This is a genomic window from Pseudomonas sp. LRP2-20 (assembly GCF_024349685.1).
In the GTDB taxonomy this organism is placed as follows: Bacteria; Pseudomonadota; Gammaproteobacteria; order Pseudomonadales; family Pseudomonadaceae; genus Aquipseudomonas.
Genome location: NZ_AP025944.1, coordinates 1,220,258 through 1,333,811, shown reverse-complemented (window position 1 = coordinate 1,333,811; position 113,554 = coordinate 1,220,258). Strand labels below are relative to the sequence as shown.

Below are 113,554 nucleotides of genomic sequence, written 5' to 3'. Positions count from 1 at the left end.
GTACAAAATCCTGGCACGCCCGCAACGCAATCAGCAGGAGTGCGCCCAGCCCCGTTGCAATCGACTCAACATAATACCTCTCGCGCCCGCGCCCAAAGTTTCAGGCGGCTTTCCAAACCATTTAGCCCACCATTGATACGGCGCGTGATGCGGTTGAACTCGCCCCGATCAGCCAAGGCATTGAGCCCATGTGAATGCCAGAACCAACCTGCCGACTCGCAGGCCCAGCGCGGCGTTTCGAGCAGCCGGGGCTGCGCCAGCAAACGCTCGTCGCCAAACAGCGCATGGCTGCAGGCCGCGTAATTGTCGCGCCCGGTAACCTGGATAAGGCCACGACCACGATACATCTGGCCATCGCCGTCTGCCTGCGGCGTATTGCCCAGGCGCAGCGCCAGACTGCCGGTGTCATAGCGGGCCAGGTAGCGGTCGCTACCCATTTCAGTCACGTAGCGGAACTCGCCAGACTCATGACCGACCTGGGCGATGAAAGCCGCCATACGCCTGGGCTTGTCAACTTCCCAGCGAGGCAACGCGACATTCAGTGCAGCAAGAAAAACCTCCGCGACGGGGCGAGCATTCGGCAAGATGTGTAGTAATTGCGATTCGTTGAGCATGCCTGCCACTCCTTCCTGATAGTACTCGTTGATGCATATTCACATTAGCGCTCGTCGGCTCGCGTACTGTCGCGCAAGCCCAGGCGCCGGATCGCCCAGCGCTCATACAGCCGCATGGCGACATCGGCACCACCTACCGCAGTCATGCAGCCAAACGCACTGGCCGCCCAAATCGAAAGGCCACCGGCATACAAAAGCATCACCGCCGACACGCCACAAACCATGCACGCTCCGGAACGCAGCACCAGCCGTCGCAGTAGCGCCCAGCCGGTGGCACCGGCCTTGTCGGCCCGCCACATCTCGCCGCACAAGCCGCCCAGCAATGCCAGGACGATTACCAGCCAGAGCGGCATCTCCAGTAACGCTTGATGCTCGATCGTCACTGCCCTGCCTCCTGTGTAGTTGCCAAGCCTCTGGGCAATCGAACCCACCCATCGGCGCCCGTGTAACAACCGTTTTCCATCCGGCTTGAGATACAGGCTATGCATTCATGCATATGCAGTCAATGCATTTATTCAAATATCTATGCATTTGCTTTATGCTGATATGCATGCAGGCCATGCGCGGCCTGCGTTGTAGGGATTTTCTGCAGGCGAAAAAAACCCGCCGAAGCGGGTTTTCTCGAATCGGGGGCCGTCAGCGAGCGTACATGCCCCACCAGAACACATGCCCGAGCAGGCTGATCTGCTCGTCCTGCATCTGCTGGAAGCTGTAGTCCTCGTCGGGGTGTTCGTCACGGTTGAAGCTGCGCAGGCGGATGCCGGTAGGCAGGCGGTAGACCTGCTTCACCCGCAGTTGGCCGTTATGGTTGATGGCGTAGAGGTCGCCATCGATGATATCGCCGATCGAGCATTTGCCGGTGTTCACGCCAACCGTCGCGCCATCGCGCAATACCGGCAGCATGCTGTTGCCACGCACGGTCACGCACTTGGCCTGGTCGAACTGCACACCATTGTGCCGCAGGCTGCGCTTGCCGAAACGCAGCCGCGCACGCTCGCTCTCTTCGATGACGAATCTTCCTGATCCTGCTGCCAATTCGACCTCGCGAAGGAAAGGTACCGACACCTCGTCATCCTCGACGGGTGTTTCATCGTCCCACAGGCTGATGTCGCTGAGGTCCGCATGGCCGTGGGCCGGCAGCGCAGTTTCGCGCGGCTCGCCAAGCTCGGCGCGACCGCGCAACTGCTCGGTGCTCACGCCGAAGTAGTCGGCGATCTTCGACACGTGCTTGTCGGAGGGGTCGACGATCTTGCCGCCGAGAATTCGCGACAAGGTGGATTGAGGGACGCCCGTGCGCCGGTACAGCTCCGTCGGAGACAGGCCGTGGCGGTCGAGCAGTTCTCTGAGTACGGTGGCTACATTGCGTTTTTGCATAGCTTGCATAATGCAGGCATGCGCCGGCAAATGCAATGCACCTGGCTGCGCGCGCATGCCCCATGGCCCGCGCCTGCATCTGCTTGAAAAAGCCTGTACCATTGCCGGTTTCACAATCGCCAACCAGATCACCCGCTGTAAGGCCCTGAATGTCTGATCTTTCCGCACACACCCCAATGATGCAGCAGTACTGGAAGCTGAAAAACCAGCACCCGGACCAGCTGATGTTCTACCGCATGGGCGACTTCTACGAAATCTTCTACGAAGATGCGAAGAAAGCCGCGAAACTGCTGGACATCACTCTGACCGCGCGCGGTCAGTCGGCCGGCCAGTCGATCCCCATGTGCGGGATTCCGTTCCATTCGCTGGAGGGCTACCTGGCCAAGCTGGTCAAGCTTGGCGAATCGGTGGTGATCTGCGAACAGATCGGCGACCCGGCCACCAGCAAGGGCCCGGTGGAACGCCAGGTGGTGCGCATCATCACCCCCGGCACGGTCAGTGACGAGGCCCTGCTCGACGAGCGCCGCGACAACCTGATCGCCGCCCTGCTCGGTGACGAACGCCTGTTCGGCCTGGCGGTGCTGGACATCACCAGCGGCAACTTCAGCGTGCAAGAGATCAAGGGCTGGGAAAACCTGCTGGCCGAACTCGAGCGCCTGAACCCGGTAGAGCTGCTGATCCCCGACGACTGGCCACGCGACCTGCCCGCCGAAAAGCGCCCGGGCGCCCGTCGCCGCGCGCCGTGGGACTTTGACCGCGATTCGGCGCGCAAGGCCCTGTGCCAGCAATTCGCGACCAAAGACCTGAAAGGCTTTGGCTGTGACAAGCTGACCCTGGCCATCGGCGCCGCCGGCTGCCTGCTGACCTACGCCAAGGAAACCCAGCGTACGGCCCTGCCGCACCTGCGCAGCCTGCGCCACGAGCGCCTCGACGACACGGTCATTCTGGATGGTGCCAGCCGCCGCAACCTGGAACTGGACATCAACCTGGCCGGCGGGCGCGACAACACCCTGCAATCGGTGATCGACCGCTGCCAGACCGCGATGGCCAGCCGCCTGCTGACCCGCTGGCTGAACCGCCCGCTGCGCGACCTCAAGGTGCTGCAGGCGCGCCAGGATTCGATCCGCTGCCTGCTGGACGGCTACCGCTTCGAAAAGCTGCAGCCACAACTCAAGGAAATCGGTGATATCGAGCGGATACTCGCCCGTATCGGCCTGCGCAATGCCCGCCCGCGCGACCTCGCGCGCCTGCGCGATGCCCTCGGTGCCCTGCCCGAGCTGCAGAACGCCATGAGCGAGCTGGAGGCTCCGCACCTGGCGCGCCTGGCCGCCATCACCGGGACCTACCCGGAGCTGGCAAGCCTGCTGGAGCGTGCAATCATCGACAACCCGCCAGCGGTGATTCGTGATGGCGGTGTGCTCAAGGCCGGCTACGACAGCGAGCTGGACGAGCTGCTGGCAATCAGTGAGAACGCCGGCCAGTTCCTGATCGACCTCGAAACCCGCGAAAAGGCCCGCACGGGCCTTGCCAACCTCAAGGTCGGCTACAACCGTGTGCATGGCTACTTCATCGAGCTGCCAACCAAGCAGGCCGAGCAGGCGCCGGGCGACTACATCCGCCGCCAGACCCTCAAGGGCGCCGAGCGCTTCATCACGCCCGAGCTCAAGGCCTTCGAGGACAAGGCGCTGTCGGCCAAGAGCCGCGCCCTGGCACGCGAGAAGATGCTCTACGACGCGCTGCTGGAAACCCTCATCAGCCACCTGGCACCGCTGCAGGACAGCGCCGCCGCGTTGGCTGAGATCGACGTGCTGAGCAACCTTGCCGAGCGTGCGCTGAACCTCGACCTGAACTGCCCGCGCTTCACTGACGAGCCATGCCTGCGCATCGAGCAAGGCCGCCACCCGGTGGTCGAGCAGGTACTGACCACGCCGTTCGTGGCCAACGACCTGGGCCTGGACAACAGCACGCGCATGCTGATCATCACCGGCCCGAACATGGGCGGTAAGTCCACCTACATGCGCCAGACCGCCCTGATCGTGCTGATGGCGCACATCGGCAGCTTCGTGCCGGCAGCCAGCTGCGAACTGTCGCTGGTCGACCGCATCTTCACCCGTATCGGCTCCAGCGACGACCTGGCCGGCGGGCGCTCGACCTTCATGGTCGAGATGAGCGAAACCGCCAATATCCTGCACAACGCCACCGACCGCAGCCTGGTGCTGATGGACGAAGTTGGCCGCGGCACCAGCACCTTCGACGGCCTGTCGCTGGCCTGGGCCGCCGCCGAGCGCCTGGCCCAGCTACGTGCCTACACCTTGTTCGCCACCCACTACTTCGAGCTGACCGTGCTGCCGGAGAGTGAACCGCTGGTGGCCAACGTGCACCTGAACGCTACCGAGCACAACGAGCGTATTGTCTTCCTGCACCATGTGCTGCCAGGCCCGGCCAGCCAGAGCTACGGCCTGGCCGTGGCGCAGCTGGCGGGCGTGCCGGCGCCAGTGATCCTGCGCGCACGCGAGCACCTGGGCCGGCTGGAAACCACCAGCCTGCCCCATGAAGCACCGGTCACGAAAAAGGCCAAGGACGAGCCGCACGTCCCGCACCAGAGCGACCTGTTCGCCAGCCTGCCACACCCGGCCATCGAGAAGCTGGGCAAGCTAGACCTGGATGACATGACCCCGCGTCAAGCTATCGAAACGCTATATCAACTAAAGAACCTGTTATAACGGCGCCCACTACAAGCTGGTAGAATCCGCCGCGGTTTGCTGGTGCTGCAGGTTATTAGCCTGGCCTGCAGCCACATGCCCGTAAACCGCGCGGCCCTGAGAGGAAGGGCCGCCGCCGTCGCCTGAGGAGAGAACTAGAAATGACCTTCGTCGTCACCGACAACTGCATCAAATGCAAATACACCGACTGCGTGGAAGTCTGTCCGGTGGACTGCTTCTACGAAGGCCCGAACTTCCTGGTGATTCACCCGGACGAGTGCATCGACTGTGCACTGTGCGAGCCTGAGTGCCCGGCCCAGGCGATCTTCTCGGAAGACGAGATCCCCGCAGGCATGGAAAACTTCATCGAGCTCAACGCCGAGCTGGCGGAAATCTGGCCGAACATCACCGAGCGTAAGGACGCCCTGCCCGACGCTGAAGAGTGGGACGGCAAGACCGGCAAGATCGCCGACCTGGAGCGCTAAGCGCCCAGACACGAAAAAGGCCCGCAACGGGCCTTTTTCATTTTCTACGGGCAAAAAAAAGGGGCGGTATGACCCGCCCACATTTTTTCCGTAGTCCCTGCTTGTCCCAAACATCGTCCTGATGAAATCGCTTCTTGCGATGTCCCTGGCCTTCTCCCTGAAAGCCTGTGCATGTCCGTGTGCACAGTTCGAATACTAGCGAGTTCCCTGAGCCAGGCAACTGCGAGATCTCTCAGAATGTTACTGGGGACACATTTCCACACAGCCAAAAATTACATATATTTCATATGGTTACGAATAAAGCAGTTCTGCAAACGGCTTTGATTTACTGGTAGTTACACAGATGGCTTACATAAAGAGTAAGCAAAGGCTTACACGCCGTGCATCAGGGGTAGCGCCTTACACAGATGTCGACTTCTGATTTCCAACCTCCTGTACCGGCCTCTTCGCGGGCAAGCCCGCTCCCACAGGGTCTGGACAGTTTTAAGTCTTGCACTTCCCTTGTGCGAGCGGGCTTGCCCGCGAAGAGGCCCGTTCACCGAAACCCTGGAAACAAAAACGCCCCGAGGTCATCGGGGCGCTTTGGATACCGTGAAGCAAGGCTTACTGGAACAGCGACTCGCTGGAAAGCCCGTTCTTCTCGAGGATTTCGCGCAGGCGCTTGAGCCCCTCAACCTGGATCTGCCGCACGCGTTCACGGGTCAGGCCGATCTCCAGGCCAACATCCTCCAACGTACTGCTTTCGTGCCCGCGCAGGCCAAAGCGGCGCACCACCACCTCGCGCTGCTTGTCGGTCAGTTCACCCAGCCACTGGTCGATGCTCTGCGAGAGGTCGTCATCCTGCAGCAGTTCGCACGGATCGGTCGGGCGATCATCGGTCAGGGTGTCGAGCAGGGTCTTGTCGGAATCCGGGCCGAGCGACACGTCCACCGAGGATACACGCTCGTTCAGGCCCAGCATGCGCTTGACCTCGGCGACCGGTTTTTCCAGCAGAGTGGCGATTTCTTCCGGCGACGGTTCGTGGTCGAGCTTCTGGGTCAGTTCCCGCGCAGCCCGCAGGTAGACGTTGAGCTCCTTGACCACGTGGATCGGCAGGCGAATGGTGCGGGTCTGATTCATGATCGCCCGCTCGATGGTCTGGCGGATCCACCAGGTCGCATAAGTCGAGAAGCGGAAACCGCGCTCCGGGTCGAATTTTTCCACCGCGCGGATCAACCCCAGGTTGCCCTCCTCGATCAGGTCGAGCAGCGAAAGGCCACGGTTGACGTAACGACGGGCAATTTTCACAACCAGGCGCAGGTTGCTTTCGATCATGCGTTTGCGGCCGGCAGGATCACCCTTTTGCGACAGGCGCGCAAAATGCACTTCCTCTTCCGGCGAAAGCAGAGGCGAGAATCCGATCTCGTTGAGATACAGCTGGGTAGCATCGAGCGCCCGGCTGTAATCGATGTACTTGTGCTGCTTGAGCGAAGAGCCTGATTTGGCCCTGGTCCGAACCGAAGGTACAGCAGGTTCGTCTGACACCACATCCGTTTCCAAAACGATGCCCGTCTCCATGAGGAGGACGTCATCGTCGATGTCAAACTCCGGCGCTTCTTTACTGAGAGCCATTGTTATAGTCCTTTGCTGAGTTCGAACTCAGACTCGTGCGGCGCCTGTCTCCTTGGCAACGCAGGAGCCTGTCCCCTCTACATCACAGGAACAGGCCGGGAACAACGATCAACGACGTGGCAGGAACTGGAGCGGATCGACGGGTTTGCCCTGACGGCGAATCTCGAAATGCAGCTTCACCCGATCAGTGCCCGTGGACCCCATTTCAGCAATCGACTGCCCTGCCTTGACCTGCTGCCCCTCCCGAACCAACAGCCTGCGGTTGTGACCGTAGGCACTGACGTAGGTGTCGCTGTGCTTGATGATGATCAGTTCGCCGTAGCCCCTCAAGCCACTCCCGGCGTAGACCACCGCACCATCAGACGCAGCAAAAACAGGCTGTCCCAAATCACCGGCGATATCAATGCCTTTATTCAAACTACCGTTTGAAGCAAATTTACCAATCAGCACGCCATTGGCTGGCCACGTCCAGCTGCCCACCGCCCGCTCTGCGGCGGGCACCGTGGTAACCACCGGGGTAGGCGTTGCGGGCGTTGTTGGCGTCGATTTTCCGCCATTTTGAGGCGGGGTTATAGGCGTTCCAGCAGGGCGACGAGTGACCGTTGTCCTGCTCGAGGAAGAAGGGCTGGAGACCACCGTGGTGCTGCTGCTGGACCCGCTGTTGAAACGGATCGCCTGGCCCGGGCGGATGGTGTACGGGGCGGCAATGCCGTTACGCGCGGCCAGTTCCTTGTAGTCCCAACCGTAGCGGAATGCGATGGAAAACAGCGTATCGCCAGGCTTGACGACGTACTGCCCGGAGGTCACTGCAGGTCGCTTGGGCGCAGCCGTGTTGCGGTCGACCACGCGAGCACCGCTGGAGCCTGTGCTGGAGCAACCTGTCAGCAGGGTGCCCATGGCCAGTGCAATCACCAGAAGCTTGAAACCCGACCGATCCTTGCGCTGCCGAATGACTGTGTGCCCCACCCGCGCTCCCCTCATGGTGCCGAAAAACGATAATACGATATGAAATGCAATATTGTTGCAATTATAACCAAGCCAGACGGCATTGGCAGAGCCCAGGCCCCGCCAGATAGACAGGGCCTTGCCGCAAGAATTCGTTGCTGCTGTAAATATTCCTGGCGGCTCAGGCCAGCGGACCGTTGAGCAGCGGCACGAAACGCACTGCCCCCAGTACCCGACGAGAGAAGCCGTGCTCTTCGCGCACGATCAGCATCAGCTGTTGCACCTCGCCGGCCGGGCCCACCGGTATCACCATCCGCCCTCCCGGTGCCAGCTGGTCGAGCAGCGCCTGCGGCACTTCAGGGGCCACCGCGGTGACGATGATGCCGTTGTAGGGCGCCAGCGCCTGCCAGCCGTCACAGCCGTCGCCCCAGCGGAACACCACATTGCGCAGGTTGAGCTCGACCAGGCGTTCCTTGGCCCGATCCTGCAGCACCTTGATCCGTTCCACCGAGAACACCCGCTCGACCAGCTGGGCGAGGATCGCGGTCTGGTAGCCGGAACCGGTGCCGATCTCCAGTACCTTGTCCAGCGGCCCCGCCTCCAGCAGCAGCTCGCTCATGTGCGCCACCATGAACGGCTGGGAGATGGTCTGGTTGTGCCCGATCGGCAGCGCCGTGTCTTCGTATGCACGGTGCGCCAGCGCCTCGTCGACGAACAGGTGGCGCGGGGTGCGGCGAATCACGTCAAGCACCTTGGCGTTCGACACGCCTTCCTCATAGAGGCGCTGGATCAGCCGCTCGCGGGTCCGCTGCGAAGTCATGCCGATACCGCCCCGGCGCTGCAGATCGTCCTGTTCACGCATCAGAGCAGGCCCTCCAGCCAGCCGTCGAGCTGTTCGAAGGCATCGTTGAACGTACGGTCCAGTTGCAACGGGGTGATCGACACGTAGCCTTGCATGACGGCATGGAAGTCGGTGCCCGGCCCGCCATCCTCGGCATCGCCGGCTACTGCGATCCAGTAGCCTTCCTTGCCGCGCGGGTTGACCACCTTGGTCGGCGCCGCCGCCCGCGCCCGGTGACCGAGGCGGGTGAGCTGGATGCCACGGATGTGCTCCAGCGGCAGGTTGGGGATATTGACGTTGAGCACGGTCCGCGGTGGCAGTTGCAGGCGCGGCAGCGCCTCCACCAGACGGCGTGCGATGTGGGCTGCGGTCGGCAAGTTGTCGGGCAGCCGCGACAGCAGCGAGAACGCCAGCGAGGTGCCGCCCAGGAAGCGGCCCTCCAGCGCAGCGGCGACCGTGCCGGAATAGATCACGTCATCACCCAGGTTGGCCCCCAGGTTGATGCCTGAGACGACCAGATCCACAGGCTCTGGCAGCAGGCCGTTGAGCCCCAGGTGCACGCAATCGGTAGGCGTGCCGTTGAGGCTGATGAAGCCGTTGGCCAGGGTTTGCGGGTGCAGCGGCCGGTCCAGCGTCAGCGAACTGCCGGCGCCGCTCTTGTCTTGGTCCGGGGCGATCACCACGCACTCGGCATAATCCGCCAGCGCACCGTGTAGCGCGGCGAGGCCCGGTGCCGTAACACCGTCGTCATTCGAAATCAGAATACGCATGGGCTGTCCGTCTGCCCTGCCGGCACCAGATCGACGAGTTCGCGCACCACCACGGTGGCGAAGCATCCGGCCGGAAGGACGAATTCCAGTTGCAGGATATCAGGCTCGGGATAATGCCACGTCAGGCCGCCAATAGGGAGCCGCAGGATGCGCCGTTCGTGACTCATGCCCGCATACGCGAGCCATTGGCAAAGTGCCAGGTGCCGCTCGCCGACTGCTGCCTCCAGTTCGAAGGTCGCGCCAGCCGCGGGAGAAGGGCCTTCTCCCCACATCGGGCCGGTCGGATGCAGGTCAAGAATTCCCAGGCGAGGATCAGAACATTCCTGCTCGCCCGCTGGAAAGAAACTACGGCTGTCGGTGAACGCCAACAGATCCCCGACCTGGGCGCGCTGCCAACTGCCATCGGCGACCCGCGCCGCCAGCACCTGGTTGAACACATAGCTGCGTGCCGCCGAAAGCAGGCGCGAACGCACATTGCGCTGTTCCGGCAGGGCCTTGCGCGCGGCCCAGTCCTGAGCGTCGTGGACGTTGCCACCGCCGTGGCCGAACCGCTGGCTACCGAAATAGTTCGGCACGCCCTGCTGCTTGAGCTGCTCCAGGCGCGCATCGAGGGCCTGGCGGTCGGCCGCCAGGGCGGTCAGGCGCAGGGTGAAGCCGTTCGCCGAATGGGCGCCGCGCTGCAGCTTGCGCTGGTGGCGCACCTGCTTCAGCACGCGCAGGGTGCCGTCTTCGGCACGCGACAGGTCAGGGTCGGCCTTGCCCGGCAAGTGCAGGCTGAACCACTGGCGGGTCAGGGCCTGGCGATCCTTGAGGCCGGCGTAGCTGATGGCGCGCACCGGCACACCCGCTGCACGGGCCAGGCGGCGGGCGGCTTCTTCGGTGTTGAGGTCACGCTTCTCGACCCACAGCCACAGGTGCTCGCCCTGGCCGGACAACGGAATGTCCAGCACCTCGTCGACCTGGAAGTCTTCAGCCACGGCCTTGAGCACTGCGCTGCCCAGCGACTCACCCGACGCGCGCGGGCCCAGCAGGTCCAGTTCGGTCATGCTGGCAGCAGCAGGGCAACCGCATGCACGGCAATGCCCTCCTCGCGGCCCGTGAAGCCGAGCTTCTCGGTGGTGGTGGCCTTGACGTTGACCTGGTCGAGTTCGACCTGCAGGTCTTGGGCAATCAGTTGGCGCATGGTTTCGATATGCGGGGCCATTTTCGGGGCCTGGGCAACGATGGTGGCGTCGACATTGCCGACCTGCCAGCCCTTGGCCTTGACGATAGCGACCACGTGACGCAGCAGCACGCGGCTGTCGGCGCCCTTGAACTGCGGGTCGGTGTCGGGGAAATGCTTGCCGATGTCCCCCAGCGCCGCAGCGCCGAGCAAGGCATCGCTCAGGGCGTGCAGCAGCACGTCACCGTCGGAATGGGCCAGGAGGCCGTATTTGTGGGGGATACGCACCCCACCCAGGGTAATGAAATCACCGTCGCAGAAACGGTGCACATCGTAGCCGTGGCCAATACGCATAGAAAAACGCCCTGATTGAGTCAGGGCGTGATTCTACCTGCTTTGCAGGAGGTTGGGCGGCTTTTGGACCAGGCTGTTACACCCGCCCCAGTGCCACCGCATGATGGCGCAGGTGCTCGTCGATGAAGCTGGCGATGAAGTAGTAGCTGTGGTCATAGCCGGGCTGCAGGCGCAGGGTCAGTTCATGCCCGCCTTTGCGTGCGGCCTGTTCCAGTGCCTCAGGCTTGAGCTGCTTCTCGAGGAAGTCATCACGATCGCCCTGATCCACCAGCAGCGGCGGGCACTCGCCTGCCGGCGTTTCCGCCAGCAGCACACTGGCATCCCATTCACGCCAGCGCGCGCGGTCTTCACCCAGGTAGCGGCTGAAGGCCTTCTCACCCCACGGGCAATCCATCGGGTTGCTGATCGGCGAGAACGCCGACACCGAGCGGTAGCGCCCCGGGTTGCGCAAGGCGCACACCAGCGCGCCGTGCCCGCCCATGGAGTGGCCGCTGATGCTGCGCTGGCCGGACGCCGGGAAGTGCGCCTCGATCAGTGCCGGCAACTCCTGCACCACATAGTCGTGCATACGGTAGTGCTGCGCCCAAGGCTGCTGGGTGGCGTTGAGGTAGAACCCGGCGCCGAGGCCGAAGTCCCAGGCGCCGTCAGGGTCGCCCGGCACCTGCTCGCCACGCGGGCTGGTGTCGGGGGCGACAATGATCAGCCCGAGCTCGGCGGCCAGGCGCTGGGCGCCTGCCTTCTGCATGAAGTTCTCGTCGGTGCAGGTGAGGCCGCTGAGCCAGTACAGCACTGGCAGCTTCTCACCCTGCTCGGCCTGCGGTGGCAGGTAGACAGCAAACACCATGTCGCAGCCCAGCACCTTCGAGTGATGCCGGTAACGCTTGTGCCAGCCGCCGAAGCTCTTCTGGCAGGAGATGTTATCCAGGCTCATGGCTGACCTCAGAAGTGGATCACGCTGCGAATGCTCTTGCCTTCGTGCATCAGGTCGAAGGCCTTGTTGATGTCCTCCAGGCCCATGGTGTGGGTGATGAAGGTATCCAGCGGGATCTCGCCCTTCTCGGCCATGTCCACGTAGCTTGGCAGCTCGCTGCGGCCACGCACGCCGCCGAACGCCGAACCGCGCCAGACGCGGCCGGTTACCAACTGGAACGGACGGGTGGCGATTTCCTGGCCGGCACCGGCGACACCGATGATTACCGACTCGCCCCAACCTTTGTGGCAGCATTCCAGGGCCGCGCGCATCAGTTGCACGTTGCCGATGCACTCGAAGGAGAAGTCCACGCCACCGTCGGTGAGGTCGACGATCACTTCCTGGATCGGGCGGTCGTAGTCTTTCGGGTTGATGCAGTCGGTGGCGCCCAGTTGGCGGGCGATCTCGAACTTGGCCGGGTTGATGTCGATGGCAATGATGCGCGAGGCCTTGGCCTTGACTGCACCGATGACTGCCGACAGGCCGATGCCGCCGAGGCCGAAGATGGCCACGGTGTCACCCGGCTTGACCTTGGCGGTGTTGAGCACCGCACCGATACCGGTGGTGACGCCGCAACCGAGCAGGCAGACCTTCTCCAGCGGTGCTTCCTTCTGGATCTTGGCCACGGAGATTTCCGGCAACACGGTGTACTCCGAGAACGTCGAAGTGCCCATGTAGTGGAACAGCTGCTGGCCCTTGTACGAGAAGCGGGTGGTGCCGTCGGGCATCAGGCCCTTGCCCTGGGTGGCGCGGATGGCCTGGCACAGGTTGGTCTTGCCCGAGAGGCAGAACTTGCACTTGCCGCATTCGGGGGTATACAGCGGGATCACGTGATCGCCCACCGCCACCGAGGTCACGCCCTCGCCCACGGCTTCGACGATCGCACCACCTTCATGGCCGAGGATCGACGGGAAGATGCCTTCCGGGTCGGCACCGGACAGGGTGTAGGCGTCGGTGTGGCAGACGCCGCTGGCGACCACCCGCAGCAGCACCTCGCCGGCCTTGGGCATGGCCACGTCGACTTCGACGATTTCCAGGGGTTTCTTGGCCTCGAAGGCAACGGCAGCACGGGACTTGATCATCACAGGGTCTCCAGACAGTGGATCGATTCAGTCCAACAGTGTAATCCAGGCGCTTTTGAGGAATAATCCGGCCAAAGCCAAAACATTATTGCCATACAGGGATAATCCATGAGCAGCCGCTGGGAAGGCATCGACGAATTCGTCGCCGTGGCCGAGTCTGGCCAGTTCACGGCTGCGGCCGAGCGCCTGGGCGTATCTTCTTCACACATCAGCCGGCAGATCGCCCGCCTGGAAGAACGCCTGCAGACCCGCTTGCTGTACCGCAGCACCCGTCGGGTAACCTTGAGTGAAGCCGGGCAGACCTTCCTGCAGCACTGCCAGCGTCTGCAGGACGGCCGCGAGGAGGCACTGCGCGCCATGGGTGACCTGGCCAGCGAGCCCAAGGGCCTGCTGCGCATGACCTGCGCAGTGGCCTATGGCGAGCGTTTTATCGTGCCGCTGGTGACGCGCTTCATGGCGCTGTATCCGCAATTGCGGGTCGAGGTGGAACTGAGCAACCGTACCCTCGACCTGCTGCACGAAGGCATGGACCTGGCGATCCGCCTGGGCCGGCTGGCCGACTCGCGGCTTGTGGCCACGCGGCTGGCGCCGCGGCGCATGTACCTGTGCGCCTCACCTGCATACCTTGAGCGCTACGGGCGGCCCCACAGCCTGTCGGAACTGGCCCGGCACAATTGCCTGATCGGCAGCTCGGACCTGTGGGCGTTGCAGCAGGATGGCCGCGAGATCAGCCAGCGGGTGCAGGGCAACTGGCGCTGCAACAGCGGCCAGGCGGTGCTGGATGCGGCGTTGCTGGGGATGGGGTTGTGCCAGTTGCCGGACTATTACGTGCTCGAACACTTGAACAGTGGCGCGCTGGTGTCATTGCTGGAGGGGCATCAGCCGCCGAATACGGCGGTGTGGGCGTTGTATCCGCAGCAGCGGCACCTGTCGCCGAAGGTTCGGCGGCTGGTGGATTACTTGAAGGAAGGGTTGGCCGGTCTGCCGGAGTATCGGCAGAGCTGATGCATTGGCCTTACTGGCCTCTTCGCGGGTCAAGTCGGGGCGCCGAACCGCCGCTCCCACAGGATGGTCATCGCACCTGAAGCCGGTGCTATTCCTGTGGGAGCGGGCTTGTCCCGCGAAGAGGCCGGAGCAGGAGTAAGACGATCAGCGCCTGCCGGCCCAACGCTGGCGCAGCCACTCCAGGTCTTCCGGCCGGGTCACCTTGATGTTGTCGCTGCGCCCTTCGACCAGCCGCGGCGCCTGCCCCGACCATTCGATGGCCGACGCCTCATCGGTCACCACCACATCGGAAACCAGGCTCTCGGCCAGGGCCCGATGCAGCGCGCCCAGGCGGAACATCTGCGGCGTATAGGCCTGCCAGATGGTGCTGCGGTCCACCGTCGCACTCACCCGGCCATTGGCATCGGCCCGCTTGAGGGTGTCACGCGCCGGCACCGCCAGCAGCCCGCCGACCGGATCTTCGGCCAGCTCCGACAGCAGCTTGTCCAGGTCACTACGCGCCAGGTTCGGCCGCGCGGCATCGTGCACCAGCACCCAGTCGTCGTCCGCAGCCCCTTGGGCATGCAGCAGCAACAAGGCATTGAGCACCGAGTCGGCACGCTCGCGCCCACCGGCCGCGCGCTGGATGCGCGCATCGCTGGCGCAGCGCAAGACCGGCCAGTACGGATCGTCTTCGGCAATACTGACCACCACGCCCTTGAGCGCGGGGTGATCGAGAAAACAGTCGAGGCTGTGCTCGAGGATGGTCTGCCCGGCCAGCTCCAGGTATTGCTTGGGGCGGTCGGCAGCCATGCGGGCACCGACGCCCGCAGCAGGAATCACGGCCCAGAAGGCCGGTAGTGGTTCAATCATTTTTGCGGCAGCTGGAAGAGGGTTTCGCCCTCTTTGACCATTCCCAGTTCATGACGAGCCCGTTCTTCGACGGTCTCCATACCTTTCTTCAACTCCAGCACCTCGGCATCGAGCACGCGGTTACGCTCCAGCAGCCGCTCGTTCTCGGCATGCTGTTCGTCGATCTGCTGCTTGAGCTCGGCCACTTGCGCCAGGCTGCCGTTACCCACCCAAAGGCGGTACTGCAGGCCACCAAGCAGCAGGAGCAGGACAAGGAACAACCAATAGGGACTGCGCATCAAGGTATCCAGGTTAAAGACCGCCGCACACGGGCGTCATATAGCACGAAGCCTGGCCGAGGCCAGGCTTCGTTGACAGAAACCCGCATGAAGCGTCAGAAATTTCAGTATGAAACTTCCGACAGCCTCGGCTGCTGTCTTTTTACCATCTCTTGCTTAGCCGCGAAACTCGGCACGACCACGGTAAACCGCTTTGGCGCCCAGTTGCTCTTCGATGCGCAGCAGCTGGTTGTACTTCGAGACGCGGTCGGAGCGGCACAGCGAGCCAGTCTTGATCTGGCCAGCAGCGGTACCCACGGCCAGGTCGGCGATGGTCGAGTCTTCGGTTTCACCGGAACGGTGCGAGATCACCGCGGTGTAGCCGGCGGCCTTGGCCATCTGGATGGCTTCCAGGGTTTCGGTCAGCGAGCCGATCTGGTTGAACTTGATCAGGATCGAGTTACCGATGCCCTTCTCGATGCCTTCCTTGAGGATCTTGGTGTTGGTCACGAACAGGTCGTCGCCGACCAGCTGTACCTTGGCACCGATCTTGTCGGTCAGGATCTTCCAGCCAGCCCAGTCGGACTCGTCCAGGCCATCTTCGATCGAGATGATCGGGAAGCGCTCGGTCAGGCCTTTCAGGTACTCGGCGAAACCTTCGGCGTCGAACGACTTGCCTTCACCGGACAGGTTGTACTTGCCGTCTTCGTAGAATTCGGAAGCCGCGCAATCCAGGGCCAGGGTCACGTCGGTGCCCAGCTTGTAGCCGGCTTTTTCGACCGCTTCGGCGATAGCACCCAGAGCGTCTTCGTTGGAAGCCAGGTTCGGGGCGAAACCACCCTCGTCACCCACGGCAGTGTTCAGGCCACGGGCCTTCAGCACGGCTTTGAGGTGGTGGAAGATCTCGGTGCCCATGCGCAGGCCGTCGGAGAAGGTCTTGGCGCCAACCGGCTGAACCATGAACTCCTGGATGTCGACGTTGTTGTCGGCGTGCTCGCCACCGTTGATGATGTTCATCATCGGAACCGGCATCGAGTACTGGCCTGGGGTGCCGTTCAGGTTGGCGATGTGCGCGTACAGCGGCAGGTCCTGATCCTGTGCGGCGGCCTTGGCGGCAGCCAGCGACACAGCCAGGATGGCGTTGGCGCCCAGCTTGGCCTTGTTCTCGGTACCGTCCAGTTCGATCATGGCGCGGTCCAGAGCCTTCTGGTCAGAAGGATCCTTGCCCAGCAGCAGGTCACGGATCGGGCCGTTGATGTTGGCGACGGCCTTCAGCACGCCCTTGCCCAGGTAACGGCTCTTGTCGCCATCACGCAGCTCCAGCGCTTCGCGCGAGCCGGTGGAAGCACCGGACGGCGCGCAAGCGCTGCCGATGATGCCGTTGTCGAGCAGTACATCGGCTTCCACGGTGGGGTTGCCACGCGAATCGAGAACTTCACGACCTTTGATGTCGACGATTTTTGCCATTGTTGTAAGCACTCCAGAATTGACGAAAACAACGCAACTTTAGGGAATTCTTGCCTTGCACCAGGCGGGGACGCAGCAGGCAGGCCTGGCAGAAGCAACCCCTGACCGAGCGGTCAGGGGTAGATCGGGGCGTACTTTACCCGAGAAATGAGCCTTGCGCGGCTTTAACCGTCGGAAAACTCATCAAAGACCTGAAAAAATCAGGCCTTGTTCTTCTGGGCCAGGGCCGCCTTGACGAAGCCGCTGAACAGCGGGTGACCGTCACGCGGGGTGGAGGTGAACTCCGGGTGGAACTGGCAGGCCACGAACCATGGGTGGTCCTTGGACTCGACGACTTCGACCAGCGCGCCGTCTTCGGAACGACCGGAAACCACCAGACCAGCGTCAACCAGCTGCGGCAGCAGGTTGTTGTTGACTTCGTAACGGTGACGGTGACGCTCGGTGATCACATCCTTGCCGTAGCAGTCGTGCACCTTGGAACCGGCAGCCAGCTGGCAGTCCTGCGCGCCCAGGCGCATGGTGCCACCCAGGTCGGACGCTTCGGTACGGGTCTCGACGGCACCGGTGGCATCTGCCCACTCGGTGATCAGGCCGACTACCGGGTGGCCGCTGTTGCGGTCGAACTCGGTGGAGTTGGCGTCTTTCCAGCCCATCACGTTACGGGCGAACTCGATCACGGCCACTTGCATCCCCAGGCAGATGCCCAGGTACGGGACCTTGTTCTCACGGGCGTACTGCACCGCAGTGATCTTGCCTTCCACGCCACGCAGGCCGAAACCGCCCGGCACCAGAATGGCGTCGGCACCTTCGAGCAGGCTGGTGCCCTGGTTCTCGATGTCTTCGGAATCGATGTAACGCAGGTTGACCTTGGTACGGTTGGTGATGCCGGCGTGGCTCATCGCTTCGATCAGCGACTTGTACGCGTCCAGCAGTTCCATGTACTTGCCGACCATGGCGATGGTCACTTCCTGCTCAGGGTTGAGCTTGGCATCGACCACCTTGTCCCACTCGGACAGGTCAGCGCTGTTGCACTGCAGGCCGAAGCGCTCAACGACGAAGTCGTCCAGGCCCTGGGCGTGCAGCACGCCTGGGATCTTGTAGATGGTGTCGACGTCTTCCAGCGAAATCACCGCACGCTCTTCGACGTTGGTGAACAGCGCGATCTTGCGGCGCGACGAGGCGTCGACCGGGTGGTCGGAACGGCAGATCAGCACGTCAGGCTGCAGGCCGATGGAGCGCAGCTCCTTGACCGAGTGCTGGGTCGGCTTGGTCTTGGTCTCGCCAGCGGTGGCGATGTACGGCACCAGAGTCAGGTGCATCAGCATGGCGCGCTTGGAGCCCACTTCGACGCGCAGCTGGCGGATGGCCTCGAGGAACGGCTGCGACTCGATGTCACCCACGGTACCGCCGATTTCCACCAGGGCCACGTCGGCATCGCCAGCGCCCTTGATGATGCGACGCTTGATCTCGTCGGTGATGTGCGGGATGACCTGGATGGTTGCGCCCAGGTAGTCACCACGGCGTTCCTTACGCAGCACGTGCTCGTAGATACGGCCGGTGGTGAAGTTGTTGTTCTGGGTCATGGTGGTGCGGATGAACCGCTCGTAGTGGCCCAGGTCGAGGTCGGTTTCGGCGCCATCGTGGGTGACGAACACTTCACCATGCTGGAACGGGCTCATGGTGCCCGGATCGACGTTGATGTACGGATCCAGCTTGAGCATGGTGACCTTCAGGCCCCGCGCTTCCAGGATGGCCGCCAGGGAAGCCGAGGCAATGCCTTTCCCCAATGAAGAAACAACACCGCCCGTGACGAATATGTAGCGCGTCATGAAAAACCCTAGAAGTCTGCGTTAAGGCGGCCAGCGCCGCCGGAGAAAGCGAAGGAAGGCCGAAGCCCCCGATCACCTGCGTCAATCACAGTGCATCTCGAAAAACTGCCGCGTCTGTACAGACCGGGGGCATCCCCGGCATGGAGCTCGCTCGTCATTTCCAGAATCAGCCCAGCAAAAAACTGCTTGGTAATCGGCAACCGCTGTGTTTCCGGGGAAGCCACAGAAGTTGTATCAAGAAGGGAGGGTAGTCTACCGGAATGTACCCTTCAGCTCAAACCTTGCGCGTTCGTCGGCGGCTGCCAGTGAAGCTGGCAATCGGCCTGCGCCAGCGAAGGCAGATTGGCCACCGCCAGCAGGCGCTCGCCGCAATATAGCAACGGCAGGCGCGGGCGCACGAAGTGCGGGACCTGCAGCTCGTTGAGCAGGCGCTTGAGGTCGCGTCGACCACGGCCGGGGAGGTCCAGCACTTCGCCGCCCTGGCGATAGGCGATACGCAGTTCGCCCTGCGCCGCGGCGCCTTCAAGGCGCACACTGCCATTGCCCGGCAGTGCCAGAGCCGCCCCGGGGTCGGCCCAGATGCACTCAGCCGTGGGTTGCTGCAGCCAATCGCCACTCAACCACCAGATGCGGCCATGACTGCGCAGCAACCGACCATCGGCAAGCCGCCAGATCGGCTGCGCATCTTCCGCGGCATCGCGCAGATCCGCCCAGCCAGCCCAATGACGGGTATCGGGCAAGCGGGTTCGCTGGCTCAGCCAATACTGCAGGGCATTGCGCTGCCGGGCAGGTGACAAGCAGGTGAGCGCTGCCAGATCGAGCGACGGCATGGCCGCCCAGGCTGGCGCTGCGCCCTCCCCGGCCGTGGCCAGATCGCCCTGCGCCAGTTCGTCGAGCAGGCCCAGCGCCTGCCCCAGATGCTCTGCACAACGGGCCATGTTCTGGCTGGCCTGCGGCCAACGCTGCTGCAACGGCGGGAATACCGCTGCGCGCAGATAGTTGCGGTCGAAGGTGGTATCAACGTTCGTCGGGTCTTCGATCCACACCAGCTCATTGGCTTGGGCGTAGTCATGCAACTGCTGACGCGAAGTGGCCAGCAATGGCCGAACCAGGCTGCCCTGCCCCAACGGCCGCTGCGCAGGCATTGCCGCCAGGCCACGCAAGCCGGCGCCGCGCAGCAGGCGAAAGAGCAAGGTTTCAGCCTGGTCGTCGCGGTGCTGGGCGGTGAACAGGATTTCGCCGGGACCGAGGATCTCTTTGAAGGCGGCATAACGGGCGTCGCGGGCGGCCTGTTCGAGGCTGGCGCCGAGGGAGACCTGGACGTGGATGACCTGGAGCTCGATGCCGAGCTGGTCGCAGATGGTTTGGCAGTGGGCGGGCCAGGCGTCGGCGACGGGTTGCAGGCCGTGATGGATGTGCAGCGCACGCAGCGGCGGAGTTGCAGGGTTGCGGGCGTGTTCGGCCAACAGGTGCAGAAGGACGGTGGAGTCGAGGCCGCCGGAGAAAGCGATGTACCAGGTGGGGGCGTTCAGCCAGGGCGTGAGATCAATCATCAGGACCTCGAACAGTTCGATACCGCATTCGCGGGCAAGCCCGCTCCCACAAGATCTGCGCTGCACCTGAGGCCTGCGCTGTACCTGTGGGAGCGGGCTTGCCCGCGAATGGGCCGCAGAGCGGCCCCGGCGTTCTATCAGAGGCCGTAGCTCATCAGGCGGTCGTAACGACGGGCCAGCAGCGCGTCGTGGTCGAGCTTGCCGAGCATGTCCAGCTGCTGCACCAGGTCGGCACGGATGCTTTCGGACATTTTCGCCGGGTCGCGGTGGGCGCCGCCCAGCGGCTCCTGGATGACCTTGTCGACGATGTTCAGGCTCTTCAGGCGCTCGGCGGTGATGCCCATGGCTTCAGCAGCGTCGGCAGCCTTGTCGGCAGTCTTCCACAGGATCGAGGCGCAGCCTTCCGGCGAGATTACCGAGTAGGTGGAGTACTGCAGCATGTTCAGCTGGTCGCACACGCCGATGGCCAGCGCACCGCCGGAACCACCCTCACCGATCACGGTGGCGATGATCGGGGTCTTCAGGCGCGCCATGACGCGCAGGTTCCAGGCGATGGCCTCGCTCTGGTTACGCTCTTCGGCATCGATGCCCGGGTAGGCGCCCGGAGTGTCGATGAAGGTCAGGATCGGCATCTTGAAGCGCTCGGCCATTTCCATCAGGCGGCAGGCCTTGCGGTAGCCTTCAGGGCGCGGCATGCCGAAGTTGCGGCGTACCTTCTCACGCACTTCACGGCCCTTCTGGTGGCCGATGACCATCACTGGCTTGCCGTCCAGGCGGGCGGTACCACCGACGATGGCAGCGTCATCGGAGAAGTGGCGGTCGCCGTGCAGTTCTTCGAACTCGGTGAAGATGTGCTCCAGGTAGTCCAGGGTGTATGGACGACGCGGGTGACGGGCCAGGCGGGCGATCTGCCAGCTGGTCAGGTTGCCGAAGATGCTTTCGGTGAGGGTGTTGCTCTTGTCTTGCAGACGGGCAATTTCATCGCTGATGTTCAGCGAGTTGTCGTTGCCTACCAGGCGCAGGCCTTCGATCTTGGCTTGCAGGTCGGCAATCGGCTGTTCGAAATCGAGAAAATTCGGGTTCATAGTCATCCGTCTTGGGTCTACGGCCAGGCGGCCGGCCGGTTGATCCGTTTGGCGCCCTACCTTAAGGGATCAGGCGCATATAGGTCGAGATTAAATTTCGTCGATTCAACGATATTGCAGGAAGACGTTCTCACGCCCGAACTGGTCACGCAGTGCCTGAATCAGGCCGTCGGCCGGGTCGATCGACCACTGCTCACCGAACTGCAACATGGCCTTGGCATCGCTGCCGGTGTACTCCAGGGTGATCGGGCAGGCACCACGATGGCGGGTGATCAGCTCGCCCAGCCACTTCAGGCGATCACCCTTGAGCGCCTCGTGTGCCACCTTGAGGCGCAGGCTCTCGGCCAGCTTGGTGCGCGCGTCCTCCATGGTCATCACCTGCTTCACCCGCAGGCGCAGGCCACCGGAGAAGTCATCGTTACTGACTTCGCCTTCGACCACCACCATGGCGTCAGTCTGCAGCAAGGACTGTGCCGCCATGAAGGCATCGGCAAACAATGACGCTTCGATACGCCCGGATCGGTCGTCCAGGGTGACGAAGCCCATCTTGTCGCCCTTCTTGTTCTTCATCACCCGCAGGGCAATGATCATCCCGGCAATGGTCTGGGTCTCGCGCGACGGCTTGAGGTCGATGATGCGCTGACGGGCGAAACGACGGATCTCGGCTTCATATTCATCGATCGGGTGACCGGTGAGGTACAGGCCCAAGGTGTCCTTCTCGCCCTTCAGGCGCTCCTTGAGGGTCAGTTCGCGAACCTTGCGGTGGTTGGCGTAGACGTCGACATCCGGCGCGTCGAACATGCCGCCGAACAGGTCGACGTGGCCACTGTCAGCGGTATGCGCCGCCTGTTCGGCGGCCTTGATGGCCTCGCCCAGCGCCGACAGCAAGGTGGCACGGTTGAGGTCGATGTTGGCGTGGTAGGCCTTGATCTCATCATGGAAGTGCGGGCCCAGGCGGTCCAGCGCACCACTGCGGATCAAGGCATCGAGGGTACGCTTGTTGACCCGTTTCAGGTCGATGCGCTCGCAGAAGTCGAACAGGTCCTTGAACGGGCCACCTTGGGCACGCGCCTCGACGATGGCCTCCACCGGGCCCTCACCGACGCCCTTGATCGCCCCCAGGCCGTAGACGATGCGGCCGTCGTTGTTGACGGTGAACTTGAAGTCGGAGAAGTTCACGTCCGGCGCATCGAGGCGCAGCTTCATGCTGCGCACTTCCTCGACCAGCACCACCACCTTGTCGGTGTTGTGCATGTCCGCCGAGAGTACGGCCGCCATGAACGCCGCCGGGTGGTGGGTCTTCAGCCAGGCCGTCTGGTACGACACCAGGCCATAGGCGGCGGAGTGGGATTTGTTGAAGCCGTAGCCGGCGAACTTTTCCACCAGGTCGAAGATGTTACCGGCCAGGTCCGCATCGATATTGTTGTTGGCACAACCCTCGATGAAACCACCGCGTTGCTTGGCCATCTCCTCGGGCTTTTTCTTACCCATCGCACGGCGCAACATGTCGGCGCCGCCGAGGGTGTAACCTGCCATCACCTGGGCAATCTGCATCACCTGTTCCTGGTACAGGATGATGCCGTAGGTGGGTGCCAGTACCGGCTTCAGGCCTTCGTACTGGTAGTCCGGGTGCGGGTACGCCAGCTCGGCGCGGCCGTGCTTGCGGTTGATGAAGTCGTCCACCATGCCCGACTGCAGCGGGCCTGGGCGGAACAGCGCCACCAGTGCGATAAGGTCTTCCAGGCAGTCGGGCTTGAGCTTCTTGATCAGCTCTTTCATGCCCCGCGATTCAAGCTGGAACACCGCCGTGGTTTCAGCCTTCTGCAACAGCTCGTAAGTCTTGCGATCGTCCAGCGGGATGAAGTCGATGTTGACGTCGGGCAGGTTCTTCTTGGCCTGCTCGCGGTTGATGATCTCCATTGCCCACTTGATGATGGTCAGGGTGCGCAGGCCGAGGAAGTCGAACTTCACCAGGCCGGCGGCCTCGACGTCATCCTTGTCGAACTGGGTTACCAAGCCGCCGCCCTCTTCGTCACAGGCGATCGGCGAGAAGTCGGTGAGCTTGGTCGGGGCGATGACCACACCACCGGCGTGCTTGCCGGTACCGCGCGTCACGCCCTCGAGCTTCAGGGCCATGTCCCAGATTTCGCGGGCGTCTTCGTCACCCTTGAGGAAGTCACGCAGGATCTCTTCCTGCTCGTAGGCCTTCTCCAGGGTCATGCCCACTTCGAACGGGATCATCTTCGACAGGCGGTCAGCCAGGCCGTAGGACTTGCCCTGTACCCGCGCCACGTCTCGGACCACCGCCTTCGCCGCCATGGTGCCGAAGGTGATGATCTGGCTCACGGCGTTACGGCCATAGGCTTCGGCCACGTAGTCGATCACCCGGTCACGGCCATCCATGCAGAAGTCGACGTCGAAGTCGGGCATGGAAATACGTTCCGGGTTGAGGAAGCGCTCGAACAGCAGGTCGTAGGCCAGCGGGTCGAGGTCGGTGATCTTCAGCACGTAGGCCACCAGCGAGCCGGCACCCGAACCCCGGCCCGGGCCGACCGGCACGCCGTTATTCTTGGCCCACTTGATGAAGTCCATGACGATCAGGAAGTAACCGGGGAAACCCATCTGGATGATGATGTCCAGTTCGAACTTCAGTCGGTCCAGGTAGACCTGGCGCTTCTCTTCGTAATTGGGCGTGGTCTCTTTTGGCCAAAGCACCGCCAGGCGCTCTTCCAGGCCCTCATGGGACACATGCCGCAAATAGTCATCGATGCCCATGCCATTGGGCGTGGGGAAGTCAGGCAGGAAGTATTTGCCCAACTGCACCTGGATGTTGCAACGCTTGGCGATCTCGACGGTGTTGGCGATGGCGTCGGGCAGGTCGCTGAACAGCTCGGCCATTTCCTCGGCCGACTTCAGGTACTGCTGGTCGCTATAGCAACGCGGCCGGCGTGGATCGTCGAGGGTCCAGCCCTCGCCGATGCAGACGCGGGTTTCGTGGGCGTCGAAGTCGGACTGCTTGATGAAACGCACGTCGTTGGTGGCCACCAGCGGCGCACCAAGCTGGTCGGCCAGCGCCACGGCGGCGTGCACGTACTCCTCGTCACCGGCGCGGTTGGTGCGCTGCACTTCGACATAGAAACGTTCCGGGAACATGCCCATCCAGTCGCGCAACAGGTGCTCAGCTTCTTCCTGGCGGCCGCTCATCAGGGCCATGCCGATATCGCCTTCCTTGCCGGCGGACAGGGCAATCAACCCTTCGCTGGCGGGGGCGATCCACTCGCGCTGGAGGATCACCAGGCCGTTGCGCTGGCCGTCGGTCCAGCCACGGGAGATCAACTCGGTGAGGTTGCGATAGCCCTTGGGGTTCATGGCCAGGAAGCAGATGCGCGACAGCGGTGCTTCCGGATCGGCACCGGCCAGCCACAGGTCGGCACCGCAGATCGGCTTGATCCCGGCGCCCATGGCCGTCTTGTAGAACTTGACCAGCGAGCACATGTTGCTCTGGTCGGTGATCGCCACCGCCGGCATGTTCATTCCCGCCAGCGCCTTGGCCAGCGGCTTGATCCGCACCAGGCCGTCTACCAGCGAGAATTCGGAGTGGACGCGCAGGTGAACGAAGGGAACCGACATGGAAAGTCCTGTAGCAGTGCTGAACGACAAGGGCGGGATTGTAGCGTAATTGCGAGGGGGATTTACGGCTGCTTCGTAACACGATCTCTGTAGGAGCGGCTTTAGCCGCGAACCAGGCGCCGCGGTGCACGGCACCGGCTGCGCGGGTGTTCGCGGCTAAAGCCGCTCCTACACGGGGGAGCGGGCCGCGAGACGGCCCTTGTGCGTCAGATCAGGGAATCGGTAACGCCCATATGGGCTTCCCAGGCTGCCCGCACCGGGGCGAAGGAACGCCGATGAATGGGCGTTGGCCCAAGACGCGCCAGGGCTTCGAGGTGCACCGGCGTCGGGTAGCCCTTGTGCCCGCCTATCCCGTATCCGGGGTAGATCAGCTCGAACGCGCTCATCTCCCGGTCACGGGTCACCTTCGCCAGGATCGACGCCGCGGCAATCGCGGGCACCTGGCTATCGCCCTTGACCACTGGCGCAGCTGGCACCGCCAGTTTAGGGCAACGGTTACCGTCGATCAGTGCCAGCTTCGGGGTCACGTGCAGCCCCTCCACCGCTCGCTGCATGGCCAGCATGGTGGCCTGCAGAATGTTCAGCCGGTCGATTTCCTCGACTTCGGCGCGGGCGATGCAGAAGCTCAGGGCTTTTTCGCAGATCTCGTCGAACAGCGCTTCGCGCTTGGCTTCGGTAAGTTTCTTCGAATCGTTCAGGCCGAGAATCGGCCGAGCCGGGTCGAGGATCACCGCCGCCGTGACCACCGCACCGCACAGCGGGCCGCGGCCGACTTCGTCAACGCCGGCGACCAGGTCTTCTACCAGGTTGAAGTCCAGTCCAATCTGCATGTCAGCGGTCCTTGAGCAAGGCCAGCACCGCGTCGGCCGCCTGGTTGGAGGCGTCGCGGCGCAGCGTACGGTGAATCTCGTCGAAGCGTTCGGTCTGCTGGGCACCGTCGGTGACCAGCGGTGCCAGGGTCTGTGCCAGGGCTTCGCTGGTCGCGGCATCCTGCAGCAGCTCAGGCACCAGCTCGCGTTGCGCCAGCAGGTTGGGCAGCGACACGTAGGGGCTTTTCACCAGACGCTTGAGAATCCAGTAGGTCAATGGTGCCAGGCGATAGGCCACGACCATCGGGCGCTTGTACAGCAGGGCCTCCAGCGTGGCGGTGCCGGAAGCGATCAGCACCGCGTCACAGGCTGCCAACGCCCGGTGCGACTGGCCATCGAGCAAGGTCAACGGCAGATCGCGGCCTTCGAGCATCTGCTCGACCTGGGCACGACGCGCCGCGTTGGCGCACGGCAACACGAAACGCACGCCGGGCACCAGCTCACACAGGCGCTGGGCGGCGTCGAGGAACAGCGCCCCAAGGCGCCCCACCTCACCACCTCGGCTACCCGGCATCAACGCAACCACCGGGCCATCAGCCAGGCCCAGCTCGCTGCGCGCTGCCTGACGGTCTGCCGCCAACGGAATGGTATCGGCCAACGGGTGGCCGACGAACCGCACCGGTACGCCCTGCTCTTCATAGAAACGGGCTTCGAACGGCAACAGCGTCAGCATCAGGTCGCAGCCTTCGCGGATCTTCAGCACACGCTTCTGCCGCCACGCCCAGACCGACGGACTGACGTAATGTACGGTCTTGATCCCGGCCTGACGCAGTTTCAGTTCGATATTTAGGGTGAAATCGGGGGCGTCGATGCCGATGAACACATCGGGCTTTTCGCCGATCAGGGTCTGGATCAGTGCCTTGCGCCGCTTGAGCAGCTCACGCAGGCGCCCCAGCACTTCGACCAGCCCCATGACCGCGAGGCGCTCCATGGGGAAGTACGACTGCAGGCCTTCGGCCTCCATCAGCGGACCACCGACACCGATGAAACGTACATCGGGATGGCGCGCCTTGAGGGCGCGCATCAGACCGGAACCGAGAATATCGCCGCTGGCCTCACCCGCGACCAGGGCTACGCAAAGCTGCGCCATGTCAGCGGGTGATGCCGCGAGCGGAGTTCACGATCGACTGGCGGAACAGCTCGACCTGCTCGTGCTTGGCGGCCAGCTCGTCCAGTTCCTTGATCGCCTCTTCCACCGTCAGGCCCTGGCGATAGACGATCTTGTAGGAACGGCGCAGCGCATGGATGACCTCGTCACTGAAGCCGCGGCGGCGCATGCCTTCGAAGTTCATGCTGCGGGCTTCGGCAGGGCTGCCGAATACCGTGACGAAGGCCGGCACGTCCTTGCCGATCGCCGTGCCCATGCCAGAGAACGCGTGGGCGCCGATGTGGCAGTACTGATGCACCAGGGTGAAACCGGACAGGATCGCCCAGTCGCCCACGTGCACATGCCCGGCCAGCGCGGTGTTGTTGACCAGGATGCAGTGGTTGCCGATCACGCTGTCGTGGCCGATGTGGGCATAGGCCATGATCAGGTTGTGATCACCCAGGGTGGTTTCCGCGCGGTCCTGGACCGTGCCACGGTGAATGGTCACACCTTCGCGGATCACGTTGTGGTCACCGATCACCAGACGCGTCGGCTCACCCTTGTACTTGAGGTCAGGGGTGTCTTCGCCAATCGAGGAAAACTGGTAGATGCGGTTGTGCTTGCCAATCCGGGTCGGCCCCTTGAGCACCACGTGCGGGCCGATCACTGTGCCTTCGCCGATTTCGACATCAGGGCCGACGATCGACCACGGGCCAACCTCGACGCCATCGGCCAGCTTGGCCGACGGATCGATGATCGCCCGCGGATCAATCGAACTCATAGGGAGCGTTCCGCGCAGGTGATTTCAGCCGAGCAGACTGGTTTGCCATCGACCAGGGCGCGGCACTCGAACTTCCAGATCATGCTCTTGCGGCTGAGGAACTTGGCTTCCAGCACCAACTGGTCACCTGGCAGCACCGGCTGGCGGAAACGCAGTTTGTCGGAACCGACGAAGTAGTACAGGGTGCCATCGGCCGGCTTGGCATCGAGCATCTTGAAACCAAGGATACCGGCCGCCTGGGCCATGGCTTCGATGATCAGGACGCCCGGCATGATCGGGTGCGCCGGGAAATGGCCATTGAAGAACGGCTCGTTGATGCTGACATTCTTGTAGGCACGAATGCTCTGGGCCTCGAAGTCCAGATCCGTCACGCGATCTACCAGCAGAAACGGGTAGCGGTGAGGCAGGTATTCGCGAATCTCGTTGATGTCCATCATTTCGGGGGGAAGCCTGTAATAAGAATAGGGAGCGCAGGTGCTGACCACACGCTCCTTTTGCAATCCAAAGAGGAGCCAGCTAGCGACTGTTCACTCTTGCTCAGGAAATGGTATCAGCCTTCTGATGTCGGCTGGCCACCTGAGGTCACGGTATCGACACGTTTTTCCAGCTGCTGGAGACGCTTGGCCATGTCATCGAGCTGGCGGATACGCGCCGCGCTCTTGCGCCAGTCAGCCAGGGGCTGCATGGCCGTGCCGGATGAATAAGAGCCTGGCTCGGTGATCGAACGGGTCACCATGGTCATCCCGGAGACGAATACGTTATCGCAGATATCGATATGCCCCACCAGGCCTACGCCACCGGCCAGCATACAATGCTTGCCGATGCGCGCACTGCCGGAGATCCCGACACAGGCGGCCATGGCCGTGTGATCACCGATCTGCACGTTGTGGGCGATCTGGATCTGGTTATCGAGCTTGACCCCATCACCGATCCGGGTATCAGACAGCGCGCCACGGTCAACGGCAGTGTTGACGCCGATTTCCACGTCATCGCCAATGGTGACGCCGCCAATCTGGGCGATCTTGCGCCAGATGCCCTTCTCGTTGGCGAAGCCGAAGCCCTCGCCACCGATCACGGCACCCGACTGGATAACCACACGCTTGCCGATGGTCACGTCGTGATACAGCGTGACTCGCGGTGCCAGCCAGCCGCCTTCACCGACCACGCAACGGGCACCGATGAAGCAATGTGCGCCGATGCTGACGTTGGCGTCGATGCGTGCACCGCTTTCGATGACCGCGAACGGCCCGATACTGGCACTGGCATCCACCTGGGCATCCTCCGCCACCACGGCGCTGGGATGAATACCCGCCACAGCCTTGGGTTTGGGGTCGAACAGGTGGGAAATGCGCGCATAAGCCAGGTACGGGTCGGCCACGATCAGGGCATTGCCGGCAAAACCTTCGGCGTCCGCAGCCTTGAGCAGCACCGCGGCGGCCTGGCAGTTGTCCAGGTATTTGCGGTACTGCGGGTTGGCGAGGAAGCTCAATTGACCGGGACCGGCCTCTTGCAAGGTAGCCAGCCCGGTAATCTGCAGCGCCTCAGGGCCTTTGAGTGTGGCCCCGAGGGCCTCGGCCAGCTGGCCGAGCGTCATGGTCACGGTCATATCAACGCGCTTGGTTCATGCGCTCGATGACTTGGCGGGTGATGTCGTACTGAGGCTTGACATCGATGACCGCGCCGCGCTCGAGAACCAGGTCGTAGCCGCCCTTCTTGATCACTTCTTCGACAGCGCCGTCCAGCTTCGGCTTGAGCTGCTTGAGCATGTCGCGGTCAGCAACGGCCTTGGCCTCGTTCAGCTCCTTGGACTGGAACTGGAAGTCACGGGCTTTTTGCTTGAACTCGAGCTCCAGGCGCTCACGCTCCTGCTGCTGCATCTTGTCGCCGCCCTTGATCAGACGGTCCTGGATGCCCTTGGCGCTGCTTTCCAGGCTTTTCAGCTTGGTCAGTTGCGGGCCGAACTTCTTCTCGGCATCGACCGCGTACTTCTTGGCGGCATCGGATTCGAGCAGGGCCATCTGATAGTTCAGCACGGCAACCTTCATTTCGGCGAAAGCCGGGGTGGCGACCAGCGCCGCGGCCACTACGGCCAGTTGAGCCAATTTACGCACGATGCACTCCTGGAAAAACCGTTGTCGTTAAGCAAGGGCCGACCTTAGAAGGTCTGGCCCAGAGAGAATTGGAACACCTGGGTATCGGCATCGTCCGGCTTCTTCACCGGCATCGCCAGGCTGAAGCTCAACGGGCCCAGGGCAGTAATCCAGGTCACACCCAGGCCGACCGAACTGGCCATGCCCGAGAACCCAACCTTTTCGCAATCCGGTTTGCTGCCGCAATTGGTGTCGAACACGTTACCCACATCCCAGAACACGGAGGTACGCAGCGAACGCTGGTCCTTGACGAACGGCAGCGGGAACAGCAATTCAACACCACCTTGCACCAGCACGTTACCGCCGAACGGCAACGGATCCTGATCCGGGTCGGCAATGGTACCCGGGTTCTTGCCGGTACTTGGTGTACTGCGTGGGCCCAGGCTGCTGTCCTTGAAGCCACGGACAGAGTTGAAACCACCCGCGTAGTAGTTCTCGTAGAACGGCAGGCCCGAAGTGCTACCGAAACCATCACCATAGCCCAGTTCGGTGTGCAGGCGCAGGGTGTAGTCGTTGGTGATCGGCTTGAACAGCTGGCCGCGGTAGTCGAGCTTGTAGAACGACAGGTCGCTGCCCGGAATGGTGCTCTCGAGCGTCAGGCTCTGGGAGTGACCGCGGGTCGCCAGTACACCTTTGTTCAGGGTCGACTCGGACCAGCCGATCGAGGCCTTGAAGTTGGTGAAGCTGTCGCCTTCCTGCTTGAGGAAGTCGAAGATCTCGTCAACGGTGTACTTACCGGTCTTGATCTTGTCCTGCTGAACGCTCAGGCCATAGGTCAGGCGCGATGTTTCGCTGATCGGGTAGCCGAGGCTGACACCGGCACCCAGGCTGTCTACGGCATAGCTGGCCACGTCGACGTCAAGATCGCTGTAGTCGGTGCTGCGGTAGAAGGCGTTGTAGCCCAGGCTCACGCCGTCGGCAGTGAAGTAGGGGTCAACGAAGCCGAAGTTGTAACGGGTCTGGTATTCCGAGCGGGTCAGGCCGATGGACACCTTGTTGCCAGTACCGAGGAAGTTGCTCTGGCTGATCGAACCGCCCAGGATCAGGCCGGCGCTCTGGGCGAAACCGACGCTGGCGGTGATCGAGCCGGAGGCTTGCTCCTCAACGCTGTAGTTGACGTCGACCTGGTCGTCGGTGCCTGGCACCGCCGGGGTTTCGACGTTGACTTCCTTGAAGAAGCCCAGGCGCTCCAGACGGGTCTTGGACTGGTCGATCAGGTAGGTCGACGCCCAGCCACCTTCCATCTGGCGCATTTCACGGCGCAGCACTTCGTCTTCGGTCTTGGTGTTGCCGCGGTAGTTGATGCGGTTGACGTAGGCACGCTTGCCCGGGTCGACCACGAACATGATGTCGACGGTGTGATCCTGGTCGTTCGGCTGCGGTACGCCGTTGACGTTGGCGAAGGTGTAGCCTTCGTTGCCCAGGCGACGGGTGATCAGCTCGGAGGTGGTGGTCATCACCTTGCGCGAGAACACCTGGCCCGGCTGCACCAGCAGCAGCGACTTGACCTGGTCTTCCGGCACCTTCAGGTCACCCGACAGCTTCACGTCGCGAACGGTGTATTTCTCGCCTTCGTTGACGTTGACGGTGATGTAGACGTGCTTCTTGTCCGGGGTGATAGACACCTGGGTGGAGGCGATGTCCATGTTGATGTAGCCGCGGTCCAGGTAGTAGGAACGCAGGCGCTCCAGGTCACCGGAGAGTTTTTCGCGGGCGTACTTGTCATCGTTCTTGAAGAACGACAGCCAGTTGGTGGTCTTCAGCTCGAACAGCTGCTGCAGCTCTTCATCGCTGAACACGGTGTTGCCAACGATGTTGATGTGCTGGATGGCGGCGACGGTGCCTTCGTTGATCTTGATCTTCAGGGCAACGCGGTTGCGCGGCTGAGGCACCACCTCGGCGTCGACCTCGGCCGAGTAGCGGCCCTGGGCCACGTACTGGCGCTGCAGCTCGTTGCGCACGCCTTCGAGAGTGGCACGCTGGAAGATCTCGCCTTCGGCCAGGCCAGACTGTTTCAGGCCTTTCATCAGGTCATCGGTGCTGATCGCCTTGTTGCCCTCGATCTCGATGCTCGACACCGACGGGCGCTCGACCACGTTGATGATCAGGACGTTGCCATCGCGGTTGAGCTGGATGTCCTGGAAGAAGCCGGTCTTGAACAGCGAACGGGTCGACTCCACCAGGCGGCGGTCGTCAGCCTGGTCGCCAACGTTGAGCGGCAAGGCGCCGAACACGCTGCCGGCGGATACCCGCTGCAGGCCGTTGACTCGAATATCGGAGATAGTGAAGGACTCGGCGTGAACTTCAGCGATCATCAGTGCGGACATGACCGCAGTTAGCAGCAGACGTTTCATGAAGTCCTTTTATTCCAACTGGCAATAAACAACCCGCCGCATGGAGGCGGCAGGTTCGCAATTGAGCGAAGCTTTTAAAGTCGACCCAGATCGTTGATCAGGGCGAGCAACATCACCCCTACGACCAAACTGATACCGATCTGGACCCCCCAACCTTGCACCCGTTCCGACAGCGGACGACCGCGCGCCCACTCGACCAGGTAAAACAGCAAATGCCCCCCATCCAGTACTGGAATGGGCAGCAGGTTAAGAACCCCCAGGCTAATGCTCAGGTAGGCCAGGAAATTCAGGAAATCCCCCACGCCGGACTGGGCTGAAGCGCCCGCCACTTTAGCAATGGTTATCGGTCCGCTCAAGTTTTTTACCGAGAGCTCCCCGAACAGCATTTTCTTCAGCGACTCGAGGGTCAGGACACTCATGTTCCAAGTCCGCGAGAGGCCCTCGCCCACGGCATCCAGCGGGCCATAGCTGACTTCGCGGAGCATGCTGGCCGGCCATTCGGCCCCCTTCACACCTGCCCCAAGGTAGCCCCCGGCTGCCTTGCCTTCACCTTTGTGAGCCAGCGTGACCGGCACATCCAGGGCCGCACCATCGCGCTCGACACGCAGCACCACCTGGGCATCCGGGCGGGCGCGGACACTGTCCACCACCTGCTGCCAATCACTCAGCGCAGCACCGTCCAGAGCAAGCAGCTTGTCGCCAGCCTTCAGACCAGCGGCAGCGGCCGGGCCTTTCGGATCGATCTCGGCCAAGACCGGCGCCACTGCCGGGCGCCATGGGCGCAGGCCCAGCGACTGGATGGGATCCGGCTCGTCAGCGCCCTTGAGCCAATGATCCAGCTTTACCTGCAGCTGGCGCTCGGCACTGGCACCTTCGTCGCGCACACCCACTTGCAGCGTGCCGCTCTCGCCCAGGCGCCGAACCAGTTGCAGATTGACCGCCGACCAACCGCTGGTCGCCTTGCCATCAATAGATACAATTTCCTGACCAGCGGTGAATCCGGCCGACGCCGCCAGGCTCCCGGATTCGACCGCACCGATGACCGGGCGGACCTGCTGCGTGCCGAGCATGGCCAACAGCCAGAAGAAGACGATGGCCAGGAGGAAGTTGGCAATGGGGCCTGCTGCGACGATCGCGATGCGCTGGCGCACAGACTTGCGATTGAAAGACTGATGGGCGAGCGCCGCAGGCACATCGCCTTCACGCTCGTCGAGCATCTTGACGTAGCCGCCCAGCGGGATCGCCGCCACCACGAACTCGGTGCCCTGGCGGTCGTGCCAGCGCAGCAGCGGCGTGCCGAAACCGACGGAGAAGCGCAGCACCTTGACGCCACAGCGCCGGGCAACCCAGAAGTGGCCGAATTCGTGGAACGTGACCAATACACCCAGCGCCACCAGGGTGCCGACAATCATGTAGAGCGCAGTCATATCTATCTCCGAATGACGTTCAGCAGAACCCTGGCAGAACCACCAGCCTCAGCGGCCGTGACGCCTCAGCCACTCGCGAGCCAGCTCGCGGGCGCGCTGATCGGCAGCGAACACAGCCTCCAGCGACAGCAGCGGCACCACAGGTTCCTGATCAAGCACCTGTTCGATCATACCCGCGATCTCCGGGAAGCGGATACGCCGCTGGAGAAATGCCTCGACTGCGACCTCGTTGGCCGCATTGAGCACCGCAGGCGCGCTGTTGCCAGCCTCGGCCGCCTGGCGCGCAAGGCGCAGGCAGGGGAAGCGCTGCTCGTCCGGCGCCTGGAAGTCCAGACGCGCGACGGCGAACAAGTCCAGCGGCGCAACCCCGGAATCGATACGCTCCGGCCAGGCCAGGGCGTTGGCGATCGGGGTACGCATGTCCGGATTGCCCAACTGGGCCAACACCGAACCATCGACGTAGTCGACCAGCGAGTGGATCACGCTTTGCGGATGCACCACCACTTCGACCTTGGCCGGCGCCGCATCGAACAACCAGCAGGCTTCGATCAGCTCCAGGCCCTTGTTCATCATGCTGGCCGAGTCCACCGAAATCTTCCGGCCCATGGACCAGTTGGGGTGGGCACAGGCCTGCTCCGGCGTGACATCGACCAGGGCGGCCTGGGGCGTCTCGCGGAACGGCCCACCCGAGGCAGTCAACAGGATACGGCGCACGCCGACCTGGCTCAGGCCACGGGCATAATCGCCTGGCAGGCACTGGAAGATCGCATTGTGCTCGCTGTCGATCGGCAGCAGCACGGCACCACTGCGCCGCACCGCGTCCATGAACAGCGCGCCGGACATCACCAGCGCTTCCTTGTTGGCCAGCAATACCTTCTTGCCCGCCTCGACCGCAGCCAGGGTCGGGCGCAGCCCGGCAGCACCGACAATGGCCGCCATCACCGCATCCGTTTCAGGGGCGGCTGCGACCTCGCAGAGGCCTGCCTCCCCCTCCAGCACCTGCGTAGCGCAGCCGGCACCCACCAGGCCATCACGCAGGCGCGCAGCGGCCTCGCCACTGGGCACCACGGCATACACCGGACGGTGCTTGACGCACAGGGCCAACAGCTCGTCGATACGCGAATAGCCGCTGAGCGCGAAAACCTGATATCGCTCGGGGTGCCGTGCAATCACGTCGAGGGTGCTGAGACCGATCGAGCCGGTAGCACCCAGGACGGTAATACGCTGCACGCTGCTCACATCACACCCCATTCAGCCGCCCACAGCAGCACGGCAAAGATCGGGATCGCTGCCGTCAGGCTGTCGATCCGATCAAGCACACCACCATGACCAGGCAGCAGGTTGCTGCTGTCTTTGATACCGGCACGGCGCTTGAACATGCTTTCGGTCAGATCGCCGACAACCGACGACATGACCACCAGCGCGGCGCCCAGCAGCCCCAGCAGAAGCTGGCCAAAGCCCCAGTCACGACTGATGCCGACCACCAGGGTGATCACCAGGCTGACCGCCAGGCCACCATAGACGCCTTCCCAGCTCTTGCCTGGGCTCACCTGCGGCGCCAGCTTGCGCTTGCCAAAGGCACGGCCGGAGAAATAGGCACCGATATCGGCCGCCCACACAAGCACCATGACCGACAGGATCAGCCAGTTACCCAGCTGCCAGTGTTTGAGCAGGATCAGCCCTTGCCAGGCCGGCAGCAGGATCAGCAGGCCGATCAGCAGCTTGCAGGCCGCACTGGCCCACAGCTCGCTGCTGCGTGGATAGGTCAGCACCAGCCAGGTGGCCAGCCCCCACCAGATGACTGAAGCCCCGAGCACCCAGGGCGCCAGGTCCGGCATGAGATGGAGCAGCATCAGCGCTCCGGCGACCACGGCGGCATAGGCGATGCGCAGAGGCTGGGCCACAAGCCCGGCCAGACGCGCCCACTCCCAGGCACCGAGGGTCACCACGAAGCCGATGAACAGGGCGAAGTCCCCGCCGTTGAGCAGGAAGAAACCACCCAGCGCGACCGGCAACAGGATCAGCGCAGTAATGATGCGTTGTTTAAGCATTAAGCACGAGCTCCAGCCTCGACCTGCTCGCTGGTCTTACCGAAGCGGCGCTGGCGCGAAGCGAAATCGGCCAGGGCTTTGCGCATGGCCTCGTGTTTGAAATCCGGCCAGTAGAGGTCGGAGAAGTACAGTTCGGAGTAGGCCAGCTGCCACAGCAGGAAATTGCTGATGCGGTGCTCGCCACCCGTGCGGATGCACAGGTCGGGCAATGGCAGCTCGCCAGTGGCCAGGCAGGTCTGCAGCAGGCCCGGAGTGATGTCGTCCGGACGCAGATGGCCGGCCTGGACTTCACGCGCCAAGCGTTGGGCAGCCTGGGCGATGTCCCACTGGCCACCGTAGTTGGCGGCGATCTGCAGAATGAAGCGGTTACTGCCTGCCGTCAGCGCCTCGGCTTCGCGCATGGCAGCCTGCAGTTCGGGGTGGAAGCGCGAACGGTCGCCGATGATGCGCAGGCTGATGTTGTTCTCGTTGAGGCGCCGGGCCTCACGGCGCAAGGCCGAGAAGAACAGCTCCATCAACGCACCAACCTCGTCGGCCGGGCGCTGCCAGTTTTCACTGGAGAACGCGAACAGGGTCAGCACTTCGACCCCGGATTCGGCACACACCTCGATGACTGCGCGCACCGCATCGACGCCGGCCTTGTGCCCGGCGACGCCGGGCAAAAGGCGCTTCTTCGCCCAGCGGTTGTTGCCATCCATGATGATCGCGACATGACGCGGCACCGACGATGGTGCCGCCAACTTGGACTTTTCCATTAAAAAACCTCGGCCTTAAACGGCCATCAGGTCCTTTTCCTTGGCTTTGTAAGCAGCATCGACTTCAGCAATGAACTTGTCGGTCAGCTTCTGGATTTCATCAGCGGCGCGACGTTCTTCGTCTTCGCTGATTTCCTTGTCCTTGGTCAGCTTCTTCAGGTCACCCAGGGCATCACGGCGCACGTTGCGCACGGCCACCTTGGCGTCTTCGGCAACGCCGCTGGCCTGCTTGGTGTAGCCCTTGCGGGTCTCTTCGGTCAGGGCCGGCATCGGTACACGGATGGTGGTACCGGCGCTGGACGGGTTCAGGCCCAGATCGGAGGTCAGGATGGCCTTTTCGATGGCAGCGCTGAGGTTCTTGTCGTGAGCGACGATCTTCAGGGTGCGGGCGTCTTCGACGGTGATCGCAGCCACCTGGTTCAGCGGCATCTCGCTACCCCAGGCCGTGACCTTGACGCTGTCCAGGATGCTTGGGTGGGCGCGACCGGTACGGATCGCCGCCAGGTTGCGAGCCAGGGCTTCGATGGACTTGCCCATGCGCTCCTGCGCGTCTTTCTTGATGTCGTTGATCATGCTTGGCCTTCCTCGATCAGAGTACCTTCAGCGCCACCCACCACGATGTTCAGCAGGGCGCCAGGCTTGTTCATGTTGAATACCCGCAATGGCATCTTGTGGTCACGGCACAGGCAGATTGCGGTCAGGTCCATCACACCCAGCTTGCGATCCAGGACCTCGTCATAGGTCAGGTGATCGAACTTCTCGGCGTGCGGATCCTTGAATGGGTCGGCAGTGTACACGCCATCGACCTTGGTCGCCTTCAGCACCACGTCGGCATCGATTTCGATGGCGCGCAGGCAGGCTGCAGAGTCGGTGGTGAAGAACGGGTTGCCGGTACCAGCAGAGAAAATTACCACATCCCCGGAGTTGAGGTGGCGAATAGCTTTGCGACGATCGTAATGATCGGTGACGCCAACCATGGAAATGGCCGACATGACCAGGGCCGGGATATTCGAACGCTCCAGCGCGTCGCGCATGGCCAGGCCGTTCATCACGGTGGCCAGCATGCCCATGTGGTCGCCGGTGACACGGTCCATGCCGGCTGCGCTGAGCGCTGCGCCGCGGAACAGGTTGCCACCACCAATCACCAGGCCGACCTGAACGCCGATCCCTACCAGCTGGCCGACTTCAAGGGCCATGCGATCCAGCACCTTCGGATCGATCCCGAAGTCTTCCGAGCCCATCAGGGCCTCGCCGCTAAGTTTGAGCAAAATGCGTTTATAGCGAGGTTGGCGACCACTCACCTGCTGAGCCATTGCGAGTCTCTCCTGCGGCGTACTTTTAGAAAATTCGTGCGAGCCGTTTTCGGCTTGCTAACTGTAGCGTGGCACCGTTTTGGTGCCAGCAGCATCGGGCCTTATAAACCCTTTGCCGTTTTGACAAAGAGGCTGCGCGCGTGAGCGGGCAGCCTCTTTGGGGCGACAGACGGGGCTGTCTTACTGCTTGGCAGCAGCTACCTGAGCGGCAACTTCAGCAGCGAAGTCGTCGACTGGCTTCTCGATGCCTTCGCCAACCTTGAAGTAGGTGAAGGAAACGATTTCAGCGCCGGCTTTCTTGGCCAGCTCGCCAACTTTGACTTCTGGGTTCATGACGAAGGCTTGCTCTTTCAGCGAGGCTTCGGCCTTGAACTTGGCGATACGACCGTTGACCATGTTTTCAACGATGTTTTCCGGCTTGCCGGCGATCTTGTCAGCGTTCAGCTGCAGGAAGACGCCCTTCTCGCGCTCGATGGCCTCGGCGGAGATTTCCGACGAATCCAGGAACTCTGGGTTCGAAGCTGCAACGTGCATGGCGATGTTCTTGGCCAGCTCGATGTCGCCGCCCTTCAGGACAACGGCAGCGCCGATCTTGTTGCCGTGCAGGTAAGCGCCAACGACGTCACCTTCAACGCGCACCAGGCGACGGATGTTGACGTTCTCGCCGCACTTGGCGACCAGGGCTTCACGAGCAGCTTCACGCGAAGCGATCAGCGGAGCAGCGTCGGTCAGCTTCTGAGCGAAGGCTTCTTCCAGGCTTTCGGCCACGAAGTTCTTGAAGTCGTCTTGCAGGGCCAGGAAGTCGGTCTGCGAGTTCACTTCCAGCAGAACGGCGGCTTTGCCGTCGGTCTTGACGGCGATAGCGCCTTCAGCAGCGACGTTGCCAGCCTTCTTGGCGGCCTTGATGGCGCCCGAGGCACGCATGTCGTCAATGGCTTTCTCGATGTCGCCGCCGGCCTTTTCCAGGGCCTTTTTGCAATCCATCATGCCTTCGCCGGTACGCTCGCGCAGTTCTTTGACCAGCGCCGCAGTAATTGCTGCCATTTCAAAATCCTCTTGGAAAGTTTTTCAACCATTCCACCCGTTCGTCACGGGCGTTAAATTCTGCAAATCGCTGCTTTATATCAGCTCGCCCATCATGCGGGGCCGTTGCTGACAGCAGGATTTCAAGGTGGCAAAAAGGGGGCAGAGCCCCCTTTTCGCGTGCCAAGTAGACGCTAGCGCCTATTACTCAGCAGCAGGTGCAGCCGCTTCTTCAGCGTAGACTTCAGTGCCGCCGGCAACGTTGTTGCGGCCGCGGATGACGGCGTCAGCCATCGAAGTCATGTACAGCTCGATAGCGCGGATGGCGTCATCGTTACCTGGGATAACGAAGTCAACACCTTCTGGGCTGCTGTTGGTATCGACAACGCCGATAACCGGGATGCCCAGCTTGTTGGCTTCGGTGATAGCAATGCGCTCGTGGTCAACGTCGATCACGAACAGGGCATCAGGCAGGCCGCCCATGTCCTTGATACCACCCAGGCTGCGGTCCAGCTTTTCCAGATCGCGCGAACGCATCAGAGCTTCTTTCTTGGTCAGCTTGGCGAAGGTGCCATCTTCGGCCTGGGTTTCCAGGTCGCGCAGACGCTTGATCGAAGCACGGATGGTCTTGTAGTTGGTCAGCATGCCGCCCAACCAACGGTGGTCAACGTATGGCGAACCTGCGCGAGCAGCTTGCTCGGCAACGATCTTGCCGGCGGAACGCTTGGTGCCGACGAACAGGATCTTGTTCTTGCCCTGGGCCAGGCGCTCTACGAACGACAGAGCGTCGTTGAACATCGGCAGGGTTTTTTCCAGGTTGATGATGTGGATCTTGTTACGCGCGCCGAAAATGTACTTGCCCATTTTCGGGTTCCAGTAACGGGTCTGGTGGCCGAAGTGCACACCGGCCTTCAGCATATCGCGCATGTTGACTTGGGACATGATAGTTCCTTGATAAGTCGGGTTGGGCCTCCACGTATCCCAATGACCAACCCACGAACCATTCGATCCGGGGCACCCAGGTCATCGTGTCGACACGTGTGTGGGTTTGGAGCTGACGGGGTCGTCCCCGAAAGCGGCGCATTTTATACCACAGACCGCGAGCGAACGGAACCCGAATCAGGTTGCGTCCGTCAGCAGCTTTTGCAGCACCCTGGCAAACAGGCCAGAATGCCTTCTATAGACCACAGCATGGCCGCCTTTATCCCGACAGAATGCCGCCCTGCTCTGCTAGAATCCGGCCTTTCCCGTTTGTTCGCGCCGCCTGCGGCGCCGTAGAGAGCCTGTAATGACCGTCACCATCAAGACTGCAGAAGACATCGAGAAGATGCGCATCGCCGGCCGCCTGGCCGCCGAGGTGCTGGAAATGATCGAAGAACACGTCAAGCCCGGTGTCACCACCGAAGAGCTCGACCGCCTGTGCCACGACTATATCGTCAACGTTCAGCAGGCCATCCCGGCGCCCCTCAACTACAAGGGCTACCCGAAGTCGATCTGCACCTCGATCAACCATGTGGTCTGCCACGGCATCCCCAACGACAAGCCGCTCAAGGACGGTGACACGCTCAACATCGACGTCACCGTGATCAAGGACGGCTACCACGGCGACACCAGCCGCATGTTCCACGTCGGCACCGTACCGGTCTGGGCCGAGCGCCTGTCCAAGGTCACCCAGGAATGCATGTACAAGGCCATCGAGCTGGTCAAGCCGGGTTGCCGCCTGGGCGACATCGGTGAAGTGATCCAGAAGCACGCCGAAAAGAACGGCTTCTCCGTGGTGCGCGAGTTCTGTGGCCATGGCATCGGCAAGGTGTTCCATGAAGAGCCGCAGATCCTCCACTACGGCCGCGCCGGCACCGGCATGGAGCTCAAGGAAGGCATGACCTTCACCATCGAGCCGATGATCAACCAGGGCAAGGCCGACACCAAGGTGCTGGGCGACGGCTGGACCGCCATCACCAAGGACCGCAAGCTCTCGGCCCAGTGGGAGCACACCCTGGTGGTGACGGCTACCGGTTACGAGATCTTCACCCTGCGCAAGGACGACACCATCCCGCGCACCTCGGCCTGATTGCACCCAAGGCAACCCCTAGACAGGAACGCGACGCAATGCCCCAGGTGGATCCCGAGCTGTTCGACCGTGGCCAGTTCCAGGCGGAACTGGCCCTCAAGGCGAGCCCCATCGCCGCCTTCAAGAAAGCCATCCGCCAGGCCGGCGAGGTGCTCGACAGGCGTTTTCGCACGGGCTGCGAAATCCGCCCATTGATCGAAGCCCGTGCCTGGCTCGTCGACAACATCCTGCAACAGGCCTGGAACCAGTTCGACTGGGGCGACCCGAGCGGTATCGCCCTGGTGGCGGTTGGCGGCTATGGCCGCGGTGAACTGCACCCGCACTCGGACATCGACCTGCTGATCCTGCTCGGCGCCGCCGAGCATGAGCAGTACCGCGAGGCCATCGAGCGCTTCCTCACCCTGCTCTGGGACATCGGCCTGGAAGTCGGCCAGAGCGTGCGCACCGTTGGCGAGTGCGCCGAACAGGCCCGCGCTGACCTGACGGTGATCACCAACCTGATGGAAAGCCGCACCATTGCCGGCCCCGAAGAGCTGCGCCAGCGCATGCTCGAGGTGACCAGCACCACCTACATGTGGCCGAGCAAGGAGTTCTTCCTGGCCAAGCGCGCCGAACTCAAGGCCCGCCACCACAAGTACAACGACACCGAATACAACCTCGAGCCCAACGTCAAAGGCTCGCCCGGCGGCCTGCGCGACATCCAGACGGTGCTCTGGGTAGCCCGTCGCCAGTACGGCACGCTGAACCTGCACGCCCTGGCCGGCGAAGGCTTCCTGCTGGAAAGCGAGAACGAACTGCTGGCCTCGTCCCAGGACTTCCTGTGGAAAGTGCGCTATGCCCTGCACATGCTCGCCGGCCGCGCCGAGGACCGCCTGCTGTTCGACCACCAGCGCAGCATCGCCGCGCTGCTCGGCTACAGCGACGACAACCCCAAGCGCGCCATCGAACAGTTCATGCAGCAGTACTACCGGGTTGTGATGAGCATCAGCCAGTTGTGCGACCTGATCATCCAGCACTTCGAAGAAGTCATCCTTGCCGATGACGACAGCGGCACCACCCAGCCGCTGAACGCCCGCTTCCGCCTGCATGACGGTTATATCGAAGCGGTCAAGCCGAACGTGTTCAAGCGTACCCCGTTCGCCATGCTGGAGATCTTCGTGCTGATGGCCCAGCACCCTGAGATCAAGGGCGTACGCGCCGATACCGTGCGCCTGCTGCGCGAACACCGGCACCTGATCGACGACACCTTCCGCAAGGACATCCGCAACACCAGCCTGTTCATCGAACTGTTCAAGTGCGAGATCGGCATCCACCGCAACCTGCGGCGGATGAACCGCTACGGCATTCTCGGCCGCTACCTGCCGGAGTTCGGCCTGATCGTCGGGCAGATGCAGCATGACCTGTTCCACATCTACACGGTCGATGCGCACACCCTCAACCTCATCAAGCACCTGCGCAAGCTGCAGTACACGCCGGTGTCCGAGAAATTCCCGCTGGCCAGCAAGCTCATGGGCCGCCTGCCCAAGCCCGAACTGATCTACCTGGCCGGCCTGTACCACGACATCGGCAAGGGCCGCCAGGGCGACCACTCGGAGATCGGCGCGGTGGATGCGCAGAAGTTCTGCGAACGCCACCAGTTGCCGGCCTGGGACAGCCGGCTGATCGTCTGGCTGGTGCAGAACCATCTGGTGATGTCGACCACTGCCCAGCGCAAGGACCTGTCCGACCCGCAGGTGATCAACGATTTCGCCCTGCACGTGGGCGACGAGACACGCCTGGACTACCTCTATGTGCTGACCGTGGCCGATATCAACGCCACCAACCCCAGCCTGTGGAACTCCTGGCGCGCCAGCCTGCTGCGCCAGCTCTACACCGAGACCAAGCGCGCCCTGCGTCGCGGCCTGGAAAACCCGCTGGACCGCGAGGAACAGATCCGCCAGACCCAATCCGCCGCGCTGGACATCCTCGTGCGCGAGGGCACCGACCCGGATGACGTCGAGCAACTGTGGTCGCAGCTGGGCGATGACTACTTCCTCAAGCACACCGCCGCCGACGTGGCCTGGCACAGCGACGCCATCCTCCAGCAACCGGCCGATGGCGGGCCGCTGGTGCTGATCAAGGAAACCACCCAACGCGAATTCGAGGGCGGCACGCAGATCTTCATCTACGCACCCGACCAGCACGACTTCTTCGCCGTGACCGTGGCGGCCATGTCGCAGCTGAACCTGAACATCCATGATGCGCGGATCATCACCTCGAGCAGCCAGTTCACCCTCGACACCTACATCGTGCTCGACAACGACGGCGGCTCGATCGGCGACAACCCGCAACGGGTCAAGCAGATCCGCGACGGCCTGACCGAAGCGCTGCGCAACCCGGAGGACTACCCGACCATCATCCAGCGCCGGGTGCCGCGCCAGCTCAAGCACTTCAACTTCCCGCCGCAGGTGACCATCCTCAACGATGCCCAGCGCCCAGTGACCATCCTCGAGATCACTGCACCGGACCGTCCTGGTCTGCTGGCACGCATCGGGCGGATCTTCCTGGAGTTCGACCTGTCGCTGCAAAACGCCAAGATCGCCACCCTCGGCGAGCGGGTGGAGGACGTGTTCTTCATCACCGATGCCGACAACCAGCCGCTGTCCGACCCGCAGCTGTGCAGCCGCCTGCAGGAAGCCATCGTGCAGCAGCTGCAGGCCGGCCAGGCCAGCGATGCCAGCCCCACCCGCGTGACTTTTTAACGATTAGACGATTGACGAGACCTTGCGCCGATGAACCATGCCTTGACCCAGCTTCAGCCCTACCCGTTCGAGAAACTGCGCGCCCTGCTGGGCACTGTGAAGCCTGCGGCGGACAAACGCGCCATCGCCCTGTCGATCGGTGAGCCGAAGCACGAATCGCCGGCGTTCGTCGCCCAGGCCATGGCTGACAACCTCGACAAGCTGGCGGTGTACCCGAGCACCATCGGCCTGCCGGCCCTGCGCCAGGCCATCGGCCAGTGGTGCGAGCGCCGCTTCGGCGTGCCAACCGGCTGGCTGGATGCCGACCGCCATATCCTGCCGGTCAATGGCACCCGTGAGGCCCTGTTCGCCTTCACCCAGGCCGTGGTCAACCGCGCCGATGACGGCCTGGTGGTCAGCCCCAACCCGTTCTACCAGATCTACGAAGGCGCAGCCCTGCTGGCCGGTGCCACCCCGCACTACCTGCCCTGCCTGGAAGACAACGGCTTCAACCCCGACTTCGACGCCGTGCCGGCCGACGTCTGGAAGCGCTGCCAGATCCTCTTCCTGTGCTCGCCGGGCAACCCCACCGGCGCCCTGGTGCCGATGGACACTCTGAAGAAGCTGATCGCCCTGGCCGATGAGCACGACTTCGTGATCGCCGCCGACGAGTGCTACAGCGAGCTCTACTTCGACGAAGACGCGCCGCCACCGGGCCTGCTGAGCGCCTGCGCCGAGCTCGGCCGCAGTGACTTCAAGCGCTGCGTGGTGTTCCACAGCCTGTCCAAGCGCTCCAACCTGCCGGGCCTGCGTTCGGGCTTCGTCGCCGGTGATGCGTCGATCATCAAGCCGTTCCTGCTGTACCGCACCTACCATGGCTGTGCCATGCCGGTGCAGACCCAGCTGGCCAGCATCGCCGCCTGGCAGGACGAGGCGCATGTGCGTGAGAACCGCGACCAGTACCGTGCCAAGTACGATGCCGTACTCGACATCCTGCAGCCCGTGCTCGACGTGCAACGCCCAGATGGCAGCTTCTACCTGTGGGCCAAGGTGCCGGGAGGTGATGCCGAGTTCACCCGCGACCTGTTCGAGGCCCAGCACGTGACCGTGGTGCCGGGGTCGTACCTGTCGCGTGAAGTAAATGGTGTGAACCCGGGCGCTGGCCGGGTGCGCATGGCGCTGGTTGCGCCGCTGGCCGAGTGCATCGAGGCCGCCGAGCGGATTCGCGCTTTCCTGCAAAACCGCTGATTGCATCTGGGGGCGCTTTGCGCCCCGACTTGCCCGCGAATGACCTCAAGCAGATCTACCTGACCTGCCCCAGGTTGGCTTCACTCAGATCCAGCTCACCCAACACCTGCCTGACCACCTCATCCCCCACCAGATGCTGGCGATGCAGGTTATACAGCTCCAGCCGCTGCGCCCGCAGCGCACGCAAGCGCAAACGCCGCTCCAGCAAGTCCATCTGTTCGGCCAGTGCCCGTGCCTCGGCCGTGTCGTTGTAGCTGTCCAGCTCATCCCGGTATTCGGCCATCAGCCGCGCCTTCAACTCCGTGGCCAAGGTCGCCTGGGCCGCATCCTGAGGCGCGCTGGCATCGATCACTTCTTCAGCCTCAAGCGCATGGATCGCCGCCTCGGCCGTACGCCGCCAGGCTTCCTGCACTTCCTGATGCAGCCGTTCGTCCGGGCTCTTGGTGATCCCGCGCAACAAAAACGGCAGGGCAATACAGGCACTGATCAGCGACAGCAGAATCACCCCGGCAGCAATGAAGATCAGCAGGTCGCGCTCAGGGAACGCCTGGCCCGCGCCGATCAGCAAGGGCACCGACATCACACCCGCCAGGGTCACCGCCCCCCGCACACCGCCCAACGTCAGCAGCCAGCAGGAGCGCGCAGTGGGCATCAACACCAGCGCCGGCTTGCCGCGCCAGCGACGGACCACACCAATCGAGCGCCAGATGCTCTGCACCCAGACGAACCGCAGCACAATCAACGCGGCAAAGATCGCCAGCACATCCAGGCAACGCCAGGCCAGGGTCGGCCAGACGGTGGTCTCGTGGCTGACCACGGCCTTGATGATGTCCGGCAGCTGCAGGCCCAACAGCAGGAAGATAAGGCCATTGAAGGCGAACTCCAGCAGCGACCAGACGCTGCGGTTGAGCAGCCGCGTGCTGGTCTGGCGCGGCAACAGGTCCAGCCAGCTCTGCATCATGCCGGCGGCCACCGCCGAGAGAATGCCCGACACGCCCAGGCGTTCAGCCAGCACATAGGCGGCAAATGGCAACAGCAGCATGAATACCACGTGGGTGGCCGGGTCATCCCAGCCACGGGCGATCATCCAGGCCCGCAGGCGGCCGATCAGCCAGCTCAGGCCCACCCCCACCGCCAGGCCACCGAGGGCGACCAGCACGAAACTGAAGCTGGCATCGGCCAGCGAGAACGCCCCGGTGATGGCGGCGGCCAGGGCAAACTTGAACGTCACCAGACCGGAGGCATCGTTCATCAGCGCCTCACCTTGCAGCATGTGCATCAGCGGGGTTGGCAAGCGATCCTGGGTGATGGCCGACACCGCCACGGCATCGGTGGGCGACAGCACGGCGGCCAGGGCGAAGGCCACCGGCAGTGGAATGCTCGGCAGCAGCCAGTGGATGAAGTACCCGGCGCCGACCACGGTGAACAGCACCAACCCCACGGCCAGTGCCACCACGGGCCCACGGATGCGCCACAATTCGCGCTTGGGGATGCGCCAACCGTCGGCGAACAGCAGTGGCGGCAAGAACAGGAACAGGAACAATTCTGGGTCCAGGGCCACATGCAGGCCCAGCGTCGGCCACGCCAGCAGCGCGCCGGCGGCGATCTGCACCAGTGGCAGCGGCAACGGGATCACCCGCCCGACCAGTTTCGACACGCTTACCAGCGTCAGCAGGATGAGGACGGTGTAGGCGGACTGCATCCGTGAAAGCTTCCTTTGTGAACCAAAAACGATAGCGGTGGCGAGAGATCGCCATTGAAACAATATGTTAGCGGGGTATGGCGAAACGCGACCGCTGCACGATAGTCGCAGGTGGTGGATGAATATGTAACACGATGATACTTAGGAGGTGCATGCCTTGAGGGCGGTGGGGTTGCGCAAATCGAGCGCCGCGCGGGCGGCGCGCGATCCCACAGGCGCCCAGATACCCAAGACATGCCGACACCGTGGCGCTCATACAATCGTTCCCGCATAATCCCGCAACTGACATTCGGAAATGGAGAGATTGGGGCAGCCTGTGGCCTCAATGCACACAATGACCTACACGCTCTACGGCATCAAAGCCTGTGACACCATGAAAAAGGCGCGCACCTGGCTCGAAGACAAAGCCATCGCCTACGAATTTCACGACTACAAGACCCAAGGCATCGACCGCGACCGCCTGAACCGCTGGTGCGACGAACACGGCTGGGAAGTCATCCTCAACCGTGCCGGCACCACTTTCCGCAAGCTCGACGACGCCAGCAAGGCCGACCTCGACCAGGCCAAGGCCGTCGAACTGATGCACGCCCAGCCGTCGATGATCAAGCGCCCGGTGCTCGACCTTGGCGAGCGCACGCTGATCGGCTTCAAGCCCGACCTGTACGCCGCCGCGCTGGCCTGAGCCCCCTACCCTATTTCGCACGAGGTAATCACATGTCCAATACCCTGTTCAGCCTGGCCTTTGGTGTCGGCTCCCAGAACCGCCAGGGCACCTGGCTCGAAGTGTTCTACGCACAACCCCTGCTCAACCCGAGCGCCGAGCTGGTCGCCGCAGTAGCGCCGATCCTTGGCTACGAAGGTGGCAACCAGGCCATCGCCTTCACCACCGCCCAGGCCGCCCAGCTGGCCGAAGCCGTGAAAGGCGTCGACGCCGCCCAGGCTGCCCTGCTGACCCGCCTGGCCGAAAGCCACAAGCCGCTGGTCGCCACCCTGCTGGCCGAAGACGCCGCGCTGGCTTCGACTCCAGAGGCCTACCTCAAGCTGCACCTGCTGTCGCACCGCCTGGTCAAGCCGCACGGCCTGAGCCTGGCCGGCATCTTCCCGCTGCTGCCGAACGTGGCCTGGACCAACCAGGGTGCCGTCGACCTGGGCGAGCTGGCCGAACTGCAACTGGAAGCACGCCTGAAGGGCGAGCTGCTGGAAGTGTTCTCGGTAGACAAGTTCCCGAAGATGACCGACTACGTGGTCCCTGCCGGCGTGCGCATCGCCGACACCGCCCGTGTGCGCCTGGGCGCCTACATCGGCGAAGGCACCACCATCATGCACGAAGGCTTCGTCAACTTTAACGCCGGCACCGAAGGCCCGGGCATGATCGAAGGCCGCGTTTCCGCTGGCGTATTCGTCGGCAAGGGCTCGGACCTGGGCGGCGGCTGCTCGACCATGGGCACCCTGTCCGGTGGCGGCAACATCGTCATCAAGGTCGGCGAAGGCTGCCTGATCGGCGCCAACGCCGGTATCGGCATTCCGCTGGGCGACCGCAACACCGTTGAAGCCGGCCTGTACATTACCGCTGGCACCAAGGTGAACCTGCTCGACGAGAACAACGAGCTGGTGAAAGTGGTCAAGGCACGCGACCTGGCCGGCCAGACCGACCTGCTGTTCCGCCGCAACTCGCTGAACGGCGCCGTGGAGTGCAAGACCCACAAGTCGGCCATCGAGCTGAACGAGGCGCTGCACGCCCACAACTGAGAACCTTTGCCCCTGGCAGAAGCGGGCTTGCCCGCGAACTGCGGACCTTGACGGGCTGAAGTGTTAAGATCGGGTCTGGCGTGCACGCGCCAGACCCGATTTTCATTCCAGGCCCCGCGAACATGTTCCAGCCCTCCCCCTGGCGCGCCGATTTCCCCGCCATCGCCGCCCTGCAACGGCAGCACCAGACCTACCTGGACAGCGCCGCCACCACCCAGAAGCCCCAGGCGTTGCTCGATGCCCTGAGCCATTACTACGGCCACGGCGCCGCCAACGTGCACCGCGCCCAGCACCTGCCCGGCGCGCTGGCCACCCAGGCTTTCGAGGCCAGCCGCGACAAGGTGGCCGCCTGGCTCAATGCCGCGGACTCACGGCAGATCGTGTTCACCCATGGCGCCACCTCGGCGCTGAACCTGCTGGCCTATGGCCTGGAACACCGTTTCGAAGCGGGCGACGAGATTGCCATCAGCGCGCTGGAACACCACGCCAACCTGCTGCCCTGGCAGCAACTGGCTCGGCGGCGCGACCTGCGCCTGGTGGTGCTGCCGCTGGACGAACATGGCCGTATCGACCTGGACCAGGCGCTGCAGCTGATCGGCCCGCGTACCCGCGTGCTCGCCGTCAGCCAGCTGTCCAACGTGCTCGGCACCTGGCAACCCCTGCCTGCGCTGCTGGCTCATGCCCGTGCACAAGGCGCGCTGACCGTGGTCGATGGCGCTCAGGGCGTGGTCCATGGCCGCCATGATGTGCAGCAGTTGGGCTGCGACTTCTACGTGTTTTCAAGCCACAAGCTGTATGGGCCGGAAGGTGTCGGCGTACTGTATGGCCGTAGCCATGCCCTGGAACTGCTGCGTCATTGGCAGTTCGGTGGGGAAATGGTGCAACTGGCCGACTACCAGAGCGCCAGCTTCCGCCCCGCACCGCTGGGCTTCGAAGCCGGGACCCCGCCGATTGCCGGGGTGCTCGGGCTGGGCGCGACGCTGGATTACCTGGCCAGCCTCGATGGCCATGCCGTCGAGGCCCACGAAGCCAGCCTGCACCAGCACCTGCTGCGTGGCCTGGCCGACCGCGAGGGTGTGCGCGTCCTTGGCACACCACAAACGGCCCTGGCCAGTTTCGTCATCGAAGGGGTACACAACGCCGATATCGCCCATATGCTGACCGAGCAAGGCATTGCTGTACGCGCGGGGCACCACTGCGCCATGCCGCTGCTCAAGGGCCTGGGGCTGGAGGGAGCCATCCGGGTGTCGCTGGGGCTGTACAACGACAGTGACGACCTGCAACGGTTCTTCGAGGCGCTGGACCAAGGCCTGGAGCTGTTGCGATGAGTTTGCCGGTACAGGCTCAGGAGGCATTGGCCAGTTTCCAACAGGCCCGCGGCTGGGAGCAGCGGGCGCGCCTGCTGATGCAATGGGGTGATCGGCTGGAGCCGCTGAGTGAGGCAGACAAGGTCGAGGCCAATCGCGTGCATGGCTGCGAAAGCCTGGTGTGGTTGGTCGCCGAACATGACGACGGCCAGTGGCGATTCAAGGCGGCCAGTGATGCGCGGTTGTTGCGCGGGTTGCTGGCCCTGTTGCTGGTGCGTGTACAAGGTCTGTCCAGTGCGGATTTGGCCGAGCTGGATCTGCCTGGGTGGTTTACTCGGCTAGGTCTGGAGCGGCAATTGTCGCCATCGCGCAGCAATGGGCTGCATGCGGTGTTGCTGCGGATGGCGGAGCTGGCGTCCACCTGCTGAATCGGCTGCGTCTGCTTCGCGGGCAAGCCCGCTCCCACAGACATAGCGCAAACCCTCAGGACAACGCTTTACCTGTGGGAGCGGGCTTGCCCGCGAAGAACCCAACACAACTATTCAGGTTTTACTCGTTCCGAGGGCCGCCGCGCGCCAGCCACCAGCTTCTCGATTGCCTTGCTCGCCGCGACCATGCCGAAGGTGGCGGTCACCATCATCACCGCACCAAAGCCCCCCGCGCAGTCCAGGCGCACGCCTTCGCCAACGAAGCTCTTCTGCAGGCAGACACTGCCATCCCCCTTCGGATAACGCAGCTGCTCGCTGGAAAACACACACGGCACGCCATAGTTGCGGCTGGTATTGCGCGAGAAGTTGTAGTCCCGACGCAGGGTCGAGCGCACCCGTGAGGCCAGCGGGTCGTTGAAGGTCTTGTTCAGGTCGCCGACCTGGATCTGTGTCGGGTCGATCTGCCCGCCCGCACCACCGGTGGTGACAATGGCAATCTTGCGGCGCCGGCACCAGGCGATCAGCGCGGCCTTGGCCATCACGCTGTCGATGCAGTCGATCACCGCATCCATCTGTTCGGTGATGTACTCGGCCATGGTCTCACGGGTGACGAAATCCGCCACAGCATGCACCGTGATCGCCGGATTGATCGCCCGAAGGCGCTCGGCCATGACCTCGACCTTGGGCCGCCCCACCTGGCCTTCCAGGGCGTGGGCCTGGCGGTTGGTGTTGCTGACGCAGACATCGTCCAGGTCGAACAGGGTGATTTCGCCCACGCCACTGCGCGCCAGGGCTTCGGCCGCCCATGAACCGACCCCGCCGATGCCGACGACCGCCACATGGGCGTTGCTCAGACGCTGCAGCCCTTCGTCGCCGTACAACCGGGCAACGCCGGCAAAGCGTGGATCCTCTGTGCTCATGTTGCTACCCCGACACTCATACGCAAAAATCGGCGCGCATTATAGGCCAGCGGCCGCTTTCACCTCCATCGTTAGGAAACACCCTGGCATTACTGCTTTAATATCCCATCACTTAGACAAAAGCGGACCACAATGTCATCACGCAAGTTCGGCCTCAACCTGGTGGTGGTCCTGGCCATCGCCGCGCTGTTCACCGGGTTCTGGGCGCTGATCAATCGCCCAGTCTCCGCACCTGCCTGGCCGGAACAGATCTCCGGCTTCTCGTACTCGCCGTTCCGCCTTGGGGAGAGCCCGCAAAAGGGCCAGTACCCCAGCGAAGACGAGATGCGCCAGGACCTGGACCAGATGAACAAGCTCACCGACAACATTCGTATCTACACCGTCGAGGGCACCCAGGCCGAGATCCCGCGGCTGGCCGAAGAATTCGGCCTGCGCGTGACCTTGGGCATCTGGATCAGCAAAGATCTGGAGCGCAACGAACGCGAGATCGAAAAAGGCATCGAGCTGGCCAACCATTCACGCAGCGTGGTGCGGGTGGTGGTCGGCAACGAAGCGCTGTTCCGCGAAGAAGTCACGCCCGAAGAGCTGATCAAGTACCTCGATCGGGTTCGTGCCGCCGTCAAGGTGCCGGTCACCACCAGTGAACAGTGGCACATCTGGAAGGAACACCCGGAACTGGCCAAGCACGTCGACCTGATCGCCGCGCACATCCTGCCGTACTGGGAATTCGTGCCGATGAAAGACTCGGTGCAGTTCGTCCTCGACCGTGCCCGCGAGCTGCGCCACCAGTTCTCGCACAAGCCGCTGCTGCTGTCGGAAGTCGGCTGGCCGAGCAACGGCCGCATGCGCGGTGGTGCCGACGCCACCCAGGCCGACCAGGCCATCTACCTGCGCACCTTGGTCAACGCCCTCAACCGCCGTGGCTACAACTACTTCGTCATCGAGGCCTACGACCAGCCCTGGAAAGCCAACGACGAAGGCTCGGTGGGCGCCTACTGGGGCGTGTACAACGCCGAGCGCCAGCAGAAGTTCAACTTCGAGGGGCCGGTGGTGGCGATCCCGCAGTGGCGGGCCTTGGCGGTCGCCTCGGTGGTACTGGCCATGATCGCCCTGGCCGTGCTGCTGATCGATGGTTCGGCCTTGCGCCAGCGCGGCCGTACCTTCCTCACGTTCATCACCTTCCTGTGCGGGTCGGTGCTGGTGTGGATCGCCTATGACTACAGCCAGCAATACAGCACCTGGTTCAGCCTTACCGTCGGCGTGCTGCTGGCGCTGGGCGCGCTGGGCGTGTTCATCGTACTGATGACCGAAGCCCACGAGCTGGCCGAGGCGGTGTGGACGCTCAAGCGCCGGCGCGAATTCCTGCCGGTGCAGGGCGACAGTGCCTACCGGCCCAAGGTGTCTGTGCATGTGCCGTGCTACAACGAGCCACCGGAGATGGTCAAAAAGACCCTCGACGCCCTCGCCGCGCTGGATTATCCGGACTATGAAGTGCTGGTGATCGACAACAACACCAAGGACCCTGCCGTGTGGGAGCCACTCAAAGCCCACTGCGAGAAGCTCGGCGAGCGCTTCAAGTTCTTCCACGTCGCGCCCCTGGCCGGTTTCAAGGGTGGCGCGCTGAACTACCTGATCCCGCACACCGCCAAGGACGCCGAAGTGATCGCGGTGATCGACTCGGACTACTGCGTCGACCGCAACTGGCTCAAGCACATGGTGCCGCACTTCGCCGACCCGAAGATTGCCGTGGTGCAGTCGCCACAGGACTACCGCGACCAGAACGAGAGCGCCTTCAAGAAACTCTGCTACAGCGAATACAAGGGTTTCTTCCACATCGGCATGGTCACCCGCAACGACCGTGATGCGATCATCCAGCACGGCACCATGACCATGACCCGGCGCAGCGTACTGGAAGAATTGGGTTGGGCCGAGTGGTGCATCTGCGAGGATGCCGAACTGGGCCTGCGCGTCTTCGAGAAAGGCCTGTCGGCCGCCTACGCCCATAACAGCTATGGCAAGGGCCTGATGCCCGATACCTTCATCGATTTCAAGAAACAGCGCTTCCGCTGGGCCTATGGCGCCATCCAGATCATCAAGCACCACGCCAGCGCCCTGCTGCGCGGCAAGGACAGCGAGCTGACCCGGGGCCAGCGCTATCACTTCCTGGCCGGCTGGCTGCCGTGGATCGCCGATGGCATGAACATCTTCTTCACCGTCGGCGCGTTGCTGTGGTCGGCCGCGATGATCATCGTGCCGCACCGGGTCGACCCGCCGCTGATGATCTTCGCCATCCCGCCATTGGCGCTGTTCTTCTTCAAGGTCGGCAAGATCATCTTCCTCTACCGCCGCGCGGTGGGGGTGAACCTCAAGGATGCCTTTGCCGCGGCACTGGCGGGGCTGGCGTTGTCACACACCATCGCCAAGGCGGTGCTGTACGGGTTCTTCACCAGCAGCATGCCGTTCTTCCGCACACCGAAGAATGCCGACAGCCATGGCTTGCTGGTGGCGATTTCCGAAGCGCGGGAAGAGCTGTTCATCATGCTGCTGCTGTGGGGCGCGGCGGCCGGGATCTTCCTGGTGCAGGGGCTGCCGAGTTCGGACATGCGCTTCTGGGTGGCGATGCTGCTGGTGCAGTCGTTGCCGTATGCGGCGGCGTTGGTGATGGCGTTTCTGTCTTCGCTGCCCAAGCCAGTAGCCGAGGTGCAACCCGCGCACACTTGACCTGGACTGCCGACCATCTGGAGCTCATCCTCACAGATAGACGAGCTCCAGTGTGGCCGCACCATCGATGGGCATCTCGTCACGCAGGTCGAGCTGGCGCAAAGGCGCGACGTACAGCTCGACCATCAGCATTGCGTCGAGCTGCCTGATCAAGGCAGGCCCGACCGTAGTGCGATCGCTGCTCGCGAACCCCAGCAACCGATTGTCGACGTGAAAGAACGTCGTTTTGGCAGTTGGCTCCCAGCCACCGCCACCTTGGGTGGAATACAGCGGTTGCAACACCTGCCCGTCACCCAGGATCGTCCCTTCGAACTGCAATGACCACGCCAGGTCGTCACTGGCTTTTTTACCCGCTCCAAACAGGGTGGAACGTTCGGCGCCCTGCACATGGCTGACCGTTGCCGGCTGGCGGTTATCCATCGCGCGAAGGGCGAACCGAGTGGGGCCATCACAGGTCACAGCGGCGGACAAAGACCGTCGCAGGGTACTGGTATTGCTGGCAGACAACTGCCCGGCTTCAATCACGCCGAAGTCCACCAGACCGTCATTGCCCAGCTGCAACCTACAGGCTGCAGGCACGACGCTGGCCTGCAATGCCAGGGCCACGGTAGCGCCATCGACGCCCACCATGGCGCTAGCTTGCAGCTCGGCAGCGCTGGACAAAGCCGACCTTGCGTCGAGCCACCCGGTGACGCTCAGGCGAGCCGTGAACGTTGTGCCTTGAAGGGGGACATCCGCCTGAAATGGCGCAACCTGCATTTCAGGTAACCATTGGAGCTGGTCGCCTTTCATCTGCCATGGACGACGCGAGCTTGCTGCGCCCAAGGCCACTGGACGGCCATCGACTCGCGCGTCAGCGAGCACCAGTGAATATGTCCCTTGCTCGCCTAGACCGAACGCATCGCCATTAGTGGCATCAGCCATATAGCTGAGGACCATATCAGTTTTGCTGGAACACTGGACCGTCAGTTGCAGCTGTCGCTCTCCCAACAGGTAGCGATTGCCTTGCTTGTGCAACTGGGTCTTGTTGACCTTGCCATAATCGATCACGGGCTGGCCGAGCGTGATCTGGCAGCCCTGCGCGGCTGCGGCACAGCTCATGCCCATCAACAGCAAGGCCAGGCAAAGCTTAGTGCCCATGCATTCAGATCGCATGGCAGCGTGCGGTGGTCGCTTCATAATATTGCTCCGGGTCAGGGCTGTCGCTGAGCGTAAATTCAAGGGCGCAAGCAGAGCCGTCTGGCGAGGTCACCTGATAGCGCTCCTGCTCTTGGAAGTCATGCAGGAATATCAAGCCACCGGCCTGCACCATGGTCACGAAGCTTCCGCTGGCATCCACTACCATCGAACTGTCCGCCAAGGGTGGCCCGTCGCCCTGTGCCGTCTGCAACAGCACACGCCTGGTCCGTTCGACAAGGAAACTCAATTGGGAAACGGCGCCTCGACCAGCACGGACGATGCCTAGGCTGTTGGCCAAATCGACATTGCGCGGCAGGCTTCGGGGCTGCACCTGCACCCGATTATCCGCATAAGGGCTGATCCGTGAGGCAATGGCTCGGCCTTCGCCATCGGTCCACACAGGGCCGCTTGGCGTATCGACTTTCACGCCTTGCACATCACCCACCTCGATGACTGCGAACGTGTCCTGAATGGCATAGGGCGATAACGTGATGCCTTGTGCATGCCCAACGGCCCCGCCGCGCAGGTTGGCTGCCAAGGTTCGTGCGGAGTCGCCAGTCTTTGTGTAGTCCAGCTGCACCTGGCTGAAGGGTGCCAACCAGGAAACGCCGGCACTGGGGCGCAGCGCCGAATCATGGCTATCATGGCTGGCACCGAGGCGATAACGTAACGATTCGCTGACCTGCTCGCGCAGGTTGACGGAAGAGCGGTACTTGTCACCCGAACCTCGGATCGAGGTGCTCAGCCGACGATGGGTGGCCAATGGCAAGCTAGCGCTCACGTAAATCAGACGCCCTCGATCGTCTTCCCCCCTGAAACTCCATTCCACCCCCGCATTCAACGACACCTGCCGCAATGTCGCTTCCCAGCGCAGGCTTGCATGGCTGCTGGTCTTGCCATCATGCGTTTGCGACTGGCCGCCACCGAGACTGAAGTTGCCCAGCCCGGTGCCCTGCCATGACAGGCTGACGCTGAAGGAATCGCGCAGGCCACCCACGTGCGCTGACGGGTCAAGCGCCTGCAGAAGGTCCTGATAACTTCGGTTCTGCAATCCATAGGTCAAGCCCGCCCCCCACCCGCCGCCAAACTGCTGGTTCAGGGTAACCTGACTCTGCACTCCACCTCCCTGACGCAAGGGCTGCGAGTAACCCAGCGACCACTGTATCTGGGCCTGCGTCCACGGCTGAGCGCCCAGAGCAAACCCTGTTGCCTGATAACTGCCTGTGGCAAGCACACCACCCCCCAATGCCACGCCATCAAGTACCCCCCCGCTCCACCCGGCACTGAGTACCCAAGGTGACGTCGTACTGCTGTGGCGAAGTTGGCCGATGCCGAACTGGTATCCCTCTGACAACTCCGCCGCCATGGGCGAGGCGGGCAAGGTCACACGACGCGCCTCACCGTCCGCTTCATGGATGACCATCTCCAGTTCGGCGAAGGCATCGACTGGCGTAGGGGGATCAATGGAAAACGGACCCGGCGGCACGACTGTGGCATACACCAGGCGATTGCGCTGGTAGATTTCCACTCGCGCTTGGGACTTGGCGATACCTTGAACCACGCGTCGTTGTTGAAGATGCCCCAGCGACTGCTCGGAAAACAGCTGAAAACCCTCAACTGAAACGCCGGAGAGCACGGGATTACCCATGTGGATCTGACCGACCTGCAAGACGGTCCCCGGATCGGCGAACGTTCGCTGGGCGTAGGTTTCCAGTGCGTTGAACCGACTTGCCTGTTGCCCCAGACTGGCAATCTGACGGCTGCGCACGATCCAGTCCCCCAGATTCAAACCTGGCTCGGTGAGGGCAGTCCAGGCCCTGCTGCTGCCACTGTTGAAACGCGTATCGAGCATCGACACGTCGTAGTTGAAAACTGCAGCGAACCCGCCTGAGTCATAAGCCGAAAGATCACCGTCGTCAGCGGCCGGGCGCAGGGCTTGCGCAGGCACCACCATCGTCACACTGGCGGATTGAGGGTCTGCCTGTATCTGGCTCTGCGGGTAACTCGATAACAAGTCGATGCAGGAGTCCGGGCTTATATTCAATGAACCTGACGGCAACCGAATCCCTCCCGCGTCCAGCAGGCCTGCATCAATGCACAAGCTGCCATCATCCAGAAAGCGTGCCTGTACCTGCCCTGATCGTGAGCCATTTACCTTCAGGCTGACGATGTGATTGCCCGGGGTGAAGCGCGGCATGTCACCAAAGTAGGCCGCAAGCTCTTCACTCACCCCCCGCTGACGCAACAGTTCGAGATCGAATGTCATGCCGTCGCTGGCTCTGCACTCAACAGATAGAAAGGCCCAAGGGAGCGCCATCAGACAATGCCAGCGTGCCGCTCGGCTGCTCCCGGCACGCTCATTCAACTGTCGCCCCTGAGTAACGGAGCCTCAAATTCATCCACGGCAAAGCCGTATACCGTGGCCGGAAACAGCCTGATACTTTGCGGGCCCTGTGGGGCTGGCGATTCCAGCCGAGCCTCAAGCGTCTCACCTGGCAAAATGTAAGCGCGAGGCAAGTAGCCTTGCTCGTTCGCGGGCATCAACCTTACTTCCTGCGCCAACCGGACCACATAGGGAGTCGGGTTATCAACCTGCAACCCTTGTTTGCCATAGCGCCACTGCAAGCCCTCCCAGGGTGAGCGGTTGGGGGCCAGGCCCTTGGGGTGAATGATCACCGGCAGGTTCTGCCTCACACTGACCCCAACCCTGGCAATACGCTTACCCGCCACTTCCTGCTGTGGCACGCCTTCGAATATCACCCGCTTCAACCGCTGGGTGCGCAGTGGCGCGGCAGCGCGCAGCATGAACCTCACCCGCTGCTCCTCGCCAGCCTCGACGCGCCAGGCGGGCTGGGTGAGAAACAGCAGAGGCTCTTCATCCTCCGGCAAGTTCTGCAGGGTTACCAGTAACAGTGCAGGGGTTGGATCATCATTGCGCACCGTGATCGACGCCTCGCCTTCGGCTTCATCGACGATCACCACGGAAGTCTCCGGGACCATACCGGCGGCCAGGGCGCCGCTGACCGACAGCAGCACGCAGCCAGCACTCAACAGCAATTGCTTCAACATGCTCAAGCTCGACTTTATACAAGGGCAGGTTCGCTACCCTGAAGGGCCGCGAACCAGAGAGGGGACCGAGCCGACACTTGCCGTCGTAGCGACGAGCGCGCACTCGGAGCGCCCTTAGAGGTAGGACACCTCAATGGTCGAAGCGCCATCGATGGTGATGTCGTCGGTGACCGTCAGGTCCTTGAGCGCGGCGATGCGCATGTCGATCTGCAGGTCGGCGGTCAACTGCTTGATGGCGGTTGGTATCTCTGCGCCTACCGCAAAGCCATGAAAGCGACCCTCCGCACCGTTGTACAGGAGCGAAAACCTGGTGTTGCTGTCCCGCGTCCAGGATGTGCCGTTGTCGGCCGTGATGAGACGGGTCACTGATCTACTGCCGTCGGCGACATAAGTGTTGGCAACCGTTGAAAGGAAATAAGCACCGATGCGCTGATCGAGATCATTGGTACCCAGGCCGAATGCCGTTGTATGGCCGGCAGGCCTGTCAGCGCTGCCGGCCCGACCATCAACGCCCCGCAAGGCGAACCGAACTGGCGCATCACAGGTCACTGCAAGTTGCTGGGACGGCGATCTGAACGGAAGTGTCAGATTTTTTGTGTGCGGGCCGGTAACGGCCTGCCGTCAGGCAGGCCCTGATCTTCACCAGGTTGGCCTGATGAACCGATCTCCGTACAGAATCGCAAATTGATTCATCGCGCTTTTCCAATCATGGGCCGGTTTTCCCCAATTGGCTGTTATGTTGCGCAATCCCAGCCAAATCAGTTTGGTCGCTGCGTCATCATTCGGGAAATGCCCTCGGGTCTTGATGACCTTGCGTAGCTGGGCGTTGATGCTCTCGATCGCGTTGGTGGTATAGATCACCTTCCGGATGGCGGGCGGAAAGACAAAGAATGGAATCACGCGATCCCAGGCGCGTCTCCAGGCAGCCACCACCGTTGGATATTTCTCACCCCACGGCCCGCTCTCAAACTCATCGAGTGCTTGCTCAGCCGCTTCGGCATTGATGGCTTGGTAAATCGGTTTCAGTTCCTTGGCCAGTGCGCGCCGTTTGTCCCAGGCCGCGTAGTCCAGGCTGTTGCGGATCAGATGCACGATGCACGTCTGCAATGTCGTCTCTGGAAACACGGCGCTGAGGGCTTCTGGCATGCCTTTAAGGCCATCGGTCACGGCAATCAGCACGTCCTCGACGCCACGTGTCTTGAGATCGTTGAACACCTTCATCCAGAACTTCGCACCCTCAGTGTTCTCGATCCAGATGCCCAGGATGTCGCGCGTCCCGTCGGGTAGAACGCCCAAAGCCAAGTAAATGGCCTTGTTGCGCACCAGGCCTTCTTCGCGAATCTTCACCCGCAGCGCATCAAAGAAAATGACCGGGTACATCGGCTCCAATGGCCGCTGTTGCCACGCGCCAATTTCGTCCATGACCTCGTCTGTCACAGAGCTGATGAAGTCGGGTGAAACGTCGGTTCCATACTGCTCGGACAGGAAGGCCCGGATCTCTCTGACTGTCATTCCACGGGCGTACATGGCGATGATCTTGTCGTCGAAGCCAGTGTAACGGCGCTCATGTTTGGGGATCAGGATGGGCGAGAAGCTGCCGTCACGGTCGCGAGGGATATCCAAGCGCAGAGGCCCATCGCCGGTTAGCACTGTCTTGCCGCTTTTGCCGTTGCGCTGGTTGGTTTCATCCTCCGGGCGCTGCGCGCCCGGCGGATAACCCAGGTGGTGGCCAAGCTCGGCATGCAGAGCGCGTTCGATCAAGGCCTTCTTGAACGCCGCAGAGGCATCCTCGATAGCTTCTGCGGTCATCAGGCCCTCACCGAACTGCTCCAGCAGCTCCTTGGGGATTTTGGGCAGGTCACGCAGGGGTTTCTTTTTGGTTGGCATACATGCACCTCTTACTCATGTTATGCCCGAACACAAAATTTCTGACACCCTCATCTGAACTGGGTCCTTGCATCGTCCTTGAGATCAGCAGCCGAGATGACGCCAAAGTCGAACGTTCCACCGCCGCTGAGGGACGGCGTGCACGCCGCAGGTTTGATTACCCCGGTGACGATGACATCTGTAGTGCTGGCGAGCACGGCTGAACTGCATCCCAGTGCCATGATCATGACAATGCCCTGCTTGATACTCATAGCGTTCCTCTAACTTTCGATGTGAGTGGGTAGCCCCTCCAGAGGGCGATGCAAGCTAGCCCCCCCTGCACCTCGATTTCAGCCTGAAACACTTCCCCCCAAGCAGGCATTGCGCTGCAATCACTCGACAGCGCACGCTTCACGCAAAGGTTTTTGCTTTAAACTACCGCTCCTTGCCTGCCTTGCCCTGCTTCCGGAGTTTTACCATGACGGCCCCTGCCGAGCTCTCGCCTACCCTTCAACTGGCCTGCGACCTGATCCGCCGCCCCTCGGTCACCCCCGTCGATGCCGACTGCCAGGCGCAGATGATGAACCGCCTGGGCGCCGTAGGCTTCCAGCTGGAGCCGATGCGCATTGAAGACGTCGACAACTTCTGGGCCACCCACGGTACCCAGGACGGCCCGGTATTGTGCTTTGCCGGCCACACCGACGTGGTCCCCACCGGCCCGGTGCAGCAGTGGCAGCACGAGCCGTTCGAAGCATTGATCGACGCCGACGGCATGCTCTGCGGCCGCGGCGCCGCCGACATGAAAGGCAGCCTGGCCTCGATGGTGATCGCCAGTGAACGTTTCGTGCAGGATTACCCGGGCCACCGCGGCAAGGTCGCCTTCCTGATCACCAGCGACGAGGAAGGCCCGGCCCACCACGGCACCAAGGCGGTGGTCGAGCGCCTGAAAGCGCGCAACGAGCGCTTGGACTGGTGCATCGTCGGCGAGCCGTCGAGCACTACCCTGCTCGGTGACGTGGTCAAGAACGGCCGTCGCGGCTCGCTCGGCGCCAAGCTGACCGTACGCGGCAAGCAAGGCCACGTCGCCTACCCGCACCTGGCGCGCAACCCGATTCACCTGGCCGCCCCGGCCCTGGCGGAGCTGGCAGCCGAACACTGGGACGAAGGCAATGCGTTCTTCCCGCCGACCAGCTTCCAGATCTCCAACCTCAATGCCGGCACTGGCGCCACCAACGTGGTCCCGGGCGAGCTGACCGCGCTGTTCAACTTCCGTTTCTCCACCGAGTCGACCGTCGAAGGCCTGCAGGCGCGGGTATCGGCCATCCTCGATAAACACGAGCTGGACTGGTCGATCGACTGGGCACTGTCGGGCCTGCCGTTCCTCACCGAACCGGGTGAACTGCTCGACGCCGTGGCAGCCAGCATCAAGGGCGTCACCGGCCGCGACACCGAGCCGTCGACCAGCGGCGGCACCTCCGATGGCCGCTTCATCGCCACCATGGGCACCCAGGTGGTCGAGCTCGGCCCGGTCAACGCTACCATCCACCAGGTCGACGAGCGAATCCTGGCCAGCGACCTCGATCTGCTGACCGAAATCTACTACCAGACCCTGGTCCGGTTGCTCGCCTGATGCTCGCCTGCCCCCTCTGCCAGGCTGCCCTGTCGCGGCTCGACAACGGTGTGGTGTGCCCGGCCGGCCACCGCTTCGACCGCGCCCGCCAGGGTTACCTGAACCTGCTGCCAGTGCAGCACAAGAACAGCCGTGACCCGGGCGATAACCAGGCCATGGTCGAAGCCCGCCGCGATTTCCTCGACGCCGGCCACTACGCCCCGGTGGCCCGCCGCCTGGCGGAACTGGCCGCCGAGCGTCAGCCGGGCGCCTGGCTGGACATCGGATGCGGTGAGGGTTACTACACCGCACAGATCGCCCAGGCACTGCCGGCCGCCGATGGCTATGCCCTGGACATTTCTCGCGAGGCGGTCAAGCGCGCCTGTCGCCGCGCGCCCGAGGTGACCTGGATGGTCGCCAGCATGGCCCGCGTGCCGTTGGCCGACGCCAGCTGCCAGTTCATCGCCAGCGTGTTCAGCCCGCTCGACTGGGACGAGGCCAAGCGCCTGTTGAGCCTCGGTGGCGGCCTGATGCGTGTGGGCCCGACCAGCGGCCACCTGATGGAGCTGCGCGAAGTGCTTTACGATGAAGTGCGCCCCTACGCCGACGACAAGCACTTGGCCCTGGTGCCCGCGGGCATGGCCCACGCCCACAGCGAAACCCTCGAGTTCCGCCTGAGCCTGGCCGAACCCAAGGCCCGTGCCGACCTGCTGGCGATGACTCCGCACGGCTGGCGCGCCAGCGCCGAGAAGCGCGCCCGGGTGATCGACCAGGCCGAACCCTTCGAGGTAACGGTTTCCATGCGTTATGACTATTTCGTGCGCCAGCACTGAGCACACCGGAGCCCTTATGCGCCAACCTGATATCGAGATCTACCTGAAGGACGCCGACGTCGACCACAAGCAGATTGCCGAGTGGCTCAGCCAGGCGATCGGCCCGTGCAGCGAATGGAAGCAGAAAGGCCAGACCTTCAAATGCCAGGCCGGTAACATTCCAGTCACCTGGTTACCCAAAGCTGTAGGGAAATGGAACAGCTTGTACCTGGAAAGCGACCAGACCCCATGGGCCGATGACGTCGCCTGCGCCCGTGCTGCGTTCGCCGCACTGAACGTCGAAGTGCGGTGTGCACCGGGTGGTTGGGTCGAGGAAGACGGTGAAGAAGATGCTGATCGCTGGATCCGCATCAGCGCCGACGGTGAAGAGGAAATCACCTGGCGCACCAGCTGAAACCGGTTGCTTCAGGCTGCAAGTTACACGGTCAACTTGCAGCTTGAGGCTTACCACATGAGGCTCAGAGCCCGACTACGTCCTCGGCTTGCAGGCCTTTCTGGCCCTGCACGCAGGCGTATTCCACCCGCTGCCCTTCGACCAGGGTACGATGCCCCTCACCGCGGATCGCCCGATAGTGGACGAACACATCCGCACCACCTTCGCGCTGAATGAAGCCATAACCTTTGGCATCGTTGAACCACTTAACATTCCCAGTCTCACGAGACGACATCTGAACTACTCCGGATTTTTATTGTGAAGATCGCCTTGTAGACACAGGGTGTCCTCCCTATGTCGACGCCGCTTGCCGAAATATCCTGCAAGTGGCAGGCCGAGTATATGACACAGAACAAAAAAAATTCATGACCGTCGCGCTATTTACCGAATTTTGCTGAACTTACGCCGATACGGCAGACTAAATGGCTGTCTATTCTCAGAAATTCACTCCCAGGGCACTCACCCCATGACCCGTTCCCCCCTGCGCCGCCTGATTTTCGGCGCCCTGCGTCGCCTGATGTACCTGTGGGTGCGCTCCGAGACCATCAACCAGTCGTCCCTGACGCTCAATCTCGACCGCAGCCGCCCGGTGTTCTACGCCCTGCCCTCGCCATCGCTCACCGACCTGGCGGTGGTCGACCGTGAGTGCACCAAAGCGGGGCTTCCGCGCCCGGTACTGCCGGTAGCGGTCGGCCCGCTGCATGAACCTGCCGCGTTCTTCTACCTGACGCCGGACCCGGACTGGCTCGGCCGCCACGACAAGCGCGGCGCGCCACCGACCCTGGAACGCCTGGTCGCCGCCATCAGCCAGCACGCCGAGGAGGACGCGCAGATCATTCCGGTCAGCGTGTTCTGGGGGCAGACCCCGGCCAGTGAAAACAGCCCGTGGAAGCTGCTGTTCGCCGACAGCTGGGCCGTGACCGGGCGCCTGCGCCGGCTGCTGACCGTGCTGATCCTGGGGCGCAAGACCCGCGTGCAGTTCTCCGCACCGATCCACCTGCGCGAACTGGTGCAGCACAACAAGGGCCACGAGCGCACCGTGCGCATGGCCCAGCGCCTGATGCGCGTGCACTTTCGCAACCTGAAGACCGCTGTGATCGGCCCGGACCTCTCGCACCGGCGCAACCTGGTCAAGGGCCTGGTGCATGCCCCGCTTGTTCGCCAGGCCATCGCCGAAGAAGCCCAGCGCGAGAACATGCCCGTGGCCAAGGCCGAAGCCCTGGCGCTGCGCTATGGCAACGAAATCGCCTCGGACTACACCTACACCGCGATCCGCTTCCTCGAAGTGGTGCTGAGCTGGTTCTGGAACAAGATCTACGACGGTATCAAGGTCAACCACATCGAGCAGGTGCAGGGCATCGCCCCGGGCCACGAAGTGATCTACGTGCCCTGCCACCGCAGCCACATCGACTACCTGCTGCTGTCCTACCTGCTGTTCCGCAACGGCCTGACGCCGCCGCACATTGCCGCGGGCATCAACCTCAACATGCCAGTGATCGGCGGCCTGCTGCGCCGTGGCGGTGCCTTCTTCATGCGCCGCACGTTCAAGGGCAACCCGCTGTACACCGCCGTATTCAATGAATACCTGCACACCTTGTTCACCAAGGGATTCCCGGTCGAGTACTTCGTCGAAGGTGGCCGTTCGCGCACTGGGCGCATGCTGCAGCCGCGTACCGGGATGCTGGCGATCACCCTGCGCAGCTTCCTGCGCTCGTCGCGCACGCCGATCGTGTTCGTGCCGGTGTACATCGGCTACGAGCGGGTGCTCGAAGGCCGTACCTATCTTGGCGAACTGCGTGGCGCGAGCAAGAAGAAGGAGTCGATCTTCGACATCTTCAAGGTCTTCGGCGCACTCAAGCAGCGCTTCGGCCAGGTCTACGTCAACTTCGGCGAGCCGATCCGCCTGGCCAGCTTCCTCGACGAACAGCAGCCTGGCTGGCGCGAGCAGGAACTGGGCCCACAGTACCGCCCGGCCTGGCTGAACGAAGCCACCACCCGCCTGGGCGAAACCGTGGCCCGTCACCTCAACGAAGCTGCGGCGGTCAACCCAGTCAACCTGGTGGCGCTGGCCTTGCTCTCCACCAGCCGCCTGGCGTTGGACGAGCGCGCCCTGACCCGAGTGCTGGACCTGTACCTGGCGTTGCTGCGCCAGGTGCCTTACTCCGAGCACACCACCTTGCCCGAAGGCGACGGCCTGGCGCTGATCGAGCACGTTCGCGGCATGGACCTGCTGGCCGAGCAGAAGGACGCCCTGGGCCGCATCCTGTATCTGGATGAAGCCAACGCGGTGTTGATGACCTATTACCGCAACAACGTCATGCACATCTTCGCCCTGCCGGCGCTGCTGGCCAGTTTCTTCCTCAGCAGCTCGCGCATGAGTCGCGAATTGCTCGGCCAGTACGTGCATGCGTTGTACCCGTACCTGCAGGCCGAACTGTTCCTGCGCTGGACGCCTGCGCAACTGGACGAGGTGATCGACCAGTGGCTGGCAGCGCTGGTCGAACAAGGCCTGCTGCGCCACGAAAACGACCTGTACATGCGCCCGGCGCCGAGCTCTCGCCAGTTCGTGCTGCTGACCTTGCTCGCCCGCACCATCACCCAGACCTTGCAGCGTTTCTACATGGCCACTTCGCTGCTGCTCAACAGCGGTCAGAACAGCCTGAGCGCCGAAGAACTGGAGGACCTGTGCGTGATGATGGCCCAACGCCTGTCAATCCTGCATGGCCTGAATGCGCCAGAGTTTTTCGACAAGACCTTGTTCCGCCACTTCATTCAGACCTTGATCGAGCAGGCTGTGCTACGCCCGGATGGCAACGGCAAGCTGGGTTACCACGACAAGCTTGGTGAACTGGCCGAAGGCGTGGCCAAGCGCGTGCTGTCCGCCGAGCTGCGCCTGTCGATCCGCCAGGTGGCGCTGCACCGCGATGAGCCGGGGGATGCGCTGCCGGGGTAGGTTTTCAGCCTGCTGTCAGGCCTTGGGAGGGGCGAGGATCAAACGCCCCTCTCAAGGAACACTGACATGACACAGATGAAGACATTCGACGTTGAAATCGTTTCCTCCGGCGACAGCACGCTTCCGCCATCCGGCCAGGTTCAACTGAGCCTGCTTGACGTTTCGCTGGCTGATGCACCCGCCATCAGCCTTGCCGATTTACGCCTGCACTGCGGCGGCTTGATGCCGATCAACCTGCAGCTGACCTTCGACAGCAGCCAGATCGACCCACGGCACCGCTACGCCCTTTCCGTGCGCATCGAGAAAGATGGCCAACTGTTGTACATCAATACCCGTCATCACCCGATAAAGCCGGACACAGCACTCGGTACGCAACGGGTTACCGTCGACAAGATTGCTACCGGTGATGACGGCAAACACGGCAGTAACCACATGGACTGACGACCCAGTCCGGAAAATCCGCTAAAGTCCCTGGGGTTGGCCACAAGCCAGCGCCAAGGACACCGGAGACTCCATGAAAAAGCTCTTTATGCTGTGTTGCGCATCCCTGCTTGCAGCCTGTTCCAGCCAAACCCCGACCAGCCAGGCCAGCCTGGATGGCGAAGTCTTCTACCTGCAGCGCATCGCCCTGCCACCTGCCGCCACCTTGAGCGTCGAGTTGCAGGATGTCTCGCTGATGGACGCCCCCGCCGTGACCCTGGCCCGCCAGGCCGGCCCGGTCAAAGGCAACGTACCGCTGCCGTTCCACCTCACTTACGACCCGGCCCAGGTCAAGCCCGGCCACCGTTACGCGGTGAGCGCGCGGATCGAGCTCAACGGCAAGCTGCTGTTCATCAACACCGAACACCACGGTGTCGCGCTCGACGGCAGCGACCAGCAGCCGGTACGGGTCAAAGTCGACCCGGTACGCTGAGCCATCCCCACTTCATCGATAAGGAAATACCCATGATTCGCGCCTCCCTGCGCTTCACCACCCTGTGCGCCGGCCTGCTGCTGTCGGCCAGTGCCCTGGCCCTGTCGCTTGGCGACCTGAGCCAGTCCGACGCCACCGGTGGCCTGAAGGACGCCCTCACCCAAGGCGCGCAGATTGCCGTCAAGCAATTGAGCACGCCAGGCGGCTTCAGCAACAACCCCGATGTGCGCATCGAGCTGCCGGGCAACCTCGGCAAAGCCGCCAAGGCAATGAAGATGTTCGGCAAGGGCGACCAGGTCGACGCCCTGGAAACCAGCATGAACAAGGCCGCTGAAGCCGCCGTGCCACAAGCCCAGGCGATTCTGGTGGATGCCGTGAAGAAGATGACCGTGACCGATGCCAAGGGCATCCTCAGCGGTGGTCAGGACTCGGCCACCCAGTACCTGAACAAAAGCAGCCGCGAGCAGATCCGCGCCAAGTTCCTGCCGATCGTCAAACAGGCCACCGACAAGGTCGGCGTAGCCCAGCAGTACAACGCGTTCGCCGGCCAGGCCAAAGGCCTGGGGCTGATCAAGGATGACGCCAACATCGAGAACTACGTGACCGAGAAGGCGCTGGACGGGCTGTTCGAGATGATTGCCAAGCAGGAAGAGAGCATTCGCCAGAACCCGGCACAGGCCGCTACCAGCCTGGCCAAGAAAGTCTTCGGCGCGCTCTGAAGATTATTCAGCAGCCATTCGCGGGCAAGCCCGCTCCTGCAGGGGATCAACTCAGGCCCTGTGGGAGCGGGCTTGCCCGCGAATGGAGGGCAAAGCCCTCCCCTGCGATCTTCAGCCTTTCTTGACCCTGAACCATGCCGCATACAAGGCCGGCAGGAACAACAGGGTCAACGCCGTGGCCACGATCAGCCCGCCCATGATCGCCACCGCCATCGGCCCGTAGAACACACTCCGGGACAACGGAATCATCGCCAGCACCGCCGCCAATGCGGTCAGCACGATCGGCCGGAAACGCCGCACCGTGGCCTCGATGATCGCCTGCCAGCGGTCCAGCCCCGAGGCGATATCCTGCTCGATCTGGTCCACCAGGATCACCGAGTTGCGCATGATCATCCCCGCCAGGGCAATGGTGCCGAGCATGGCAACGAAGCCGAACGGCTGGCGGAACACCAGCAGGAACAGGGTCACGCCAATCAGCCCCAACGGCGCGGTGAGGAACACCATCACCGTGCGCGAAAAACTGCGTAGCTGGATCATCAGCAGGCTCAGCACCACCACGATGAACAGCGGCATGCCAGCGTTCACCGATTTCTGCCCACGCTCGGAGTCTTCCACCGTACCGCCCACTTCCAGCAGGTAACCATCCGGCAGCTTGGCCTTGATTTCCTGCAGCGTCGGCAAGATCTGCTGCACCAGCGTCGCCGGCTGCTCCTTGTCATAGATGTCGGCACGCACGGTTACCGTCGGCAGGCGGTTGCGGTGCCAGATGATGCCTTCCTCGAAGCCATATTCCAGGGTTGCGACCTGCGACAGCGCCACACTCTGGCCGTTGTTGGTGGGCAGTGCGAGGCTGCCGAGGTTGCCCAGTTCGCCACGCTCCTGCTGGGTACCACGCAGGAGGATTTCGATCAGTTCGTTGTCCTCGCGGTACTGGCTGACCGTGCTGCCGGTCAGCGAGCTCTGCAGGAAACTCGACAGCTGCGCGGTGCTCACGCCCAAGGCGCGGGCGCGGTCCTGATCGATCTCGAGGAATACCGCCTTGCTTGGTTCTTCCCAGTCCAGGTGCACGTTGACCACGTGCGGGTTCTCACGCACCTTGTCCGCCACTTCGCGGGCCAGGGCACGGGCCTTCTCGATATGCTCGCCGGTAACCCGGAACTGCACCGGGTAGCCCACGGGCGGGCCGTTTTCCAGGCGCGTGACGCGGGCGCGCAGGTCGGGGAACTGCTGGTCGACGGTGTCGATCAGCCAGCTGCGCAGGCGCTCGCGGTCTTCCATCGACTTGGCCAGCACCACGAACTGGGCAAAACTGGCGGCCGGCAGTTGCTGGTCCAGCGGCAGGTAGAAGCGTGGCGAACCGGTGCCCACATAGGCTACGTAGTTGTCGATGCCGTCCTGCTGCTTGAGCAACGCTTCCAGTTGCTTGACCCGCTCGGCGGTGTTGGCCAGCGAGGCGCCTTCGGCAAGCTTCAGGTCGACCATCAGCTCCGGGCGCCCCGAGGCCGGGAAGAACTGCTGGGGCACGAAACGGAACAGCAGGATGCTGCCGACAAAGGCGGCAATGGTCAGCAGGATCACCGTCTTGCGCCGCCGCACGCACCACCCCACCACTCGCCGTACGCGCTGGTAGAACGGCGTGCCGTAAGGGTCTGGCGCCTGCCCGTCCTTGCCATGGCGGGCAGCATGCAGCCTGGCAAGGTCCGGCAGCAGCCGTTCACCGAGGTAAGGCACGAACACCACCGCCGCGACCCACGAGGTCAGCAAGGCGATGGTCACCACCTGGAAGATCGAACGGGTGTACTCGCCGGTGCTGGATGCCGCCGTGGCAATCGGCAGGAAGCCCGCCGCCGTGATCAGCGTACCGGTGAGCATCGGGAAAGCGGTGCTGGTCCAGGCGTAGCTGGCCGCCTTGAGGCGGTCGAAGCCCTGCTCCATCTTGATCGCCATCATCTCCACGGCAATGATCGCGTCATCCACCAGCAGGCCAAGCGCCAGCACCAGCGCGCCCAGCGAGATCTTGTGCAGGCCGATGCCGAAGTAGTGCATGGCGGCGAACGTCATGGCCAGTACCAGGGGGATGGCCAGGGCCACCACCAGGCCGGTGCGCAGGCCGAGGGAGAAGAAACTCACCAGCAGCACGATCACCAGCGCCTCGACCAGCACCTGGACGAATTCGCCGACACCGGCCTTGACCGCAGCTGGCTGGTCCGACACCTTGCGCAGCTCCATGCCGGCCGGCAGGTTGCGCGCCAGGCGCTCGAACTCGCCCTCCAACGCCTTGCCCAGCACCAGAATGTCACCGCCATCCTTCATCGACACCGCCAGGCCGATGGCGTCCTCGCCCATGAAGCGCATGCGTGGCGCGGGCGGGTCGTTGAAGCCACGGTGCACGTCGGCCACATCACCGATGCGGAACGTGCGATCGCCCACACGGATGGGGAACTGGCGGATCTGGTCGACGCTGTCGAAGCGCCCGCTCACCCGCAATTGCAGGCGCTCGCTGGGGGTTTCGAAGAAGCCGGCGGTGCTGACCGCGTTCTGCTCGCGCAGCGCCTGCTGCACCGCCTCCAGTGGTACTCCGAGGGTGGCCAGCTTGAGGTTGGACAGCTCGATCCAGATCTTCTCGTCCTGCAGGCCGATCAGTTCGACCTTGCCCACGTCCTTGACCCGCTGCAGCTGGATCTGGATACGGTCGGCGTAGTCCTTGAGCACCGCGTAATCGAAGCCGGCGCCGGTCAGCGCATAGATATTGCCGAAGGTGGTACCGAATTCGTCGTTGAAGAACGGCCCCTGGATCTCCGGCGGCAAGGTGTGGCGGATGTCCGCGACCTTCTTGCGGATCTGGTACCACAGCTCGGGGATGTCCTTGGAATGCAGCGAATCGCGGGCCATGAAGGTCACCTGCGATTCACCCGGGCGCGAGAACGAGACGATCCTCTCGTACTCGCCGGTCTCCATCAGCTTCTTCTCGATGCGCTCGGTGACCTGGCGCGAGACTTCCTCAGCCGTGGCACCCGGCCACAGGGTGCGGATGACCATGGCCTTGAAGGTGAACGGCGGATCTTCGCTCTGCCCCAGCTTGGTGTAGGACATCGCGCCAATGGCAGCCAGCAGAATCATCAGGAACAGGACGATCTGGCGATTGCGCAGCGCCCAGGCGGAAAGGTTGAAACCCATCGGGACTTACTCCTTGACCGTCAGGTTCACCACACGGTTGGTGCGATCCACCGGCCGCACCTCCTGCCCCTCGCGCAGCACATGGCCACCCGCGGCGACCACCCAGTCGCCTGGCGCAAGGCCTTCGAGCACCGGCACGGTTTCACTGCCATACGGGCCAAGGCGCACCACCGCGCGCTCCAGGCGGCTGTCCTTGTTGACGCGCCAGACATAGGCCTGACCGTTTTCGGCGGTGACAGCCGACAACGGCACCGCCAGTGGAATCACCCCGCCATGGGCGATGAATACGCGCGCACTCTGACCGAGCTCGGCTGGCACCTTGGCCGAGGTGAAGGCAATCCGTGCAGCGAAGGTGCGTGAGCGCGGGTCAGCTGCAGGTGACAGCTCACGAATACGCCCCTGGAAGCGCTGGTTAGGGTGCGACCACAACTCGATGCTGACATCCTGGCCCACGGCAAAGCGGGCGAACTGTTGTTCCGGCAGGCCGATGGCCACTTCACGCTCACCGTCGGCGGCGAGTGTGAACACGGTCTGCCCGGCCGCGACCACCTGGCCGACCTCCACCTGACGCTTGGCAATGACGCCCGCCTGCGGCGCACGCAACACCGCGTAATCGGCCTGGTTGCCGGCCACGTCGAATTCGGCCTTGGCCTGCTTCAGGCGGGCCAGGCCCGCGCGGTAGAGGTTTTCCGCGTTGTCGTACTGGGAGTGGCTGACCATCTGCCGATCCAGCAGCTTCTGGTAGCGGTCGCGCTCGGTGCGCACCAGCGACAGGTTGGCCTCGGCTGCTGCCAGCTGCGCGCGGTTGGCCTCCAGCTGCAGGCGCACGTCCTGCGGGTCGAGTTCGGCCAGCGGCTGTTCGGCCTTGACTCGCTGCCCCTCCTCGACCAGGCGCTTGCTGACCTTGCCGCCGATGCGGAAGGCCAGCTCCGGCTCGAAGCGCGCGCGCACTTCGCCAGGGTAACTGTCGGCAGCGGCTTCGGCCGGCTGCGGCTGGACCACCAGGGCCGGGCGCGGTGCGGCAGGCGCGGCGGCTTCCTGGCCGCAGGCTGCCAGCAACAGGGCGGCAGCGGCGGGCAGGGCGAGTGACAAGGCATGGCGCAACATGATGAATCCTTTCGCGAAGTGCACATCGAATATTTATACTGACGAGTATATTAAATCAGGGAAGCGAGGCCGGGAAGCCAGCGCCGGAAAGAAATCCGTGGCTTTTCACCTCACTCAGGCTTTTTCATCCACGTTGCACCGCCGCGCCTGAAAAGGACACAGCTTGCTGAGCGCTTGGAACAGGGCGCAGATCCACGCTTATCGGAGGATGCGATGACAAAAGAGCGTTGCAGATCCTGAAACGGACCTCACCGAGAAATAGGATGCGATCGCATCGCCATGCCACCGCCAGGCAGGGATTGAACACGGCGCGGGCGGAAGCCAAACGTCGCCTGGCCCAGAACAGACTGAAAAAGAAATAGCCGAGCCCACCAATCCCTTGGATGAGCAAGATCATGACTCAAGAATGAGATGAGCTTCTTCGATACTCGTCTCAACGAGCATCAGGCGAGGGATGCGTTGAGCTGGGATAGGTCGGTTGGCCCGTTGTTTTTCAGGATCGGCTGATTTTCTTATAACCGGCTGAACCCTGAATCCAACAAGCCAAGCCATCTCAGCCGCAAGCAGAGGTGGTGCTTTTATTTCTGGAAAGTGTATGAACACTGGCGAACGGTTATCCAGAGTTCCTTTGTGCCTCGTCCAGAATAACCAGGCATTCGTCTTAAAACGTTCGCAGCTCCCAACAACGGCGAACAGGGAACCATGACTATTACGTGCTCTAGGAGAAAGCCTTTGCGTACCCACTCCTAGAGACCAGGCGAAGCAAGTGCACTCAGAAGTTCCAGTACATGCTGGTCTGCCACAAGAAAGCATCACCCCGCTTGGGCACCAGTGTGGGGTTATCCTGATAAGTGAGGCCGTTGATCCAGTAGATGCCTTTGGTGACCCGGAAGGCGTGGGACAGTGAAACGGCCGTGATGGTATCGGCAGGTTCCAACCCTTGTTCGCCCAGGGCTTCGCGGAAATCCTTGCTTATGAACGACCGGGTGAAACCAAGCGATGTCATGTCTCGCGGTCGCCCTGGGAACAGACCGATATCGAACAGGGTTACCTGAACGTCGCCGTTGTAGGCATTGCGGTCCTTCGGTGCCCAGCTCGCCTTGGTATCCAGGTACAGCCCTTGCGGGGTGCCGGGGGTGGGCGTGGTCAACTGAACGGTGTTGGCGACATAGGCACCGTAGTTGCTGTCCGTGGGTTGCTGGGTTTTCAGGTAAGTGTAATGCGAGGTGTTGTAGATCAACCCGGCACGGAACCAGTGCGCCCGGCTGCCTTGGCCTGCTTCGGCCTTGTAGCCGAACTCATTGACGAAGATCGGATTCGCCCCATCCACCCGCCACTTCAAGCCATAGGGGTTCTTGTCAACGTCGGCCAGAAAGCCCTCGGGTGTCATGCTGCGGCTGATCGACGAATGGTTATACCAACGTTTGCTCGCGTCGCGAAACGTCACGTCGAAGGCCGGGGTTGGCGCGTTCAGGCTCAGGCCGACCTGCACCGGGATGACGCTGGTCGGGCCAAGGGCCGCCGACGCCGAGTTGCCGCCCAGAATCATGCCGTAGAACTGGCGGATCAGCGGGTAGAAGCCGTATTGCAGTTCCAGCCTGCCGTCGTTCAGGGGCTGGTTCACGGCCAGCACGGCCACGTTGTGCAACCGCGGATAACCTTGCTGGTAGTTGGACGTCTGCAACTGCGGGGTAAAGCTCAGTTGGGCGCCCTTGCTGAACCCCACGCGCTCAAGGTCGTAGGTCAGGCTCAGCTGCAGGCTCTGGCTGTAGGTGAAGTTCTGCCCACCGTACTCCTGCGGGTCGCGGTTCTGCCCTTTCAGGTCGTACATCGCCATCGGGTTCCAGCTCAATTGCGCACCGATGCCCAGGTCGGCCAGCTCGGAGCGCAGCCCCCCGACATCGCCAAGCAACGACTCGCAGTTCGATTGCGCACGGATAACCGCCGTGGCCCGGCTATTGAACTGGTCGAAGTATTCACAACTGTAGCGCCCGGGGGCTTCGGAAGCCTGGCCGACAGTGGTTTCTGCTTCTTCAGTCGATACCGCGAAAACCGGGTTGGCAATAAGTGATGAACCCACAATTAGCGCAAGTGAAGGCAGGCAGCCGCCCAATGAAAGTTTAAGCACGTCATGACTCCCGAAGTTCTTGTAGTTTTTACGGAACCCGCCACAAGGCGAGGACTTGCACCACAAGTAATCCACGGCAGCCAGCCACGTTGAAATCGTTTATGGCGAGCACCCCTCATCTTCATTGTTTATGCCTGGGCGATAACATCCCAATATCGGATAGAGGGATATCGATATTTATCATGCGTCGCCAAAACATTCCCCGCACATACTTTCAGACCATTAACCACTCGCGGAGAATTCCAAGAATGCGTAACGCGATGTTCGATGTGGATGTGCTTATCGTTGGCAGTGGACCGGTCGGCGCCACCTGCGCACGCCTGCTGGTCGATGAGGGTCAGTTGAGCGTGCTGATGGTCGATGCCGGCCCGCAGCTCTCCCAGCGCGCCGGCGAGCACGTTCGCAACCTGCCCGAAGAAGTCCGCCTGGCGGCGCAGGTTGCTGCCCAGGGTCCGACGCCCTTCCGCTACCCCGTGCCCAGCATGCCGGAACGCGCCGGCGCGGCCATGACAGGTGACTATCGCCTGGAGCACCTGGTGCGCCCCGGTACGCACCTGCCCAACGGCGAGCAATGGGGTGAACTGCCGGCCGCTGCTTGCTCGACCAATGTAGGTGGCATGGGCGCGCACTGGACCTGTGCCTGCCCGACGCCGGCAGAAGGGGAAGCCATCGAGTTCATTCCCGCCGCTCAGATGCAGGCCGCCTTGGCCAAGGCCAGGGAACTGCTGCAGGTCACCACGGCCGCGTACCCGGACACCCCGGTCAGCCAGCGCCTGCGCGAGCGGCTGGGCAGCGCATTCGCCGAGTTCACCGCCAAGGGACGACCTGTGCAGCGCATGCCCTTGGCTTGCAGTACCGATCTTTCGCAGCGCCGCTGGAGTGGCAGCGACACGATTCTCGGAGAAATGGCAGAGGAATCAGGCCGGCCTGAACGGTTCGAGATCCGGCACAACACAGCCTGCCTCCAGCTCATCGTACGGCACGATCATGTCGTCGGCGCGCAACTGCTCGATCGCACGACCGGCACCCAGTATCGAGTCGATGCGAAGACCGTCATCGTCGCCGCCGATGCACTGCGCACCCCCCAATTGCTGTGGGCCTCGGGCATTCGCCCCGAGGCCCTCGGCCGCTACCTCAATGACCAGCCACAGGTTGTCCATGCGGTGCGCCTCGATGCTGATGCGTGCGGCATCAACCAGGCTGGCGCGGACCCGACCGTAGGCGTGTACTGGGTGCCGTACGATCAGCAGCATCACCCCTTCCATGGCCAGGTCATGCAGATGGAAGCCTGCCCGGTGGCCCTTACCGATGACGCCCAGGCGAACGTCGAGCACATCGTGGCCATGGGCTGGTTCTGCTGCAAGCAGGACATCCGCGCGCAAGACCGGGTGCGTTTCAGCGAGACCGAAAAAGATTTCCTTGGCCTGCCGGCGATGACGCTGGACTACAGCCTGACCGAGCGCGACCTCGAACAGGTGGGCGCAGCCCGTGACCTGCTGCAGCGTGCCGGTAGGGCGCTCGGCCAACCGCTGGGCGAGACGCCCCTGATGCTGCCGCCCGGCAGCTCCCTTCACTACCAGGGCACCACGCGCATGGGTGAAGTGGACGATGGCACCAGTGTCTGTGACGACCGCGGCAAGGTGTGGGGAATGCGCAACCTGTATGTGGCCGGCAACGGCGTCATCCCGACACCGACCGCCTGCAACCCGACGCTGACCAGTGTCGCCCTGGCCGTACGCGCTTGTGAGCGCATCCAACAGGAGCTCCGCCGATGATCACCCTCAAGGGGCCGTCACTGTTCGTCGCTCAGTTCCTCGGCGAAAGCGCCCCCTTCAACACCCTGGACAACCTCGCCGAATGGGCGGCCGGGCTGGGCTACAAGGCCCTGCAACTGCCCTGTGACCCGCGCCTGTTCGACCTGCAGCAAATGGCGACCAGCCAGAGCTATGCCGACGACGTACGTGGCCGCCTGGACTGCCATGGCCTGGTGATCAGCGAGCTCTCCACACACCTGCAAGGCCAGCTGATTGCCGTCCACCCCGCCTACGACAGCCTTTTCGACGCCTTCGCCCCGCGCGCGCTTCGGGGCAACCCCGAGGCACGCCGGCAGTGGGCCAGCGAGCAAGTGGCCCTGGCGGCACGCGCCTCCGGCCGCCTGGGGTTGAGCGCCCATGCAACCTTCTCCGGCTCCCTGGCCTGGCCCTACCTCTACCCCTGGCCGCAGCGCCCACAAGGCCTGGTCGAGCTGGCCTTCAACGAACTGGGCAAGCGCTGGCGCCCCCTGCTCGACGCGTTCGACACCCACGGGGTGGATGTCTGCTTCGAACTGCACCCGGGGGAAGACCTGCATGACGGAATCAGCTTCGAGCGCTTCCTGGCGGTGGTCGACCAGCATCCGCGGGCGAAACTGCTGTACGACCCAAGCCACCTGCACCTGCAACAGATTGACTACCTGGCCTTCATCGACCACTACCACGCACGCATCGGCGCGTTCCACGTCAAGGATGCCGAGTTCCGGCCCGATGGCCGCCAAGGCGTCTATGGCGGTTATGCAGACTGGGTTTCCCGCGCCGGCCGCTTCCGCTCGCCGGGCGACGGGCAGATCGACTTCAAGGCGATCTTCTCGCGCCTGGCCGCAAACGATTACCCAGGCTGGGCCACGCTGGAATGGGAATGCTGCCTGAAAAACCCCGAGGACGGCGCCCGCGAAGGTGCGCAGTTCATCGACGCACACATCATCCACGTGGCGCAGCATGCCTTCGACGACTTTGCCCGCAGCCCGTTGGACAATGCGGCGCTGTCTGGGCTGCTGGGCCTGGGAGGTGAACGATGACTGCGCTGACACGACGCCTGCGCCTGGGCATGGTCGGCGGCGGCGATGGCGCCTTCATCGGTGCCGTGCACCGCATGGCCGCCAGGCTCGATGACCGCTTCGAATGGGTGGCTGGGGCCTTCAGCAGGGACCCCGAGCGCGCCGATGCCAGTGCCAGCGCGCTGTTCATCCAGCCGGAGCGCAGCTACCACGACTGGCAGGCGATGGCACGCGCCGAGGCGGCGCGCGAGGATGCCATAGATGCCGTGGTCATCGTCACTCCCAACCATCTGCACCTGCCTGTCGCCTCGGCGTTCATCGCCCAGGGCATCGACGTGATCTGCGAAAAGCCACTGGCGCGAAGCTATGCAGAGGGGCAGGCGCTGGCCGAGACCGTACGCGCAAGCGGCTGCATCTTTGCCGTGACGCACCCCTACAGCGCCTACCCCATGGTCAGGGAGGCACGTCGCCTGGTAGCCGCCGGTGCCTTGGGCGAACTGCGGGTGATCCAGGTCGAGTATGCCCAGGACTGGCTCACCGAATCGGTAGACAGCCCACAGGCCAGCTGGCGCGACGACCCTTCCCAGGCAGGGCCGGCAGGGGCGCTGGGCGACATTGGCAGCCATGCCTTGCACCTGATGGAGTTCGTCAGCGGCGTGGCGCTGAGCGAAGTCTGCGCCGACCTGGCAACGCTGGTGCCGGGTCGCCGCCTGGACGACCAGGTCCAGGCCCTGCTGAGGTTCGAGAACGGCGCCCGCGGTGGGCTCTGGGCCTGCCAGGTGGCGCCGGGCCAGGACAATGGCCTGCGCCTGCGGCTATTCGGCAGCAAGGGTTCGCTGACCTTCGATCAGCAGCAACCAGAGGTGCTGCTGGTCACGCAAACCGGCCAGCCAACGCGCATCCTCAAACGTGCGGCAGGGGAACATGCCCAGCAGCAGGACGCGCTGCTGCGCCTGCCTGCAGGCCACCCGGAAGGTTTCATCGAGGCCTTCGCCCAGCTCTACTGGGATTACGCAGAGCGCTGGCAGGCGCGGCACAGCGGCTGTCCTGCCCCGCATTCAGGCGATCTGCTTCCAGGCTTCGAGGCCGGCCTACGAGGGCTGGCCGGCATTGAAGCCATGCTGCGCAGCCACGCTGCGGGAGGCCAGTGGGTGAAGCTGGCGCACTGAGTCGCCCTCGCCCACCGCTGCCGCCTGCACCAGATGGGCCGCGCATTCGATCAACTGCTGGCGCAGCCACAGGTGTGCAGGTTCCTGGTCGCGGTGGCTCGGCCACTGCAATACCTGCCGGCAACGCGGCGCATGCCGTGTGGCATTGAGCATGCGCAGATTGGGGTGGCGCTGGCAGAACTTGCGCGCAACGAATTCCGGAAGCCGCACACGCAGGTTGCTCGAGCCAAGCAGTGCCGGCAACGCCAGCAGGTGGTCGGTACACCAGCCCTCTGTGGCTTTCATTTCAAGCTCCGAGGCGATCACCTCGCAGCCATCGGCCGGGTCGACCACAAAACTCGGCTCGACCGGGCGCTGGGAGACCAGCGTCGCCAGCGGCACGTCGAGCAGTACATGGCTGGCATAGGCCGGGTCGCATTGATCGCTGGGTACGATCAGCAGATCGACACCGTGGCGCAGGAAGGCATCCTGCACCGCGCCTTCATTCAGCAGGGCATTCGGCAACACCTCCAGGCGTGCCCCAGGCGCCACCTTCACCAGGCGCTGGTATAGCCGCGGAATGAGGAACCCGGCATCGATGTCCGAGCACATCACTTTGAACGCTTGGCGGGTACGCGCGGCATCGAAGGTGAGGTTCCCGCGGGCGATTTCAGCCGCCTGCTGCACGGCATGGCGAACCTGATCTCGCATTTCCAGTGCCAGTACCGTGGGGCGCATGCGTCGGCCGTCGAGTTCCAGCAGGGGGTCGTCGAAGTGCTGGCGCAAACGGGCCAGGCCAGCGCTGATAGCGGGCTGGCTCACATACAGCTGCTCGGCCGCACGGCTGACGCTGCAATGCTCCAGCAATGCATCCAGCACCACCAGCAGGTTGAGGTCTAGAGCCCGATAGCGCATGGCAGCACTCCGTCGTCCGCTCCATTCACGCAACCACGAATCAGCTGGCGCAACCAGTCGTGCAAGGGCTCATGGATGACATCGGCACGCCAGGACAGTCGCTGCACCAGCTTTGCTGCGTCGAAAGGCAGCGGCCAAACCTGCAGCGGTTTTTCCGTTCTGTAGGCACGGCTCAACGACGCAGGCACGCAAGCGATCGAGTCGCACACTTCCAGGTAGGTATCCAGGGCCAGATAACCCGGCACCTGCGCACTGATCTCCCGTTTCTCATCGCCCGCGAAACACTGCCCCGCCACGCGCAGGTGCGACAAGCGGTTGAAGGTGTCCAGGCTCAGGCCGGCCTTCAAGTCAGGGTGATCGGACCTGGCGATGCATTGCCACTGCTCCTCCAGAAGCACTTCGCTGTGGCTGCCGGCGTCGCTGGCGATCATGAAGTCGATGTGCTGGCGGGCCATCCAGGCATCAAGGTGTTGAGGACTACCCCTGGGTGCGGCCAGCAGTTGCACATGAATGCCGGGCGCTTGTCGGCTCAGCGTCTTGATGACTTGCGGCAGCAGTAGTTGTGCCTGGTCATCGGTGCAGGCGATGCGCACGGTGGCGCAACACTGCGCAGGCGCGAAGTCCGTTGGCCGTTCGAGCAACCCTCCGACCGCCTTCAGCCATTGGCTGACGATCGGCCTGAGTTCCTGGCTGAGCGCCGTGGGGAGCATGCTCTGGCTTCCTTTGACCAACAGGTCGTCGTTGAAATGCTCACGCAGCCTGGCCAGCGACGAACTGACCGTCGACTGGCCCAGCCCCAGCCGCTGAGCGGCCCTGGAGACGTTGCACTCCTGCAGTAAAGTATCCAGCACCAGCAACAGGTTCAGATCCAATCCCTTCAATCGCATGAACGCCGTACTCCTCGAAAAGCGAGCCTTTCTTGTTGTTGATATCAAGCAGCGATGCTTGCATATAGAACTATAATTCTGATTCTATGCCTCATACTTGATTGCCTTTTCATACCCGTCAAGTTTTTCCTTGCGGGCCACCAGAAAAAACTCCAAGCTTGCCGCCATGACCTCATCGAACGTACGCCCGCCCCAGCAAGACCGCAGCCGCCAGTCCCTGGAAAAAGTGCTCGCAGCAGCGCGTCAGCTGCTGTGTGAAAGCCTGACCGCGGACCTCACCCTGCACGACGTCAGCAAGACCGCCGGTGTCTCGATCGGCTCGATCTACGGCCGCTTCAAAGGCAAGGACGACTTGCTGCAGGTGGTGTTCGAGGATGCCCTGGAGACGATGGACCTGGAGTGGCAGAGCCTGATGAGCGACCTCGGTGCCCGCCCATTGACCCTGTCCGAGCGCTTGCCGCTGCTGGTCGACACCCTGGCCGAGCACCTGGCGCGGCATGCCGCGATCATCAAGCCGTTCATGAACCGTGCCGGCCACGCCGACATCGCCCGCAGTGGCAAGGCGGCCCACGCACGCATGGCGGATGCCTTCATCGCTCAGGTCCGCGCCCACCAGGCTGAAATTCGCCATCCGGACCCTGAGCGCGCCGTGAATTCCTGCTTCCGCATCATCTACTCGTCACTGGCCCGCTTCCTCGGCCTGGGCTCGGCGGCCGACGCTGCCGGCGAAGGCGACTGGACGCACCTGAAGCAAGATCTGGGCACCATGAGCGTGCTGTTCCTGACCCACTGACCGTCCCCCACCTCGGCTGAATGTTCGATTCGGATTGGCGTCGCCTACAAATTAGAATTAGAATTCTTATTTCATCCATTCGGGAGGTTTGCCCTTGAAGGCCATAGACCCGCACGCACGCGCTTTTCTCATATTGCTGGCTTCGGTGAGCGCCCTGGGCGCGCTTGCCATCGACATGGCGTTGCCGGCCAACGGCAGCACGGCCCTGGCACTGGGGATTGCCCCGGAAGCCATGGCCTGGTCGCTCAGCGTGTTTCTTGCAGGCTTCGCCGCTGCGCCGTTGCTGGCCGGCCCGCTAAGCGACCGCTTTGGTCGCAAGCCTGTACTGCTGGCTTCCCTGGCACTGTTCAGTGTGGCCAGCATCGGCTGCGCGTTGTCGGACAGCCTCGGCACATTGCTGGCCTGGCGGTTGCTGCAGGGCATCGGCGGTGGTGCTGGCAGGCCGGTCATCCTGGCGGTGATGCGCGACTGTTTCCAGGGTAGCCAGGCACGCAGCAAGCTGTCGTTCATGGCTGCCCTGGGCATGCTCGCGCCGCTGTTGGCGCCGGGCCTGGGCGCGGTGCTGATCGGCATTGCCAGCTGGCAGATGCTGTATGTGTTGCTGGCCGTCTACGGCATCGGGATCGGCCTGCTGTTTGCCCGTGGCTTCCAGGAAACCCTCGCCTCGCCCCTGCTGCAGTTCAGCCCAAGGTCGTTGGTCAGCGGTTACATGATGGCGCTCAGGGAACCACAGTTCCTCGCCGGCACCTTGGTCACTTCTGCCTCGTTCGCCTCGATTTTCGCCTATGTCGGCGCCGCGCCAAGCCTGTTCATCGACGACCTGGGGCTGAGCCCGGACCAGTTCGGCCTGACCTTCGGCGCCTGCTCGGCCGGGTTGATCGTGGGGGCTGTGAGCAATGGGCGCCTGAGCGCCAGGCATGTCGAGGCTCACACGCTGCTGCTCGCCGGCGCCGGGCTGGCCGTGGCGGGCTGTGCAGGGCTGGCTGTCTGCGCGGTTGCCGACGCCCGTTCTGTCTGGCCTTGGCTGGCTTCGATCATTGCGCTGACGATGTCTGGCGGCTTGGTCAGCGGCAATGCCACGCAATTGGCCTTGCAGCCTTTTCGGCAGCACGCGGGGAGCGCCAGCGCACTCATGAGTGCGTTACAGATGGGCGGCGCCTCGTTGGCAGGCGCGCTGGTGGCAGCCGTGGCGTCAATTGGCGCCGGCCCTTCGATGGTGATGGTCTGCGCCGCCTGCCAGGTGTTCATGCTTGGCGGCATCGTCTGGCTGCGCGCCCAGGCACGCCATGGGCTAGCGGCCAGCGCGACGGCCGAATCAGGGCACTGAAAAGTAAAAGGGCCTCCTGAACAGGAGGCCCTTTCATTCACCGCAGTGGCAACCTTTCACGCCGGGACCTTGCGCAATGCGTGCCCATGGCCCGACAGGGTGTAGGCGAAGATGGCCACCCCCAGTACCAGCCCCACGCAACCCAGCACCGAGAACGGCACCATGATGCTGCCCTCGGCCTGCACCCGCAGCAGGTTGACGAACAGCGGGCTGACGAACATCCCGGCGAAGAAGGCACTGGACCACGCCCCCATCGCCCGCCCGCGGTGCGCAGGCCCCACCAGCGATGCCACCCAGAAGATCATTGCGCTGACGGCCATGCCGGCACCCACCTGTTGCACCACCGCGCCTACGCCCATGGCCACGGTGCTCTGCGCCATGCCGATGACGATCATGCCGACGCCGATGAGCAGCAGGGTGACCGTAAGCACGCGCTCCGGCGTGGTGCGGCTGGAAACAAACCCGAACAACACAGCCCCCAATGGAACCGCAAGCGACGCCAGCGACATCAGCACGCCGATACGCTGGGGCGACGCGCCGTCCAGGGCATGGAACGCGCTGCCGGCGTTGATGGTATAGACGTAGTACACCACGGCAATCAGGAAGGTGAGCGAGCAGATGGTGGCGATGCGCAGCCAAGGGAACACCGTGTCATCGATCAACGGCTCGTCATCGTGGCGCTTGCCGGCATCCGGCTCGAACATCCACACCTTCATCGCCAGACCAAGCGGGAAGGCAATGGCGTAGATCCAGAACGCGCCATTCCAGGCCATGGCAGTCAGGTAGCCGGAACTGGCGATGACGGCTGCAGCCAGCGACGGCCCGATGAAGCCCTGAATGGCCAGCCAGAAGCGTCGCCGGCGGACGTTGAAGTAGTTGATCAGCATGGTGTTGGCCAGCGTCAGCACTACAGCCTCAGCCAAGCCCACGCCCAGGCGGCTGGCGAAGATCACGGCCAGTGACTCGCACCACAGCGGCATGGTGCCGCAAAAGCCGAACAGCACCGTGGCGCCGATCAGCAGGCGACGGCGCCCGAGCCGATCCGCCAGCAAGCCGGCGAACGGCGCGGTGAACGCGATCATCAGGCCAGGTGCGGTGATCATCAGCGGGATCAGCACCTGTGCGTACTGCACATCGGCGAAGTGCTCGATCAGGGTTGGCACCGCCGGCGCCAGCGAGACGATGGCAAGGATGGGCAAAAAGCCCGTCAACACCATGATGAGCCCCTGCGCCAACCCGGCGCGTTGAGCGGTTTCAGCTGCAGATTGGGTATTTCCCACGGTCTTCTCCTTCATTGTTCTTGTGGAGATGAAACAAGCTGGGCACGCAGCAAGGCGAATCGGACCAGGCCGATTCGCCTGCACTCGGGTCACCGACTCAGCGCGACATCCGTCTCGCAGGTGGTGACGGGCACGAACGGCAGGTAGGAGATGCGCAGCTTCTCGGCCAGTTTCAGGCGATGCTTGCCCTCGGTCAGGCCGCCGGGTTTGAGCACGATCAGCTCGGCTTTCTCACCGAAGTTCCAGCGGTCGTCATAGACGGTTTCCAGCTCATCCAGGCTCCAGCTTCGCCCGCGCACGCTAAAGCGGATGGCACTGCGCTCGACCGCCTCGCCATCGACGCTGATGGCGATATCTTCGATCATCGACAGGCCCAGACCGCGGTAATACGGCAGGCGGGCCAGGAAGCGGAAGCCGGTAACCTGGCCACCTTCGACGACGTTGTTGAAACCTTCCTGGCAAATCATGTGTTTATCGAACATGGGAACAATCCTCAGGCAGCCAGCGCGGCGGGCAGGTCTTCGTTGAGCAGCTTGCAGAACATGCGGTGTTGCAGGCGAACCTGATGCAGGCTATCGACTTCGGCGGCATCCTCGATCCAACGGTTGCCTTCGTACTCCGAGCACAGGTACCCCTCGTAGCCGCCCTTTTGCAGCACGCGCACGATTTCGTCGTAGGGGATCGACCACTCCTCCAGCGCCTCGGTCATCTCGTAGAATTTGGCGTGGATGTTGTGGATACGCGGCATGAAGTCGAGAATTCGCTTGGGCTCGAACGCTGCGTTGTGGCGCAGGGTCTCGGCCATCGCCATTTGCGGGCCCGGGCCCCACTTTTCCATCACATCGAGGATCACGTACTCGCTCAGGCGGCGGTCCTCGAAGCTTTTCTCGATGAAGTCCGCAGCCTCGGCCGGGCAGCCGTTGCGGATGAAGCGTTCTTTCCACACCCGGGGGTAACGGAACAGGAACATGCCCATGTCGGGCAAAAAGCCCAGCGCCTGGCTGCCGGAGCGCTCGTAGGCCTCGGCGTGGCGGATGATCCAGGGATGGTCGAAGTGCAGCGGTGCATGGACCTCCAGCAGGATCTTCAGCCCCAGTTCTTCGGCATAGGGGGCTGCCGCCACCAGCACTTGAGGGTCTACCGAAACCAGCGAACGGACGTATTTCATGCCCAGCCGCGCGGCAAACGCCAAGTCGTTGCGCACGCTGCGCACTTGCTCGTCGAACGGCATCGGCCGGCCCTTGTAGCGTTTGTAGTCAAGCATGAAATCGTGGCTGACCGGGACGGTGCCATGCTTTTTCATCAAGTGGTGCCAGTGCTCGATGGCGGTATCGGCCACGCCCTGTTCCGGCCAGCCGGCAAAGGTCTGCTCGCCGATGATCTCGATACCCATTGCGCCCATGTCGGCGCAATGGCGAATGCAGTCGGCCAGGTCCATCTTGCCGAGGAAGGTTTCGTTCTGGAAGCTGTACAGGCTGACGCCGCGTTTGATCTTGTTGTTCATGACGGTTTTCCTGAAGGGCTGTTACAGGCCGGTGGCTTGTCGCGCGCTGGCCAGCGATTGCAAGGAAGGCAGGGTGGGTTTGTATTCGAGGCCGATGGCTTGCTGGTAACCCAGCGCCTTGAGCCGTTGCAGCAGGTCGCTCCAGTCGAGTTGACCGGTGCCGGGCTCGTTGCGCCCCGGCAGATCGGCGATCTGCACGTGGCGCACCAGGTGCATGCGCCCGGCCAGCACCTCCTCCAGCGATTCATCCATCACGCTGGAGTGGTACACGTCGAACAGCAGCTTGAGATGTGGGCTGCCGATCGCTTCGATGATGTCCAGGGTTTCACGGGTGTCGTGGAGGAACATGCCGGGGTGATCGATGCGGGTGTTGAGCGGCTCGACCAGCAACTCGATACCCGCCGCCTCGGCCAGGCCTGCGGCCTCGGTCAATGCCTTGATCGCCGCGGCGCGCTGTTCGGCCCGGGATACGCCCTCGCGGGTGAAGCCAGAGGCCACGATCAGCGGTGGCGAGCCGACTTGCTGGCTGGCCACCAGGCTGTCACGCACCGCCTCGATGAACTCGCCATGCTGGGCCGGATCGACCAGGCTACGGCGCGGGTCGACGCAGAAACTGGTCAAGGTCACGCCGGTTTCACGCAGGGCTTGCGCCACCTTGTCCAAGGGCTTGTCGCGCCATAGGTGAAACTCGACATGGCTTAGGCCAGCGGCCTTCGCTGCGCGGATACGGTCGGCGAAATCCGGGCAGTCATCCTCAAAAAGCCATTCGATACAGGCTGATGGATACACGTTTACCTCCCTGTGCGGCGGTGCTGCACCGCCATTTTCATGAACGAGTATTCGTATTCTGATTATTGAGCAGTGAGCCATAACGATGGCACCTGCGCACAATCATTTATCTCGTGATTGCCTTATCACAGGCACCGATGATTGAGGGAACAGCGAATGCCATGCCCCCGCCTCCACTCGCCCCTGGTCATCGACATGGAGCGCCAGCTGCAGCCAGCCCTCGGTGCTGGAAGCACCTAGGGTCAGGCGATAGAGCCCGGGCCGCAAGCGCCAGCGCTGCCCCTGGCAATCCCAACGGGAAAAACTGCGCGCCTCGAGCACCAGGTTGGCAACCGCCCTCCCCATCGCCGGCACCTCCAGCGCCTGGAACGCTTCGAGGGAATACCGCCCTGGCTGCCCATGTTCGGGCGGGGCCTCAAGGTAGAGTTGCGGGACAGCCTTGCCCGGGCGGGCCGAGCTGTTGAGCAAGGACAAGCTTACGCGCAGGGCATCGACCCGCTCACCGGACAGTTGGGCCACATCGGGTTCGATCGAGGCATAACCCAGGCCATGGCCGAACGCGAAGGCCGGCTTGAGCGACTTCGCTGCAAAATGGCGATACCCCACCCACCATTGCTCGTGGTAACGAAGGCTGCCGGTCGCGCCCGGTGTCAGAGACCAGGCTGGGTAGTCCTGTTCCTCTGCGGCAAAGGTCACCGGCAAGCGCCCGCCCGGCTCGCGGTCACCGGCCAGCACCGACGCCAGTGCCGGGCCGAAGCCTTGCCCCGGGTACCAGGCGACGATCACCGCAGCGGCTTGCTTGAGGCAAGTGGTGTCGACCGGGTGGGCCACGTTGAGCACTACCACGGTACGCGGGTTGACCTCGCAGACCGAACGTATCAGCGCTTGCTGCGCGGCACTGAGCTGGGTGGTGTCGCGGTCGACGCTCTCCAATCCGGCGTCGGCGGTTTCCCCCACCATCAGCACCACACTGTCCACATCCCTTGCCAGCGCCACGGCCTGTTCGAGCAGCTCGCCCTGCTCGGGCGGCCGGCAGCCGAACCACAGGCCATGGGCCAGGCTGCGGCCAAGGTTCATCGAGAACTCGAGTGCAACCTGCTGGCCCGCCTCGAGCGCCACGTCCACCGTGGTGTGAGGGCTCTGCATCAGTTTGCCCATGATGTCACCGGACAAGGTGACGCCATCGAAGCCAGCCCGCAGCTGCCCGTCGATAAACAAACTGACCTCGCCCGTGCCACCGAGGAAGAAGCGATGCACACCCTTGCGTTGCGCTTGCATGACCGTGCGAACGGTGACGTTGGCGGTGCCTTCGAGCGACAGCAGGTCGCCCACACCGGGCATATGCTTGAACCAGATGAGTGATGAGGCGTGTCGGAACTCTTGATGCACCTGGCGCCCCTCGCCATCACGGAAGGTCACATTCAGGTTCAGCGGCTCCCGGGCTGCCCCGCGACTCAAGGTCAAAGGCGGGATCCGGTACTCGGCGACCACGCCTTCGGCATATTGCACTTGGTCAAACCGCGCCATGATCGACGCGACCGGCATTTCCGTCCCTGGGTCGAGGGCCACCTTGGCAAAGGTGCCGCCCTGGAAGCAGGGCTGGACGGCATTGGGGCCGATCACCGCTATGCGCTTGTCCTTGCCTGGATTGAGCGGCAGCAGGCCATCATTGCGCAGCAGCACCATACCGGCTGCGGCCGCGTCTTCGAGCACTTGCCTGCGCCTGGTTTCGGCAGTGGTGCTGGCGTCATACGGCAGTGGCTTGGCCACCCGTTCGGCCAGGCGCTGCAGGCGCTGAACCGCCTCTACCACGTACTTGCCGTTGGCTTGCGAATCGGCCAACGCTGCGCCCATGTGGCGAGCAGGCCCTGGCATTTCCAGGTCCAGCCCGGCCTTCAGGCTCGCGAGGCCATTGTGGGTGCCGAACCAGTCCGACATGACCAGACCATCCCAGCCAATGCCCTGCTTGAGCCAGCCGATCACTTGGTCCAGCTCGGCGCAACGCACCCCGTTGACGCTATTGTAAGCCGTCAGCATGCCCCATGCCCCGCGGCTGGCGGTGTATTCGAACGGGCGGAAGTACACCTCTCGCAGGGTTTGCTCGTCCACCGCCACATTCATGTTGCGCCGGTCGGTTTCCGAGTCGTTGCAGACCAGGTGCTTGACCACCGACGCCACGCCCCGCGACTGCACCCCGTCGGCCCAGGCGCCACCCAGGTGCGAGATCAACAGCGGATCTTCGCCGAACAATTCGAAGGCCCGGCCCGCCAGTGGGCTGCGCATCAGGTTGAGATTGGGTGCAAGGATACCCTGGATGCCCAGGCGCAGCGCCTCATCGCCCACCACCTGGCCAACCTGGCGTACCAACGCGACATCCCAGCTCGCTGCCAGCGCAAGGCCACAAGGGGTGAGCAATGCCAGGTCGCGCTCGTCGACCCGCCCGCCGGTAATGCCCATGGGGCCATCGGAAAGGCGCACGGACTTGAGCCCGATAGCCGGCAGCGGGTGGGTCGACCACATGTCCTGCCCCGCCGTGAGGTGCGCCATCTGGCGCCAATCGGCCCCCAGCCTATCCATGGCTGACCCTCTGCCCTGCGCCCTTGCGCTGCGGCGCCAATACCAGGCTCTGCTCGGCCAGCGTGGCCAGCGAGGCGGCCACTTGCGCGTCAGTGCAATGCCCGTGCGCATCGAACAGCGCTGCACCCGCGGTATTGAGCGTCACCCCCAACGGCGTCGGCCAGCCCCGCAGCGCATGGACGATGGAGCGCAAGGCGCCCAAGGTGGTGTTGCAACCTTGCCAGCCGGCTGCTGTGACAATGCAGCCTACCGCACGGCCATCCAGATAGACCCGGCTGTCCTGGCGCAGGTCTTCGAGCAGGTCGATGGCGTTTTTCACCAGCCCCGATACCCCACCGTGATACCCCGGAGTGGCGAAGATCACCCCGTCGGCGGCTCGTACGGCCTCGATCAAGGCCTGCTCGGCCGGCGTGCGCTCGCTCGTCTGCGGGTCGAAGGCGGGCAGCGCAGCCAGTTCCGAGCCACCGAACAGCAAGGTCCGCGCGCCCAGTTGCCGCGCACGCTCCAGCGCACAACGCAGCGCTTTCTCCGTGCTTGACCCTGGTCGTGTGGTGCCACCGATACCGACGATCAATGGCCGATCGGCATCGTGTAAATGAACGGTATGTTTCATGGCCTGAACCTCCCCTCAACGGAACTGCGGCATGACTTTGCGCGAGAACAGGTCCAGCGACTGATTGGCAAAGCCTATGCGCTGCTCGGTCAGCGGCCCGTTGGTAAAGCCCATCAGCACGTTGCCGATGCCCAGTTGCTGGTGCTTGTGCAGCTCCTCGGCCACCTGCTCCGGCGTGCCGTGCAGGCACCAGGTTCTGATCCACTCCGGGCTGAAGCAGTCCGGGTGCGGATGCAGCGACACCCCGCTGAGCACCTCTGCCCGCTTGTTGTAGTGGTACTCACGGTCAATGGCCTGCTTGTAAGCCTTGAGGATCTGCATCAGTTCCTCTTCCGCCTGTTCCGCGCTTGGGGCCAGGTGCACGCACTGATAGGTGTGGGTGGTCCACGACAGACAGTGCTCGATCACCTCTGGCGCATGCCCTGCTTCGTGCAGTGCATCTCGATAGCGGAGGAAGTAGCGGGTCAATTCCGAGAACGGATCGGCACTGGCCGCCACCGGCGGCGTAAACGCCGGGATGAAGGCCGGCCAACCTGAGTCGGCGGCACGTTGCATGCTGGTTTCGCGCAGGGCCACCGGCATGATGCGGTTGAATTTCTTCTGGTAGGCGGTCGGCACGATACGCTGCACGACGGCGCCCTTGTAATGCGCGGTCTCGAAGCTGATTGGTTCGTCCTCGATCTCCTTGTCCCAGAGGCGCTGCACCAGGTCGAGGTTCTCCTGCAACAGGGCCGAGGCCTGCTTGTAGTTGACGCCGAACCCGATCATTTCCTCCGGCGTGGTGCCACTGCCTACCCCTACCAGCAAGCGCCCATCGGTCAGTTGGTCGAGCAGGTTCACTCGCTCGGCAAAACGCACGGGGTGGTGCAACGGCACGGTGGTCACCGACATGCCGAAATGCACCCGCTTGAGCTGAGCGGCCAGATATGCCGCGAACATGAACGGGTCGCTGGACATCGGTGCATAGCCGGTGAAATGGTGGTCCGGCATGAATACCGCATCAAAGCCCAGGCGCTCGGCAGCGCGGGCGTGTTCCACCAAAGCGTCCATGACAAAACGGTCTTGCTCGGGGGCGGTCGAGCGACCGACCAGGAATGCTGAGAAGCGCATCATGTGTGTCCTCTTATTGTCATGATGAGTGACTGGAGCAAGCACTGCGGGGTCGGCGACAACCATTCAAACCCAACAACAGAATTAGAATTCTTATTCCAGTTGACCGAGAATAGTCAGGCTTTTGCAGACTCGTCAATTGGGGTTCGAGGAAAAAAACTGCCGCCAGTGCCAAATCGCCCCGCAGTAGCCGTGCCAGAGCGCTAGCCGATTTTCGGCAGCAACGGCGGCGGATCGGTACCGGAGTTGTTGAGAGGCACGAACAGGTCGCCTCAATCGCCACAAAGTCACTGATTCGATGGAACACCGGTCTCTGCCATACTGACCATGGCCTTTGTAGGCTGCTGTTTGATACGCCAGACGATGCAAATGTTGGTGAAATGCCACGAAAACATCATTAACGAGGGTCGCGCCATGCAGCCGGAGGCCGTTCGAGCCGGTAAGATGGGCGCCCCTTCAAGCAAATGCGGATTCCAATGTCCAACGACGCACCCAACGGCCCGGGCCGGCCCAAGGACCTGGCCAAGCGCGAGGCTATCCTCGAAGCCGCCAAGGCCCTGTTCCTCAGCCTTGGCTATGCCAACACCAGCATGGATGCGGTCGCTGCGGCGGCAGGTGTTTCAAAGCTCACGGTCTACAGCCACTTCACCGACAAGCAGACGCTGTTCGGCTCGGCGGTCATGGCGACCTGCCAGAACCAGTTGCCCGACTTGATCTTCGAATACCCCGAAGGGGCGCCGGTGGAGGATGTGCTGCTGAACATCGGCCGTAGTTTCCAGGCGCTGATCAGCAGCGACGAGGCGGTCAAGCTCAGCCGCCTGATCATGGCGCTGGGCAGCCAGGATCCGGGGTTTGGCGAGTACTTCTATGAGGCCGGACCGAAGCGCGTGCTGGCAGGGATGGAAGCGTTGCTGCGCGGGATCGACGAGCGCGGGCTGCTGCGGATTGCCAATCCGTTGAGTGCGGCGGAGCACTTCTTCTGCCTGATCAAGGGCGCGCCGGATTACCGTTTGCTGCTGGGCTGTGCCGGGCCACTGGAGGGGGATGAAGCCGAGGCCCATGTGCGTGAGGTGGTCGGCTTGTTCATACGGGCTTTCAAGGCCTGAGACGGCCTGTTCCGGCCCTTTCGCGGGACAAGCCCGCTCCCACAGGATCACCTCAACGCGGGGCTCAGCGGGATACCTGTGGGAGCGGGCTTGTCCCCGAACCACAGGATCACCTCAATGCAGGGCTCAGCGGGATACCTGTGGGAGCGGGCTTGTCCCCCGAACCACAGGATCACCTCAACGCAGGGCTCAGCGGGATACCTGTGGGAGCGGGCTTGTCCCGCGAAAGGGCCGGAGCAGGCGGTCAGGCCTTCAAGGCCTTCTTCGGGTAGATGTCATACCGGCTCGACTTGCCTTCCAGGCTATGGCTCGGCTTCGGCCCCTCAATGATCGGCGCCTTGCGCGGGCGTTTCACCACCACCCGGTGACTGGCCAGCGCCAGCGCCGCTTCGAGCAACGCCGGCGCATCCAGGTCATCGCCAACCAGCGGCCGGAACACCCGCATTTCCTTCTTCACCAGCGCACTCTTGTCGCGATGCGGGAACATCGGGTCGAGGTAGATCACCTGCGGCGGCTCGCCCTCCCAGGCGCGCATGCGTTCGATGGCATTGCCGGTAAGCAGGCGCATGCGGCCAACGATGGCCCCCACTTCTTCATCGCCTCGGGCCCGCGCAAGGCCATCTTCCAGCAACGCTGCAATCAGTGGCTGGCGCTCGATCAGGGTCATCTGGCAGCCCAGGCTGGCCAGCACGAACGCGTCCTTGCCCAAGCCCGCCGTGGCATCCAGCACCTGCGGCCGCACGCCCTGGGCGATACCGACCGCCTTGGCGATCATCTGCCCGTTGCCACCGCCGAACAGGCGCCGATGGGCGGCCTGGCCCTCGACGAAGTCGACCCGCACCGGCCCCGGTGCCTGCGGGCCCAGCTGCTGGATCTGCAACCCATCGGCGCCAACTTGCACGGCAAATCCGGCGGCCTCGTCCTCCAGCGGCAAGCCCAGGCGTTCGGCCCAGATGGCTGCCTGCGCCGCGTACTCCGGCGCCAGCGCCTCGACCCTCAGACCTGTGCCCTGCTCCTGCTCTTCCATCTCAACCCGCACTCGAAAAAATTGATGAAGCCCTTAATGAATCACCGGCCTCGGCCGATACAGGCAATATCCCGCTATTCTGCCAGAGCACAGCGCGCACGACTGCCATGTCAGAAACTCTTCCCATCGGTTTGACCTACTTGTCGCCTGTCGGCAACTACGGTCGGCAGAATACCCAGGCACTCGGGGGCGTCAGCCACCTGTGGCAGGATTTCTTTGCCCGGGCGATGGCCGAACAACAAGCGGAAGAACCGGACAGTGTCAGCCAGGCCATGGTCCAGTATGACCAGGCCAGCGGCGAGCCGATCGGTGGGGCCAAGGCCCTGGCCTTGATCGAAACCCAGCGCGCCTGCCCGGTGCAGGACACCATTGTCGCACCGCCCGAGCCGCTGTTCCTGCCCAAGGCGGAACTTGAGGCCAACCTGCTGGAGCCGGCGCCGGAGCCGTTCAGCGTTGCCGAGATGATCCAGCAGCAGCGCCAGCTCGACATCAGCAACAACTGGCTGCGTCCGATTGTCATGAGCCAGGGTCAGCCACTGGCAGAGCCCGGCCCGGCACCCTCCCCGCGCCCGCTGCACCTGCCAATTGCCGAGTTCGAGATGAACCTGCTCGACCCCGCGCCAGAGCCATACGACGAGGCGACCCTGGCCAAGCAGCAGAACGACCTGGAATTCGACATGCACTGGGCTCGCCCGGTGGTGCTGAACAACGTTCGCGTGCACGCCTGAGGTCAGCGGCAGACCTGCCAACGCCCCATATCCAGATGAAAGTGATTGTGATGGGCGGCGTTGTAGTCCGGCCCCAGCACCGTGCTGAAACTGTCGCAGGCCGCTTGCCGCACCTGCCTCAGAAATTCGCCCTTCTGCCCACTCGCCTGCCAGTCCCGCGCCAGCACGATGCGCTGACCGTCCGCCAGGCGAAAGCCGCTGATGTCCAGCGCGTTAGCCGTAGCATGCTGGCTCAGGCGCCCCTGCTTGCGGTTGTAGACATTGCGGCAGGCAAAACTGCCCAGGTGATCCACCTGCACCACAGGCTGGCCGAATACCTTTTGCGCAGCCGCTTGCAGCCCATGCTGCTCGAACAGCGCATAAGCCACTGCCAATGGGCAACTGGCAAGGAAGCTGCTGCTCAGCCGGGCTTGGCCTTGTTCAATGCGCCACACATTCTGCAGCGGGCAGTTGGCTGATGCCGGGCTGTCGGCTTGCGCCCGGTAACGCAGGCCGGAAGTCTCCAGCGTCTGGCGGCACAAGCCTGGGTCGTTGCGCAGCCGCGACAGCTTGTAGGTTGTCAGCCAGTTGGCCGGCTGACGCACATCCAGCGTCGCCCAGGGGTTCCAGGCGTCCGGCAGGCGCCAGCCGAACTGCCAGGCCAGGCCCACCGTCAACATTAGCAGGCCGCACAACAGCATCAGTGCGCGCATGACGCCTCAGCGGCGGAACAGGTCGTTGAGCTGGGCGAACGGCAAAGCCTGTTCGCCATAACTGAAAGTACCGTGATCGCGAATTTCCAAAGCCGCGCGCTGCAATGCACCCAACGCTGCACGCGCCAGTGACGAACCTACGCTGATGCGGCGCACGCCCAGGTCCTGCAGCTGGTTGACGCTCAATGGCACCCCCGCCAGGCCCATCAGCACGTTGACCGGCTTTGGCGCCACGGCCTGCACCACCGCACGTACCTCATCGGCACTGCGCAGCCCCGGCGCATAGAGCACGTCAGCCCCCGCCTCGGCGAAGGCCTGCAGGCGCAGGATGGTGTCGTCCAGGTCCATGCGCCCGTGCAGCAGGTTTTCTGCACGGGCACACAGGGTGAACGGGAATGGCAGGCTGCGCGCGGCCTGCACGGCGGCCCGCACCCGCGACACGGCCAGATCGAAGTCATAGATCGGCGCGTCGGCGCGGCCGCTGGCATCTTCGATCGAACCGCCGACCAGCCCCGCTTCGGCGGCACGCAGGATGGTCTGTGCGCAGTCCTCGGGCAGGTCGCCAAAACCGTTTTCCAGGTCGGCGGCGACCGGCAAAGGCGTGGCATCGACGATCAGCGCGGCATTGTCCAGGGTTTCATCCAGGCTCAAGGCGCCTTCGGCATCCGGCCGCCCGAGGCTGAAGGCCAGGCCCGCGCTGGTGGTGGCCAACGCTTCGAAGCCGAGGCTGGCCAGCAGCTTGGCGGAACCGGCATCCCAGGGGTTGGGAATGACGAAAGCGCCGTCACGCTCGTGCAGTGCCTTGAAGGCTTCGGCTCGCAGGGTCTGTACATCCATGGTCACAACCTCCGGGGTCAGGGAAAGGTCAGAGTAGCCCCAGTTGTTCGACCTCGGGGGCGCGTGGCAATTCAGGCAAAGGCGCCAAACCAGGCAAGCGCGCCATCAGCCGCTGGTGGAAGCGCTGAGCCAGCGCGGCGGCCAGGCGGTTGTCGGAGGTGTGCAGGAACACATACGGGCTGCGCCCCTCCTCGATCCAGGCGGCGACCTTGTCGACCCAGGGGGTAAGGAAGGTTTCGTTTGCCTCAAGCTGCGGATGGCCGATGAAGCGCACCTGCGGGTGCTGGCTGAAGGCAGCGGGGCGCGGGGGGACCTTGGGCTTTTTCGACTGCGCGTGCAGCACGGCAGGGTCACGTGAGGTGCAACTAAACAGGGCGCGGGGGTCGAGGCAGATGCGCTCCACGCCGCGCTCGTGCAGCAGGCGGTTGAGCAGCCGCTCTTCCTCACCCTTGGCGAAGAACGCCGGGTGGCGCACCTCCACGGCCACCGGTACGCCGATTTCGTCAAGGAAGTGGCACAGCTCGCCGAGCCGTGCAGGGCCGAACTGGGCTGACAACTGCAGCCAGTACGGCGATACGCGCTGGCCCAGTGGCGCAAGCAGGCGGGTAAAGTCGAAGGCAGGTTCCAGCTGATCACGCAGGTCAGCTTCGTGGCTGATATCCCGGGGAAACTTGGCGGTGAAACGGAAGTGCGCGGGCATCAACTGCGCCCAGCGGGCAATGGTACCGGGTGCAGGGCGCGCATAGAACGTGGTATTGCCCTCGACGGCGTTGAACACCTGGCTGTAGTAGCCAAGCATTTCGCCAGTGCTGGCGTCGGCGGGATACAGGTAGTCGCGCCAGGCGGTTTCGCTCCAGGACGGACAACCCACAAAATAGGGCAGGGATGACGGATTCATCCATCAAATGTACAGGTCGAGCCCCAGTACTTCCATGTCCCAATCGCTGAAACCGGCCGTGCTGAGGTAGCTGGCCAGCGCCGTGGCGGTGCGCCGGTCACGGGCGCGAGGGAACACCATGTCTTGCTGGCGCGCCGGCAGGCCTGCCGGGCGACGGCGGGCAGCCGCTTCCTGGATGGCTTCGCTCTCTTCGATCAGCTCGGCATCGTCGACGCTCTCGTCGCGCACCGCTGCCTTGCGCGGCGTGCGCTTGATCGGGTAGGACTGCGATGAGAAACCGTCGATACGCATGGCGTGAGCACTCAGGACCAATGATGGCAATCTAGCAGCATCAGAGTTCCGTCGCTAATGCTCGATTGATAACTGGACCACAGTTTGCGCCGAAGGTTTTATCGTCAACCGCGATAACCGACGAACAGCACTCAGCGCGCCTTGGGTGTGGCTACATTATCGCGCAAGTAAACCGGCTGCGCCTGTTCGGCGACGATTGCCTCGCCACGTGCCCAGGCAAAGCTGGCCAGGCTGAGGATGTCCAGCGCATTGGGCAGTGCCGCGGGGTTGCTGGCACTGGCCTGCACCGCCAGGCGCTCGGCATAGCCCCAGCCGGTACCGGCACCGAACCAGTCACCGCTGCTGCCCTCTGGCAGCGCCACGCGCTCAGGCGCCAGGACTGCTTCCAGGCCCTGCAGGCGCATCTCGCCGGCCTCGGCCTTGTAGCACCCCCAGTACACTTCATCCATGCGCGCATCGATGGCCGCTGCCACCTGTTGCACACCGTGCTCACGCAGCGCGCCCTGGGCCAGCGCAGCCAGGTTGGACACCGGCAGCACCGGGCGCTCCAGCGCAAACGCCAGGCCCTGCACCACACCAATGGCAATGCGCACGCCGGTGAATGCACCCGGGCCACGGCCAAAGGCGATGGCATCCAGTGCATTCAGCGCCACGCCGGCATCCGCCAGCAGCTGCTTGATCATCGGCAGCAGCTTCTGCGCATGCATGCGCGGGATCACCTCGTAATGGCTGGTCACCTTGCCGTCATGCAGCAGCGCGACGGAACAGGCTTCGGTGGCGGTATCCAGGGCCAGCAGGGTGGTCATCGAACAGGTATCCAGGTGCTAGGGAAAAGAGCGGCAGTATAAACGACAACGGCCCGCAAGCGGGCCGTGGTGACGCATGGGGTTGGATCAGCTCAGCGCTGCCAGCACCTTGGCGGTGATCGACTCGACCGAACCGACGCCTTCGATGTGGCTGTACTTTGGCTTGCCCGCATTGGCAGCCGAGAGCTTCTGGTAGAAGTCCACCAGCGGCTTGGTCTGGCTGTGGTAGACCGACAGGCGGTGACGCACGGTTTCTTCCTTGTCGTCGTCGCGCTGGATCAGGTCTTCGCCGGTGACGTCGTCCTTGCCTTCCACTTTCGGCGGGTTGTACTGAATGTGGTAGGTGCGGCCCGAGGCCAGGTGCACACGGCGGCCCGCCATACGGCCGACGATTTCTTCGTCGTCGACGGCGATTTCAACCACGGCGTCGATGTCCACGCCTGCGGCAACCATGGCTTCAGCCTGCGGAATGGTGCGCGGGAAGCCGTCGAACAGGCAGCCATTGGCGCAATCCGGCTGGGCGATACGCTCCTTGACCAGGCTGATAATCAGCTCGTCGGAGACCAGCTGGCCGGCATCCATGACTTTCTTCAGTTCCAGGCCCAGTGGGGTACCGGCCTTGACGGCGGCACGCAGCATGTCACCGGTGGAGATCTGTGGAATACCGAACTTCTCGGTGATGAACTTTGCCTGAGTACCTTTACCGGCCCCGGGAGCTCCCAGCAGAATTACGCGCATCTCGTGCTCCTCAAATTTTTTTATGAAATTCAATGGATTCGGCAATCGAGGCCAAGTCCGGAAAATCGGGTATGACCATAAAACGGTCAGAAGGCTGCTCAAGATACACAGCGCCCGGCAGCCAGACAAGCGTCCCAAAGTTGCAGCAATGCGCCATTTGTAACCAGAGCCGCAGGTGGTTGCGCCCGGCGCAACCACCCTCCCCGCCCTGTTCTGGCCCATTCCTTGCCGAGTGGCAAGGGCCGCAGCAGCAGGCCTCAACCGGTGTTGCGCAAGCCTGCGGCAATGCCTGCCACGGTCACCAGCAAGGCCTGCTCCAACGGGCTGTCCAGAGCGGCTTCGCGGCGGCGCGAACGGGCCAGCAACTCGGCCTGCAAGCGGTGCAGCGGGTCCAGATAGGTATTGCGCAGGCTGATGAATTCCAGGGTCTCCGGGCTGTGTGCCAGTAGCACCGGCTGACCGGTCAGGCCCAGTACCACCTGGCACGACTGCGACAATAGGTCGCGCAGGTGCGCACCAAGCGCAAGCAACTCTGGTTGCACTAGACGTTCGTCGTAGGCCTTGGCAATTTCTGCGTCGGCCTTGGCCAGAACCATCTCCAGCATGTCGATACGCGTGCGGAAGAACGGCCACTGCTCGCGCATCTGCGCCAGCAACTCGCCCTGGCCACGCGCCAAGGCATTGCTCAGGGCCGTTTCCCAACCCAGCCAGGCCGGCAACATCAGGCGTGTCTGGGTCCAGCCGAAGATCCACGGGATCGCCCGCAAGCTTTCGATACCACCGGCACGGCGCTTGGCCGGGCGGCTGCCCAACGGCAGGCGGCCCAGTTCCTGCTCGGGCGTGGACTGGCGGAAGTATTCGACGAAGTCCGGGTTTTCCCGCACCACGCCACGGTAGGCCTTGAGGCCATCGGCCGCCAGCTGGTCCATCAGTGCGCGCCAGGCCGGTTCTGGAGGCGGTGGTGGCAGCAAGGTGGCTTCGAGCACGGCGGCCAGGTAAAGGTTGAGGTTCTGCTCGGCGATGCCCGGCAAGCCGAACTTGAAGCGGATCATCTCACCCTGCTCAGTGGTGCGAAACCGCCCTGCCACCGAGCCTGGCGGCTGCGACAGGATCGCCGCATGGGCCGGGCCGCCGCCACGGCCGACGGTCCCACCACGGCCATGGAACAGCAGCAGCTCGACCTGATGCTCGCGGCAGATGCGCACCAGGTTTTCCTGGGCGCGGTACTGGGCCCAGGCGGCCGCCGTGGTGCCAGCGTCCTTGGCCGAGTCGGAGTAGCCGATCATCACTTCCTGCGGCCCGCGCAGGCTGGCGCGGTAGCCCGGCAGGCCAAGCAGGCGCTGCATCACCGGCCCGGCGTTATCCAGATCGGCCAGGGTCTCGAACAGTGGCACCACGCGCATCGGCCGGGTCAGGCCGGCTTCCTTGAGCAGCAGTTGCACGGCCAGCACATCGGAGGCGGCGCCCGCCATCGAAATCACGTAGGAACCCAGCGAGGCGCCCGGTGCAGCGGCAATCTCACGGCAGGTAGCCAGCACTTCCGCCGTCTCTGCCTGCGGTTTGAAGTGCGCCGGCAGCAAAGGCCTGCGGTTCTTCAGCTCGGCCTGGAGAAATTCGATACGTTGTTCTTCGTCCCAGTCGGCATAACTGCCCAAGCCCAGGTAATCGGTGATTTCGGCCAGTGCGTCACAGTGCCGGGCTGCGTCCTGGCGCACGTCCAGGCGGCCGAGGAACAGGCCGAAGGTAACCGCCCGGCGCAGGCTGTCGAGCAACGGGCCATCGGCGATCACGCCCATGCCGCACTCATGCAGCGACTGATAGCACAGCTCCAGCGGGGCGATCAGGTCACGGTTGTCCACCAGCACCTCGGCGCTGGGCGGCTGGCTGCTGGTCAACGCGACCTGGGCCCAGGCACGGGTCGCGCGCAGGCGGTCGCGCAACTGCTTGAGCAGCGCCCGGTACGGCTCGGCACTGTCACCGACCCGCTCACGCAATGCCTGGCTGGCCTGCTGCATGGACAGCTCGGCCGCCAGCGCATCGACATCACGCAGGAACAGGTCAGCCGCCATCCAGCGGGCCAGCAGCAGCACTTCACGGGTCACAGCAGCCGTGACATTAGGGTTGCCGTCACGGTCACCGCCCATCCACGAGGCGAAACGGATGGGCGCGGCTTCCAGCGGCAGGCGCAGGCCGGTGGCCTCGAACAGTGCCTTGTCGACCTTGCGCAAGTGGTTGGGAATGGCATGCCACAGCGAGTGCTCGATCACCGCGAAGCCCCATTTGGCCTCGTCCACCGGGGTTGGCCGGGTACGGCGTATTTCCTCGGTGTGCCACGCCTCGGCGATCAGCCGGCGCAGGCGCTCGCGCACCTGCTGGCGCTCGGCGGGGGTCAGGTCGCGATGATCCTGCACGGCCAACTGGCCGGCGATGGCATCGTATTTCTGGATCAATGTGCGCCGTGCCACTTCGGTGGGGTGTGCGGTCAGCACCAGCTGGATATCGAGCTTGGCCAGTTGCCGGGCCAGGGCGTCATCCTTGTGCCCGGCCTGCTTCAACCGCGCCAGCAGTTCGGGCAACACCCGCGCTTCGAACGGTTCTGGCTGGCCAGCATCGCGCCGGCGGATCAGCTGATACTGCTCGGCCATGTTGGCCAGGTTGAGGAACTGGTTGAAGGCCCGCGCCACCGGCAGCAGGTCTTCTTCGGCAAGGTCCGCCAGGGTCGAGCTCAACTGCTCGCCAGCGCTGCGGCGGTCGGCCTTGGCACTGTGGCGGATGTCCTCGATCTTCTGCAGGAACGCCTCACCGTGCTGCTGGCGGATGGTCTCGCCCAGCAACTCCCCCAACACATGGACATCTTCACGCAAGCGCACATCGATATCAGTCATTGGCCCTCTCTTCGGCGCGGCTCGCCCGCACTCTGCTCAGGAAACAGCACTGGCCCAAGAGTGCCCACTGCCAAGGCGCAATGGCAAGCCGCGATCGTGCAAAGCAAACTAAAATCAAGGCACAGCAGTCCCAGGCAATGCAGCCTTTTCTGGCGTTGACAGAGGTCATCATGAAAATCCGCGAACTCGCCCAGCACTGGGAACAGAATGCCGCCGGCACCCTGAGCCCCACCGGCCATGCGTTGCACCTGGACCTGGAGTCCGAAGCACGCCTGGCCGCCCTGATCGACATGTACCCCAAGCGCACCGCCGAGGAACTGCTCGGCGAACTGGTCGCCGCCGCACTGGAAGAACTGGAAGCCAGCTTCCCTTATGTGCAAGGCCGCAAAGTCATTGCCACCGACGAGGAAGGCGACCCTTTGTTTGAAGACATCGGTCCGACGCCGCGCTTTTTGGCCCTCTCGCGGCGGCATCTGCACGATCTGAGCAACACCAGCGACAACAGCGACAACTGAGCAACACTCCGATATTCCGGGCCTGCAACGGGCCCGGAAACCACGCCAGACACAAAAAGTTCCAGGCAACGTCCGCTGACCGATTAGTCAGAAATAGATAGGTAGCCCAGGCAACTTTTTCTGAACCTTTCAAAAAACGCTCAAGTCCCAGCCAATAGCCATCACGCTAAAACCCTGCACACCTGCCATGGTGCATCGTTCAGCGCAAGCGCAGGCAATGTCAGGGATTGAGCGATGGACTGCTACGGACATCGTCGTTATCAGGAGTGATCCAATGGAGCTGACCACCATGAAGACCCGCACTGCAAAACGCTTATCCACCCACGTGCGCGGGCTCAAGCTGGCCGCGCTGGCCCTCGGCAGTAGCCTGGTCCTGGCCGGCTGTGCGGGCAACCCGCCCACCGAGCAGTACGCCGTTACCCAGTCCGCCGTGAATTCCGCCGTCAGCGCGGGCGGTACCGAGTTCGCCGCCGTGGAAATGAAAGCGGCCCAGGACAAGTTCAAGCAGGCTGAAATCGCCATGCACGACAAAAAGTATGACGAAGCCAAGCTGTTGGCCGAGCAGGCCGAGTGGGATGCCCGCGTCGCCGAACGCAAGGCCCAGGCAGCCAAGGCCCAGAAGGCCGTGCAGGATGCCCGCCAGGGCGTTCAGGACGTACGTCAGGAAGGCCTGCGCAGCGCGCAATGAGCGCCGCTAAGCCAACCCGAGCCTTCGCAACCGATCAAAGGATGAACACTATGCGCAACCACGTCATGATTCCCGCCCTGCTGGCCCTGAGCGTCGGCCTCGCCGCCTGCTCCCACGACCCGAACCCCAACCTGGAGTCGGCCCGCAGCAACTTCTCGGCGCTGCAGAGCGACCCGCAATCGAGCAAGGTCGCCGCGCTCGAGACCAAGGATGCCCAGGACTGGCTGAACAAGTCCGACAAGGCCTTCATGGACCGTGAAGACAGCAAGAAGGTCGACCAGCTCGCCTACCTGACCAACCAGCGCATCGAGGTGGCCAAGCAAACCATCGCCCTGCGTACCGCCGAGAATGAACTGAAGAATGCCTCGGCGCAACGTGCCCAGGCCAAACTAGACGCCCGCGACGCGCAGATCGCCAAGCTGCAGGACAGCCTCAACGCCAAGCAGACCGACCGCGGCACCCTGGTGACTTTCGGTGACGTGCTGTTCGACTTCAACAAGGCCAACCTCAAGAGCAACGCCTACCCGAACATCACCAAGCTGGCCCAGTTCCTTCAGGAAAACCCGGAGCGCAAAGTGATCGTCGAGGGCTACACCGACAGTGTCGGTTCGGCCAACTACAACCAGGGCCTGTCCGAGCGCCGCGCCGCCAGCGTGCGCATGGCGCTGGTGCGCGCAGGCGTGGACCCGGCGCGCATCGTCGCCCAGGGTTATGGCAAGGAATACCCGGTGGCGGACAACGGCAGCAACTCGGGCCGCGCGCAGAACCGTCGGGTGGAGGTGACCATCTCCAACGACAATCAGCCGGTGGCACCGCGTTCGGTGAGCCAGATTCAGCAGTAAGGCTGCCGAAGACCCCAACCCCGCCTCAAAGGCGGGGTTTTTCATACCTGCACGCCGACAAAAGCACCTTTAAAAGCACTCTTGCAAACACTAGAATTGCAGCTATCGATAACCTTATTAATGGGTTGATACAACTATGACCTACCCCGTACTCGCCGATCTGGCAGCATCGATCACCGACCTGAAGAAGGACCCCATGGGTACTATCCGCGAAGCTGCCGGTGAAACCGTGGTCATCCTCAATCGCAACGAACCAGCGTTTTACGCGGTACCACCCGAACGCTACGAGGCGATGATGGAGCTGATCGACGACATGCAACTGGCTGAGCTTGTCCGCCAACGGCGTGGAGGGCCCACTGTAAGAGTGGATATCGATGAGCTCATCGCCGAAGCAGGGAAACACAACAGGCTATAACCTCGAGTTCAACGTTCGGGCGCAAAAAGAGTTCTTCAAACTGCCTGGCCAGCTTCAGCTTCAATTCGCGAACAAGCTGAAAGAGCGTCTCGCTCAACCTCGGGTAGAGAAGGACAAGCTTTCTGGTATGCCCGACTGCTACAAGATCAAGCTGAAATCAGCCGGTTACCGGCTCGTGTATCAAGTGATCGACGAACGTGTGGTGGTCATCGTCATCGCTGTAGGGAAGCGCGAGCGAAGCGATGTTTACCATGCCGCGCAATCTCGATTGAAGTCGTAGAGTTCGGCCGGCAAGGCAACGGATAGCCCCGCGATTGATGCGGGGCTTTTCTTTTGCCTTGCCGGCCCTTTCGCGGCTAAAGCCGCTCCCACAGGGATACCACTGCCTTTGGAGGCTATGCAGTAGCGAAAGGGCCGGTGCAAGGAGCAGAAGGTCCGGGTCACTGCACCTGCTGCGGGGTCTCCTGGCCCATGCAACGCACCGCGCGCTTGCGGCTGTCCACCAGCACGCCGGTCAGGCCCTTCTGTTCGGTATCGAACAGCACCAGCACGCCATCCACACACTGGGCCACCTGCGGCGCCGGGTCCAGCGAGACCTTGTAGTCCTCGCCGGGGATGGTCTTGAGCATGGTGAAGTCCTGCAGCAGCAGCGCATCCTCAGGTTTGGCGAAATGCAGGTAGCCGTAGTACCAGAGGGCTCCCACCGTCACGATGATGCTGCCGACACCGGTCAGGATCAGCGGGATGGCGTTGCGTTCTTCACTCATTGCTTGTTCTTCTCGTCAGGGTAGTTGGGCACTTCGGCAAGCCGCCGCAGGCCGTTGAAATGGCTGGGATCATCGAGGAAGCGCAGCATCACCTGGCGCCACACCGGGTCGGCAAAGGTCTGCACGTGGCCGCCTCGGGTCAGTTGCAGCACGCGCGGGGCCGGTGCCTGCTGATACAGGCGGATACCGTTGTCCATCGGCACCAGGGCGTCGTCGATACTGTGGAAGAACAACTTCGGCGGGCTGCTCAGTTGCCCGATCGAACGGATCGCACTGTCGCCGTCCGGCACCAGCCAGGACAGCGGCACCTGCAGCGGCCAGGTCATCCACGAGGTGCTCAGGGCATATCGGCCGACCCCACGGTAACTGGCCGGCACGCCGTCGAACACCAGGGCACTGAAGCGCTGGCGTTGCTCGGGGTGCTGCGCCAGGTAATGGATCGCCATCGCCCCACCGAGGCTCTGGCCAAGCAGCACCAGGGGCTTGCCCTGGACCTCGGGGGCCTGGGCCAGCCAGGCCATCGCCGCGTCGATGTCCTGGTAGACCTCAGGCAGGCTCGGTGTGCCCTCGGACAGGCCATAGCCGCGGTAATCGACCATCAGCACCTGGTAACCCTGCTCCGGCAACCAGTAGCTGCCACCCAGGTGGCCCGGCAGGTTGCCGCCATTGCCGTGCAGGTGCAGCACCGTGCCCTTGACCACCACCCCCGCCTTGGCCGGCAGCCACCAACCGTGCAGGCGCAGGCCATCGGCGGTGGTGAGGATGATGTCGCGGTATTGCAGCTTGGCCCGCTCCGGGGTGAACGGCTGGCCGGGTTCCGGGTAGAACAACAGGCTGCTGCAACCGCCCAGCCCCAGTAAAAGCAGCCCCAGGGCGAGCTGGCGGCAACGCTCAGAGAATGTTCGCGTAGTCGGCTTCAATGCGATCCAGGCTCAGGTGGTTGAGGAAGTTGGAGAAGCACATCCATGCCGAAAGCGCATTGAGGTCACGGAACTGCTCCGGCAGGTACTTGGGTGGCTCCACCAGCCCCTCCTCGACCAGCTGGCGCAGAGTGCGCATGTCTTCCAGGGTGGTCTTGCCGCAGAACAGCAGCGGAATCTGTTCGAGCTTGCCCTTCTTCACGGCCAACTGAATGTAGTTGTAAACCATGATGAAGCCCTTGAGGTAGGACAAGTCCTTGGTGAATGGCAGGCCATTGGGCACCGAGCCGCGGAACACCCGGCTGGCGTTGCTGTAGCTCTGCGCCATCTCGAAGCCTTGTTCGCGGAAGAAGTCGAACACCTGCAGAAAATCGGCGCCCTCCTCGACCATGTGGATGGCACGGGTGCGGTTGGTCAGCTTGCGCAGGCGGCTGGGGTAGGACGCGAAGGCGATCACCTCCATGAGGATCGCCAGGCCTTCCTGGGTCACTGTCGACGAGGGCGGGCCCTTGGCCAGGAAGGTGCAAATCGGCTGGTTCAGGCCATTGAGGGTGGTCCCCACGTGCACCAACCCTTCATGTACTTCCAGTGCACGGACGTCGCGGTTGTTGAACATGGCATCGGCGCGCACCTTGATGTAGTCGGCACCGGCTGCGGCATCGGCGACGATACCGTCCGACTCGAACACCCGGATGGTTTCCTCGGCCTCGCCAAACACCTTGTTCAGGCGGCGCTGGAGGATGTCCACGGCCTCCTTGGCGGTCAGGTTCTTCGGCTCGTCCTTCAGGTCGCCGCGGCCGTCGATGTTGTTCAGGTAGTCCGAGAGCATCAACCCCAGGTCGGCCAGGGTCGGGTCACCGGCGTGGAAGGCGTCGGAGGCCGCGCCGTACAGTTCCTGGGAGATCAACCCGAAGTCTTCGGTACCGCGGGCTTCGAGCATGCGCACTACCATGCGGTACTCGCGGCACATGCGCTTCATGATCTGCCCGACCGGGTTGAACTGGCCGAGCTGGCGAATGATGTCACGCTCGATGGCCTGGAACTCGGCCTTCACTGCGCTGGAGTCGAACGAAAGCGGGCGGGCCTGGTAATACTCGCGGTCAACGGCGGGCGGCTCCTTGCCCTTGGCCTTGAGGAAGCCCTGGCGAATGTTGTCGTCCCATTTCACCGCGTCCAGGACCCGGATCGGGGTCTGCGCCGCGACGATGCGGTCGGACAGGGCGCGGATGGTTTGCTGGTATTCGTCCACCGGGGACTCCTTATTGGAACAAAGTGCCAAACCTTGCTTGGCCTGTGCCGGCCTCTTCGCGGGGCAAGCCCACACAGGTACGCCATGAGCAGCAACGGTGGCGCTCTCCTGTGGGAGCGGGCTTGCCCCGCGAAAGGGTCGGTGCAGGTAGCTACTTGCCGGCCCGTTGGAAGCGCGCCACTTCGACGAACAGGTCGGAGTTGGCCGGGTCATCCAGGTAGGCCAGCACCCGTGTCGATGGGCTGTCGATCAGCACGCCTTCGCCGTTCTCTTCCGGCACCTGGGTCGTGCGCCCGGTCAGCTCCTTGTGCTCGACCGCCTGCTGCACCTGCTCGATGTCGAGGTTGTAGACCACCAGTTCCTTGCCATCGATGATGTCGAAACCGCCGATCAGGAAGTTGCCGCCCAGGCGCCTGGGCACGCCAGCCGACAGGTACCAGCGGTTGCCATGGCGCGAGACGGTGAAGGTGTATTCCTCGGGCGCCTTGCCCTTGGCCGTGGCCACCGCCTTGTAGGCATCGCCACCGCTGCGGCTGATGGTCAGCTTCAGCGGTTCGCCCCAGGCGTCCTTGCTGCTCCACTTGCCCAGCAATGCCTTGGGCGCCGCCTGATTGCTCGGCAGCGGCTCATGAAAGGTCACCAGACAACCGCCCAGCAGCAGGAATGACAACGTCAACAACACCACACGCCAGGCTTTCATCAGGTTCTCCTTGAAAGTTCGGTCTCTGCTCAGGCCGATGCCAACACCAGGTGCAGGTAACGGGTAAGCATAGCGAGCATCTGCCCATCGGCTTGCGCATCGGCATCCCTGAGCAGGCCCTGATATTCCATCTGCTCGATAATCGCCGTCAACATTTGGGCGTCCTGTTCCGGTTGCTGCGAACCGATCACTTGCAGCATCTGACGGGCGCCATGCAGCAGAATCTGCTCGTGGGCGCACACCAGCTCAGCCAGGCGCGGGCACAGCAGGGCCTCCTGGCGGAAAGCCTGCTCGGCCATCATGAAATCGCGGCGGTTGAGCAACTGGCGCTGGACATAGTCGGCGGTCATGCGGGCGATTTCGTCGGCCAGCCGGGCCCGCGACTGCGCGCTGCCATCGCCCTGGGCCAGCAGCTGGCGCAGGACCACCTCGGTGTTGGCCCAGAGCTTGGCCATGTAGGCGGCGCTGCGCTCGACGTACTGGGCGAAGGTATCGGTGAGCAGGTCCTCGATATCCTTGAAGTAGTAGGTGGTGGCCGACAGCGGCACACCCGCCTCGGCGGCCACGGCGCGGTGGCGCACACCACGCACGCCATCGCGCACGACGATGCGCATGGCGGCGTCGAGGATCAGCTGGCGGCGCTGTTCGCTGCCTTGACGGGCGGTCTTGCGACCCTGGTACTGCACGCTTTCGGCGACGGCGGTGGCGATGCCGGCGGCGCCTTGTTGGGCCATTGCGGGTGTCACAGTGGTTACCTCATGGACAGTGGTCGACCTGTACCGGCCTCTTCGCGGCGGTTCGACGCCTCGACAAGCCCGCTCCCACAGGATGCATGTGTTGCCCTGTGGGAGCGGGCTTGCCCGCGAAGAGGCCGGTACAGCCAATACAAGTGTACAGGCAAGAAAAAGCCGCCCCGAAAGGCGGCTTGTTCAGATCACTCAGGCCTGCGGGCGCATGTGCGGGAACAGGATCACGTCGCGAATCGACGGCGAGTTGGTCAGCAGCATCACCAGGCGGTCGATGCCGATGCCTTCACCGGCGGTCGGCGGCATGCCGTACTCCAGCGCACGCACGAAGTCGGCGTCGTAGTGCATGGCTTCGTCGTCACCGGCGTCCTTCTCGGCCACCTGGGCCAGGAAGCGCTCGGCCTGGTCTTCGGCATCGTTGAGCTCGGAGTAGGCGTTGGCGATCTCGCGACCACCGATGAACAGCTCGAAGCGGTCGGTCACGGCCGGGTTGTCGTCGTTGCGACGGGCCAGCGGCGAGACTTCGAACGGGTACTCGGTGATGAAGTGCGGCTGCTCCAGCTTGTGCTCGACCAGCTCTTCGAAAATCATCACCTGCAGCTTGCCCAGGCCTTCGTGGCCCAGCACCTTGGCGCCGGCCTTCTTGGCGATCTCGCGGGCACGGTCGACGTCCTGCAGGTCGGCGGCGGTCAGCTCCGGGTTGTACTTGAGGATCGAGTCGAATACCGACAGGCGTGCGAATGGCTCGCCGAAGTGGAACACCTTGTCGCCGTATGGCACGTCGGTGGTGCCCAGCACCAGCTGCGCCAGCTCGCGGAACAGTTCCTCGGTGAGGTCCATGTTGTCGCGGTAGTCGGCGTAGGCCTGGTAGAACTCGAGCATGGTGAATTCTGGGTTGTGACGAGTCGAAACGCCTTCGTTACGGAAGTTGCGGTTGATCTCGAACACTTTTTCAAAGCCACCGACCACCAGGCGCTTGAGGTACAGCTCCGGCGCGATACGCAGGAACATGGCCATGTCCAGGGCGTTGTGGTGGGTTTCGAACGGCTTGGCCGCGGCACCGCCCGGGATGGTCTGCAGCATCGGCGTCTCGACCTCGAGGAAGTCGCGCTCGATGAGGAACTTGCGGATGTGCGAGATCACCTGCGAACGCACACGGAAGGTGTGGCGGGTTTCTTCGTTGACCATCAGGTCGACGTAGCGCTGGCGGTAGCGCTGCTCGGTGTCGGTCAGGCCGTGGTGCTTGTCCGGCAGCGGGCGCAGCGACTTGGTCAGCAGGCGCACGTTGGTCATCTCGACGTACAGGTCGCCTTTGCCGGAGCGGGCCAGGGTGCCTTCGGCGCTGATGATGTCGCCCAGGTCCCAGGTCTTGACCGCAGCCAGGGTTTCTTCCGGCAGGGTCTTGCGGTTGACGTAGACCTGGATACGGCCAGTCATGTCCTGGATGACCATGAACGAGCCACGGTTGAGCATGATGCGGCCGGCAACCTTGACCGGGATCGCGGCTGCTTCCAGCTCTTCCTTGGTCTTGTCCGCGTACTGTTTCTGCAGGTCGTTGCAGTAGCTGTCGCGACGGAAGTCGTTGGGGAAGGCATTGCCCTTGGCACGCTCGGCGGCAAGTTTTTCCTTGCGCAGGGCGATCAGGGCGTTTTCTTCCTGTTGCAGGTCTTGCGATTCGGTCTTCAGGTCGCTCATGTCGTCATTCTTTCCATCAGGTGTTCGTTGCCCTTTTCGGGCAGGGCACGCGCTACCGGCAGCTGGCCAGGTAGCGCGGCAGTGGTGTACGGCTTAAAGGCCCTGCTTGAGGCTCGCTTCCAGGTACTGGTCGAGGTCGCCGTCCAGGACCTTCTGGCAGTCGCTGCGCTCGACGCCGGTGCGCAGGTCCTTGATACGCGAGTCATCCAGCACGTAGGAACGGATCTGGTGGCCCCAGCCGATGTCCGACTTGCTGTCTTCCAGTGCCTGCGAGGCGGCGTTGCGCTTCTGCATTTCCAGCTCGTACAACTTGGCCCGCAGCATTTTCATGGCGGTGTCCTTGTTGGCGTGCTGGGAGCGTTCGTTCTGGCAGGCCACCACGGTGTTGGTCGGAACGTGGGTGATACGCACCGCCGAGTCGGTGGTGTTCACGTGCTGACCACCGGCACCGGAGGAGCGGTAGGTGTCGATGCGCAGGTCGGACGGGTTGATCTCGATCTCGACCTTGTCGTCGATCTCGGGGGACACGAACACCGCCGAGAACGAGGTGTGGCGACGCGCGCCGGAGTCGAACGGGCTCTTGCGCACCAGGCGGTGCACGCCGATCTCGGTGCGCAGCCAGCCGAAGGCGTACTCGCCCTTGATGTGCACGGTGGCGCCCTTGATGCCGGCGACTTCACCTTCGGACAACTCGATGATGGTGGCGTCGAAACCGCGCTTGTCGGCCCAGCGCAGGTACATGCGCAGCAGGATGTTGGCCCAATCCTGCGCCTCGGTGCCACCGGAGCCGGCCTGGATGTCCAGGTAGGCGTTGTTCATGTCCATCTCGCCGCTGAACATGCGACGGAACTCAAGCTGGGCCAGGGATTCTTCCAGGGCCTGCAGCTCGGTCTCGACGTCGCTGACGGCGCCTTCATCACCTTCCTCGACAGCCATGTCGAGCAGGTCCTTGCAGTCGGCCAGGCCGTTGGCCATCTTGTCCAGGGTCTCGACGACCTGTGCCAGCATGGCACGCTCACGGCCCAGGGCCTGGGCGTACTCCGGCTTGTTCCAGACGGCAGCGTCTTCCAGCTCGCGGTTGACTTCGATCAGGCGGTCATGCTTGTGATCGTAGTCAAAGATACCCCCGAATGGACAGGGAACGCTCGGTGAGGTCCTTGATGGTGTTCAGAATCGGTTGGATTTCCATGGGCGGGCTACTCGTGCGAATTCGGTGAAAAGCCCGCGAGTATAACCGATCCAGGGAGCTGCGGCAGCCCGTTGGGCAGCCGCATCAGCCTCAGGCGGTGCCGACCTGGTTGCGCCCGTTGTTCTTGGCCAGATACAGGCCTTTGTCCGCCGCCGAAATCAGCTGCCGGCAGTGGCTGCCGATGGCCGGCGTCTGGGTCGCCAGGCCGATGCTCACGGACAGCAACGAGTCTGCAGCCGGCGTGCTGTGCGCAATTTTCAGGCCGAGTACGGTCTGGCGCAGCTTTTCTGCAACCAGACGCGCGCCGCCGGGTGAAGTGTTGGGCAGCACCAGGGCAAACTCCTCTCCGCCGTAGCGCGCCGGCAGGTCAGTCGGTCGCGAGCAGGAGCCACGAATAGCTTCGGCCACCTGGCGCAAGGCCTCGTCGCCGGCCAGGTGGCCGAAGCTGTCGTTGAACACCTTGAAGTAATCGACATCGATCATCAGCAGCGACAATTGCTGCTGCTCACGCATGGCCCGGCGCCATTCCAGCTCCAGGTACTCGTCGAAGTGACGGCGGTTGGACAAGCCGGTGAGGCCGTCGGAATTCATCAGGCGCTGCAGCATCAGGTTGGTGTCGAGCAGTTGCTGCTGGCTCACGCGCAGGGCGCGGTAGGCCTCGTCGCGCTGCAGCAGGGTCAGGTAGGAACGCGAGTGGTAACGGATGCGCGCCACCAGCTCGATGGTGTCCGGCAGCTTGACCAGGTAGTCGTTGGCACCGGCGGCGAAGGCAGCGCTCTTGACCAGCGGGTCCTCCTTGGTCGACAGGACAATGATCGGGATGTCGCGAGTGGCCGGATTGTTGCGGTACTCGCGCACCAGGGTCAGGCCGTCAAGACCGGGCATGATCAGGTCCTGGAGGATGACCGTGGGCTTGATGCGCATGGCCTGGGCCACCGCCTGGTGCGGGTCGGCACAGAAGTGGAAATCGATGTTCTCTTCCTGGGCCAGCCCACGCCGCACCGCTTCGCCAATCATCGCCTGGTCGTCGACCAGCAGGACCATTGCCGAATTCTCGTTGGTCGTTGCAAAACCTTCGATCGGTAGATCAGTCATTCGAATTCACCTGACCACGGCCGACCATGCGGCGCGATTCAATACTTGTCGTCATTTTGCAAAGAGTTCCATCAAGCGCCCGGCAATTCGCTCAAGCGGGCGGATTTCTACCGCTGCATCGATAGCCGCAGCGGCCTTGGGCATACCGTAGACCGCGCTGCTGGACTGGTCCTGGGCAATTGTCAGGAAGCCCTGCTGGCGCATCAGTTTCAAGCCTTGGGCGCCATCACGCCCCATGCCGGTGAGCAGCACCCCCACCGCATCGCCGCTCCAATAGCGCGCCACACTCTCGAAGAACACGTCGATCGAGGGCCGGTAGATTTCGTTGACAGGTTCGGCAGTGTAGGCCAACTGGCCACCCTGTAGCAGGCGGATATGGTGATTGGTGCCGGCCAGCAGCACCTGCCCGGGTTGTGGCGGCTCGCCTTCGCGGGCCAGGCGCACCGGCAAGCCGCAAGCGCTGGCGAGCCATTCGGCCATGCCGGCAGCAAACACCTGGTCTACATGCTGGACCAACACGATCGAAGCCGGAAACCCCCGCGGCAGGCCTTTGAGCAGCACTTCGAGCGCGGCAGGGCCGCCCGCGGACGAACCAATGGCCACCAGGCCGCTGCGCTGGGAAGCCTCACGCAGGGGGGCAGCGACCGACTTGCTCGCGCCGGGCCGCTGCTGGCCGATCAGCCAACCGATGTTGAGGATCTTGCGCAGCAGCGGCGCCGCTGCCTCACGTGCGTTACCGGCGCCCAACGCGGGGGTGTCGACCACATCCAGGGCGCCATGGCCCATGGCCTCGAACACCCGGTGCACGTTCTGCTTGCGGTCGACGGTGACGATCACGATGGCACAGGGCGTTTCGGCCATGATCCGCCGGGTCGCCTCGACGCCGTCCATCACCGGCATGATCAGGTCCATGAGGATCAGGTCGGGGGTGTCCTCGGCGCACTTGCGCACGGCTTCGGCACCATCGCTGGCCACCCAGATCACCTGGTGCGCCGGCTCGAAGGCCAGGGCCCGGCGCAATGCTTCTACTGCCATGGGCATATCGTTGACGATGGCGACCTTCATCCCTGAGCACCTCCGATCAGTTCTACCACGGCATCCAGCAACGCATCGTCGTGGAAGCTGGCCTTTGCCAAATAGTAGTCGGCGCCAGCGTCCAGACCACGGCGGCGATCTTCTTCACGGTCCTTGTACGACACCACCATCACCGGCAACGACTGCAACCGTTGGTCGCGGCGCACCAGGGTGACCAGTTCGATGCCGTCCATGCGCGGCATGTCGATGTCGGTGATCAGCAGGTCGAAGTCCTCGCTACGCAGGGCGTTCCAGCCATCCATGCCGTCCACCGCCACCGCGACGTCGTAGCCACGGTTGCTCAGCAGCTTGCGTTGCAGCTCGCGCACGGTGAGCGAGTCGTCGACCACCAGGATACGCTTGCGGCTGACGCCTCGCGCCCCTTGCGCGCCGCGCTCGATACGTTCCAGGCGGCCAGTGCTGAGCAGTTTCTCCACCGAGCGCAACAAGTCTTCGACATCGATGATCAGCACCACCGAGCCATCGTCCAGCAACGCCCCGGCAGAAATGTCCTGCACCTTGCCCAGGCGCGGGTCGAGCGGCATCACCACCAGCACTCGCTCACCGATCAGGCGCTCCACGGCCACGCCATACAGCTGCTCGCGCTCGCGGATCACCACCACCCGCAGGCTGCTGGCTTCACCCTGCGCTGCCGGCCGGTTGAGCAACTGGCTGGCAGCCACCAGGCCGATATGCCGGCCTTCGTGCCAGAAGTGCTGGCGACCCTCGATCTGCACGATCTCATCGGCCGCCACTTCGAGGGTGCGCTCGATATGCGCCAGCGGGAACGCATAAGCCTCCCCGCCCACCTCCACCACCAGGCTGCGCACCACCGACAGGGTCAGCGGCACCTCCAGGTGAAAGCGGCAGCCCTGGCCAGCCACCTGGCTCAGCTCGATCGAACCGCGCAGGTCGCGCACCATGTGCTGCACGGCATCCAGGCCGACACCGCGGCCAGACACTTCGGTGACCTTGTCGCGCAGGCTGAAGCCCGGCAGGAACAGGAAGGTGAGCAGTTCGGCCTCGCTCATCTGCGCCACGGTATCGGCCGGCGACAAGCCGCGCTCGACGATGTTGCGTCTCAGGCGCTCAAGGTCGATACCGGCGCCATCATCGTTCAGCTCAAGGATCAGTAACCCGGCCTGGTGCGAGGCGCGCAGGCGGATCGTGCCCTCCGCAGGCTTGCCCGCCAGCAGGCGCCGTTCGGGCAGTTCGACACCATGGTCGACGGCATTGCGCAGCAAGTGGGTCAGCGGCGCTTCGAGCTTTTCCAGCACGTCGCGATCGACCTGGGTCTTTTCGCCATCGATCTGCAGTTGCACCTGTTTGCCAAGCGAACGCCCCAAGTCGCGGACCATGCGGCTCTGGCCGGTGAGCACGTCGGCAAACGGGCGCATGCGGCAGGCCAATGCCGTGTCGTACAGCAACTGTGCACGCTGGCTGGCCTGCCAGCCAAACTCGTCGAGGTCGGCAGCCTGCTGCTGCAGGATCTGCTGGGTTTCCAGCAGCAGGCGCTGGGTCTGGGCCAGTGCGTCGAGCACTTCGGGGCTCTGGCCACTGTCTTCGAGCTGCGTTTTCAGGCCGTCGAGGGCGCGCATGCCCTGGCCATGCATGCGTTTGAGGCGCTGCAAGGTGGCCAGGTAGGGCTTGAGACGCTGGGTTTCGACCAACGACTTGCTCGACAAGTCAAGCAGGCTGTTCAAGCGGTCGGCGGTCACCCGCAACACCCGCTCACCACCCTCGACCGCGCGCTTGCCGGCCTTGCGCGGTGCGACGGGCTCCACCTCGGCCTCGACGGCCGGCGCCACCGGTTCGGGCTGGGCTGGCGGTGCCACCGGCAAGGGTGGTTCGAGCGCAACTGCGGTGGGGGCTGGCGCGGCGCCAGGGTCGAGCAAGCTGGCCATCTGCAACAGGAACGCCGGCACCAGCGCCTCGCCATTCGGGTCACCAGGCGTGGCGATATGCATCAGCAAGTCGGTGCCGCGCAGCAGCGCATCGATATGTTCGGCGCGCAACCGCAGCCGGCCTTCCTGGGCCGCCACCAGGCAATCTTCCATGACATGGGCAACGCTGACCCCGGCGTCGATGCCGACGATGCGCGCCGCCCCTTTCAACGAATGCGCCGCACGCATGCAGGCTTCCAGCTGGTCAGCCTGGGTCGGGTTGCGTTCCAGTGCCATCAGCCCGGTACTGAGCACCTGGGTCTGCGCTTCGGCTTCCAGGCTGAACAGTTCGAGCAGCGATGCGTCGCGCATTTGCTCTGGGGTCATGACAGGCTCCGCTGCACGGCAGACAGTAATTGTTGATCGTCCAGCACCCGCACGCTGCGCCCGCGCCACTGCAATACCGCGGCAGTGAACGGCGCGGCATCCTCGCTAGCGCCCTGCTGCGCGGCATCGAGGCGGTGAATGCCATCGATCTCATCCACGGCCATCACCACAGGCCCACCTGACGGCGCCAGGATCAGCATGCGCGGCATCACCCGACCGCTGCGCGCAGGCTCGGACAAGCGTTCCACACCCAGCAGGTCGCCCAGCGACAGGCACGGCACCAGCGCACCGCGCACGTTGGCTACGCCTTGCAGCACCCGAGAGCGCTGATGCGGCAACGAATGCACCGGCTGCAGGGGGGCGATCTCGGCCAGGC

At 63.3% G+C, this 113,554-nt stretch carries 103 protein-coding genes (1 of these 103 only partly in view); 30 read left to right on the top strand and 73 right to left on the bottom strand.

Annotation, left to right across the window (positions count from 1 at the left end; translation table 11 throughout):
- Positions 1–65: 65 nt before the first annotated feature.
- From OCX61_RS05820 to OCX61_RS05810, 3 genes are all read right to left on the bottom strand, one after another.
- Positions 66–614: a glycoside hydrolase family 19 protein gene (locus OCX61_RS05820; RefSeq protein ID WP_261942978.1), complete on the bottom strand. Its 549-nt coding sequence runs from the start codon at positions 612–614 to the stop codon at positions 66–68.
- 44 nt (positions 615–658) lie between these two features.
- Complete coding sequence (locus OCX61_RS05815; RefSeq protein WP_261942977.1) at positions 659–997, bottom strand: phage holin family protein; 339 nt, start codon at positions 995–997, stop codon at positions 659–661.
- Positions 998–1,250: 253 nt separating this feature from the next.
- A complete protein-coding gene (locus OCX61_RS05810; RefSeq protein WP_261942976.1) occupies positions 1,251–1,988 on the bottom strand; it encodes a LexA family transcriptional regulator in 738 nt (245 codons plus the stop codon).
- Between the two features lie 149 nt (positions 1,989–2,137).
- On the opposite strand from OCX61_RS05810, the gene mutS reads away from it, so the two are divergent.
- Both mutS and fdxA read left to right on the top strand, forming a co-directional pair.
- Positions 2,138–4,711 carry a DNA mismatch repair protein MutS gene (mutS, locus tag OCX61_RS05805; RefSeq protein ID WP_261942975.1) on the top strand — a complete coding sequence of 858 codons (2,574 nt, stop codon included), beginning with the start codon at positions 2,138–2,140 and terminating at the stop codon, positions 4,709–4,711.
- Between the two features lie 140 nt (positions 4,712–4,851).
- Positions 4,852–5,175, top strand: a complete 324-nt coding sequence (gene fdxA, locus OCX61_RS05800) for a ferredoxin FdxA (RefSeq protein ID WP_051097441.1) — start codon at positions 4,852–4,854, stop codon at positions 5,173–5,175.
- 603 nt (positions 5,176–5,778) lie between these two features.
- On the opposite strand, the gene rpoS is transcribed toward fdxA, so the two are convergent.
- From rpoS to OCX61_RS05760, 8 genes are all read right to left on the bottom strand, one after another.
- Positions 5,779–6,786, bottom strand: coding sequence for an RNA polymerase sigma factor RpoS (gene rpoS, locus OCX61_RS05795; protein ID WP_016392283.1), 1,008 nt, complete (start codon positions 6,784–6,786; stop codon positions 5,779–5,781).
- Positions 6,787–6,894: 108 nt separating this feature from the next.
- Positions 6,895–7,752, bottom strand: a complete 858-nt coding sequence (locus OCX61_RS05790; protein WP_261942974.1) for a peptidoglycan DD-metalloendopeptidase family protein — start codon at positions 7,750–7,752, stop codon at positions 6,895–6,897.
- Positions 7,753–7,912: 160 nt separating this feature from the next.
- Entirely contained in the window at positions 7,913–8,551 is a 639-nt protein-coding gene (locus OCX61_RS05785) for a protein-L-isoaspartate(D-aspartate) O-methyltransferase (RefSeq protein WP_177326721.1), read from the bottom strand.
- A 41-nt stretch (positions 8,552–8,592) separates the two neighbouring features.
- Complete coding sequence (surE, locus tag OCX61_RS05780; RefSeq protein ID WP_060510080.1) at positions 8,593–9,342, bottom strand: 5'/3'-nucleotidase SurE; 750 nt, start codon at positions 9,340–9,342, stop codon at positions 8,593–8,595.
- Entirely contained in the window at positions 9,330–10,388 is a 1,059-nt protein-coding gene (gene truD / locus OCX61_RS05775) for a tRNA pseudouridine(13) synthase TruD (protein ID WP_261942973.1), read from the bottom strand. Before truD ends, surE begins: the two co-directional genes overlap by 13 nt.
- On the bottom strand, positions 10,385–10,858 hold the full coding sequence (ispF, locus tag OCX61_RS05770; protein WP_261942972.1) for a 2-C-methyl-D-erythritol 2,4-cyclodiphosphate synthase: 474 nt from the start codon (positions 10,856–10,858) through the stop codon (positions 10,385–10,387). The genes truD and ispF overlap by 4 nt, the downstream gene beginning before the upstream one ends.
- Positions 10,859–10,934: 76 nt before the next feature.
- A complete protein-coding gene (fghA, locus tag OCX61_RS05765) occupies positions 10,935–11,789 on the bottom strand; it encodes an S-formylglutathione hydrolase (protein ID WP_261942971.1) in 855 nt (284 codons plus the stop codon).
- A gap of 8 nt (positions 11,790–11,797) precedes the next feature.
- Complete coding sequence (locus OCX61_RS05760; RefSeq protein WP_079229448.1) at positions 11,798–12,910, bottom strand: S-(hydroxymethyl)glutathione dehydrogenase/class III alcohol dehydrogenase; 1,113 nt, start codon at positions 12,908–12,910, stop codon at positions 11,798–11,800.
- Positions 12,911–13,018: 108 nt separating this feature from the next.
- Here OCX61_RS05760 and OCX61_RS05755 point away from each other — a divergent pair, with 108 nt between their 5' ends.
- Positions 13,019–13,915 (top strand): LysR substrate-binding domain-containing protein, encoded by an 897-nt coding sequence (locus tag OCX61_RS05755; protein WP_261942970.1) that lies wholly within the window; start codon positions 13,019–13,021, stop codon positions 13,913–13,915.
- Positions 13,916–14,059: 144 nt separating this feature from the next.
- Here the strand turns inward: OCX61_RS05755 and ispD are convergent, their stop codons facing one another.
- From ispD to rpsB, 22 genes are all read right to left on the bottom strand, one after another.
- On the bottom strand, positions 14,060–14,767 hold the full coding sequence (gene ispD / locus OCX61_RS05750) for a 2-C-methyl-D-erythritol 4-phosphate cytidylyltransferase (RefSeq protein WP_261942969.1): 708 nt from the start codon (positions 14,765–14,767) through the stop codon (positions 14,060–14,062).
- Positions 14,764–15,045: a cell division protein FtsB gene (gene ftsB, locus OCX61_RS05745; RefSeq protein WP_023534037.1), complete on the bottom strand. Its 282-nt coding sequence runs from the start codon at positions 15,043–15,045 to the stop codon at positions 14,764–14,766. Before ftsB ends, ispD begins: the two co-directional genes overlap by 4 nt.
- Positions 15,046–15,201: 156 nt before the next feature.
- On the bottom strand, positions 15,202–16,491 hold the full coding sequence (eno, locus tag OCX61_RS05740; protein WP_176506548.1) for a phosphopyruvate hydratase: 1,290 nt from the start codon (positions 16,489–16,491) through the stop codon (positions 15,202–15,204).
- A 200-nt stretch (positions 16,492–16,691) separates the two neighbouring features.
- Positions 16,692–18,320, bottom strand: a complete 1,629-nt coding sequence (gene pyrG, locus OCX61_RS05735) for a CTP synthase (RefSeq protein ID WP_050704421.1) — start codon at positions 18,318–18,320, stop codon at positions 16,692–16,694.
- Between the two features lie 269 nt (positions 18,321–18,589).
- Positions 18,590–19,873: a tRNA lysidine(34) synthetase TilS gene (tilS, locus tag OCX61_RS05730; protein WP_261942968.1), complete on the bottom strand. Its 1,284-nt coding sequence runs from the start codon at positions 19,871–19,873 to the stop codon at positions 18,590–18,592.
- Positions 19,874–20,010: 137 nt separating this feature from the next.
- The gene (gene accA, locus OCX61_RS05725) at positions 20,011–20,958 is read right to left on the bottom strand and encodes an acetyl-CoA carboxylase carboxyl transferase subunit alpha (RefSeq protein WP_015269200.1); all 948 of its coding nucleotides are present in this window, start codon (positions 20,956–20,958) and stop codon (positions 20,011–20,013) included.
- A 105-nt stretch (positions 20,959–21,063) separates the two neighbouring features.
- On the bottom strand, positions 21,064–24,588 hold the full coding sequence (dnaE, locus tag OCX61_RS05720) for a DNA polymerase III subunit alpha (RefSeq protein WP_261942967.1): 3,525 nt from the start codon (positions 24,586–24,588) through the stop codon (positions 21,064–21,066).
- A 206-nt stretch (positions 24,589–24,794) separates the two neighbouring features.
- On the bottom strand, positions 24,795–25,418 hold the full coding sequence (rnhB, locus tag OCX61_RS05715) for a ribonuclease HII (RefSeq protein WP_085675616.1): 624 nt from the start codon (positions 25,416–25,418) through the stop codon (positions 24,795–24,797).
- Between the two features lies 1 nt (position 25,419).
- Positions 25,420–26,547, bottom strand: coding sequence for a lipid-A-disaccharide synthase (lpxB, locus tag OCX61_RS05710; protein WP_261942966.1), 1,128 nt, complete (start codon positions 26,545–26,547; stop codon positions 25,420–25,422).
- 1 nt (position 26,548) lies between these two features.
- A complete protein-coding gene (lpxA, locus tag OCX61_RS05705) occupies positions 26,549–27,325 on the bottom strand; it encodes an acyl-ACP--UDP-N-acetylglucosamine O-acyltransferase (protein WP_085675614.1) in 777 nt (258 codons plus the stop codon).
- Positions 27,322–27,762: a 3-hydroxyacyl-ACP dehydratase FabZ gene (gene fabZ, locus OCX61_RS05700; RefSeq protein ID WP_003252314.1), complete on the bottom strand. Its 441-nt coding sequence runs from the start codon at positions 27,760–27,762 to the stop codon at positions 27,322–27,324. Before fabZ ends, lpxA begins: the two co-directional genes overlap by 4 nt.
- Positions 27,763–27,875: 113 nt before the next feature.
- On the bottom strand, positions 27,876–28,931 hold the full coding sequence (gene lpxD / locus OCX61_RS05695) for a UDP-3-O-(3-hydroxymyristoyl)glucosamine N-acyltransferase (protein WP_261942965.1): 1,056 nt from the start codon (positions 28,929–28,931) through the stop codon (positions 27,876–27,878).
- A gap of 1 nt (position 28,932) precedes the next feature.
- Positions 28,933–29,436, bottom strand: coding sequence for an OmpH/Skp family outer membrane protein (locus OCX61_RS05690; protein WP_003252311.1), 504 nt, complete (start codon positions 29,434–29,436; stop codon positions 28,933–28,935).
- Positions 29,437–29,480: 44 nt separating this feature from the next.
- Positions 29,481–31,829 (bottom strand): outer membrane protein assembly factor BamA, encoded by a 2,349-nt coding sequence (gene bamA, locus OCX61_RS05685; RefSeq protein ID WP_261942964.1) that lies wholly within the window; start codon positions 31,827–31,829, stop codon positions 29,481–29,483.
- 74 nt (positions 31,830–31,903) lie between these two features.
- Positions 31,904–33,256, bottom strand: coding sequence for a sigma E protease regulator RseP (gene rseP, locus OCX61_RS05680; protein WP_261942963.1), 1,353 nt, complete (start codon positions 33,254–33,256; stop codon positions 31,904–31,906).
- Between the two features lie 48 nt (positions 33,257–33,304).
- Complete coding sequence (ispC, locus tag OCX61_RS05675; RefSeq protein WP_261942962.1) at positions 33,305–34,495, bottom strand: 1-deoxy-D-xylulose-5-phosphate reductoisomerase; 1,191 nt, start codon at positions 34,493–34,495, stop codon at positions 33,305–33,307.
- Positions 34,492–35,307: a phosphatidate cytidylyltransferase gene (locus OCX61_RS05670; RefSeq protein WP_261942961.1), complete on the bottom strand. Its 816-nt coding sequence runs from the start codon at positions 35,305–35,307 to the stop codon at positions 34,492–34,494. The genes ispC and OCX61_RS05670 overlap by 4 nt, the downstream gene beginning before the upstream one ends.
- Positions 35,307–36,062 carry a polyprenyl diphosphate synthase gene (uppS, locus tag OCX61_RS05665; protein ID WP_261942960.1) on the bottom strand — a complete coding sequence of 252 codons (756 nt, stop codon included), beginning with the start codon at positions 36,060–36,062 and terminating at the stop codon, positions 35,307–35,309. Before uppS ends, OCX61_RS05670 begins: the two co-directional genes overlap by 1 nt.
- Before the next feature lie 15 nt (positions 36,063–36,077).
- The gene (gene frr, locus OCX61_RS05660; protein WP_016712934.1) at positions 36,078–36,635 is read right to left on the bottom strand and encodes a ribosome recycling factor; all 558 of its coding nucleotides are present in this window, start codon (positions 36,633–36,635) and stop codon (positions 36,078–36,080) included.
- Entirely contained in the window at positions 36,632–37,375 is a 744-nt protein-coding gene (gene pyrH, locus OCX61_RS05655; RefSeq protein WP_003252294.1) for a UMP kinase, read from the bottom strand. Before pyrH ends, frr begins: the two co-directional genes overlap by 4 nt.
- Positions 37,376–37,555: 180 nt before the next feature.
- Complete coding sequence (gene tsf, locus OCX61_RS05650; RefSeq protein WP_085673257.1) at positions 37,556–38,419, bottom strand: translation elongation factor Ts; 864 nt, start codon at positions 38,417–38,419, stop codon at positions 37,556–37,558.
- A gap of 183 nt (positions 38,420–38,602) precedes the next feature.
- Positions 38,603–39,340 (bottom strand): 30S ribosomal protein S2, encoded by a 738-nt coding sequence (gene rpsB, locus OCX61_RS05645; RefSeq protein ID WP_027920037.1) that lies wholly within the window; start codon positions 39,338–39,340, stop codon positions 38,603–38,605.
- 346 nt (positions 39,341–39,686) lie between these two features.
- Here rpsB and map point away from each other — a divergent pair, with 346 nt between their 5' ends.
- The 3 genes from map to dapC are packed head-to-tail and all read left to right on the top strand — an operon-like array spanning position 39,687 to position 44,437.
- A complete protein-coding gene (gene map / locus OCX61_RS05640) occupies positions 39,687–40,469 on the top strand; it encodes a type I methionyl aminopeptidase (RefSeq protein ID WP_004375406.1) in 783 nt (260 codons plus the stop codon).
- Positions 40,470–40,507: 38 nt separating this feature from the next.
- Entirely contained in the window at positions 40,508–43,210 is a 2,703-nt protein-coding gene (locus tag OCX61_RS05635) for a [protein-PII] uridylyltransferase (protein WP_261942959.1), read from the top strand.
- 30 nt (positions 43,211–43,240) lie between these two features.
- The gene (gene dapC / locus OCX61_RS05630; protein ID WP_261942958.1) at positions 43,241–44,437 is read left to right on the top strand and encodes a succinyldiaminopimelate transaminase; all 1,197 of its coding nucleotides are present in this window, start codon (positions 43,241–43,243) and stop codon (positions 44,435–44,437) included.
- Positions 44,438–44,492: 55 nt separating this feature from the next.
- Here the strand turns inward: dapC and OCX61_RS05625 are convergent, their stop codons facing one another.
- Positions 44,493–46,139: a Na+/H+ antiporter gene (locus OCX61_RS05625; protein ID WP_261942957.1), complete on the bottom strand. Its 1,647-nt coding sequence runs from the start codon at positions 46,137–46,139 to the stop codon at positions 44,493–44,495.
- Positions 46,140–46,473: 334 nt separating this feature from the next.
- On the opposite strand from OCX61_RS05625, the gene OCX61_RS05620 reads away from it, so the two are divergent.
- The 4 genes from OCX61_RS05620 to OCX61_RS05605 all read left to right on the top strand — a co-directional run bounded on the left by OCX61_RS05620 (position 46,474) and on the right by OCX61_RS05605 (position 49,623).
- A complete protein-coding gene (locus tag OCX61_RS05620) occupies positions 46,474–46,821 on the top strand; it encodes an ArsC family reductase (protein ID WP_261944273.1) in 348 nt (115 codons plus the stop codon).
- A gap of 32 nt (positions 46,822–46,853) precedes the next feature.
- Positions 46,854–47,888, top strand: coding sequence for a 2,3,4,5-tetrahydropyridine-2,6-dicarboxylate N-succinyltransferase (gene dapD / locus OCX61_RS05615; protein ID WP_261942956.1), 1,035 nt, complete (start codon positions 46,854–46,856; stop codon positions 47,886–47,888).
- Positions 47,889–48,010: 122 nt separating this feature from the next.
- Positions 48,011–49,216: an aminotransferase class V-fold PLP-dependent enzyme gene (locus OCX61_RS05610; RefSeq protein ID WP_261942955.1), complete on the top strand. Its 1,206-nt coding sequence runs from the start codon at positions 48,011–48,013 to the stop codon at positions 49,214–49,216.
- Positions 49,213–49,623, top strand: coding sequence for a SufE family protein (locus OCX61_RS05605; protein WP_261942954.1), 411 nt, complete (start codon positions 49,213–49,215; stop codon positions 49,621–49,623). Before OCX61_RS05610 ends, OCX61_RS05605 begins: the two co-directional genes overlap by 4 nt.
- 110 nt (positions 49,624–49,733) lie before the next feature.
- On the opposite strand, the gene tcdA is transcribed toward OCX61_RS05605, so the two are convergent.
- Complete coding sequence (gene tcdA, locus OCX61_RS05600; protein ID WP_060512629.1) at positions 49,734–50,543, bottom strand: tRNA cyclic N6-threonylcarbamoyladenosine(37) synthase TcdA; 810 nt, start codon at positions 50,541–50,543, stop codon at positions 49,734–49,736.
- A 132-nt stretch (positions 50,544–50,675) separates the two neighbouring features.
- Between tcdA and OCX61_RS05595 the strand changes: the two genes are divergently transcribed.
- Complete coding sequence (locus OCX61_RS05595; protein ID WP_261942953.1) at positions 50,676–53,264, top strand: glycosyltransferase; 2,589 nt, start codon at positions 50,676–50,678, stop codon at positions 53,262–53,264.
- Positions 53,265–53,294: 30 nt separating this feature from the next.
- Here the strand turns inward: OCX61_RS05595 and OCX61_RS05590 are convergent, their stop codons facing one another.
- The 6 genes from OCX61_RS05590 to OCX61_RS05565 all read right to left on the bottom strand — a co-directional run bounded on the left by OCX61_RS05590 (position 53,295) and on the right by OCX61_RS05565 (position 59,650).
- Positions 53,295–54,443, bottom strand: coding sequence for a DUF1120 domain-containing protein (locus OCX61_RS05590; RefSeq protein WP_261942952.1), 1,149 nt, complete (start codon positions 54,441–54,443; stop codon positions 53,295–53,297).
- Positions 54,409–56,709, bottom strand: coding sequence for a fimbria/pilus outer membrane usher protein (locus OCX61_RS05585; RefSeq protein ID WP_261942951.1), 2,301 nt, complete (start codon positions 56,707–56,709; stop codon positions 54,409–54,411). Before OCX61_RS05585 ends, OCX61_RS05590 begins: the two co-directional genes overlap by 35 nt.
- Positions 56,710–56,804: 95 nt before the next feature.
- A complete protein-coding gene (locus OCX61_RS05580) occupies positions 56,805–57,512 on the bottom strand; it encodes a fimbria/pilus chaperone family protein (protein ID WP_261942950.1) in 708 nt (235 codons plus the stop codon).
- A 114-nt stretch (positions 57,513–57,626) separates the two neighbouring features.
- Positions 57,627–58,061 carry a DUF1120 domain-containing protein gene (locus OCX61_RS05575; protein ID WP_261942949.1) on the bottom strand — a complete coding sequence of 145 codons (435 nt, stop codon included), beginning with the start codon at positions 58,059–58,061 and terminating at the stop codon, positions 57,627–57,629.
- A gap of 90 nt (positions 58,062–58,151) precedes the next feature.
- Positions 58,152–59,399: an IS256 family transposase gene (locus tag OCX61_RS05570; RefSeq protein WP_261940477.1), complete on the bottom strand. Its 1,248-nt coding sequence runs from the start codon at positions 59,397–59,399 to the stop codon at positions 58,152–58,154.
- A 50-nt stretch (positions 59,400–59,449) separates the two neighbouring features.
- Positions 59,450–59,650 (bottom strand): DUF1120 domain-containing protein, encoded by a 201-nt coding sequence (locus tag OCX61_RS05565; RefSeq protein WP_261942948.1) that lies wholly within the window; start codon positions 59,648–59,650, stop codon positions 59,450–59,452.
- A gap of 206 nt (positions 59,651–59,856) precedes the next feature.
- Between OCX61_RS05565 and dapE the strand changes: the two genes are divergently transcribed.
- From dapE to OCX61_RS05550, 3 genes are read left to right on the top strand one after another with little or no spacing between them, the layout of a single operon-like run.
- On the top strand, positions 59,857–61,008 hold the full coding sequence (gene dapE / locus OCX61_RS05560) for a succinyl-diaminopimelate desuccinylase (protein ID WP_261942947.1): 1,152 nt from the start codon (positions 59,857–59,859) through the stop codon (positions 61,006–61,008).
- The gene (locus OCX61_RS05555; RefSeq protein WP_261942946.1) at positions 61,008–61,820 is read left to right on the top strand and encodes a putative RNA methyltransferase; all 813 of its coding nucleotides are present in this window, start codon (positions 61,008–61,010) and stop codon (positions 61,818–61,820) included. Before dapE ends, OCX61_RS05555 begins: the two co-directional genes overlap by 1 nt.
- A gap of 16 nt (positions 61,821–61,836) precedes the next feature.
- Positions 61,837–62,214 (top strand): hypothetical protein, encoded by a 378-nt coding sequence (locus OCX61_RS05550; protein ID WP_085673285.1) that lies wholly within the window; start codon positions 61,837–61,839, stop codon positions 62,212–62,214.
- 64 nt (positions 62,215–62,278) lie between these two features.
- Here OCX61_RS05550 and OCX61_RS05545 read toward each other — a convergent pair whose 3' ends face one another.
- Positions 62,279–62,488, bottom strand: a complete 210-nt coding sequence (locus tag OCX61_RS05545) for a cold-shock protein (protein ID WP_003252255.1) — start codon at positions 62,486–62,488, stop codon at positions 62,279–62,281.
- A gap of 231 nt (positions 62,489–62,719) precedes the next feature.
- Between OCX61_RS05545 and plsB the strand changes: the two genes are divergently transcribed.
- The 4 genes from plsB (at position 62,720) to OCX61_RS05525 (ending at position 66,838) form a co-directional block, all read left to right on the top strand.
- Positions 62,720–65,206: a glycerol-3-phosphate 1-O-acyltransferase PlsB gene (plsB, locus tag OCX61_RS05540; RefSeq protein WP_261942945.1), complete on the top strand. Its 2,487-nt coding sequence runs from the start codon at positions 62,720–62,722 to the stop codon at positions 65,204–65,206.
- A 66-nt stretch (positions 65,207–65,272) separates the two neighbouring features.
- Positions 65,273–65,647 (top strand): YbaY family lipoprotein, encoded by a 375-nt coding sequence (locus tag OCX61_RS05535; RefSeq protein WP_261942944.1) that lies wholly within the window; start codon positions 65,273–65,275, stop codon positions 65,645–65,647.
- A gap of 73 nt (positions 65,648–65,720) precedes the next feature.
- Entirely contained in the window at positions 65,721–66,119 is a 399-nt protein-coding gene (locus tag OCX61_RS05530) for a YbaY family lipoprotein (RefSeq protein WP_261942943.1), read from the top strand.
- A gap of 32 nt (positions 66,120–66,151) precedes the next feature.
- Positions 66,152–66,838 carry a DUF4197 domain-containing protein gene (locus OCX61_RS05525; RefSeq protein ID WP_060512621.1) on the top strand — a complete coding sequence of 229 codons (687 nt, stop codon included), beginning with the start codon at positions 66,152–66,154 and terminating at the stop codon, positions 66,836–66,838.
- A 111-nt stretch (positions 66,839–66,949) separates the two neighbouring features.
- On the opposite strand, the gene OCX61_RS05520 is transcribed toward OCX61_RS05525, so the two are convergent.
- From OCX61_RS05520 to OCX61_RS05510, 3 genes are all read right to left on the bottom strand, one after another.
- Positions 66,950–70,015, bottom strand: coding sequence for an efflux RND transporter permease subunit (locus OCX61_RS05520; RefSeq protein WP_261942942.1), 3,066 nt, complete (start codon positions 70,013–70,015; stop codon positions 66,950–66,952).
- 6 nt (positions 70,016–70,021) lie between these two features.
- A complete protein-coding gene (locus OCX61_RS05515; RefSeq protein WP_261942941.1) occupies positions 70,022–71,122 on the bottom strand; it encodes an efflux RND transporter periplasmic adaptor subunit in 1,101 nt (366 codons plus the stop codon).
- A 772-nt stretch (positions 71,123–71,894) separates the two neighbouring features.
- Positions 71,895–73,202 (bottom strand): carbohydrate porin, encoded by a 1,308-nt coding sequence (locus OCX61_RS05510; RefSeq protein WP_261942940.1) that lies wholly within the window; start codon positions 73,200–73,202, stop codon positions 71,895–71,897.
- A gap of 296 nt (positions 73,203–73,498) precedes the next feature.
- On the opposite strand from OCX61_RS05510, the gene OCX61_RS05505 reads away from it, so the two are divergent.
- From OCX61_RS05505 to OCX61_RS05495, 3 genes are read left to right on the top strand one after another with little or no spacing between them, the layout of a single operon-like run.
- Positions 73,499–75,025 carry a GMC oxidoreductase gene (locus OCX61_RS05505; RefSeq protein WP_261942939.1) on the top strand — a complete coding sequence of 509 codons (1,527 nt, stop codon included), beginning with the start codon at positions 73,499–73,501 and terminating at the stop codon, positions 75,023–75,025.
- Positions 75,022–76,083, top strand: a complete 1,062-nt coding sequence (locus OCX61_RS05500; protein ID WP_261942938.1) for a sugar phosphate isomerase/epimerase family protein — start codon at positions 75,022–75,024, stop codon at positions 76,081–76,083. The genes OCX61_RS05505 and OCX61_RS05500 overlap by 4 nt, the downstream gene beginning before the upstream one ends.
- Entirely contained in the window at positions 76,080–77,231 is a 1,152-nt protein-coding gene (locus OCX61_RS05495; RefSeq protein WP_261942937.1) for a Gfo/Idh/MocA family protein, read from the top strand. Before OCX61_RS05500 ends, OCX61_RS05495 begins: the two co-directional genes overlap by 4 nt.
- On the opposite strand, the gene OCX61_RS05490 is transcribed toward OCX61_RS05495, so the two are convergent.
- Together OCX61_RS05490 and OCX61_RS05485 are read right to left on the bottom strand one after the other, a co-directional pair.
- Positions 77,154–78,125, bottom strand: coding sequence for a LysR family transcriptional regulator (locus tag OCX61_RS05490; RefSeq protein ID WP_261942936.1), 972 nt, complete (start codon positions 78,123–78,125; stop codon positions 77,154–77,156). The two genes, OCX61_RS05495 and OCX61_RS05490, sit on opposite strands and share 78 nt — an antisense overlap.
- On the bottom strand, positions 78,107–79,012 hold the full coding sequence (locus OCX61_RS05485; protein ID WP_261942935.1) for a LysR family transcriptional regulator: 906 nt from the start codon (positions 79,010–79,012) through the stop codon (positions 78,107–78,109). Before OCX61_RS05485 ends, OCX61_RS05490 begins: the two co-directional genes overlap by 19 nt.
- A gap of 166 nt (positions 79,013–79,178) precedes the next feature.
- Here OCX61_RS05485 and OCX61_RS05480 point away from each other — a divergent pair, with 166 nt between their 5' ends.
- Positions 79,179–79,805, top strand: coding sequence for a TetR/AcrR family transcriptional regulator (locus tag OCX61_RS05480; RefSeq protein WP_261942934.1), 627 nt, complete (start codon positions 79,179–79,181; stop codon positions 79,803–79,805).
- A gap of 94 nt (positions 79,806–79,899) precedes the next feature.
- Positions 79,900–81,132, top strand: coding sequence for a multidrug effflux MFS transporter (locus tag OCX61_RS05475; RefSeq protein WP_261942933.1), 1,233 nt, complete (start codon positions 79,900–79,902; stop codon positions 81,130–81,132).
- Positions 81,133–81,188: 56 nt separating this feature from the next.
- Here OCX61_RS05475 and OCX61_RS05470 read toward each other — a convergent pair whose 3' ends face one another.
- The 7 genes from OCX61_RS05470 to OCX61_RS05440 form a co-directional block, all read right to left on the bottom strand.
- Positions 81,189–82,412: an MFS transporter gene (locus OCX61_RS05470; protein WP_261942932.1), complete on the bottom strand. Its 1,224-nt coding sequence runs from the start codon at positions 82,410–82,412 to the stop codon at positions 81,189–81,191.
- Positions 82,413–82,501: 89 nt separating this feature from the next.
- Complete coding sequence (locus OCX61_RS05465) at positions 82,502–82,894, bottom strand: C-glycoside deglycosidase beta subunit domain-containing protein (RefSeq protein ID WP_261942931.1); 393 nt, start codon at positions 82,892–82,894, stop codon at positions 82,502–82,504.
- A gap of 11 nt (positions 82,895–82,905) precedes the next feature.
- Positions 82,906–83,916, bottom strand: coding sequence for a sugar phosphate isomerase/epimerase family protein (locus tag OCX61_RS05460; protein WP_261942930.1), 1,011 nt, complete (start codon positions 83,914–83,916; stop codon positions 82,906–82,908).
- A gap of 21 nt (positions 83,917–83,937) precedes the next feature.
- The gene (locus tag OCX61_RS05455; protein ID WP_261942929.1) at positions 83,938–84,705 is read right to left on the bottom strand and encodes a TIM barrel protein; all 768 of its coding nucleotides are present in this window, start codon (positions 84,703–84,705) and stop codon (positions 83,938–83,940) included.
- A gap of 102 nt (positions 84,706–84,807) precedes the next feature.
- Positions 84,808–87,282 (bottom strand): beta-glucosidase family protein, encoded by a 2,475-nt coding sequence (locus OCX61_RS05450; RefSeq protein WP_261942928.1) that lies wholly within the window; start codon positions 87,280–87,282, stop codon positions 84,808–84,810.
- The gene (locus OCX61_RS05445; protein ID WP_261942927.1) at positions 87,275–87,895 is read right to left on the bottom strand and encodes an NADPH-dependent FMN reductase; all 621 of its coding nucleotides are present in this window, start codon (positions 87,893–87,895) and stop codon (positions 87,275–87,277) included. Before OCX61_RS05445 ends, OCX61_RS05450 begins: the two co-directional genes overlap by 8 nt.
- A 15-nt stretch (positions 87,896–87,910) precedes the next feature.
- A complete protein-coding gene (locus OCX61_RS05440; RefSeq protein WP_261942926.1) occupies positions 87,911–89,005 on the bottom strand; it encodes an LLM class flavin-dependent oxidoreductase in 1,095 nt (364 codons plus the stop codon).
- Positions 89,006–89,469: 464 nt separating this feature from the next.
- Between OCX61_RS05440 and OCX61_RS05435 the strand changes: the two genes are divergently transcribed.
- Positions 89,470–90,111, top strand: a complete 642-nt coding sequence (locus OCX61_RS05435) for a TetR/AcrR family transcriptional regulator (RefSeq protein ID WP_261942925.1) — start codon at positions 89,470–89,472, stop codon at positions 90,109–90,111.
- A 244-nt stretch (positions 90,112–90,355) separates the two neighbouring features.
- Here the strand turns inward: OCX61_RS05435 and OCX61_RS05430 are convergent, their stop codons facing one another.
- Complete coding sequence (locus OCX61_RS05430) at positions 90,356–91,138, bottom strand: class I SAM-dependent methyltransferase (RefSeq protein WP_261942924.1); 783 nt, start codon at positions 91,136–91,138, stop codon at positions 90,356–90,358.
- A 107-nt stretch (positions 91,139–91,245) separates the two neighbouring features.
- Between OCX61_RS05430 and OCX61_RS05425 the strand changes: the two genes are divergently transcribed.
- Positions 91,246–91,866, top strand: coding sequence for an energy transducer TonB (locus tag OCX61_RS05425; RefSeq protein ID WP_261942923.1), 621 nt, complete (start codon positions 91,246–91,248; stop codon positions 91,864–91,866).
- A 2-nt stretch (positions 91,867–91,868) separates the two neighbouring features.
- On the opposite strand, the gene OCX61_RS05420 is transcribed toward OCX61_RS05425, so the two are convergent.
- The 7 genes from OCX61_RS05420 to ppc all read right to left on the bottom strand — a co-directional run bounded on the left by OCX61_RS05420 (position 91,869) and on the right by ppc (position 99,013).
- Entirely contained in the window at positions 91,869–92,558 is a 690-nt protein-coding gene (locus OCX61_RS05420; RefSeq protein WP_261942922.1) for an extensin-like domain-containing protein, read from the bottom strand.
- Positions 92,559–92,564: 6 nt separating this feature from the next.
- Positions 92,565–93,395: an isocitrate lyase/PEP mutase family protein gene (locus OCX61_RS05415; protein WP_261942921.1), complete on the bottom strand. Its 831-nt coding sequence runs from the start codon at positions 93,393–93,395 to the stop codon at positions 92,565–92,567.
- A gap of 28 nt (positions 93,396–93,423) precedes the next feature.
- Positions 93,424–94,293 (bottom strand): DUF72 domain-containing protein, encoded by an 870-nt coding sequence (locus tag OCX61_RS05410; protein WP_261942920.1) that lies wholly within the window; start codon positions 94,291–94,293, stop codon positions 93,424–93,426.
- Positions 94,294–94,296: 3 nt separating this feature from the next.
- Positions 94,297–94,584, bottom strand: coding sequence for a hypothetical protein (locus OCX61_RS05405; RefSeq protein WP_261942919.1), 288 nt, complete (start codon positions 94,582–94,584; stop codon positions 94,297–94,299).
- 131 nt (positions 94,585–94,715) lie between these two features.
- The gene (gene tsaB / locus OCX61_RS05400) at positions 94,716–95,390 is read right to left on the bottom strand and encodes a tRNA (adenosine(37)-N6)-threonylcarbamoyltransferase complex dimerization subunit type 1 TsaB (protein ID WP_261942918.1); all 675 of its coding nucleotides are present in this window, start codon (positions 95,388–95,390) and stop codon (positions 94,716–94,718) included.
- Positions 95,391–95,477: 87 nt separating this feature from the next.
- On the bottom strand, positions 95,478–96,128 hold the full coding sequence (adk, locus tag OCX61_RS05395) for an adenylate kinase (RefSeq protein ID WP_028691565.1): 651 nt from the start codon (positions 96,126–96,128) through the stop codon (positions 95,478–95,480).
- A gap of 257 nt (positions 96,129–96,385) precedes the next feature.
- Positions 96,386–99,013, bottom strand: coding sequence for a phosphoenolpyruvate carboxylase (gene ppc / locus OCX61_RS05390; protein WP_261942917.1), 2,628 nt, complete (start codon positions 99,011–99,013; stop codon positions 96,386–96,388).
- A 170-nt stretch (positions 99,014–99,183) separates the two neighbouring features.
- Here ppc and OCX61_RS05385 point away from each other — a divergent pair, with 170 nt between their 5' ends.
- From OCX61_RS05385 to OCX61_RS05365, 5 genes are all read left to right on the top strand, one after another.
- The gene (locus tag OCX61_RS05385; protein WP_261942916.1) at positions 99,184–99,528 is read left to right on the top strand and encodes a pilin assembly protein; all 345 of its coding nucleotides are present in this window, start codon (positions 99,184–99,186) and stop codon (positions 99,526–99,528) included.
- A 274-nt stretch (positions 99,529–99,802) separates the two neighbouring features.
- Entirely contained in the window at positions 99,803–100,216 is a 414-nt protein-coding gene (locus tag OCX61_RS05380; protein WP_261942915.1) for a DUF4398 domain-containing protein, read from the top strand.
- A gap of 50 nt (positions 100,217–100,266) precedes the next feature.
- Positions 100,267–101,058 carry a lipotoxin F family OmpA-related lipoprotein LptF gene (lptF, locus tag OCX61_RS05375; RefSeq protein WP_261942914.1) on the top strand — a complete coding sequence of 264 codons (792 nt, stop codon included), beginning with the start codon at positions 100,267–100,269 and terminating at the stop codon, positions 101,056–101,058.
- Between the two features lie 136 nt (positions 101,059–101,194).
- Positions 101,195–101,473, top strand: coding sequence for a type II toxin-antitoxin system Phd/YefM family antitoxin (locus OCX61_RS05370; RefSeq protein ID WP_261942913.1), 279 nt, complete (start codon positions 101,195–101,197; stop codon positions 101,471–101,473).
- Positions 101,433–101,753 (top strand): type II toxin-antitoxin system RelE family toxin, encoded by a 321-nt coding sequence (locus tag OCX61_RS05365; RefSeq protein ID WP_261942912.1) that lies wholly within the window; start codon positions 101,433–101,435, stop codon positions 101,751–101,753. The genes OCX61_RS05370 and OCX61_RS05365 overlap by 41 nt, the downstream gene beginning before the upstream one ends.
- 160 nt (positions 101,754–101,913) lie before the next feature.
- Here the strand turns inward: OCX61_RS05365 and OCX61_RS05360 are convergent, their stop codons facing one another.
- The 11 genes from OCX61_RS05360 to OCX61_RS05310 all read right to left on the bottom strand — a co-directional run.
- On the bottom strand, positions 101,914–102,240 hold the full coding sequence (locus OCX61_RS05360) for a PA3694 family proteiin (RefSeq protein WP_261942911.1): 327 nt from the start codon (positions 102,238–102,240) through the stop codon (positions 101,914–101,916).
- On the bottom strand, positions 102,237–103,160 hold the full coding sequence (locus tag OCX61_RS05355; protein WP_261942910.1) for an alpha/beta hydrolase: 924 nt from the start codon (positions 103,158–103,160) through the stop codon (positions 102,237–102,239). The genes OCX61_RS05360 and OCX61_RS05355 overlap by 4 nt, the downstream gene beginning before the upstream one ends.
- Positions 103,132–104,409 (bottom strand): flavohemoglobin expression-modulating QEGLA motif protein, encoded by a 1,278-nt coding sequence (locus tag OCX61_RS05350; RefSeq protein WP_261942909.1) that lies wholly within the window; start codon positions 104,407–104,409, stop codon positions 103,132–103,134. The genes OCX61_RS05355 and OCX61_RS05350 overlap by 29 nt, the downstream gene beginning before the upstream one ends.
- 151 nt (positions 104,410–104,560) lie before the next feature.
- Positions 104,561–105,109, bottom strand: a complete 549-nt coding sequence (locus tag OCX61_RS05345) for a hypothetical protein (RefSeq protein WP_261942908.1) — start codon at positions 105,107–105,109, stop codon at positions 104,561–104,563.
- Between the two features lie 29 nt (positions 105,110–105,138).
- Positions 105,139–105,843: a TetR/AcrR family transcriptional regulator gene (locus OCX61_RS05340; RefSeq protein ID WP_261942907.1), complete on the bottom strand. Its 705-nt coding sequence runs from the start codon at positions 105,841–105,843 to the stop codon at positions 105,139–105,141.
- Between the two features lie 204 nt (positions 105,844–106,047).
- On the bottom strand, positions 106,048–107,550 hold the full coding sequence (gene lysS / locus OCX61_RS05335; protein ID WP_261942906.1) for a lysine--tRNA ligase: 1,503 nt from the start codon (positions 107,548–107,550) through the stop codon (positions 106,048–106,050).
- Between the two features lie 93 nt (positions 107,551–107,643).
- Positions 107,644–108,739, bottom strand: a protein-coding gene (gene prfB / locus OCX61_RS05330; protein WP_139831352.1) for a peptide chain release factor 2 whose coding sequence is annotated in 2 segments (ribosomal slippage) — positions 107,644–108,666 and positions 108,668–108,739 — 1,095 coding nt in all. Because the reading frame shifts where the segments join, the coding sequence is not laid out codon by codon here.
- Between the two features lie 90 nt (positions 108,740–108,829).
- Positions 108,830–109,834 carry a Wsp signal transduction system regulator diguanylate cyclase WspR gene (wspR, locus tag OCX61_RS05325; RefSeq protein ID WP_261942905.1) on the bottom strand — a complete coding sequence of 335 codons (1,005 nt, stop codon included), beginning with the start codon at positions 109,832–109,834 and terminating at the stop codon, positions 108,830–108,832.
- Between the two features lie 51 nt (positions 109,835–109,885).
- Positions 109,886–110,899 carry a chemotaxis response regulator protein-glutamate methylesterase gene (locus OCX61_RS05320; protein ID WP_261942904.1) on the bottom strand — a complete coding sequence of 338 codons (1,014 nt, stop codon included), beginning with the start codon at positions 110,897–110,899 and terminating at the stop codon, positions 109,886–109,888.
- A complete protein-coding gene (locus OCX61_RS05315) occupies positions 110,896–113,178 on the bottom strand; it encodes a hybrid sensor histidine kinase/response regulator (protein ID WP_261942903.1) in 2,283 nt (760 codons plus the stop codon). Before OCX61_RS05315 ends, OCX61_RS05320 begins: the two co-directional genes overlap by 4 nt.
- A protein-coding gene (locus tag OCX61_RS05310; RefSeq protein WP_261942902.1) for a chemotaxis protein CheW crosses the window boundary here: on the bottom strand, positions 113,175–113,554 show its 3' portion. The gene runs 286 nt beyond the window's last position; 380 of the gene's 666 nt are visible here — the last part of the coding sequence; its start codon lies beyond the right edge, outside the window — the gene reads right to left on this strand; its stop codon occupies positions 113,175–113,177. Before OCX61_RS05310 ends, OCX61_RS05315 begins: the two co-directional genes overlap by 4 nt.

What these genes read in the sequence shown, in the direction of transcription:
- OCX61_RS05820 (WP_261942978.1), bottom strand. Translation starts at nt 614, where the DNA reads ATGCTCAACGAATCGCAATTACTACACATCTTGCCGAATGCTCGCCCC.
- OCX61_RS05810 (WP_261942976.1), bottom strand. Translation starts at nt 1,988, where the DNA reads ATGCAAAAACGCAATGTAGCCACCGTACTCAGAGAACTGCTCGACCGC.
- mutS (WP_261942975.1), top strand. Translation starts at nt 2,138, where the DNA reads ATGTCTGATCTTTCCGCACACACCCCAATGATGCAGCAGTACTGGAAG.
- fdxA (WP_051097441.1), top strand. Translation starts at nt 4,852, where the DNA reads ATGACCTTCGTCGTCACCGACAACTGCATCAAATGCAAATACACCGAC.
- rpoS (WP_016392283.1), bottom strand. Translation starts at nt 6,786, where the DNA reads ATGGCTCTCAGTAAAGAAGCGCCGGAGTTTGACATCGACGATGACGTC.
- OCX61_RS05785 (WP_177326721.1), bottom strand. Translation starts at nt 8,551, where the DNA reads ATGACTTCGCAGCGGACCCGCGAGCGGCTGATCCAGCGCCTCTATGAG.
- surE (WP_060510080.1), bottom strand. Translation starts at nt 9,342, where the DNA reads ATGCGTATTCTGATTTCGAATGACGACGGTGTTACGGCACCGGGCCTC.
- truD (WP_261942973.1), bottom strand. Translation starts at nt 10,388, where the DNA reads ATGACCGAACTGGACCTGCTGGGCCCGCGCGCGTCGGGTGAGTCGCTG.
- ispF (WP_261942972.1), bottom strand. Translation starts at nt 10,858, where the DNA reads ATGCGTATTGGCCACGGCTACGATGTGCACCGTTTCTGCGACGGTGAT.
- fghA (WP_261942971.1), bottom strand. Translation starts at nt 11,789, where the DNA reads ATGAGCCTGGATAACATCTCCTGCCAGAAGAGCTTCGGCGGCTGGCAC.
- OCX61_RS05760 (WP_079229448.1), bottom strand. Translation starts at nt 12,910, where the DNA reads ATGATCAAGTCCCGTGCTGCCGTTGCCTTCGAGGCCAAGAAACCCCTG.
- OCX61_RS05755 (WP_261942970.1), top strand. Translation starts at nt 13,019, where the DNA reads ATGAGCAGCCGCTGGGAAGGCATCGACGAATTCGTCGCCGTGGCCGAG.
- ispD (WP_261942969.1), bottom strand. Translation starts at nt 14,767, where the DNA reads ATGATTGAACCACTACCGGCCTTCTGGGCCGTGATTCCTGCTGCGGGC.
- ftsB (WP_023534037.1), bottom strand. Translation starts at nt 15,045, where the DNA reads ATGCGCAGTCCCTATTGGTTGTTCCTTGTCCTGCTCCTGCTGCTTGGT.
- eno (WP_176506548.1), bottom strand. Translation starts at nt 16,491, where the DNA reads ATGGCAAAAATCGTCGACATCAAAGGTCGTGAAGTTCTCGATTCGCGT.
- pyrG (WP_050704421.1), bottom strand. Translation starts at nt 18,320, where the DNA reads ATGACGCGCTACATATTCGTCACGGGCGGTGTTGTTTCTTCATTGGGG.
- tilS (WP_261942968.1), bottom strand. Translation starts at nt 19,873, where the DNA reads ATGATTGATCTCACGCCCTGGCTGAACGCCCCCACCTGGTACATCGCT.
- accA (WP_015269200.1), bottom strand. Translation starts at nt 20,958, where the DNA reads ATGAACCCGAATTTTCTCGATTTCGAACAGCCGATTGCCGACCTGCAA.
- dnaE (WP_261942967.1), bottom strand. Translation starts at nt 24,588, where the DNA reads ATGTCGGTTCCCTTCGTTCACCTGCGCGTCCACTCCGAATTCTCGCTG.
- rnhB (WP_085675616.1), bottom strand. Translation starts at nt 25,418, where the DNA reads ATGCAGATTGGACTGGACTTCAACCTGGTAGAAGACCTGGTCGCCGGC.
- lpxB (WP_261942966.1), bottom strand. Translation starts at nt 26,547, where the DNA reads ATGGCGCAGCTTTGCGTAGCCCTGGTCGCGGGTGAGGCCAGCGGCGAT.
- lpxA (WP_085675614.1), bottom strand. Translation starts at nt 27,325, where the DNA reads ATGAGTTCGATTGATCCGCGGGCGATCATCGATCCGTCGGCCAAGCTG.
- fabZ (WP_003252314.1), bottom strand. Translation starts at nt 27,762, where the DNA reads ATGATGGACATCAACGAGATTCGCGAATACCTGCCTCACCGCTACCCG.
- lpxD (WP_261942965.1), bottom strand. Translation starts at nt 28,931, where the DNA reads ATGACCGTGACCATGACGCTCGGCCAGCTGGCCGAGGCCCTCGGGGCC.
- bamA (WP_261942964.1), bottom strand. Translation starts at nt 31,829, where the DNA reads ATGAAACGTCTGCTGCTAACTGCGGTCATGTCCGCACTGATGATCGCT.
- rseP (WP_261942963.1), bottom strand. Translation starts at nt 33,256, where the DNA reads ATGACTGCGCTCTACATGATTGTCGGCACCCTGGTGGCGCTGGGTGTA.
- OCX61_RS05670 (WP_261942961.1), bottom strand. Translation starts at nt 35,307, where the DNA reads ATGCTTAAACAACGCATCATTACTGCGCTGATCCTGTTGCCGGTCGCG.
- uppS (WP_261942960.1), bottom strand. Translation starts at nt 36,062, where the DNA reads ATGGAAAAGTCCAAGTTGGCGGCACCATCGTCGGTGCCGCGTCATGTC.
- frr (WP_016712934.1), bottom strand. Translation starts at nt 36,635, where the DNA reads ATGATCAACGACATCAAGAAAGACGCGCAGGAGCGCATGGGCAAGTCC.
- pyrH (WP_003252294.1), bottom strand. Translation starts at nt 37,375, where the DNA reads ATGGCTCAGCAGGTGAGTGGTCGCCAACCTCGCTATAAACGCATTTTG.
- tsf (WP_085673257.1), bottom strand. Translation starts at nt 38,419, where the DNA reads ATGGCAGCAATTACTGCGGCGCTGGTCAAAGAACTGCGCGAGCGTACC.
- rpsB (WP_027920037.1), bottom strand. Translation starts at nt 39,340, where the DNA reads ATGTCCCAAGTCAACATGCGCGATATGCTGAAGGCCGGTGTGCACTTC.
- map (WP_004375406.1), top strand. Translation starts at nt 39,687, where the DNA reads ATGACCGTCACCATCAAGACTGCAGAAGACATCGAGAAGATGCGCATC.
- OCX61_RS05635 (WP_261942959.1), top strand. Translation starts at nt 40,508, where the DNA reads ATGCCCCAGGTGGATCCCGAGCTGTTCGACCGTGGCCAGTTCCAGGCG.
- dapC (WP_261942958.1), top strand. Translation starts at nt 43,241, where the DNA reads ATGAACCATGCCTTGACCCAGCTTCAGCCCTACCCGTTCGAGAAACTG.
- OCX61_RS05625 (WP_261942957.1), bottom strand. Translation starts at nt 46,139, where the DNA reads ATGCAGTCCGCCTACACCGTCCTCATCCTGCTGACGCTGGTAAGCGTG.
- OCX61_RS05620 (WP_261944273.1), top strand. Translation starts at nt 46,474, where the DNA reads ATGACCTACACGCTCTACGGCATCAAAGCCTGTGACACCATGAAAAAG.
- dapD (WP_261942956.1), top strand. Translation starts at nt 46,854, where the DNA reads ATGTCCAATACCCTGTTCAGCCTGGCCTTTGGTGTCGGCTCCCAGAAC.
- OCX61_RS05610 (WP_261942955.1), top strand. Translation starts at nt 48,011, where the DNA reads ATGTTCCAGCCCTCCCCCTGGCGCGCCGATTTCCCCGCCATCGCCGCC.
- OCX61_RS05605 (WP_261942954.1), top strand. Translation starts at nt 49,213, where the DNA reads ATGAGTTTGCCGGTACAGGCTCAGGAGGCATTGGCCAGTTTCCAACAG.
- tcdA (WP_060512629.1), bottom strand. Translation starts at nt 50,543, where the DNA reads ATGAGCACAGAGGATCCACGCTTTGCCGGCGTTGCCCGGTTGTACGGC.
- OCX61_RS05595 (WP_261942953.1), top strand. Translation starts at nt 50,676, where the DNA reads ATGTCATCACGCAAGTTCGGCCTCAACCTGGTGGTGGTCCTGGCCATC.
- OCX61_RS05590 (WP_261942952.1), bottom strand. Translation starts at nt 54,443, where the DNA reads ATGAAGCGACCACCGCACGCTGCCATGCGATCTGAATGCATGGGCACT.
- OCX61_RS05585 (WP_261942951.1), bottom strand. Translation starts at nt 56,709, where the DNA reads ATGACATTCGATCTCGAACTGTTGCGTCAGCGGGGGGTGAGTGAAGAG.
- OCX61_RS05580 (WP_261942950.1), bottom strand. Translation starts at nt 57,512, where the DNA reads ATGTTGAAGCAATTGCTGTTGAGTGCTGGCTGCGTGCTGCTGTCGGTC.
- OCX61_RS05570 (WP_261940477.1), bottom strand. Translation starts at nt 59,399, where the DNA reads ATGCCAACCAAAAAGAAACCCCTGCGTGACCTGCCCAAAATCCCCAAG.
- OCX61_RS05565 (WP_261942948.1), bottom strand. Translation starts at nt 59,650, where the DNA reads ATGAGTATCAAGCAGGGCATTGTCATGATCATGGCACTGGGATGCAGT.
- dapE (WP_261942947.1), top strand. Translation starts at nt 59,857, where the DNA reads ATGACGGCCCCTGCCGAGCTCTCGCCTACCCTTCAACTGGCCTGCGAC.
- OCX61_RS05555 (WP_261942946.1), top strand. Translation starts at nt 61,008, where the DNA reads ATGCTCGCCTGCCCCCTCTGCCAGGCTGCCCTGTCGCGGCTCGACAAC.
- OCX61_RS05550 (WP_085673285.1), top strand. Translation starts at nt 61,837, where the DNA reads ATGCGCCAACCTGATATCGAGATCTACCTGAAGGACGCCGACGTCGAC.
- OCX61_RS05545 (WP_003252255.1), bottom strand. Translation starts at nt 62,488, where the DNA reads ATGTCGTCTCGTGAGACTGGGAATGTTAAGTGGTTCAACGATGCCAAA.
- plsB (WP_261942945.1), top strand. Translation starts at nt 62,720, where the DNA reads ATGACCCGTTCCCCCCTGCGCCGCCTGATTTTCGGCGCCCTGCGTCGC.
- OCX61_RS05535 (WP_261942944.1), top strand. Translation starts at nt 65,273, where the DNA reads ATGACACAGATGAAGACATTCGACGTTGAAATCGTTTCCTCCGGCGAC.
- OCX61_RS05530 (WP_261942943.1), top strand. Translation starts at nt 65,721, where the DNA reads ATGAAAAAGCTCTTTATGCTGTGTTGCGCATCCCTGCTTGCAGCCTGT.
- OCX61_RS05525 (WP_060512621.1), top strand. Translation starts at nt 66,152, where the DNA reads ATGATTCGCGCCTCCCTGCGCTTCACCACCCTGTGCGCCGGCCTGCTG.
- OCX61_RS05520 (WP_261942942.1), bottom strand. Translation starts at nt 70,015, where the DNA reads ATGGGTTTCAACCTTTCCGCCTGGGCGCTGCGCAATCGCCAGATCGTC.
- OCX61_RS05515 (WP_261942941.1), bottom strand. Translation starts at nt 71,122, where the DNA reads ATGTTGCGCCATGCCTTGTCACTCGCCCTGCCCGCCGCTGCCGCCCTG.
- OCX61_RS05505 (WP_261942939.1), top strand. Translation starts at nt 73,499, where the DNA reads ATGCGTAACGCGATGTTCGATGTGGATGTGCTTATCGTTGGCAGTGGA.
- OCX61_RS05500 (WP_261942938.1), top strand. Translation starts at nt 75,022, where the DNA reads ATGATCACCCTCAAGGGGCCGTCACTGTTCGTCGCTCAGTTCCTCGGC.
- OCX61_RS05495 (WP_261942937.1), top strand. Translation starts at nt 76,080, where the DNA reads ATGACTGCGCTGACACGACGCCTGCGCCTGGGCATGGTCGGCGGCGGC.
- OCX61_RS05490 (WP_261942936.1), bottom strand. Translation starts at nt 78,125, where the DNA reads ATGCGCTATCGGGCTCTAGACCTCAACCTGCTGGTGGTGCTGGATGCA.
- OCX61_RS05485 (WP_261942935.1), bottom strand. Translation starts at nt 79,012, where the DNA reads ATGCGATTGAAGGGATTGGATCTGAACCTGTTGCTGGTGCTGGATACT.
- OCX61_RS05480 (WP_261942934.1), top strand. Translation starts at nt 79,179, where the DNA reads ATGACCTCATCGAACGTACGCCCGCCCCAGCAAGACCGCAGCCGCCAG.
- OCX61_RS05465 (WP_261942931.1), bottom strand. Translation starts at nt 82,894, where the DNA reads ATGTTCGATAAACACATGATTTGCCAGGAAGGTTTCAACAACGTCGTC.
- OCX61_RS05460 (WP_261942930.1), bottom strand. Translation starts at nt 83,916, where the DNA reads ATGAACAACAAGATCAAACGCGGCGTCAGCCTGTACAGCTTCCAGAAC.
- OCX61_RS05450 (WP_261942928.1), bottom strand. Translation starts at nt 87,282, where the DNA reads ATGGATAGGCTGGGGGCCGATTGGCGCCAGATGGCGCACCTCACGGCG.
- OCX61_RS05445 (WP_261942927.1), bottom strand. Translation starts at nt 87,895, where the DNA reads ATGAAACATACCGTTCATTTACACGATGCCGATCGGCCATTGATCGTC.
- OCX61_RS05440 (WP_261942926.1), bottom strand. Translation starts at nt 89,005, where the DNA reads ATGCGCTTCTCAGCATTCCTGGTCGGTCGCTCGACCGCCCCCGAGCAA.
- OCX61_RS05435 (WP_261942925.1), top strand. Translation starts at nt 89,470, where the DNA reads ATGCGGATTCCAATGTCCAACGACGCACCCAACGGCCCGGGCCGGCCC.
- OCX61_RS05430 (WP_261942924.1), bottom strand. Translation starts at nt 91,138, where the DNA reads ATGGAAGAGCAGGAGCAGGGCACAGGTCTGAGGGTCGAGGCGCTGGCG.
- OCX61_RS05425 (WP_261942923.1), top strand. Translation starts at nt 91,246, where the DNA reads ATGTCAGAAACTCTTCCCATCGGTTTGACCTACTTGTCGCCTGTCGGC.
- OCX61_RS05420 (WP_261942922.1), bottom strand. Translation starts at nt 92,558, where the DNA reads ATGCGCGCACTGATGCTGTTGTGCGGCCTGCTAATGTTGACGGTGGGC.
- OCX61_RS05415 (WP_261942921.1), bottom strand. Translation starts at nt 93,395, where the DNA reads ATGGATGTACAGACCCTGCGAGCCGAAGCCTTCAAGGCACTGCACGAG.
- OCX61_RS05410 (WP_261942920.1), bottom strand. Translation starts at nt 94,293, where the DNA reads ATGAATCCGTCATCCCTGCCCTATTTTGTGGGTTGTCCGTCCTGGAGC.
- OCX61_RS05405 (WP_261942919.1), bottom strand. Translation starts at nt 94,584, where the DNA reads ATGCGTATCGACGGTTTCTCATCGCAGTCCTACCCGATCAAGCGCACG.
- tsaB (WP_261942918.1), bottom strand. Translation starts at nt 95,390, where the DNA reads ATGACCACCCTGCTGGCCCTGGATACCGCCACCGAAGCCTGTTCCGTC.
- adk (WP_028691565.1), bottom strand. Translation starts at nt 96,128, where the DNA reads ATGCGCGTAATTCTGCTGGGAGCTCCCGGGGCCGGTAAAGGTACTCAG.
- ppc (WP_261942917.1), bottom strand. Translation starts at nt 99,013, where the DNA reads ATGACTGATATCGATGTGCGCTTGCGTGAAGATGTCCATGTGTTGGGG.
- OCX61_RS05385 (WP_261942916.1), top strand. Translation starts at nt 99,184, where the DNA reads ATGAAAATCCGCGAACTCGCCCAGCACTGGGAACAGAATGCCGCCGGC.
- OCX61_RS05380 (WP_261942915.1), top strand. Translation starts at nt 99,803, where the DNA reads ATGGAGCTGACCACCATGAAGACCCGCACTGCAAAACGCTTATCCACC.
- lptF (WP_261942914.1), top strand. Translation starts at nt 100,267, where the DNA reads ATGCGCAACCACGTCATGATTCCCGCCCTGCTGGCCCTGAGCGTCGGC.
- OCX61_RS05370 (WP_261942913.1), top strand. Translation starts at nt 101,195, where the DNA reads ATGACCTACCCCGTACTCGCCGATCTGGCAGCATCGATCACCGACCTG.
- OCX61_RS05365 (WP_261942912.1), top strand. Translation starts at nt 101,433, where the DNA reads ATGAGCTCATCGCCGAAGCAGGGAAACACAACAGGCTATAACCTCGAG.
- OCX61_RS05360 (WP_261942911.1), bottom strand. Translation starts at nt 102,240, where the DNA reads ATGAGTGAAGAACGCAACGCCATCCCGCTGATCCTGACCGGTGTCGGC.
- OCX61_RS05345 (WP_261942908.1), bottom strand. Translation starts at nt 105,109, where the DNA reads ATGAAAGCCTGGCGTGTGGTGTTGTTGACGTTGTCATTCCTGCTGCTG.
- OCX61_RS05340 (WP_261942907.1), bottom strand. Translation starts at nt 105,843, where the DNA reads ATGGCCCAACAAGGCGCCGCCGGCATCGCCACCGCCGTCGCCGAAAGC.
- lysS (WP_261942906.1), bottom strand. Translation starts at nt 107,550, where the DNA reads ATGAGCGACCTGAAGACCGAATCGCAAGACCTGCAACAGGAAGAAAAC.
- wspR (WP_261942905.1), bottom strand. Translation starts at nt 109,834, where the DNA reads ATGACTGATCTACCGATCGAAGGTTTTGCAACGACCAACGAGAATTCG.
- OCX61_RS05320 (WP_261942904.1), bottom strand. Translation starts at nt 110,899, where the DNA reads ATGAAGGTCGCCATCGTCAACGATATGCCCATGGCAGTAGAAGCATTG.
- OCX61_RS05315 (WP_261942903.1), bottom strand. Translation starts at nt 113,178, where the DNA reads ATGACCCCAGAGCAAATGCGCGACGCATCGCTGCTCGAACTGTTCAGC.